The organism is Marinobacter zhanjiangensis, from assembly GCF_014651935.1.
GTDB classification, from domain to species: Bacteria; Pseudomonadota; Gammaproteobacteria; order Pseudomonadales; family Oleiphilaceae; genus Marinobacter; species Marinobacter zhanjiangensis.
The window spans coordinates 1-113334 of sequence record NZ_BMXV01000003.1; the positions used below are offsets into that span (position 1 = coordinate 1).

The following is a 113334-nucleotide window of genomic DNA, read 5'->3' on the forward strand; positions in this document are numbered from 1 at the left end:
AATAGCGTTCTGGAACCACCTGATCCCATCCCGAACTCAGCAGTGAAACAGAGCAGCGCCGATGGTAGTGTGGCATTTGCCCATGCGAGAGTAGGTCATCGTCAGGCGCCCAAACCCAGCCCCTAGTGCTTTGCACTAGGGGCTTTTTTCGTTTGGGCGCCTGACGATGACCTACGGGGGTGTGAGCCCTGGTGCCCGCAGGGCAGGCGACGCGCAGCGTTGCCAGGGGCGAACGCCCGGGGCGTCCCCGCGAAGGGCCGGGAATCGTCGCCGTGCGTAGCACGGCCTTTAGGCCCGTCCGGGCCCGCGGCAAGCCCGGAAGAACGTCACGGGAATCACTCATTCAGCCTGGATCTACAGCGACATCATTGCCCCCGTACAAGGCCAGCCTCTTGCTGATACAGGCGCCCTGCGGGCGCCACCCCCTCACCCCGGCCCTCTCTCGCAAGGGGAAAGGGGGAGGTGCTGTGCAAACCGGCAACATGGGTAACAGTCGCCAAACCTGACAATGGAAAAGGGCCCTGATACCTACCGGCATCGGCGCTTTCCGACAACGCTAAAGAACCTCTCAGTCCCTGAGCCCACCAAACCGCCTGTAGAAGCCGTCATTGGGCCCCGGCAAAGGACCGGAGGCATTCTCCAGTGTCTGGTCCAGCCACTCTTCAGCGCGTTCATAGATCTGCCTGTAAAGATTCCGGCACAACTGTCTCGCGCTGCGCCCTTCCCAGTCTCCCGGGAGCAGGGCGTCAGGCAATTGCGGGTCTCGGAGCAGGATCTTCCGGTATTCGTGGATGAGCAGGGTTCTGGCAATCAGGCAATCCTCGGGTGACAGCGTGTCTTCATCCTTGAGATCCTGCCAAAGAGGCCTGAACTGGTTAAGGAAACGCCGGTAGCGCCCACCCAGTTCATCGAGGTTCCAGCTCTCGCGAACCTCCCGTCGCATTGCCCTCGAGCTTAATGGCTCCACCGGATGGGTCTGCATCACGATGGTGTCTTCATAGGCATCCCACTCCTGCAGTGAGGGCAGTAACTCTTCCCTTTGCATTCTGGGGTGAATCATCACGCCTTGACCTATACTCCCGAAACTCAGCCATTTCAGTTCTTCCCGGACGCGACGGCGAGCGTCGGGCTCCAGTTGGGTGAGCAGGACCAACGTCCAACTGCCGGTCCATTCCCGGGTTGACATTTCGTACACGTGTTTGAATGCCTGCTCAAAGCGCCTGAGGCCAGGCCCGGTCAGGCTGTAGTAACTGCACCGACCGATTTTCTCGGCCTGTAGCCAGTTTTCCTTGACCAGGCGATACACCGAGGTGCGTACCAGGCGCTCATTGATGCCCACTGGTTCCAGCAGGCGGGCAAGACTGCCGAGCCAGACGGTGCCGCCCCTTGGAACAATGGCATCACCATACAGGGTGATGATCAAAGAGCCGGCCCGGATCGGGCGTTTTTTCTGGAATTGGCTGACGAGATGGTCGAGCTGCTTTTTGGCGGACATAGGCTGAGGAATCTGCTTGAGAAACACTATGAAAAATTAAGCGCCTATTATCCTTATCTAATGGTTGCGGGTAAAACAACCATTTACCGAAGACCGGTGGTGGCGCTTTCCTAAATCGGTTGACAGGAACAATACGATACAATAGCGTTCGTTGTAAGTCTTGATATGTGTCAGGAGGCGATGACTCCCAAGTAGTCAGCATGCTTACTGATGCCTTGGTAGCCAGGACTCTGGAGAGTCTCTTCCTGGACACCTCTTGGACTCTGTGAAGCGGAAAGTGAATCATGAAATCACGGATCACTTTCCGATTAGGTAACAAAAACAATGAGAGCACGCGTGCTCCAAAACCTGGGAGAAAAACAATGACCAAGAAAAGCCTCTTGCGTCGTGCTGGTGTGGTGGCGGCTTCGCTGACAGCCAGCGTGCTGATGTCTGCACAGGCAGCCGAGCCCATCAAAATCGGCTCGTTCCTTTCTGTTACCGGCCCCGCTTCCTTTCTGGGAGACCCGGAGCTGAAAACCCTCGAAATGTATGTAGAAAAAATCAATGAGGAAGGTGGTGTGCTCGGGCGACAGCTGGAGTTAATCCATTATGATGACGTGGGCAACGCTTCCAACGCCCGTAACTTCGCTGGCCGACTGATTCGCTCCGATCAGGTAGATATCATTGTGGGGGGCAGCACCACGGGTGCCACCATGGCCGCTGCTCCGCTTGTCCAGCAGGCAGGAATGCCCTTCATTTCACTGGCCGGGGCAGTGACCATAGTCAGTCCGGTTCAGGAATGGGTATTCAAAACACCGCAGTCGGACCGCATGGCGGCGGAGCGGATCCTTTGGGACATGGAGCGTCGTGGTTTCGACAAGATCGGCCTGATTTCCGGTACCGGTGGTTTCGGCGCCTCTGGCCGCAAACAGACACTGGAGGTTGCCGGCGAGTACGGTATCGAGGTGGTCGCGGATGAAACCTACGGTCCGTCCGATTCGGATATGACCGCCCAGCTTACCAACATCAGCAATGCTGATGGTGTAGACGCGGTGCTGAACTTCGGTTTCGGCCAGGGCCCGGCCATCGTCACCAAGAACTATGCTGCACTGGATATCGACCTGCCGTTCTACCAGTCTCACGGCGTTGCTTCTGATGCTTTCCTGGATCTGGCGGGTGATGCCGCTGAAGGTCTGCGCCTGCCTGCATCTCCTCTTCTGGTACCCGCTGCGCTTCCTGACGATGACCCCCAGAAAGCTGTGGTACAGGGTTACAAGGAGGCCTATGAGGAACGTTGGGATTCCAGGGTTTCAACTTTCGGTGGGTATGCCTACGACGGGCTGATGCTGGCTGTTCAGGCTATCGAGGCCGCAGGTAGCACCGATAAGGCCGCTGTCAGGGACGAGCTGGAGGACATCTCTGGCTACGTGGGCGTTACAGGTATCTACAACATGGCGCCGGATGATCATAACGGCCTGGCACCGGAATCGTTCCGGATCCTCGAGGTCAAGGACGGTGACTGGATGCTGGTCGACTAATCAGCTGACCAACCCTCTGCCCCCGGCCGCCTGAGGCAGGCGCCGGGGGTACCTGACGGTGTCTTTCCTATGTTTTCAGAATTCCTGCAGTTCCTGTTTACTGGTATTACCATCGGTGCCACCTATGCGCTGGTCGCGCTTGGTTTCACCATCATCTACAACGCCAGTCACGTGATCAACTTCGCTCAGGGCGAGTTCCTGATGATTGGCGGGATGGCAACCGTGTCCTTTATGGGCATGGGTATTCCCATGTTTTTTGCGATTATCCTGGCGGTTCTGCTGGCATGCCTGGTTGGCGTTGCACTCCAGCGGCTGGCCATCGCTCCGGCAAAAAATGCCGATGTAGTGACGCTGATTATCATAACCATCGGTGCCTCCATTTTTATCCGTGGCATTGCTCAGGTCGTCTGGGGTAAGGACTACCATGTGGTGCCGCCGTTCACCGGCAACGAGCCCATTCGCCTTGGCGGGGCGGTACTGAATTCCCAGAGCCTCTGGGTAATCGGTATTGGCGCGGTGCTGGTTGTGGCGCTGATCGTATTCTTCACCCGCACTCTGATAGGCCGGGCCATCCTCGGCACCTCGATGAACAAGCTTGCGGCCCAGTTAGTCGGGATCAAGACGCAGATGGTCCTGATGCTGGCGTTCGGGCTTTCGGCCCTGCTGGGTTCAGTCGCAGGCGTCACCGTGGCGCCCATCACCTTCACCTCTTATGACATTGGAATCCTGCTGGCGCTCAAAGGATTCGTGGCAGCTGCCATGGGTGGCCTCGGCAGTGGTCTCGGCGCCGTGGTGGGGGGCTTGCTTCTGGGCATCGTGGAGTCGATGACGGCTGGTTACATTTCCTCCGAATACAAGGACGCCGTGGCCTTTTCCATGATTCTGTTGGTCCTCTTTTTCATGCCCCGTGGTCTGTTCGGTGGCCGAACCGTGGAGCGTGTGTAATGTTGCAGCGTTTTATTGACTGGCGAATGAATTATGTACTGGTTCTCGCCATCATCGTCTTTGTTGTACCTCTGCTGATGGACAATCCGTTTTACTTCGACCTCGCTACGCAGATTCTCATCATCGCCGCCACTGTGGTGGGACTGAACCTGCTGGTTGGTTATGCCGGGCAGATAAGCCTGGGGCATGCGGGGTTTTATGGTATGGGCGCCTATTTCAGTGCCATTGCCACGACCACTTACAACTGGCCGCCGCTGCTGGCCATCGTGGTAGCGGCGGCGGTGGTTGGGCTTATCGCCTATGTTGTCGGGCGGCCGATCCTGAGACTCAAGGGGCACTACCTCTCCATGGCGACCTTGGCCGTGGGTTTCATTATTGCCATTATCCTCAACAACGAGAGTGAGCTGACTGGCGGGCCGGACGGCATGTCGGTGGTGCCGCTGAGCCTGTTTGGCTGGGAACTGAGTACTTTCGGCCTGTATTCAATGTTCGGTTTCGAGATACCCGGTCACATTGCCTGGTACCTGGTGGCCGGTGTCCTGCTGCTGGTGGCGGTGGTAGTTGCCCAGAATATTATTGATTCGCCTATTGGCAGAGCCCTGCGGTCGATTCATGGCTCCGAGATCGCTGCTCGTACCGTGGGTGTGGATACGACGCATTACAAGAGCCTGGTGTTCGTGGTTTCCGCAATTTATGCGAGCGTCATGGGGAGTGTGTTTGCCCACTTTACCGGGTTTATTACGCCAGCCATTGCCGGCTTCGACTACTCGATCGTGCTGATCACTATGGTTGTGCTTGGTGGCATGGCTTCGCCGATGGGGGTCATTCTGGGAGCGGTCGTGCTCAAGCTGATGCCTCAGTTTCTTGCCGGTTTCCAGGAGTACGAGACGGCCATTTTCGGCTTTATCCTGATGGCCACCATGATCTTCATGCCCAAGGGCTTTTACCCCACGGCCATGAACGCACTGCGCCGCAAGCTGGGCCGGTATTCCGGAGGTGAGGCATGACGGTAATGATTGATATCAAAGGCCTCGACAAGGAATTCGGTGGCGTGCATGCCATTGAGGGTCTTGAGTTCTCTGTTGAGCAGGGCCAGGTGTATTCAGTCATTGGCCCTAACGGTGCGGGCAAAACGACGCTGTTCAACCTGATCACAGGCTTTTATATCCCCACCCGGGGTGATATCACCCTGAACGGTGAAAGTGTGGTGGGCATGGATCCGAACCGTCTGGCGGAGCGAGGCATGTGCCGTACGTTCCAGCAGATGCAGGTCTGCATGAATATGACAGCGCTGGAGAACGTCATGCTTGGCCGCCATCTGCAGATTCGGGCCAATCTTCTTACCTCCATGTTCCGTCTGCCGTCGCTGCTGCGGGAAGAGAAAGCCTGCCGCGAGCGATCGGAGGAACTAATGAAGTTTGTGGGCTGCGGGGATTACCTTGATACCGAGGCGTCGGCGATGTCCTACGGCGCCCTCAAGCGTCTGGAAATTGCCCGGGCACTGGCGGCGGATCCGAAGATTCTGTTGCTGGATGAGCCTGCTGCCGGTCTCAACGGCACCGAAACGGCTGAGCTTGAGGAGTTGATCCGCAAGATCGCCCAGCAGGGAGTGACGGTGATGCTGGTTGAGCATGACATGAAGTTGGTCATGGGTATTTCGGACCGGCTACTGGTGATCAACTATGGTCGCAAGCTGGCCGAAGGCACCCCGGAAGAAATTCGCAACAATCCAGACGTAATTGCTGCCTATCTGGGTGGCTGAGTGGAAGGGCATGTATCATGAGTGAACAGAACCAGACTACGACACCTGCCCGGTCGCGCAGCGAGCAGGCAGTAGGCATTATTATCCGCGAACACCAGGGTTTGTGGCGAGTGATCGACCTGGTCGAGCAGCTCCAGCAGGATATGAATGTGAATAGTCAGCGCCCCGATGAGGTGCTGTTCAATACCATCTTTGATTATATCCAGCACTTCTCCAACCGTGTCCACAGTCAACCAACGGAGATCGTGCTATACAAGAAGGTACGTGAGAAGTCACCGGAAACCGGACCGCTGCTGGACAAACTGGAGCGCGGCTACGTCATTGGTCATCAGAAGATCAACGAGTTACGGGAGTTGCTGTCCGCCTGTGTCAAGGGATGGCCAGACGGGCGGGAAGCTTTCAATCATGCCCTGACCCGTTTTACCCAGGCGTTGCGCAAGCACATCAAGAAGGAAGAGGGGGTGGTGATTCCCCGGGCGAAGGAGGTGCTGACCGAGGAAGACTGGCGGCAAATCGCCGAGGCCCGGGATCAGCAAAATGATCCCTTGTTTGGTGACCGGGTTCGGGAGGAGTTCCGCGAGCTGCGGCATCAGATCGTCAGCTATACGCCGGAGCGATTCGGCGGCCTGGGGCTGAGTCATCCTGCCAGCAAGCCGGAAACCGGCACCGAGATGTTGTCCATTGAGGGGGTCGTGTCTTCTTATGGCCAGATTGAGGTGCTGCACGATATCAACCTGAAGATCAACAGCGGGGAGATCGTGTCACTGGTAGGCGCCAACGGCGCTGGCAAGTCCACTCTGTTGATGGCCATTTCCGGCTTGCAACCTCTGGACAAGGGGCAGATGAGTTTCGAGGGTGAGAATCTGAACAAGATGTCGGTGGACAAGCGTGTTTCCAGAGGCATTGTCCAGGTCCCTGAGGGGCGTCAGGTGTTCAAGGATCTGAGCGTTCGTGACAACCTGCGTCTCGGTGCCTATACCCGTAAGCAGGGACCAGAAGTTCAGCGCGATCTGCAAAAGGTCTATAGCAGGTTTCCGATTCTGGAGCAGAAGCAGGATAATCTGGCTGGTGAGCTTTCCGGTGGGCAGCAGCAGATGCTGGCGATCGGTCGGGCGTTGATGGCCAGGCCGCGTCTGTTGCTACTGGATGAGCCGAGTATGGGTCTGGCGCCGCTGATTGTGGAGGAAATTTTCGGAATTATCCGGGAGCTCACGGAGGAGGGTATTACCGTCTTCCTGGTTGAACAGAATGCCTCCCAGGCCCTGGCTCTGGCCGATCGTGGTTATGTGCTGGAGACCGGGCGTGTGGTGCTTGAGGGCACCGGGCGGGAGCTGCTTAGTAACGAGAAGGTTCGGGAGGCTTATCTGGGCATGTAATTGCCTGGAAACAGTGGTCTTGTGGTTTGGGAGTACGGCCACTAATCCTCATAAAAAAGCCGGACTGGCATGAACCAGTCCGGCTTTTTTGTAGGTGACTCGTCCTTGATGAGGTTACCGGTATGACCTCTCCCGGTTGGGAGAGGCCGGGTAAGGGTTTACTGCCGCTTGGCAACCAGCGTCAGAATGTCATAGCTGGCCACCAGCTCGTCTTCCTGGTTGGTCACCTCCACATCCCACATCACAACGCCCTGGGGATGGCCCTCGGGTGAGGTCCGGCCCTGGTCGATCTTGCGCTTGCAGGTGAGGCGGGCGCGGATGGTATCGCCCGGGGCTACCGGGGTGATGAAGCGCAGCGTGTCCAGGCCGTAGTTGGCCAGCACGGGGCCTTCACCAGGGTAGACGAACAGGCCGGCAGCAGCCGACAGCACGAAGTAGCCGTGGGCGATGCGCTGACCGAACTGGGTCTTTTTCGCGGCGATGTCGTCGAAGTGCATGTAGAAGTGGTCGCCAGAAAGGCAGCCGAAGTTGACGATGTCGGCTTCGGTGACCGTGCGGCGATGAGTGAGCAGCGACTCACCCACCTGCAGATCGTCGAAATGGCGACGGAACGGGTGGATGTCGTTCTCGATGACTTTTGCGCCCCGGACGTATTCCCGGGTCACCGCGGCCACCATGGTGGGCGAGCCCTGGATCGCGGTGCGCTGCAGATAGTGGTGCACGGCGCGGATACCGCCGAGTTCCTCACCTCCGCCGGCGCGGCCAGGGCCGCCGTGTTTGAGCATGGGCAGCGGCGAGCCGTGGCCGGTGGATTCCTTCGACGCTTCCGCATCCAGGATCTGCAGACGCCCGTGCTGGGCGGCCAGTACCGGAATCATTTGGGCGGCAATGGCCGGGTCTTTGGTGGTCAGCGTGGTGACCAGGCTGCCCTTGCCCTTGGCGGCAATGGTCAGGGCCTCGTCGATGCTGTTGTAGGGCATCAGGGTGGCCACCGGGCCGAAGGCCTCGATGTCGTGAGCACCGCCATCGTTCAGCGGGTTGCGGTTGATCAGAAGGTGCGGCTCGATGAAGGCGCCGTTCTCGACTCCCTGCCCCACGGGCTTGAAGCTGCCATCTTTGCCGAAGACGCACTCACTGGTTTCCAGCAGTCTGTCGATCGCTTCGTTGACATCCCGGAGCTGGTCGCTGGACGACAGGGCACCCAGACGCACGCCTTCCTCCTTGGGGTCACCCGCCACGATGGTGGAGAGCCGCTCCTTGATCTTGTCCGCCAACGCATCCAGGTGTTCGGCCGGCACCAGGACCCGTCGGATCGCGGTACACTTCTGGCCTGCCTTGGACGTCATCTCCTTGACCACTTCCTTGGCGAAGATTCCGAATTCCTCGTCTCCCGGGCCTACGTCAGGTGCCATGATGGCGCTGTTCAGGGAGTCCGCCTCGGCGTTGAACGGGATGCTCTTCGCCATGATATTGGGATTACTCTTCAACTTCAGGGCAGTGTTCGCCGAGCCGGTGAAGGTTACAAAATCCTGCTCTTCCAGGCGGTCCAGCAGGTCGCCGGTACCGCCGATGACCAGTTGCAGGGCACCCTCGGGCAGCAGGCCGGAGTCGTTGATGACCCTGACGGCGGCTTCGGTCAGGTAGCTGGTAGCGGTTGCCGGTTTGAAGATGCAGGGCATCCCCGCCAGGAATGCCGGGGCGAACTTCTCCAGCATACCCCAGATGGGGAAGTTGAAGGCATTGATATGGACCGAAACGCCACGGCGAGGCACCATGATGTGGGTGCCGTTGAAGTGGTTCTCCTTGCCCAGCTGGGTCACCGGGCCTTCGTGGGCCACATTGCCCGAGGGCAGTTCCTTTCGGCCGGTAGAGGCATAGGTGAACAGGGTCCCGAAGCCGCCATCGATGTCGATCCAGGAGTCTGCTTTGGTGCAACCGGTGTGGTGAGAGATGGCGTAGAGCTCATCCTTGCGGCCCTGGATATAGATCGCCAGCTCCTTGAGGATGGCGGCCCTCTGCTGGAAGTCCAGTGACAGCAGGTTTTTCACGCCGGTGTTGCGGGCGTGGTTAATGGCCTCACCAAAGTCGATTGTCTCTTCGTGGGTGTGGGCAACCGTTTCGCCGTTGATGGCGCTTGGCAGTGCCTTGGCTGCGTTTTTTCCGAGCCACTGGCCTGCGATGTAACTCTGTAGGACTGACATTACGCGTTCTCCGCAAATCTGTTGTTATCAGGATAAACAAAGCCGGCGCAGGGGCCGGCTTCGGGAACAGGTGGATCCGGGCTCAGACCTCGTCGTAGTCGAGCACCACCTTGTCGCTGACCGGATAGCACTGGCAGGACAGCACATAGCCGGCTTCTACCTCGTAGTCTTCCAGTGCGTAGTTGGCGTCCATTTCCACCTCCCCTTCGATCACCTTGGCCTTGCAGGTGGAGCACACGCCGGCTTTGCAGGAGAAGGGCAGGTCAGCGCCCATCTCGTTGCCGGCATCGAGGATGCTGTCGGTGTTGCGGGTCAGGTCGAAGGTCAGGGCCCGACCGTCCGCGCGCACAGTGACTTCGCTGACTGCCTGCGGATCCACCTCTGTTTCCGCGCGGTCCTTGCGGGGCGCCTTGCCGCCACCAGCGGGGGTAAACAATTCAAAATGAATTTTTGACTTGTCCAGCCCGTGGCGCTGTAACGAATCACGAACGGTTTCGGTCATGATCTGCGGACCGCAGATAAAGGCAGCCGTCAGTTTTTCAGCATTGAGCCAGTGGTCGAACAGGGCATTGCACTTGTCCGAGTCAATACGCCCGTTGTACAGGTCAATATCCTGCTCCTCGCGGCTGAACAGGAACACCAGGTTGAACCGGCCCATGAAACGGTTTTTCAGATCTTCCAGCTGTTCACGGAACATGGTGGAAACGGTGGACCGGTTGCCGTAGAAAAGCGTCACCTTGCTTTTGGGCTCGGTTTCCAGCGTCGTCTTGACGATAGACATGATAGGCGTTATGCCGCTGCCGGCAGCCACGGCCAGGTAGTCGCCTTCCCGTTCCGGGTCCAGCTCCACGAAGAAATGCCCTTGTGGTGGCATCACCTCCAGCGTCTGGCCCGGCTTGAGCCGTTCGTTCGCCAGGGTGGAAAAGCGCCCACCGGGCACTTTCTTGACGGCAATACGCAGTTCCTGGTCGCTGACACCAGCGCAGATGGAGTAGGAGCGGCGCACTTCTTCGCCGTCCAGTTCGGTGCGCAGGATCAGGTGCTGACCCTGGTGGTAACTGAAGGTTTTTTGCAGGTCTTCCGGCAGATCAAAGCAGAGGGACACGGCGTCCCGGGTTTCCGGCCGGACTTCACGAATGGTGAGAGGGTAGAACTTGTTCATGATTGTTCTTCTCTAGATGCATTTGAAGTAGTCAAAGGGCTCACGGCAATCGAGGCAACGATACAGTGCCTTGCAGGCGGTGGAGCCGAACTCGCTGACTCTTTCGGTGTGGGCGCTGCCACAATGAGGGCAGGTAATGGTTTCCTCCACGCCCTTGAGAGTCAGTTTGCTGGAGCTGCCCACGGGCGGAGCGATGCCAAATTCCTGTAACTTTCTGCGACCGGTCTCGGTGATCCAGTCAGTGGTCCAGGCAGGGGTCAATACCCTGCGGATCCGGCCATTACGGATACCCGCCAGACCCATGGCCTCCTCAATGGATTCCTCGATCATCTCGGTCGCAGGGCAGCCAGAGTAGGTAGGGGTTACGTCCACCACCCACTCGCCATTCTCCTCGGCGATGCGTCGCACCATGCCCAGCTCCACCACGCTGACCGCCGGTACCTCCGGATCCTTTACCTCATCCAGCAAGGCCCAGAGGTCCGCTTCCGTGACCGGTTGGCTGCGGTCACGGGCGGGTATGCGGTCGCTGGCGATTACCGGCTGGTCTTCCAGCAGGGATCGCGGTTCGGGTTTACCAGGTCTTGGCATCCGGATACGCCCTCGGCAGGAACTGCATCTCGGCCAGAATAAAGCCGAGGTGCTCGGTGTGATGGCCCACCTTGGCGCCCCGGTACATCCAGGCGTCCTCCGGGGGCGGAGTCAGTGTGGCCTCGGTGAGCACCTCGTTAACCAGGCCGCGCCAGTCGGCAGCCAGCTGTTCCGGGTCAGGGCCGATGCCGGCCTTGAACAGCTGTTGCTCGACCTCATCGGCCTCGATCATCTCGCCGGTGAATCGCCACAGATCATCCACTGCGGTCTGCATGCGCTGGTGGCTCTCCTCGGTGCCGTCACCGAAACGCTTCACCCATTCGGAGGAGCGCCGCAGGTGGTACTGGATTTCCTTCGCGGCCTTGGCAGCGATGCTCGCGATACGCTCGTCCGGCGCCTGGGTCAGAGCGGCGATGGTGAAATAGTGCCAGGCGTCGAAAAAGAACTGGCGACCCATGGTAACGGCGTAGTCACCGTTGGGTTGCTCCACCATCAGTGCATTGCGGTAGCGATTGGCATCGCGCTTGAACGCCAGGTCATCAGCGCTGCGGCCGTCATTGATCAGTTCTGCAGCGTACTCGTACCAGTTACGGGCCTGACCCACCAGGTCCAGGGCCACGTTCATCAACGCCATTTCTTCTTCCAGTGCCGGCGCCTTGCCGCACAATTCGCACAGGCGCTGGCCCAGAATCATGTCTGAGTCTGCCAGGCGCAGCAGGTATTCCTGCAGTGCCTCTTGTTGTGTCATTGTCTTGCTCATGCTGGTCTCCCTTACATGTGGCCGACTTCGTCGGGCAGCTTGTAGAAGGAGGCGTGGCGGTAGACCTTGTCGTCAGCCGGATCAAAGAGCACCTCTTTCTCATCCGGCGAGGAGGCGGCAATGGCGGCGGAAGGCACCACCCAGATTGAGACGCCTTCATTGCGACGGGTGTACAGGTCACGGGCGTTTTCCATGGCCATCTCCGCATCGGCGGCGTGCACACTGCCTACATGCTTGTGGTTGAGGCCATGCTTGCTGCGTACAAAAACTTCGTAAAGGGGCCAGTCAGCCATGATTCATCTCCTGTCAGGCAGCGTTCTGCTGTTTTTGTTGCTTTTTCTCGGCGTAGACCTTCGCGGCCTCGCGAACCCAGGCGCCACCGTCAATGGCGTTCTTGCGGGTTTCGATACGCTCTTTATTGCAGGGGCCGTTGCCCTTCAGCACGTCGTAGAACTCCTGCCAGTCGATCTCGCCAAAGTCGTAGTGGCCTCGTTCCTCGTTCCACTTCAGGTCCGGGTCCGGAGCGGTGCAGCCCAGGAATTCCAGCTGGGGAACAGTCTGGTCGATGAACATCTGGCGCAGTTCATCGTTGCTCTTTCGCTTGATCTTCCACGCCATGGACTGCTGGGAGTTCGGTGACTGATCGTCGGACGGGCCGAACATCATCAGGGATGGCCACCAGAAACGGTTGATGGAATCCTGAACCATCTCCTTCTGCTCTTCGGTCCCCTCACGCATCATATCGAGCAGGATCTGGTAACCCTGGCGCTGATGGAAGCTCTCTTCCTTACAGATGCGGATCATGGCGCGGGAGTACGGGCCGTAGGAGGTGCGCTGCAGCACAACCTGGTTAACGATGGCGGCGCCATCCACCAGCCAGCCCACAGTGCCCATATCTGCCCAGCTCAGGGTGGGGTAGTTGAAAATCGAGGAGTACTTAACCGTGCCTGCGTGAAGCTTGTCGATCTCTTCATCCCGGTCAGCGCCCAGTGTCTCCATGGCGCTGTAAAGGTACAGACCGTGACCGGCCTCATCCTGGATTTTGGCCATCAGCTGGAGTTTGCGCTTGAGACTCGGCGCACGGGTAACCCAATTACCTTCCGGCAGCATGCCAACCACTTCCGAGTGGGCGTGCTGAGAGATCTGGCGGACCAGGGTCTTGCGATAACCCTCAGGCATCCAGTTCTTGGCTTCGATCTTGGTTTCCGCGTCAACCTTGAGCTGGAACTCGCGCTCTTCTGGAGACATCTCCTCAAGGGTCTTGAGACGCTTGGCGCCGGTTTCGACGAGTTGTGCGTACATGGTGTACCTCCGGTTCCGGTAATCAGGTTCTTTTCCCGGGCGTGTGCCGCCAACACGGCGCGCACGGAATCGATTTTGCCCACAAGACCTGCTGGATGATGACTTCATTATTTATGATACCTTGGTAAATATCAAGGTATCAGTTTCTGTATCACGTTGGTTTTAAGACTATCTGGAAATAACCAGTGAGCGGTCAATTCCAGTCGACCTAATAGATCGTTTTTTCGAGATTTTAAGGATATCGTCCTGTTTTCTGGATGTGATACGCCATATCCCGGTTCCATGGCCATAACGTGCTTGGATTAATCAGAAAAAAGCCCCGTCGAAACGGGGCAACGGTTCGACCAACAGGAGACCTGGTCTGCGCGATAAAGCGTTACTTCCGGCGGTCGAAAACGCGTTTGGCCTTGCCTTCGGAGCGCGCCAGCCGGCCCGGCTCGGTAATATCGACCCGTGTGCTGATACCGATGAAGGATTTGATGTTGTGGCTCAGCTTTTGGGCGTATTTTCCCCGCTCTCCCGCGTCGGCGCTGCCGTGCTCCGGCTTGAGTTCGCAGCGGATGTCGATGCAATCCAGGTTGCCTTCCTTGTAGACCTCGATTTCATAGTGGGGCGACAGCTCACCAATACGCAGGATCTGCTCCTCAATCTGGCTGGGGAACACATTAACGCCGCGGATGATCAACATGTCGTCGCTGCGACCGGTGATCTTGTCGATACGACGCATGGGGCGTGCGGTGCCCGGCAGCAGTCGGGTCAGGTCGCGGGTACGGTAGCGCAGGATAGGCAGGCCTTCCTTGGTAAGGGAGGTGAACACCAGTTCTCCGTACTCGCCGTCCGCCAGTACATCGCCGGTTTCCGGGTTGATGATCTCCGGGTAGAAGTGGTCTTCCCAGATGGTGGGGCCATCTTTGGTCTCGATGCACTCCATGCCGACACCCGGGCCCATGACTTCGGACAGGCCGTATATGTCCAGGGCGTCAATGCCCATGCGTTCTTCGATTTCCTGACGCATGGCGTTTGTCCAGGGCTCGGCGCCAAAGATGCCCAGTCGCAGGGGCAGGTCATGGGGATTGATGCCCTGGCGCTCGATCTCGTCTGCCAGGTTCAGCATGTAGGAGGGGGTTACCATAATGATGTCGGGCTGGAAATCCTTGAGCAGCTGAACCTGTTTCTCGGTCTGGCCGCCGGACATGGGGATCACGGTACAGCCCAGCTTTTCAGCGCCATAGTGGGCGCCCAGGCCGCCGGTGAACAACCCATAGCCATAGGCTACGTGTACCTTGTCACCGGCATGGCCGCCGCCGGCGCGGATGGAGCGGGCCACCACGCTGGCCCAGGTGTCGATGTCCTTCTGGGTGTAGCCAACCACCGTGGGTTTGCCGGTAGTGCCGCTGGACGCATGCACCCGCACGATCTGCTCCATGGGGGTGGCGAACATGCCGAACGGGTAGTTGGCCCGCAGGTCGTCCTTCATGGTGAAGGGCACCTTGGCCAGATCCTCAAGGCTGTTGATGTCCATCGGCTTCAGGCCAATCTTGTCGAAGGCGTCCCGGTAAAAGGGGACATTGGTGTAGGCGTGGTTGATGCTCCAGCGCAGTCGCTGCAGTTGCTCGTGGCGGAGTTCGTCAAGGCTGGCGGTTTCAAGATGGTCAAGGGGACCGATTTTCTGCATGGGTAGTGTCATGGTGCTATTCCCGGTATTGGACTTGTTGATGAATTCACGGGTCCGCTTGTTGGTTGTTATTGCGCTTCGTCCAGTTCGCGAACGCTGCCCTGGACCTGATAGGACTTGCCGCGAAACAGCGCGATAGTCTTGCCGTCCTGGTTGGTGATCTCGATGTCGTAGACGCCGGTGCGGCGGCCACGGGCGCGCTCGGTGGCAGTGGCGGTGAGCTTGTCGCCCAGTTGGCCGGCGGCCATGTACTCGATACTGCAGCCGGAGGCCACGGTGGCCTTGTCATAGGTATTGCAGGCAAAGGCAAAAGCGGAGTCGGCCAGCGTGAACAGGTAGCCGCCGTGGCAGTTGCCATGGCCCTGGATCATCCGGTCATCCACTGTCATGGCGAGGGTGGCGGTGCCTGGGGCGACGGCGATAATTTTCATGCCCAGGTTCTGGCTGGCCTGGTCGCGACTGAACATGGCATCGGCGCACTGCTCGGCGAGCACCTTGGGGTCGGGGTAGGTCATTGTTTTTGGCTCCCGGTCGTCAAAATAGGTATCTCGGTCACCGTCTCGCGGTGCCTTCGTATTCAGCGGCCTTTGAAGTGCGGCGTGCGCTTTTCCATAAAGGCGGCAACGCCTTCCCGGTAGTCCTCGCTCTGGCCGGCCTCTCGCTGGAGGTCACGCTCAAGCGTCAGCTGTTCGTCCTGGGTGTTGGTGGTGCTGGCATTGAGGGCCTGCTTGATCAGGGCCAGGCCGGCGGTAGGCTGAGATGCGAAATGTTCGGCCATCTTGCGAGTCTCTTCCGCCAGGGCATCGTCATCCACGCAGCGCCAGATCAGGCCCCAGGCTTCCGCCTGTTCTGCCCTGATCTTGTCCCCGAGCAGGGCCATGCCCTTGGCCCGGGCCATACCGGCCAGTCTTGGCAGAATCCAGGTTCCGCCTGAATCGGGTACCAGGCCGAGCTTGCAGAAAGCCTGCACGAAGCTGGCGGAGCGAGCGGCCAGCACAATGTCGCAGTTCAGCGCAATATTGGCGCCTGCACCGGCGGCTACTCCGTTGACCGCACAGATAACCGGCACGCGCAGGTCCCGCAGGGTGCGGATCAGCGGGTTGTACCAGGTCTCGATGGAGTAACCGAGATCGGGTGCGGCGTCGCCGGGAGCGACGTTGCGATCGCTCAGGTCCTGGCCGGCACAGAAGCCGCGGCCAGCACCGGTCAGTACCAGAACCCGGACCGAACTATCCTGGCTGACTTGATCCAGGGCGTTCCGCAAAGCCTCGTGCATGTCGGCGTTGAAGCTGTTGAGGCTGTCGGGGCGATTCAGGGTGATGGTGGCGACCCCCTGCTCGATGGCGACGAGGATGCTGTCTTGAGACATGATGTGCTCCGGTTGTTTTTATGGCCTGTTGGTGCGCGTACAGTCTGCTCAGTATAGGCACTTATTGACACTCGTCAATAATGCCAAAGTCGTTTTTTGTATCGCTTTGGGTCTTACGATGCGCCCTTGATAATTCGCTGGAATAAGCTGGAGTGGAATAAAAGTGTTTTCATGTCAATAGGTTGTCGTCGTTTCCGATGAGGTTTCAGGGGGTTGTGTTGCAATCGATGCGACACGAAAACCCTTTTATCTGGTCGCATTTTTGTTGAATGGGGCTGTCCGGTTGTCAGGAGTGTTTCCGGGCAGGTAACAGGAGCAGGGGCAGGGCTGCTATACTTTACACTTTGCCCGCGTTTCCCTGTTGGTTGTCAGGCCGGTTCTGGCCTTGTGACTGGAGTTATTTATGTCCAAAGAACACCTCGTTATTTTTGATACCACCCTGCGGGATGGCGAACAGAGCCCTGGCGCTACCATGTCCCGTGCCGAGAAGCTGCGTATTGCCAAGGCACTGGAAAAGTTGCGGGTGGATGTGATCGAGGCCGGCTTTGCCATTGCCAGCCAGGGTGACTTTGAGGCGGTAAAGGGCATTGCCGAGAATGTTCGCGAGTCCACCATCTGCAGCCTGGCCCGGGCCATGGATGCCGACATTGATCGCGCGGCGGAGGCGATTCGTCCTGCAGAGCGTCCCCGTATCCATACCTTTATCGCGACCTCTCCGATACACATGAAGCACAAGCTCATGATGGAACCCGACCAGGTTGTGGAGCAGGCCGTGCGCTCGGTAAAGCGGGCCCGCAACCATGTGGACGACGTGGAGTTTTCCTGTGAAGATGCTGGCCGCTCGGACCTGGATTTTCTCTGTCGCATCATTGAGCAGGCTATTGCCGCCGGAGCGGGCACTATCAATATTCCGGATACTGTCGGTTACGCCATACCCGAGCAGTTTGGCGAAACCATCTCCAGGATCATGAATCGGGTGCCGAACGCCGACAAGGCCGTCTTCTCGGTTCATTGTCACAATGATCTGGGGCTGGCTGTGGCGAATTCCCTGGCGGCCGTTGAGAACGGTGCGCGGCAGGTTGAGTGCACCATTAACGGTCTTGGTGAACGGGCAGGGAATGCGTCGCTGGAAGAGGTTGTGATGGCCGTTCGCACCCGCCAGGATCACTTCGGGGTGGATACCCGTATTGATACACAGCATATCGTGCCGGCGTCCCGTCTGGTGTCCACCATCACCGGTTTCCCCGTTCAGCCGAACAAGGCCATTGTCGGCGCCAATGCCTTTGCCCATGAATCCGGCATCCATCAGGATGGCGTGCTCAAGCATCGGGAAACCTACGAGATCATGCAGGCCCAGGATGTGGGCTGGCATACCAACAGTCTGGTTCTGGGCAAGCATTCCGGTCGCAACGCCTTCCGGTCGCGCCTGCTGGAGCTGGGTATCCAGTTTGAAACGGAAACCGAGCTGAACGAAGCTTTCACCCGCTTCAAGGCCCTGGCCGACCTGAAGCATGAGATTTTTGATGAAGATCTCCAGGCCATTGCCAGCGATACCCGTCAGACCGAGGAAGATGGCCGCTTCGGGCTTGTCTGCATGCAGGTCTGTTCGGAAACCGGTGTGATTCCCCGGGCCAGCGTCACCCTGCTGATGGATGACAAGGAACATAAGGTCGAGGCAGAAGGCAGTGGGCCCGTAGATGCGACATTCAAGGCCATTGAATCCCTGGTGGATTCCGGCTGCAACCTTCAGCTTTATTCGGTCAACGCCATTACCAGTGGCACCGATGCCCAGGGCGAGGTTACCGTGCGGCTCGAGCGGGGCGGTCGTATTGTCAATGGCGTCGGCTCTGACACGGATATTATCATTGCGTCCGCCAAGGCCTACATCGAGGCTCTGAACCTGATCAGTCGCGGCGGCGTACGCCAGCATCCGCAGGGAGCGGATGTCTGAGGAGTAGCCAATGAATGAGGCTCATCGTCAGTTTGTCATGGGGGTAGCCGGGGTCAGGCTCTGGTATGCCCGTGGGCCCCTGCCCGGGGCAGCCCCCAGCCCTGATTTCGATTTTGGCCAACCGGAGGTGCCCGGCGCTGCCTCCGGAGCAGTGGCAGAGCGGCCCACGGCCCCGACGCCCCGCTCGGCAGCCGGCGCTTCCCGTGAGGGTCTGGCGAGGCTGCAGGGGCTGCTCGCTGGTGGTACTACTGACTCTGATACTGAAACCCGTAAAAATGGGGCTGCCGGCAACGTGCATGCGGAGGGCCCGGGAGCGGTCCCGGCTACCCCGGAGTCGCCCCGGGTGCCGGATGAGCAAACGGAAGAGGGCTCGTTACCTGAAGCTCCACCTGTGGGGCAGGTTCACGATGCATTGTCCGGCAAGGCGGTTGGCTTTCACTGGCGTTTCTGGATCGGGGAGCAGTGGCTATTGATAAGCAGCTGCCCGGATACCGCCAGTCGGGGACTGGAAGACCGGCTCGCCGCCAATATCCTGCGCGCACTGGGCGACAGCGTTAACAGCGCGGAGGCGTTGCGCTGGCCGGTGTTCAGCAATCCTGCGGTACCGGGTAATGATGCAGCGGGCGCTGTGGAAGTGATATCGGCGATGGCGGAATCCGTAAAACGACCCAGCCAGCTGTGGCTTGGGCTGGAGCCCGGCAATATCGACGATGCGGATGAGGCCGCTTTGTGGCGGGATATATGTGCGCCCCTTGGTGAGGCAACGGTGTCCTTCCCGGTGGCCCTGGCGGCCTTGTCGTCGGATCCGGGGGCGAAGAAGGCACTCTGGCTGTCGCTGCGCCAAACCGGGCGATCGTGATGGCCGGGCCGGGCGTCTACAGGGCCGGACGGCCTGTGTACCCTGAGCAGGAACTGCGGGCCCTGTCCGAGAGCGACCTTCCGGATATTCTGGAGATCGAGCGTCTGAGCTATTCCTATCCATGGAGTGAGGGCGTATTCCGCGACACCTTCCGTTCTGGCTACGCAGTGCTGGGTCTGGTGCAGGGCAGTCGTCTAGAGGGCTACGGAGTGCTCGCCACCCTGTATGACGAAGCCCACCTGCTTAACCTGTGTATGCGCCCGGCAAGTCGTGGGCGTGGCCTGGCCCGCCAGTTGTTGCGGGCGTTGCTCAGGGGAGCCGTGTTGCAGGGAATGCAGCGCGTAGTGCTGGAGGTTCGCGTCAGCAACCGGGCCGCCCGGCGACTCTACGAGTCCGAGGGCTTTGAGTTGGTTGGTGAGCGCCCGGGTTACTATCCGGACGGTGTCAGCCCCGAGGATGCCCTGGTGATGGCCCTGGGGCTTGCCGGCCCTGCCAGTCCGGTCACCTGAGGTGTTTGTATCCTGGCGCGTGATCGGCGAAAATGCGCGCCTTTTGATCAGTGCCGGAATGTTCCGGCTCCCTTCCCAGAATGTCCTGATAACGCAAGTGTGAGGCTATGTCCGACAGTAAGATTGCCAGTGAAGTATCCAACCGGCGCACCTTTGCCATTATCTCGCACCCGGACGCCGGTAAGACCACCATTACTGAAAAGGTGCTGCTGTTCGGGCAGGCCATTCAGAAAGCGGGTACCGTCAAAGGCAAGAAATCTGGCCAGCATGCCAAGTCCGACTGGATGGAAATGGAGAAGGAGCGGGGCATTTCCGTCACCACCTCGGTGATGCAGTTCCCTTACGGTGGGCGGCTGGTCAACCTGCTGGATACACCGGGCCACGCGGACTTCTCCGAGGACACCTATCGCACACTGACCGCCGTGGACTCCTGCCTGATGGTGATTGATGCCGCCAAGGGTGTCGAGGAGCGAACCATCAAGCTGATGGAGGTTACCCGTCTGCGGGATACTCCTATCGTGACCTTCATGAACAAGCTGGACCGGGATGTCCGCGATCCGGTGGAACTCATGGATGAGGTGGAAGACGTACTCAAGATCGCCTGTGCGCCTGTCACCTGGCCGATCGGTATGGGCAAGAGTTTCAAGGGGGTCTACCACCTGCTGCGTGACGAGGTTGTTCTGTACCACACCGGCCAGGGGCACATGATCCAGGAGGAGCGGGTTATTTCCGGCATCGACAACCCTGAGCTGGATGAGGTTCTGGGCAGTTATGCCGGGGAACTGCGGGATGAGATCGATCTGGTCAAGGGGGCGTCCAACGAGTTTGACCACGAACTGTTCATGGCCGGCGAGCTGACACCGGTATTCTTCGGTACCGCGCTGGGCAACTTCGGTGTTGATCATATGCTCGACGGTCTCGTGGATTGGGCGCCATCACCCCTGCCCCGGGAAACCGACCGTCGCACCGTAGACCCCACTGAGGAAGGCTTTTCCGGTTTCGTATTCAAGATACAGGCAAACATGGATCCCCAGCACCGGGACCGGGTAGCCTTCCTGAGAATTGTTTCCGGCAAGTACAGTCAGGGCATGAAGGCGCGCCATGTGCGAATCGGCAAGGAGGTCCGTTTCGCTGACGCACTGACCTTTATGGCCGGCGACCGGGAGCATGCCGGCGAGGCGTTTGCCGGTGACATTATCGGCTTGCATAACCATGGCACCATCCAGCTCGGCGACACCTTCACCGCTGGCGAGGACATGAAGTTTACCGGTATTCCCAACTTTGCACCGGAACTGTTCCGTCGCATCCGTCTCAAGGATCCGCTCAAGACCAAGCAGCTCCAGAAGGGGTTGATCCAGTTGTCCGAGGAAGGGGCGGTGCAGTTGTTCCGGCCCATGCGTAATAATGATCTGATCGTGGGCGCTGTCGGTGTGCTGCAGTTCGACGTAGTCGTGAGTCGGCTCAAGAGCGAGTACAAGGTGGAGGCCATCTACGAGCCCATTAACGTGGCCACCGCCCGCTGGGTCACCTGTGACGACCCCCGCAAGCTGGACGAGTTCGAGCGCAAGGCCAGTGACAACCTGGCGCTGGACGGGGGCGACCGTCTGGCCTATATCGCGCCCACCATGGTGAACCTCCAGCTGGCCCAGGAGCGCCATCCGGATATCCAGTTCCACAAGACCCGGGAGCACTGAGGTCAGCCATACTGAAAAGGGGAGCTGATGATACGACTGGTGGATGCCCATTGCCATTTTGACTTTCCCGTTTTCAGGGACACCCGGAGCGAGGCGTGGCAGCGCGCCAGGCAGGCTGGTGTCGAGCGCCTGGTTATCCCCGGCGTTCGCCAGGCAGACTGGGAGCGGGTCATCCGGGTGGCAGCGGAATGTGAAGACTGGTGGTACTGCCTGGGGATCCATCCCTGGTTCGTGGGTGAGCATGACGATGGGTCGCTCAAAGCACTGGAATGCCGGTTGAGGCAGTTGGACCCGAGGTGTATTGCGCTTGGTGAATGCGGCCTGGACCGGCTTCATGGTGACCTTGAGCGGCAGCTGCCCTGGTTCGAGGCCCAGGTGGATATTGCCGCCGCGCTCGACATGCCCCTGATCATCCATTCCGTGCGTACTCACGACGAGGTGGCTGCTGTGTTGCGGCGCAAGCGACCGGATATTCCTGTATTGGTGCACGGCTTTTCCGGCAGCTATGAACAGGGCCGGGCTCTGGTGGATCTGGGGTGTTTTCTTGGTATCGGCGGGGTTATTACTCACGACCGTGCCCGCAAGACTCGCAGTGCCGTGTCCCGATTGCCGGTGGATCATCTGGTGCTGGAAACTGACGCTCCGGACATGCCGCCGGCAGGCGTGGCCAAGGGCGGGAACGAGCCCGCCAACCTTCGGAAAATACTGACCTCCCTTGCCGGGTTGCTTGGCCGGGGCGAAGAGGATCTGGCGGCGGCCCTGAGGCGCAATGTCGGCAGCCTGTACCGCTGGCCCGTCGATTGATGGAGTGCCGTTTAATACTTGGATTCAGTGGCAGGTTTGTATATAATCCGCGCCCTGGCTTTTCATGGCGATAATGTCGGCTCAGCCCCGAACGGCATTATCCCGGCCGGAAGCTCCTGGAGACTTTCCGGCCAACAGGTATAAAACCTCGCCTGGCGCTATTCCCACAGTGCCGGCATTGAGGTTTTTCAACGTTTATTTTTTGTAGCGTTCAAGGCGGATTCAATGAAGACTCTGAGTGCGAAACCAGAAACCGTAACGCGTGACTGGTACGTTGTAGACGCAGCCGGCAAGACGCTGGGTCGTCTGTCAACCGAGATCGCCCGTCGTCTGCGGGGCAAGCATAAGCCTGAGTATACCCCTCATGTCGACACCGGTGATTATATCGTGGTGATCAATGCCGGCCAGGTGCGGGTGAGTGGCAAAAAGGCCCATGACAAGATGTACTACAGCCATACCGGCTTCCCCGGTGGTATCAAGTCCATCAACTTCGAGAAGCTGATTGACAAGGCGCCCGAGCAGATCATCCAGAAGTCTGTGAAGGGTATGTTGCCGAAGGGTCCCCTCGGTCGCGCCATGTTCAAGAAGCTGAAAGTCTATGCCGGTGCTGAGCATCCTCATGCAGCCCAGCAGCCCAAAGAACTCGACATTTAACGGAAGGCGGATATGTCTGTAACACAAAATTACGGTACTGGTCGCCGCAAGAATTCCACGGCTCGCGTCTTTATCAAGCCGGGAAGCGGTAACATCACGATCAATGGTCGTACCATTGAGCAGTTCTTCGGTCGCGAGACCCTGCGGATGATCGTTCGTCAGCCGCTGGTTGTGGCCGAATCAACCGATCGCTTCGATATCCAGATCACGGTTGCCGGTGGCGGCACCAGTGGTCAGGCTGGTGCGATCCGTCACGGTCTTACCCGTGCATTGATGGACTATGACGAGACTCTGCGTCCGGCGCTGCGCAAGGCCGGCTACGTGACTCGCGATGCCCGTCAGGTTGAGCGGAAGAAAATCGGTCTGCGTAAAGCGCGCAAGCGTCCGCAGTACTCCAAGCGTTAAGTCCGGTTTCCGGATTTGGCAGCGAAAACCCGGCGTCATGCCGGGTTTTTTATTGCGCGGGCAAGGCCTTTGCCGAGTTGATCTGGGGCATGGTTTCGGGTCTGTTGGCGGGTTCCGTGCTTGTAAGGTGCTGGCAATTTCATTACCATTTGTGCGCTTATAATCTTGGGTTGTGAAGTCCTTTTTCAATGTGTGAGCGGCCTGAAAGGCGGTAATCGCATTGCCTGATGGGAGAAAACCATAATGAACAAAGGCGACGTTAGCCAGGGCCGACGCCGGTTTCTGATCGGCGCAACTTCCGTGGTTGGGGGTATCGGCGTCGTCGGTGCGGCTGTTCCTTTTGTGGCATCCTGGAATCCCAGTGCCAAAGCGGAAGCAGCAGGTGCACCGGTCACCGTCAATGTCAGCAAACTTGAGCCGGGTCAGCAGATGACTGTTGAGTGGCGCGGTAAGCCCGTCTGGGTTGTGCGCCGCACCGACGAAATGGTCGAGCGGATTCAGGAAATGAGCGACCGGGTAAAGGATCCGCTGTCAAAGGAGGCCTCACAGCCGGCGTACATCGACGGCCCGCTCCGGTCCCTGAATGACCCTTACTCGGTTCTGATCGGTATCTGTACACATCTGGGGTGTTCGCCCCAGTACCGGCCGGAAGTTGCTCCGGCGGATCTGGGTGAGGACTGGCTGGGCGGTTATTATTGCGCTTGCCACGGCTCCAAGTACGATCTTGCTGGTCGGGTTTATCCGAATCAGCCGGCACCGACGAATCTGGTGATACCGCCCCATCGTTACGACGATGAGTTTACCTTGACCGTCGGTCTTGATCCTGAGGGGGCTGCGTAATGAACAAGCTGATCAATTGGGTTGACGAGCGCCTGCCAATTGTCGAGGCGTGGAACAAGCACCTTGCCAAGTACTATGCGCCCAAGAACTTCAATATCTGGTATTTCTTTGGCTCCCTCGCCATGCTGGTGCTGGTCAATCAGCTGGTTACCGGGATCTGGCTGACCATGAGCTACAACCCTTCGGCGGAAGGCGCCTTTGCGTCGGTCGAATACATCATGCGTGATGTCGAGTGGGGCTGGCTGCTTCGCTACCTGCACTCCACCGGCGCCTCGGCCTTCTTCGTGGTGGTCTACCTCCACATGTTCCGTGGTCTCATGTACGGCTCCTATCAGAAGCCCCGGGAGTTGATCTGGATCTTCGGTATGCTGATCTACCTGGTGCTGATGGCGGAAGCCTTCATGGGCTACCTGCTGCCCTGGGGGCAGATGTCCTACTGGGGGGCCCAGGTTATCGTCAACCTGTTTGGCGCCATTCCGGTGATCGGGGAGGACTTGTCCCTGTGGATCCGTGGTGACTACCTGATTTCCGGTATTACACTGAACCGGTTCTTCGCCTTACACGTGGTGGCGTTGCCCATTGTTCTGCTCGGCCTGGTCGTGCTGCACATTCTGGCGTTGCATGAAGTGGGGTCGAACAACCCCGACGGCATTGATATCAAGAAGAACAAGGACGAGAACGGAGTCCCCAAAGATGGCATCCCGTTCCATCCTTACTACACCGTTCACGACCTGATGGGCGTGGCTGTATTCTTCTTCGTGTTCTTCGTGGTTCTGTTCTTCTTCCCGGAAATGGGCGGGCTCTTCCTCGAAAAGCCGAACTTCCAGCCGGCCAACCCACTGCAGACGCCGGATCACATAGCACCGGTCTGGTATTTCACGCCCTTCTACGCCATGTTGCGGGCGGTGACCGTGGACCTGTTCGGCCTTGATGCCAAGTTCTGGGGTGTCGTGGTGATGGGGGCTGCTATCGCGATCCTGTTCGTGCTGCCCTGGCTGGACCGCAGCCCCGTGCGATCCATCCGTTACAAGGGTTGGCTGAGCAAGATTGCCCTGGCGATTTTTGCGATCAGTTTCGTGATCCTCGGTTACCTGGGTATTGTGCCCGCAACCGCAGGTCGCACCCTGGTGGCTCAGATCCTGACCACGTTCTACTTCCTGTATTTCATTCTCATGCCGTTCTATACACGCATGGAAAAAACCAAGCCAGTACCAGAGAGGGTGACAGGATGAAAAAACTGATTCTGGGTCTTTTCATGACAGTCCTGCCAGCTCTGTCGCTGGCTGCGGCCCCCGGCGGGGCTCTGGACACCATGACGGCGGACCACACTAACAAGGCTTCTCTGCAGCGCGGCGCGGCAACCTTCATGAACTATTGCGCGGGTTGTCACTCCCTCGAGTACGCCCGTTACAAGCGGGTTGCCGAAGACCTGGAGATCCCTGACGAACTGTTCAAGGAAAACCTGATTTTCACGGGTGCGAAAATCGGCGAGCTGATCGAAATCGGTATGGACAAGGATCAGGCAGCCGACTGGTTCGGTAATGCTCCGCCTGATCTGACGCTGGTATCCCGTGTGCGGGGAGAGGACTGGTTGTATTCCTACTTCCGGGCCTTCTACAAGGACGAGAGTCGTCCTCTCGGGGTCAACAATGCTGTGTTCGCGAATGTGGGCATGCCCCATGCGCTGATCGATCTGCAGGGCCTTTGCGCCGTACCGCCCAAGATCGGTTCGAACCCCAGTGTTGACCCGCTCAGTGGCAACGTTCGTGGTGCCGACATCTGCGAAGAGTGGGCCGTGGAAGGTTCGATGGAACCGGCCGAGTTCAACCGGGCCATGTATGACCTGACCAACTTCCTCTCTTATATGGGCGATCCGATCAAGGTCGAGCGCGAGCGCCTGGGTATCCTGGTTCTGATCTTTGTGGCGGTGTTTTTTATCTTCGCCTATCTGCTGAACCGTGAGTACTGGAAAGACGTGCACTGACGTTTTAGCGTATACTTTACGCTGACAAGATCCAGCGGGCCTCTTGTATGGCCCGCTGGTTTTTTGCGTTCAGCAGTAGCTACCTGTCTTATTATCTTGGAGTCGTTCTATGGGCGTTGTGACCAAGAGGTCATCAATGACGTTTTTCTCGGACCCTACCAGCCATTACAGCCACCGGGTTCGTATAGTGCTTGCGGAAAAGGGTGTCACCGTCGACGTGGTGGATGTTGATCCGGATAATCCGCCGTCGGAACTCGCCGACCTGAATCCGTACAATGCCCTGCCGACCCTGGTGGACCGTGATCTGGTGCTCTACGAGCCCAATATCATGATGGAATACCTGGACGAGCGGTTCCCTCATCCGCCGCTGCTGCCGGTTTACCCGGTGGCACGAGCCAACAGCCGGTTGATGATTCACCGCATCCAGAAAGACTGGTGCGGGCTGGTGGATCAGATTCTTGACGATCCTTCCGCAAAATCCTCCGATGCTGCCCGAAAAGAGCTGCGTGAGAGCCTGCAGGCGACTGCACCCCTGTTTGGTGAGATGCCGTTCTTCCTCTCGGAGGAGTTCACCATTGTGGATTGTTGCATTGCCCCGATCCTCTGGCGGCTGCCGTCACTGGGTATTGAGCTGGATGCCAAGCAGGCGAAGCCAATCACCAGGTACATGGAGCGTATCTTCGGTCGTGAAGGTTTCAAGGCAAGCCTGTCCGACCTGGAAGAAGACATTCGCAGTTAATCAATGGGCGCGCCGCTCGGACGGTGCAGCCCGTAGTGCCAGGAGAGCAACGTGTCTGAACACAAGGTGACAATGACTTCCAGTCGCCCCTATCTGGTGCGGGCCTTTAACGACTGGATTCTGGACAACCACTGCACACCCCACATCGTAGTGGATGCCAGTATCCAGGGGGTGCAGGTTCCGGCCGACCATGTCGCCAATGGGCAGATTGTGCTTAATATCAGCCCGTCCGCCGTGAAAGCGCTTGCTGTCGGAGACGAGGCGCTGGAGTTCAGCGCCCGCTTTGGAGGCGTACCCATGCAGGTTTACATACCCCTGCAGGCGGTAATGGCGATTTATGCCCGGGAAAATGGCGAGGGCATGGTATTCGGCAGCGAGCCGGGGTCCCCGGATCCGGACGGGGGCAAGCCCCGCGAATCTGACGGGGAAGAGAAAGACGACGCCAGTCGCCCCAGCGGTCGCCCGAGCCTCAAGGTAGTCAAGTAAGCGATCCTTAAGCTGGCCAGAGGTGCTCTGGTCAGCCTCTTTATTCTGCCCCTCTTTTCCCCCTGACTAACCACCAAACAGGTTCTGCTCCACCAGCCTGCACAGGGTATTGGCAATCAGCATCATGATGGGTGTGGCCGCCACCGGATCCAGGTCGTTCAGCGTGATCTCCAGGTCCTGGGGCTGAAGCAGTGAGCTGATATCGGTTTTTTCCCGGGCGCTGATGACCATCACGTTGATATCGCGGTCATGGGCGGCCTGGATGGCCTGGATCAGGTTGGCCTTGTGGCCATCGTCCACGAATACCACCAGGATATCGCCGGGCTTCCCGATGGCAGTTACTTGCCGGGCGAAGGTTTCGTTGAACCTGTTGTCCCGGCAGATGGCCGAGTATGTGGTGGCGTCGGCGCCCAGGTTTATGGCCGGCAGTCCCGGCCTGTCGTGGCCCAGCCTTCCCAATAATGCGGTACAGAAATACTGGGCAATGGTGTTGGCGTTGCCGTTGGCACAGGCCAGGATCTTGCCATCACCAAGCAGCGCGTTTACCAGGGCGTCGGCGACGTCCGGGATCAGCGGTGCGGCCTGGCTGGCGGCCATCGCCGTTTGTTCCATGTGGTCAGCAAACCACTGGCTGACACTGTCTTCGCTACTGCTCATGGTTGGTGCCCCGTCACTGGCATCCCTTAGGGATACTAGGCCTGAATGGCATTCCTGATCCAGTGAATCTTGTACTTGTGGGTATCGCCTGGTGCGATGGCGATTACGTCAATTCTGCAGTCATGGTTCCACAGCCCGTGGCGATGCAGGTACCAGGACGCAGCCCGCAGCACTCGTTGCTGCTTGCGCCACCCTATGGAACCCGCGCCATCCGTCAGTCCGCCCTGTTTCCGGTACCGTACCTCGAAGAAGACCAGTGTCTGTCCGTCCCGGCCGATCAGGTCAATTTCGCCACCACGACTGAACACATTGCGGTCGATGATGGTCACGCCCCGGCTGGCGAGATAGCGGGCAGCGACCCCTTCAGCGTGGTCACCCTGTTGTTTGCGGGTAGTGGTCGCGGGGGGCCGGTGTTCATTGCCTTCCCTGGCGGTCATGTCAGTCTATGGCGTCTTCCGACGCTTCCTCCTGGTCGGTTTCCCGGGTTTCTTCTTCCTGTTCAAAGGCAATCACCGGCACGCCCTCCTCGAACACGCCCCACATCTGGGTGCGGCGTACCCGGTTATTGGCGTCAAGCCACAGGTCGCCGGTATGGCCGGTCACCCGGCGATCATTCACGTGCTGCATAAGGGGCAGGTTGATGCTCAGGGTCCAGGCATCGGCCCCCATGGCGAACAGGCGTCCCAAGGGGCCGTCCAGATTGTCGAATTCCTCATAGGCCTGCTGCCGGAATTCAGTTTCACGGTCGAGAATCCAGGGCAGGTCGGTGAAATAGACGCCATCCAGATCCCGGTCACGGGAGGGTTCGGGCCGACCGCTGTAAACAATGGAAGGTGAGAACACTGGCACGTCGTTAGCGTAGTAGAAGGAAAACAGCGGCCTGAACTGACGGGCAATTCTGGGCTCGGCCACCATGATAATCGCTTCGGCATCCTGGCGTCGCCGAGCCTCGAACTCCACGTTCAGGCCCATGGTTCGTTCCAGTTCAATGGCCCGCTCCCGGCTGATGTTGATGCCCAGCAACTCGGCGCTGACATCCCGGAAGTTATCCTCTTCAGCGTAGCGCTCCATGTCCAGGATGACACCGCCCAGCTCGTCCATCCGCTTTTCAAGGGCATCGGCTATACGGTCGCCCCAGTCGCCGCGGGGAATCAGCACCAGGGCGTGAGAGAGGCCTTCGCCGACAATTCGCTCGGCAATCTGACGGGCTTCATCCTCAACAGACAGCCCGAACTGGAACAGTTGTGCCGGCGCCGGTTGCTCCTGTTCAGGCGCATAGTTCAGGGCGAGCACCGGGACCGGCAGGTCGTTACGGCTGGCCAGTGCAGCCACCTGGTCTTTGGACAGGGGGCCAACGATCAGGTCCGGGTTGCTGGCGAGGATGTCTGGCATCATCTCTTCGAAGCTGCGTCCATTGGTATCAACAATGGAAACGGTGGTGTTTGACGGCGACGCCTGTTCCGGTGGTTCGATATCAGTTGCCTGGTCGGTGCCGGATTCCGGCCCGGCTGACTGCATGCTGCCTGCCTCCTGGGCAGCGGCATAGTAGGCGGCCAGGAAGCCTTCCCGGACCATGTTGCCGGCGGCCGACAGCGGGCCGGACAGCGGCAGCGCCAGGGTGATGCGTTCCGGGCGCTCCTCGAGGACTCGTGTCAGCAGGGCCAGTTCACTGGGTACGGCTTCGGTCCCCGGGTGGCCTATCCAGTTGAAGCGCCAGTTGCGCACGGCGTTGCCCTGAGCTTCAAGGCTCATGTCCGGTTGACGCAAGGTAGCGGCAAGCTCGTACCAGCCCTGGCTCTCGAAACCAATCGCAGAGGTGGCAGCCTGCTCAAGGGCTGCGTCCGGGGTTTCCTTGAGGGCCTGCCAGATTCGGTCATTCTGTTGTTGACGATTGTACCCCAGCAACTCGGGCTGCACGCCCATCAGAAACTGTGCGGTCTTCAGCGGGGCATCGGCCAGTGCATAGGTCCGCTCCTGGAGGCGAGCGGCCGTCGACTGCAGGTCTTCAGGATATTGCTGGTATTGTGAGGGTGCCAGGGTTGCTGCCAGTTCGTCCGCCCAGTCGCGGTCTTCAAGCGCTACCGTACTGTCCATGCTGAGCAGCAGGTACTGATCATTGATTTCCTCTGCCGGCTCTTCAAAGGCTGCGCTGCGTAATATCTTGCGGGCATGGTCATGCTGGTCGCTTTCCTGAAAAGTGGTAGCCGAGCGCAGCAGGAAGCGCTGGCTCTCCACGCCCGCGGACAGCTCACTCGCGGCTGACAGGGCATCGCTGGCAGACTCGATGGAGTCGCTCTGCAATTGTATCGGGGTGCAGCCGCTGGCCAGCACGGCAATCAGTGTGGATGCCATGGCGAAGTGGCGCAGGTTTGTCAGATGACAACGCATATAAGGCAGGGCTCCTTGAGGTACCGGCACGGGGCCGGCATAGTGTCTCTCTGTACGGAGTCTCTGGGGCATTCCGGGCGTCGTCTGGCGTCCAGGCGGATCGCAGGATTGACTCAGACACTCCTCAAATGGTGTCAGGGGCTGCAAGTTTACCAGCTTGGCGGCTATTTCACAGGTTAGCAGTGGGGATTTCGGGTTGGAATCAGATAACGCGTCCGCAGCGTCTGTCGGAACACTCTTTATCGTTGCCACGCCGATTGGCAACCTTGATGACCTCTCTCGTCGCGCCGAGCAGGTACTGGCAGGGGTCGATCTGGTGGCGGCGGAGGATACACGGCACAGTGGCCGTCTGTTGCAGCATCTGGCTATCAACAAGCCGATGTGGGCGCTGCATGACCATAATGAAAGAGAGCGCGCGTCGTCACTGCTCGATCGTATCGAGCGTGGCGAGTCGGTTGCCCTGATCTCCGATGCCGGTACACCGCTGATCTCCGACCCAGGTTATGTGCTGGTTAAGGCGGCCAGGCAGCGGGGTATCGTGGTGACACCGATACCGGGCGCCTGCGCCATGGTGGCGGCCCTCAGTGCTGCCGGTCTGCCAACGGATCGGTTTCTGTTCGAAGGATTCCTGCCGGCAAAGGCAGTCGGTCGGCGCAAGGCGCTGCAGGTTCTGTCCCGGGAAACGGCGACTCTCATCTTCTACGAGTCACCTCGCCGTATCCAGGGGATGATGGCCGATGTGGTGAGTGTGTTTGGCGGCGAGCGTGAGGTGGTGCTGGCCCGGGAGCTGACCAAGACCTTCGAGACTTTCTATTCCGGGGCGGCCTCCGGAGTGCTGGCGCAGCTGGAAGAGGACCCGAACGCGGGCAAGGGTGAGTACGTGGTCATGGTAGCGGGTGCGCAGATCGGGGCGGGTGAGGGCGCCTCTGTGGATGCAGATCAGGTGCTTGCTCTGCTGCTGCCTGAGCTGCCGGTGAAAAAGGCGGCAAAGATTGCCGCCGAGCTGACAGGCCGCTCCCGCAATGAACTTTACCAGCGCGCCCTGGAACTCCGTGAATCCCGATAAAGGCCTTGCGCGTGCTGCGGTGCGGGAGTATTGTCTCGCCTGAGCTCGCCAGACAGTCGCCGCCGGCCATGCCGGGGGAGGAAAGTCCGGGCTCCGCAGGGCAAGGTGCCAGGTAACGCCTGGGCGGCGCGAGCCGACGGAAAGTGCAACAGAAAGCAGACCGCCTAAGCGCCTCAGGGCGCCGGTAAGGGTGAAACGGTGCGGTAAGAGCGCACCGCGTGGCTGGCAACAGACCACGGCGATGGTAAACCCCACCTGGAGCAAGACCAAATAGGAGTCCTATGGCGTGGCCCGCGCTGGACTCGGGTAGGTCGCTTGAGGCCTGTGGTAACGCAGGCCCTAGATGAATGACTGTCCTAGACAGAACCCGGCTTATCGGCGAGCTCACCTTCCTTTATTTGCCTGTTGTCGCCACCTGTTTGTTAATTTGTGAAACAGGTGGCTTGGCGACAGGTTCCGATATAGCGAAAAAATCTTAGACTTCGTTCACTTTCTTCGAAAGTTTCTGCAGGCATTTGATTTGCAGGAAGTTCTCCCCCGCTCCTTTGTGCATGTCCTTTCAGTTGACCGCTAACTCCTTGTCATTAAAGAAAGTTTTGTAATGTCTGCCCCCTTTTAACTGCTTGCATTGTGGTTGGCGTGTTCCTATAGTGTGCAGGAGTGGGAAAAAGTGGAATTTAGTGGTTATTGGTGGAGTCAGAGTGGTGCTTAGTGGGCCACGGTGTAAACGCCCACCGACGGGAAGTCACATAACAGGCAGGAGCGGCAGCAGGGTCTGCACCTTGAGCGATGAGCAATTTTCTTGGCAGTCACGCAATCAACATGGACGCAAAGGGTCGCCTGGCGATTCCTGCCCGCGTGCGTGAAGAACTGCAGGAGGAATGCGGCGGTCGTATTGTGCTTACCGCAAACGCTGACGAAGAACGCTGTCTGCTGCTCTATCCGGAACCGGTTTTCGAGAACGTGCGTGCCCAGGTGCTGGCACTTCCCAACATGAACAAGAAGGCCCGGCGTCTGCAGCGGCTGATTCTGGGCCATGCGACCCAGCTGGAGCTGGATTCCGCTGGCCGGGTGCTGGTCCCGCCCACACTGCGCAGTTATGCGCGTCTGGAAAAAAAGCTGATGCTGATTGGTCAGGGCAAGAAACTGGAGCTGTGGAGTGAAGAGCGCTGGTTCGCCTGGCTGGATGAGACCGACGATGACGACGAGATGCCGCCGGAAATGGAGGCCCTGTCGCTATGACTGCTGACCGTTCCGTTGAGCCGAAGCCCGGCCAGTCGCTTCATCGTTCTGTGCTGCTCGACCAGGCGGTGGATTTTCTGGTGGTTCAGCCGGAAGGGCGTTTTATCGATGGCACTTTCGGGCGGGGTGGCCATAGCCGGTTGATATTGAAGCGGCTGGAGGCTGGTGGCCGGCTGGTTGGCATCGACAAGGACCCCGAAGCGGTCCGGTTTGGTGAAGCTCTGGCGGCCGAGGACGGCCGCTTCGTCGTTTATCACGGCTCGTTCGCCGACATGGAGGATGCCGCTGTCGCCCAGGGCTGGGAGCCGGGATCGGTGGACGGAGTGCTGCTGGATCTGGGCGTGTCGTCACCACAGCTTGATGATCCGCAGCGGGGATTCAGTTTTATGAGTGACGGGCCTCTGGACATGCGGATGGACTCCACCCGCGGGCCCAGTGCCGCGGAATGGCTGAACACTGCGGCCGAGAAAGATATTGCGGACGTCATCTTCCGTTTCGGTGAGGAACGCTTCTCCCGCCGCATTGCCCGCGCCGTGGTGCAGCAGCGTGTGGAAGAGCCGCTGACCACCACCCGCCAGTTCGCGGAACTGGTGCGCCAGGCGGTGCCCAAAAAGGAAAAGCACAAGCACCCGGCAACACGGAGCTTCCAGGCGGTCAGGATTTTCATCAATCGTGAACTGGAGGACCTGGAGGTCGGGCTTGAAAAGGCCGTCCATCTGCTGGCTCCCGGCGGGCGGCTGGTGGTGATCAGCTTCCATTCCCTGGAGGATCGCATCGTCAAGCGGTTCATGAGGGATCTTTCCCGTGGCCCACAGTTGCCCCGGGGCTTGCCGGTCATGGCCGAAGAGGTGGAGCCGCCATACCGACTGGTGAGCAAGGCCCTGAAGGCCAGTGAGCCTGAAGTACAGGAAAACGTCCGTGCACGAAGTGCCGTAATGAGGGTTCTTGAGCGTCGTGCCGGGGATCGGGGGGTAACATCCGAATGAGTGCAGTCACGATTGAAAAGCCGCCCAAAACGCCGGCACTGACCCGGGATAACGTACGCACGCGGGTGTCGGACGCGCTGAAACTGTCGGCAAGAATTTTCCACACCCTGGCGGAACCGAGGGTGGTAGTTACTCTGGGGCTGGCGGCATTGTTGATCGGTTCGGCGATCGGTGTGGCGGTCAGTGCTCACCAGAATCGGGAGCTGTACAACACCCTGTCGGAACTGCAGGCCCAGCGCGATGCGTATCAGCGTCAGTGGAGCCAGCTGCTGCTGGAGCAGAGCGCCCTGAGCGCACATGGCCGCATCGAACGGAAGGCTGTTGATGACCTGAATATGATCGTGCCGGGGCAGGAGCACATTGTGCTGGTGCCCCATACCAATACCGGTCAGGCGGTTGCAGCGGGAAGATAGAATTATTATGAGCCAGCGCCAGGAATCGTCCACTATCAAGCAGAAGCTTGCCGCCGGCCTGAAGGCCTGGCGGTTTGGTTGCGTGCTGGGCGTTTTCCTGACGGTGACGGCCGTGCTGGGGTGGCGGCTGGTGGATCTGCATGTGGTGGATCAGGCGTTCCTGCGTCAGCAGGGCGATGTCCGTACCATTCGTGTGGATGCTATAGATGCCCATCGGGGCGTAATCACTGACCGCTATGGTGAGCCCCTGGCCGTCAGCACCCCGGTTGAAACCCTGTGGGCAAACCCCGGCGAAGTGGATCCTGACGACCCCCGCCTGGCGACAGCGGCCAGCCTGCTGGGCATCAACGAGGCGCGGTTGCGTCAGCGCATGCGGGATTACGCCTCAAAGGAGTTCATCTACGTGCGCCGGAAGATCCAGCCGTCCCTGGCCCGGGACGTGCTGGCACTGGGCCTCCCCGGCCTGTACAGCCGCCAGGAGTACAAGCGTTATTATCCGGCCGGGGAAGTGGCGGCGCATCTGGTGGGCTTCACCAATATTGATGAACAGGGTCAGGAAGGCATCGAGCTGTCCTATAACAACTGGCTTAGCGGGGTGCCCGGGCGCAAGCGTGTACTGCGTGACAATCGTGGGCACCTGATTCGCGACCTTTCGCTGATTCGCGATGCCAGGCCCGGAAAGGATCTGACGCTGAGCCTCGACCTGCGTCTGCAGTATCTTGCCTATCGTGAGCTGAAGGCCGTGGTTCAGGCCCATGATGCCCGGGGCGGAACCCTGGTCATGCTGGACGTATCGAACGGCGAGGTCCTGGCCATGGTCAACCAGCAGTCCTACAACCCAAACGATCGAACCTCTCTCAGCCCTGACCGGTTGCGTAACAAGGCGTTGACGGATCTGTTCGAGCCAGGCTCCACCATGAAACCCCTGGCCATGGCAGCCGCGCTGGAGTCTGGCGAATACCAGCTCGATTCCATGATCGACACAGCGCCCGGGTACCGGCGCTTTGGCCGTTTTACCATCCGTGATCATCGCAATTACGGTCAGCTGTCCATGACAGGGATCATCTCCCGTTCCAGCAACGTCGGCATCAGTATGATTGCCAACGATATCGGAGGGGATGTGATCAGGGATTTTTATTTCCAGCTGGGCCTTGGCCAGCCCACCGGCATCGGCTTTCCCGGTGAGGCGGTGGGCGTATTGCCCATGTCCAGCGACTGGCGACCGGTTGAAGAGGCCACCCTGTCCTATGGCTACGGCATGAGCGTGAATGCGCTGCAGCTGGCCCAGGCGTATATGGTGGTAGCCAACGGCGGCACCCGTTATCCGGTAACCCTGAACCGGCGTGATCAGCCAGCCATCGGGCAGCGGGTTCTGTCCGAGAAGGTCGCGGCCCAGGTTCGCGGCATGCTGCGGGAAGTGGTCGAGAACGGTACCGGCAAACGTGCCAACCCGGCACTCTATACCGCCGGCGGCAAGACCGGCACAGTGCATCTGGTTGGCGCCAACGGCTATGAGGACAGTCAGTACAAGGCCATCTTTGCCGGCATGGCTCCGATGGACAACCCCAGAATTGTCACGGTGGTGGCGGTGGATGCCCCGCAGGGCGGGGATTATTACGGTGGTGAAGTGGCCGCGCCGGTGTTTGCCCGCGTAATGAGCGATGCGCTGCGGTTGTTGAATGTGAGACCAGAGCTGACCGCTGTGGAAGCGGCCACCCAGACGCCCGGCAAGTCCGGGGAGCGGGGGTAAGGTCATGTGTATGACGTCGCTGAGTTCATTGTTGCAGGGAATTGTCGAGGTGCCTTCGGTCTTCGACGTGACCATCCACGGTTTGCGAACGGACAGCCGGCAGGTGCGCATGGGTGATGCCTTCGTTGCCCTGCCGGGCCAGCAGACCCGCGCAGATCACCATGTTGACGACGCCATTGGCGCGGGTGCCATCGTCATTATTCTCGACGTGGCGGAACCGGCGCCCTGCTATGAATACCAGGGTGCGCTGGTGGTGCCGTTGGCCGGACTGCGTCGTCATCTGGGGCAGATCGCCGATCGGTTCTACGAGCATCCGTCGCGCCGTATACGTGTGGTGGGTGTGACCGGAACCAATGGTAAGACTTCGGTCAGTCACTTCATTGCGCAGCTGCTCAACGCCGCGGACATCCCCTGTGGGGTGCTTGGCACTCTGGGTTACGGCATGCCGGGTAGTCTGGTCGCCACCACCCACACCACGCCGGATGTGGTGGAAGTCAATCGCGTACTGTTCAATATGGCCCGCAAGGGCGCCCGCGTGGTGGTCATGGAAGTATCGTCCCATGCCCTCGACCAGGGGCGGGTTGATGGTGTCAACATGACCGGCGCGGTGTTCACCAACCTGAGCCGGGATCACCTTGATTATCATGGCTCCATGGACGCCTACGGGCAGGCCAAGGCTTCACTTTTCGCCCGCGAAGGCCTGCATTTCTCGATCATCAACTTCGATGACCCCTTTGGCCGGCAGCTCTATGAGCAGACCAGGGGGCTTTGCGACCGGGTACGCTACAGTCTCCACGAGGCACAGACTGAACTGTGGCTGACAAGATTTGCGCCTTCGTCTGCCGGCTTTGACGCAGACGTCGACGGGCAATGGGGCGCTTTCTCCGTGTCCGCATCGCTGATGGGCAGCTTCAATGCCAGCAACCTGCTGGCGGCCATGGCTGCGGTGCTGAGCCTCGGCGTTTCCGTGGAATCGGTCAGGGCGGCGGTAGCCGCGCTGGAGCCGCCGCCCGGGCGTCTCGAGAGTTTCACCGGGCCGGCGGGCGTGCAGGTAGTGGTGGACTATGCGCACACCACGGATGCCCTGGCCAATGCCCTGGCTGCCTTGCGTCCCCACACCAACGGCCAGCTTATCTGTGTGTTCGGCTGTGGTGGCGACCGTGACACCGGCAAGCGACCGGAAATGGCCCGTGAAGCCGAGCGCGGCGCCGACCGGCTCATCATTACCGATGACAACCCCCGCACCGAGTCACCGGAGGCAATTGTACAGGACATGCTGGCCGGGCTTGAGAGTCCTGATGGTGTCACGGTCATTCACGACCGGGCAGACGCGATCCGCGCGGCGATCGACCTGGCCCGCCCCGGGGATGTGGTGCTGGTGGCCGGCAAGGGGCATGAGACCTGGCAGGAGCGTCATGGCAAGCGTACGCCGTTCAGCGACGTGGCCCATGTGCAGGAAGCCCTTGGCCTTAACGGGGGTGTGGCATGATGCGGGCGCTGACCCTGGCCGAGCTTGCTCAGATGTTGGGTGTCCGGGCACCGGCTGCTAACGGATCAGTCCGTGACATCTGCACCGACACCCGCGCCCTTCAGTCAGGGGACCTGTTTGTGGCCTTGAGGGGCGAGCGCTTCGATGGCCATGGCTTTCTGGAAACCGCAAGAGAGGCCGGTGCCATCGCGGCGGTGGTCGATACCCCAAACGAGAGCGTGGCGCTTCCGCAACTGGTTGTGCCGGACACCATTCAGGCTCTGGCCGACCTCGCCCGTTATAACCGGAACCTGAGCGACGCCCGGGTCGTCGCCGTCACCGGCAGCAGTGGCAAGACAACCTTCAAGGAAATGCTGTCGGCCATTCTCTCCCGCGAGGGTGAGACCCTGGCGACCCTCGGCAACCTGAATAACCATATTGGTGCCCCCCTGACCCTGTTCCGTCTGGCACCAAAGCACCGGTTCGCGGTTATTGAGCTGGGCGCCAGTGGTTTGGGCGAAATTGCCCATACCGTTGCCGCGGCACGGCCGGAGGTGGCGGTGATTACCAACGCCGGTGAGGCCCACCTGGAAGGTTTCGGAAGCTACGAGAACATTGTTCAGGCCAAGGGCGAGATTATTGACGGTGTCATTGAAGGCGGCACCGTGGTGCTGAACCGGGATGACCCTGCTTTCGGAACCTGGCAGCAGCGTGCTGGCAATCGCCGCGTGGTGTCCGTCAGTGCCCGCGGCGACGATGCAAATTATCGGTGTGCCGGCTATGAACTGAACGATGGCGCATACAGCATCCGTGTTGTAACGCCGCAAGGCAGTGAGCGCTCCCTGACCCTGAACATGCCGGGCGAACACAACATCTGCAACGCCCTGCTGGCAATGGCCGCAGCGGAAGCCGTCGGGGCCGGCTGGTCATCTGTCGTGGCGGGACTGGGGGCAGTCAGGGCTGCTGCCGGCCGTCTTGAGCGCAAGACACTGAGCGATCGCGTCACGGTTATTGATGACAGTTACAACGCCAACCCCACCTCCATGAAGGCGGCCCTGGACGTACTTTCCCGGGAAGCGTCCATTCACGTTGCAGTGCTCGGTGGTATGGCGGAACTGGGGGCAGAAGGCAACCGCCTGCACCGAGAGGTGGGTGAGCATGCCCGCGCTCTGGGAATTGACCGGGTTCTGGTCGTCGGGACCTCGGATGGATGCGGCGCAATGGTCTCGGGCTTCCCGGAACAGGCCCGCAGGTTCGATACACATCAGCAGGCCGTGGAGTGGCTGCTGGCCAACGTCACCGGACCCATGACCATTCTGGTCAAGGGGTCCCGCAGTTCCGCCATGGACCAGGTAGTCAGGATGTTACAAGAAAAGGTGAATAACCCATGCTGCTCTGGCTGACAGAACTGCTAGCGCCATACATTACCGAGCTGACGGTATTCCAGTACCTCACCCTGCGGGCCATTCTCGGCACTCTGACCGCGCTGCTGATCTCACTGGTAATCGGCCCTACGATGATCCGTAAGCTGAGTCAGTACCAGATCGGCCAGTCGGTCCGGGACGACGGTCCGCAGACCCACCTGAGCAAGGCGGGTACTCCCACCATGGGGGGCGCGCTGATCCTGGTGGCGGTCACCGTGAGCACACTGCTGTGGGCTGACCTGGCCAATCGTTATGTGTGGATCACGCTGGCGGTGACACTCAGTTTCGGGGCCATTGGCTGGGTCGATGACTACCGCAAGGTGGTAGAGCGCAACCCCCGCGGCCTGCCGGCCCGCTGGAAGTATTTCTGGCAGTCCGTGATCGGCGCCACGGCGGCCATTGCCCTGTACTTCAGTTCAGCACTGCCCCAGGAAACGTCACTCTATCTGCCGTTCTTCAAGAATGTGTCGCTGACACTGGGGCCGGTATTGTTCATCCTGCTGACCTATTTCGTGGTGGTAGGCAGCAGCAACGCGGTGAACCTGACCGATGGTCTCGACGGTCTGGCCATCATGCCCACCGTTATGGTCGGCGGTGCCCTCGCGGTGTTCGCCTATGTGTCCGGCCATTCGCAGTTTGCCGATTACCTGCTGATACCGCATCTGCCGGGCAGTGGTGAGCTGATCGTGTTCTGCGGGGCGCTGGTGGGTGCGGGTCTGGGCTTCCTGTGGTTCAACACCTATCCGGCCCAGGTGTTCATGGGCGACGTCGGGGCGCTGGCCCTGGGTGCGGCACTCGGGGTAGTGGCGGTTATCGTCCGCCAGGAAATCGTGCTCTTCATCATGGGCGGTGTGTTCGTGATGGAAACCATCTCGGTGATCCTGCAGGTGGGCTCCTATCGTCTGACCGGGCGCCGGATTTTCCGCATGGCGCCACTGCATCATCATTTTGAACTCAAGGGCTGGCCGGAGCCCCGGGTGATTGTCCGCTTCTGGGTGATCACCGTAATTCTGGTACTGATCGGGCTTTCCAGCCTGAAACTGCGTTAGGAACGGATACGAGCATGGCTGTCATCGCATCGGATCGTCGCACACTGGTGGTTGGCCTGGGTAAAACCGGGCTCTCCTGCGTGCGCCATCTCACCGGCCTCGGACGAGAGGTGTCGGTGGCGGACAGCCGTGCCCGGCCACCGGGCCTGGAGGCACTGAAGCAACAGTATCCGGATGTGGACGTGCGCACCGGCGAATTCGACCGCGACTGGTTCTGTACCTTTAACGAGCTGGTGGTCAGCCCGGGCATTGCCATCGCGGAACCAGCCATCGCGGCCGCCGCGGAGCGGGGTGCCCATATTCGCGGCGATATCGACCTGTTTGCCGAGGCAGCCGAGGCGCCGATTCTTGCCATTACCGGTTCCAATGGCAAGACCACGGTGACCACCCTGGTGGGTGAGCTGGCGGCGGCCTGTGGCGTCAACGCCGTGGTCGGCGGAAACATCGGAACGCCGGCGCTGGAGCTGCTGGAACACCGGGCCGATGTCTATGTACTGGAGCTGTCCAGCTTTCAGCTGGAGACGACCCACGAACTGAATGCCGAGGTGGCCACCGTTCTCAATGTCAGTGACGACCACATGGACCGTTATCCGTCGAAGATGGCCTATTACCAGGCCAAGCAGCGCATCTTCCGGGGTGCCCGCCAGGCAGTGGTCAATCTGGACGATGCCCTGAGTACGCCGATGGCGAGGGATACCCTGCGGTTCATCTGCTACGGCTTCCACCGGGTGAATCCGGAAACCTTCAGCACCCGTGAAGATGAGCACGGCCTCTGGATCACCTGGGGGCTGGACAACCTGCTCAATACCCGCGACCTGAAACTGGCGGGCCTGCACAACGTCAGCAATGTCATGGCCGCCCTGGGAATGGGGCATGCCATGGGCTGGCCCCTGGATACCATGGCTCGGGCCGCCTGTGACTTCCGTGGTCTGCCGCACCGTTGCGAGCCGGTGGACACGGTCAGGGGTGTCGAGTACATCAACGATTCCAAGGGTACCAATGTGGGGGCTGCGGTGGCGGCGCTGGACAGCCTGTCACCGGCCTGTGATCGCATCGTGCTGATCGCCGGTGGTGAAGGCAAGGGCGCGGACTTTGCACCGCTGGCACGACCGGTCAGGGAGCATTGCCGGGGGGTCGTGCTGATTGGTCAGGACGCCGGGAGCATTCATGCCTCGTTGGGGGATGATGTGCCGGTGGTTGTCGCCGAATCCATGGAAGAGGCGGTCACGCGGGCAGCCGGTCTGGCCCGGGAAGGGGACCGGGTGTTGCTCTCCCCGGCCTGCGCCAGCTTCGACATGTTTACCGGCTATGAGGACCGCGGCGAGCGGTTCCGCCAGGCAGTGGAGGGCTTGTGATGCAGGCAGCAGACATCCGCTCCGCCTCCGGCTTCCGGGGGCTCTGGGACCAGCCACTGCCGTGGCTGCTGGTCAGTGCCGGTGCCTTGCTGATGACCGGTGTGGTGATGATCGCGTCGGCGTCCATGGATACCGCTGCCGTTGACCTTGGCAACAGCTACCACTACGCCCTGCGCCAGCTGCTGTTTGCCGGCCTGGGGTGTGCCGTGGGTCTGGCTGCGGCCAATGTGCCGGTGTCATGGTGGTATCGCAGTGGCTGGTTGCTGCTGGCGGTTGGTATGGCCTCCCTGTTGCTGGTGCTGACGCCCCTGGGCAAGACGGTGAACGGTTCCACTCGCTGGATTCCCCTGGGGTTGTTCAATGTCCAGGTGTCCGAGGTGGCCAAGCTTTGCCTGATTGCCTATCTGGCAGGCTACGTGGTGCGTCGCCGCGACGAGCTGGTCAATACCTGGTGGGGGTTCATCAAGCCGGTACTGGTCCTTGGCGTCGCCTCGGCCCTGCTGGTCACCCAGCCCGATTTTGGCGCCACGGTGGTGCTGATGACCGCCGCCCTCGGCATGATTTTCCTGAGCGGGGTGCGGCTGAGTCGCTTCATGCCGCTGATCGCCATCTGCGTCGTTCTCGGCGCGATACTGATCGTCACCCAGCCATACCGCCTCAAGCGTGTGGTGAGCTATCTGGACCCCTGGCAGGATCAGTTCAATACCGGCTACCAGCTGACCCAGTCGCTGATTGCTTTTGGCCGTGGTGAGTGGACCGGCGTTGGCCTGGGCAATTCGATCCAGAAGCTGTTTTACCTGCCGGAGGCCCATACCGACTTTATCTACGCCATTACCGCCGAGGAGTTCGGGCTGGTGGGGTCCATGACCGTTCTGGGGCTGTTTGCCGTGCTGGTGCTGGCCGGTTTTGCCATTGCCCGCAAGGCGGAAAAACAGGGCATGGGGTTCGCAGCCTGTTTTGCCTACGGGTTGACCCTGCTGCTGGGGCTGCAGGCCATGATCAACATGGCGGTAAATACCGGGTTGCTGCCAACCAAGGGGTTGACCCTGCCGTTGATGAGCTATGGCGGCTCCAGCCTGATCGTGGTCTGCGTCAGCATCGGCATCCTGGTGCGAATTGAAATGGAGCGCCAGCAGCAACTGGCTTCCGATGCTGAAGGCAGCGCCGGGCCGAGGGGGGCGTCATGACTCAACGGCGTTTCCTGGTAATGGCCGGTGGTACCGGTGGCCATGTTTTCCCGGCGCTGGCGACCGCCCGTCGCCTGCAGGAACTGGGTCACGAGGTTGAATGGCTTGGTTCCGCCGGTGGTATGGAGGAGCGGCTGATTGCCGATACCGATATTCCGCTGTCGGTTATCAGCGTCTCCGGGTTGCGGGGCAAGGGGCGTCTGGCCCTGTTGCTGGCGCCATTCAGGCTGGTTCGTGCGCTGTGGCAGTCGCTGCGGGTCATGTCGAGGGTCAAGCCGGATTGTGTCATCGGCATGGGCGGTTTCGTCACCGGTCCCGGCGGGCTGTCGGCCTGGCTGACTCGCCGGCCACTGCTGGTCCATGAACAGAATGCGGTTGCCGGCATGACCAACCGGATTCTGGTGCGTTTCGCCGAGACGGTGATGGAGGCGTTTCCGGGCAGCTTCGGGAATGGCGTGGTTACCCGCTGCACTGGCAACCCGGTCCGCTCCGATGTGGCAGCCATACCGGCACCCGATGAGCGCATGGCTGGCCGCACGGGCCGGGTCAGGGTGCTGGTGGTAGGCGGCAGCCTGGGCGCCCGGGCCATCAACGAGAGGATGCCGGCCGCAGTGGCGCGACTGGCAGAGGAGGAGCGCCCGGACGTTCGCCACCAGTGCGGCGAGCGCAATCACGACGCTGCGCTGGCGGCCTATGAGAGCGCTGGTGTTGATGCCTCGGTGGAGCCTTTTATCAAGGATATGGCAGAAGCCTATGCCTGGGCCGACCTGGTGGTTTGCCGGGCCGGGGCGCTCACCATATCGGAGCTTTGCGCGGCTGGCGTAGGTGCCTTGCTGGTGCCGTTCCCCCACGCGGTGGACGATCACCAGACCCGCAACGCCGACTATATGGTCAAGGCGGGGGCGGCACTGCTGCTGCCCCAGCACAAGCTGACCGACGAATTGCTGGCCGACACCCTGGCAGACCTGCTGGGGGACCGGGAACACATTATTGACATGGCTCGGGCAGCCCGTACGCTGGCGCGCCCCGATGCAACGGAGAGAGTCGTGAATTACTGTCTGGAGGCCGCCCATGTCTGAACTGACCAACCCGCCGCTGGTGTACCAGGTGCCGGAAATGCGCCGCATCCGCAACATACATTTTGTGGGCATTGGTGGCGCGGGCATGTGCGGTATCGCTGAAGTGCTCAGAAACCAGGGCTACGAAGTGTCCGGATCGGACCTGAAGGAAAGCCCGGTAACCGACCGCCTGAAAGGCCTGGGGGTCACCATCCACATCGGCCATCGTGAGAGCAACAGCGATGTCGCGGATGTGGTCGTGGTGTCCACGGCGGTGAAGTCGGATAACCCGGAAGTGGTCTCGGCACGCAGCCGTCGGGTACCCATCGTTCCCCGGGCGGAAATGCTGGCGGAAATCATGCGCTATCGCCATGGTATTGCCGTCGCCGGCACCCATGGCAAGACCACCACGACCAGCCTGATTGCCTCGGTGCTGGGTGAGGCGGGGCTCGATCCGACCTTCGTGATCGGAGGCAAACTCAACAGTGCCGGCACCAACGCCCAGTTGGGCGACAGCCGCTACCTGGTGGCGGAAGCCGACGAAAGCGATGCCTCGTTTCTGCACCTGACGCCGGTGATCTCGGTGGTGACCAACATCGAGGCGGACCACATGGACACCTACGGTGGCGATGTGGGGCAGTTGAAGAAGACCTTCGTGGAGTTCCTTCATAACCTGCCATTCTACGGTGTGGCTGTCATGTGTCTGGATGATGCTTTTGTGGATGAGATCCTGCCGCGTATTTCCCGGGCCATCATCACCTACGGTATCGATCGCGAGGATGTCGACTACCGCGCCGTCAACATCCAGTCCGATGGCCTTAGCACCCGGTTCCTGGTAAAGCGCCCGGGAGGCCGCAGCGACTTGCAGGTGGAGCTGCGCATGCCTGGTCGCCACAACGTACTGAATGCCCTGGCGGCCATCGCCGTGGCGACGGATGAGGGCGTGGAAGACGACGCCATCTGCCGCGGCCTGGCGAGTTTTGCCGGTGTCGGCCGCCGCTTCCAGGTGTACGGCGATTACCCGGTCGGCAATGGCAGCGTGACCCTGGTGGACGACTATGGTCATCACCCGACGGAAGTCGAGGCGGTGATCCGTGCGGCCCGTGATGCCTGGCCGGGCCGGCGCCTGGTCATGCTGTACCAGCCCCATCGCTTTTCCCGTACCCGGGACCTTTACGAAGACTTTGTGCGGGTGCTGTCGGAAGTGGACACCCTGCTGATGATGGATGTATACGCGGCCGGGGAAGCACCGGTCCCGGGCGCGGACAGTCGCTCCCTGTGCCGCAGTATCCGTCAGCGCGGCCAGGTCGACCCGGTATTTGTGGAGGATGCCGATGACCTTGAAAGCCTGCTGGGGAACATCCTGCGGGAGGGGGATCTGCTGATGACCCAGGGTGCCGGCGATATCGGTGGCGTGGCAGCAAAACTGGCAGCAAACGGAGTGATTGGACGTGGCTGAGTCCAGATATCGTAATTATCAGGTCAGTGCGCAAACCCGCGAACAGCTGGGTCGCGTGGCTGTATTCATGGGCGGGGATTCCGCCGAACGGGAAGTCTCACTCAAAAGTGGCGCCGCGGTGACCCGTGGCTTGCAGGATGCGGGTGTGGACGCGTTTTCCATCGACGTCACCGGCTGCCTGCTGAAAACCGTCGAGAACCCGGATTTTGACCGGGTGTTCATCGCGCTCCATGGTCGCGGCGGTGAGGATGGCACTCTGCAGGCGATCCTGTCCCAGGCGGGCATTCCGTATACCGGAAGCGAGATGCTGGCGTCGGCCCTGGCCATGGACAAGTTGCGGACCAAGTTCGTGTTCGCCGGCTGTGGTCTGCCAACGCCGGCGTTCCGCGCCATGAACAGTGTGGATGAGGTCGGCACCATTGTCGCGGACCTGAGGTTCCCCCTCAGCGTGAAGCCGTCGCGGGAGGGGTCCAGCATCGGTGTGCGCAAGGTCCGCAACCGCGATGAACTGGTGGCTGCCTATCGCGATGCCGCAACCCACGATCCACTGGTGCTGGTGGAAGAGTGGATCGAGGGACCGGAGTACACCGTCAGTATTCTGGGGGAAAAGGCACTGCCGGTGATCGGTCTGAGTACGGACCACGACTTCTATGACTACGACGCCAAATACCTGGCGGACGATACCCGGTACCGGGTGCCCTGTGGCCTTGACGAGTGGCAGGAGACGCTGATCCAGAACCTGGCGGTGGAGGCGTTCCGGGTGGTGGGCTGCCGTACCTGGGGGCGGGTCGACATCATGGAAGACGACGAGGGACGTTTCTGGCTGCTGGAAGTGAATACTGTACCCGGCATGACGGATCACAGCCTGGTACCGATGTCGGCCCAGGCAGCCGGCATCGGCATGCCCGAGCTGGTCACCAGAATCCTGCTGGATACTCTGCCAACCGGGGAGGACGACCATGCTTGAGCAGATGCTGCTGAGAGGCCGGTTCGTGCCGTCGGAGCCGCCGAAAAGGCGAGGTGCGACGTCGTCCGGGCCTGAGCAGGGTTTGCTGGATGTCATGGTGCAACTGTTTGGCAGTGTGCCCTGGGGGAAAACGGGCCTGGGCATCGTGGTGCTGTTTGTCACCGCACTGGTGCCCTGGAGTACCGGCCAGTTGCTGGCGGCCATGGACCGTCAATTCATGCATGTAGAGGTGACGGGCCCGCTGAAGGGCGAAAGCCGTAATGCCCTGGAGCGCCACGTCGGCCAGTGGCTGGGGGCGAGTTTCTTTACTACCGACCTGGCCGACATCAAGGTGGCGCTGGAGCAGCGGCCCTGGGTGGAAAGCGCTGCCGTGCGCCGGGAGTGGCCGGACCGGCTGGTGGTTGAGGTCCGAGAGCACAAGCCGCTGGCCTACTGGAATGACCGTCAGTTGATCAGCCGCACCGGCGAGGTGTTCCTGCCCCGTAACCGGGAGGTCGCCGGTTCGCTGCCCAGGCTTCGCGGCCCTGAAGGACAGGCGCGGCAGGTCATCGACAGGGGGCGTGTGATGGCGGATGCCCTGGACGCCCGCAACATCGGTTTCGCCGGCATTGCGCTGGAGGAGCGGGGCGCCTGGACGCTGACCCTGGCCAACGGCATCGACGTGGCCCTGGGGCGTGACCAGGTGGAAGAACGGTTTGAACGCTTTCTGACCGTATACGGCGAGCGGCTGGCCCGTCGTGCGGATCAGGTGGAACGAATTGACGCCCGCTACACCAATGGGGTGGCGGTCCGCTGGAAACCGCTGGCCCGGGCGTCGGATAACAATTCATGAATGGCTATTGGTGAACTGCATGTCATCGGTTGATACGGAAAACATGATTGTCGGCCTGGATATTGGCACCTCCAAGGTGGTGGCCATTGTCGGCAAGCGCAAACTGGATGGATCCATCGAGGTGGTTGGTATTGGTTCCCACGCCTCCCGCGGTCTCAAGCGGGGTGTGGTGGTGAATATCGAAACTACCGTGCAGGCCATACAGCGGGCGGTGGAAGAAGCCGAACTGATGGCCGGCTGTCGCATTCACTCGGTTTACGCGGGCATCGCCGGCAGTCACATCAAAAGCCTCAACTCCCACGGCATCGTGGCCATCCGCGACCGGGAAGTGACCCAGGCGGATATTGACCGGGTGATCGATGCGGCCCAGGCAGTGGCGATTCCGGCGGATCAGAAAATCCTGCACATCCTGCCCCAGGAGTTCGTGATCGACAACCAGGAGGGCATCAAGGAGCCCATGGGCATGTCCGGTGTGCGCCTGGAGGCCAAGGTGCACCTGGTCACCTGCGCGGTGAATGCTGCCCAGAACATCGAAAAATGTGTCCGCCGCTGCGGGCTGGATGTGGACGACATCATCCTGGAGCAGCTGGCTTCGGCTCACTCGGTGCTCACCGAGGACGAAAAGGAGCTGGGGGTATGCCTGGTGGATATCGGCGGTGGCACCACGGATATCGCCGTGTTTACCGGCGGCGCGATTCGCCATACCTCGGTGATACCCATTGCCGGCGACCAGGTCACCAACGACATTGCCATGGCCCTGCGTACACCCACGCAGAATGCCGAAGACATCAAGATCAAGTATGCCTGCGCCCTGACCCAGCTGGCCGGGGCGGACGAGACCATCAAGGTGCCCAGCGTGGGTGACCGGGCTCCACGCAACCTCTCCCGCCAGGCCCTGGCGGAAGTGGTGGAACCCCGTTACGAGGAGCTGTTCACCCTGGTGCAGTCGGAACTGCGTCGCAGCGGGTTCGAGGACCTGATTCCCGCGGGCATCGTGATTACCGGCGGTTCATCCACCATGGAAGGGGTGGTGGAGCTGGCCGAGGAAATCTTCCACATGCCGGTACGGCTTGCGTCACCGCAGGCGGTCTCCGGCATGACGGAGGTGGTCAACAACCCGATTTACGCCACCAGCGTGGGGTTGCTGATTCATGGCTTCCGCCAGATGGATCTGGGGCAGGGGCCCGTTCTGAAGGGAGAGGATGCGCCCTCCCTGCTGGAACGCATGAAAGCCTGGTTTACCGGGCATTTCTGAAGCCTGGCGCATCAACGAAGGTATCTCGAAAAGAACAATCAGCCCGGAAGTGGCTGAACTCAGCACGAAGGAGAAGGGAAATGTTTGAATTAGTCGATAATGTTCAGCAAAACGCTGTGATCAAGGTTATCGGTGTTGGCGGTGGCGGCGGTAATGCCGTACGGCACATGCTCAACAGTGATGTGGAAGGCGTTGATTTCGTCTGCGCCAATACCGACGCCCAGGCGCTTCATGACCTGGACGCGAAACAGATTATCCAGCTTGGTGGCAACATCACCAAGGGCCTGGGTGCCGGTGCCAATCCGGAAATCGGCCGCCAGGCGGCGATGGAAGACCGTGATCGCGTCGCGGATGCCATCAAGGGCGCCGATATGGTGTTCATCACTGCAGGCATGGGTGGCGGCACCGGTACCGGTGCCGCGCCGATCGTGGCGGAAGTGGCCCGCGAAATGGGTATCCTGACGGTGGCGGTCGTGACCAAGCCGTTCCAGTTCGAGGGTGGCAAGCGCATGAGTGTAGCCGAAGCCGGCCTCAAGGAACTGGAAGAGACCGTGGATTCGCTGATCACCATTCCCAACGAGAAACTGCTGGCGGTGATGGGCAAGAAGACCAGCCTGCTGGACGCCTTTGCCTCCGCCAATGACGTATTGCTGGGCGCGGTTCAGGGTATCGCCGACCTGATTACCCGCAACGGCATGATCAACGTCGACTTTGCTGACGTGAAGACGGTGATGTCCGAGATGGGCATGGCCATGATGGGCACCGCCCGCGCGACTGGCGAAAACCGTGCCCGCGAAGCGGCCGAAGCGGCTATCCGCAGCCCGCTGCTGGAAGATATCAACCTGCAGGGTGCGAAGGGTATCCTGGTCAATATCACTGCCGGCATGGACCTCAACCTGGGCGAGTTCTCCGAAGTTGGCGACATCGTCCGCGAATTCGCCTCGGATTCTGCTACGGTTGTCGTGGGTACGGTGATCGATCCCGACATGACCGACGAACTCAAGGTTACGGTGGTTGCGACCGGCCTGGGTGGAGACCGGGAGAAGCCCACCAAGGTGGTGGACAATACCCGTACTCTGGACGGCACCACGGATTACAATCAGCTTGATCGCCCGGCCGTACTGCGCCGTCGCGCCGTGTCACAGGGCAATGTGGCGGTGGATCAGAGCCGTGACTCCGATGAACAGGATGTGGACTATCTCGATATTCCCGCATTCCTGCGCCGTCAGGCTGACTGATATTGTGGGTGCATGTGCGGTTGTCAGAATGCGGGCTATACGCCCGCTCTGTGACCCGAAATCCACGAACGACGGGGCTTTAGGCGATGATGTTACTGGATCGCTGGTTAAATGGTATTCAGTCTCGTTACCTGATATCATCGGCGCAACTTTTTGCTTGATGATATCGTTCCTTTGTGACGGAAATATGTACCAATGATCAGACAACGGACGCTCAAAAATACCATTCGTGCTACTGGCGTTGGCCTGCATTCCGGGGAGAAGGTTTACCTGACCCTGCGCCCGGCACCAGTGGAAACGGGGATTGTTTTTCGCCGTACCGATCTTGACCCCGTGGTCGAGATTCGTGCCTGTGCGGAAAACGTGGGCGAAACCATGCTGTCGACAACACTGGTCAAGGATGGCGTCCGGGTTGCCACTATAGAGCATCTGCTTTCGGCCATGGCGGGCCTGGGTATCGACAACTGTTTCGTGGAACTTAGTGCGGCCGAAGTGCCGATTATGGATGGCAGTGCCGGTCCTTTCGTCTTCCTGCTGCAGTCAGCAGGTATCGCGGAGCAGGACGCCGCCAAGCGCTTCATCCGGATCAAGCGCGAAGTCACGCTGGAAGAGGGCGACAAGAAAGCCACCTTCCTGCCGTTCGAAGGCTTCAAGGTGAGCTTCGGTATCGACTTTGATCACCCGGTGTTCAAGGGCCGCGCCCAGACCGCCACGGTGGATTTCTCCAGCACGTCGTTTGTGAAGGAAGTCAGCCGTGCCCGCACCTTTGGTTTCATGCGCGATATCGAGAAATTGCGCGCCATGAACCTGGCACTCGGTGGAAGTGTTGATAATGCCATCGTGGTCGATGACTACAAGATCCTCAACGAGGACGGTCTTCGGTACGACGATGAGTTCGTGAAACACAAGGTTCTGGACGCGATCGGCGACCTTTACCTGCTGGGCAACAGCCTGATCGGCGAGTTCCGCGGCGTGAAGTCCGGTCACGACCTGAACAACAAGCTGCTGCGCAAGTTGCGGGCGGAAGAGGATGCCTGGGAAGTGGTTACCTTCGACGATGAAGCGACTGCGCCCATCTCCTACATGAAGCCCGCGCTGGCTGCACCGGCCTGAGGCAGGACGCCTTAACCGGAGCGGTCGCTTGCGTGACTGGCGAGTTTTTCGAGAACCTCGCGTAAAGCTTTATCCTTCGTGTGCCCGGCCTCTTCTTCGAGGAGCCGGGCATTTTCTTTACTGAGGGTCATGGGTTCAGCCGGTTTTTTCAGTGAGTAACGGCCGGGGCGAACCTTGATCGTCAGTTTCCAGACAAACTCGAAGGTTTCTTCATGGCGCAGGTCCGCCATGATTTCCTGCTGGCGGAAGCGTAACTGGCTGGCCCGGGCGGCATTGTCGGTCTGCAGCACCAGTTCGCCATCCTTGTAGCTGACAAGGCGAACACCTTCTCTCAGAGGTTCCGGGACAGACTGCAGAACCCGTTGCTCCGCACGCAGGTGCAGTGTCGCTTTGGCGACCAGTTCCCGCAGCTGACGGGGCTGGTTGTGGTCGTCCGGAGAAAGTGACAGTGAGGGTCTGGTTTTCATGATGGCTATCTGATTCGACGTAACGGTTACAGTTTGTATACACTTGGATTGGGTAGTGCCAGGCAGCTCTTTCATCCGCTGTAGAGCCCGGGGCTGTTAACAAAGCGTAACAGCCCGTCAGCAAAAAGGAAGACACTGGTCTCCTTTTAACGGTCAGGTCCGGTTTATGATCAGGCCAGATTTTCATTGTGACGGCCAATCAGATCTGGTTTGAGGTCCTTTTGATTCGTCACGGACAAGGAGTTGGTCGTTCAGAACAGGGATGGTTCATAACGCGAAATTGGTTAAAGACAATGAACATTATCCTTGTAGGTCAGAACCATGGTCGTTCGAAAGTTTTCACGTTGCATTTCCGCGGCCTTGTTGCAGCCACAATGCTGGCGCTGGCGGTGGTGGCCCTGTTTGCCTGGGGCGGCTACCAGGCGGCCATGGCGCGGGTTGCAGATCGTCCGGTTGTGCCACCCTACCTCCTGGCCCAATGGCATGAAACCCTGCAGGCGCAGGAACAACAACTGACCGAGCTTGAGCGTAACGCCCGCGAGCAGGTGGATGCCATGACCCTGCGCCTGGGTGAAATGCAGGGCCGGTTGTTGCGACTGGATGCTCTCGGGCAACGGTTTGTTGAAAATGGCGCCGTAGCCGCCGATGAGTTCAATTTTAACGAAGCCCCGGCGGTGGGTGGTCCCGAAGAAACCGGCGATGCCGAATCGTTCAGTACGCCACAGCTATCCGGGATGATCAATCAGCTTGATCGGCGTATCCGCGACCGGGAACAGCAATTGCGGCTGCTGGATACCCTGATGTCCAACCGTCGCCTGGAAGACGAGCGTTTTGTAGCCGGTCGCCCGATTACCTGGGGCTGGCTGTCGTCGCCGTTTGGCTATCGCTCCGACCCCTTCAACGGCAAGCGCACCTGGCACAATGGTGTGGATCTGGCCGGCAAGGACGGCAGCGATATCATTGCGGTGGCCGCCGGAGTGGTAACCTTCGCCGGTGACCGCCATGGCTATGGCAACCTGGTGGAAATTGACCACGGTGACGGCCTGGTGACCCGCTATGCCCACGCAAAGGGGCTACAGGTGCAGGCAGGGCAGGTGGTCCAGAAGGGGCAGGCCATCGCCACCATGGGATCCACCGGACGGTCAACCGGTCCCCACGTTCACTTTGAAGTGGTCCAGAATGGCAAGGCCCGCAACCCGGTGACCTATATCCAGCGCGCCTCCCGCTGACCGGACTGGCGTGCCCTTGCCAATAGTGGCAGCCGCATCAAAGTGCTCCGCTTGCAATAACATCACACACCCGCGCGCTCTCCGTCGCGGGCCGGTAGGTTCCCGGTCCGCGCCTCCGTTGTGACCCAGCCCGGGTTTCCGGTGTGTTAACCCTGCCGGTTGAACTCTGCCGCCTTTTGTCCTCTCGCAAAATAAGGTTAGAATGCCGGCTTCCTCCGTTTAATCAAAGAAGCAGTGGTCTATGTTCACGAAGCTTGCAACGAAGATGTTCGGCAGTAAAAACGCCCGCGAGGTCAAAAGGATGCGCAAGGTAGTATCGCGCATCAACGCTCTCGAGGAGTCCCTTGAGGGGTTGTCAGACGAGCAGTTGCAGGCCAGGACAGTGGAGTTCCGGGACCGCCTAGCAAAAGGCGAGACCCTGGATCAGCTGCTTCCCGATGCGTTTGCCACCGTGCGCGAAGCCAGCCGCCGGGTGATGGGGATGCGCCATTTCGACGTGCAGCTGATCGGTGCCATGACACTCCATGAAGGTCATATCGCCGAGATGAAAACGGGGGAGGGGAAGACCCTGGTCGCGACCGCGGCCGTATACCTGAACGCCCTGGCTGGCCGGGGCGTGCACGTGGTGACCGTCAACGATTACCTGGCCCGTCGTGACGCCGACTGGATGGGCAGGCTCTACCGCTTTCTGGGCATGACCGTCGGTGTGGTGGTGTCCGGCCAGCCACCGCAAGAAAAGCAGGAAGCCTACAAGGCGGATGTCACTTACGGCACCAACAACGAATTCGGCTTTGACTACCTGCGGGACAACATGGCGTTCAGCACCCAGGACAAGGTGCAGCGGCCTCTTAACTTCGCCATCGTCGACGAAGTGGATTCCATCCTCATCGACGAGGCCCGTACGCCCCTGATCATCTCCGGTGCCGCCGAAGACAGTTCGAAGATGTACCGGGAGATCAACACCCTGATTCCGTCGTTGGAAAAGGGCGAGGTGCCCGAGGACGAAGGCGAGCCCACCGGGCATTTCACCATTGACGAGAAGTCCCGTCAGGTCGAGCTGACCGAAGCCGGCCACGAGAAGGTGGAAGAGTTGCTGCTGGGCCGCGGGCTGCTGAAGGAAGGGGATAACCTCTATTCCGCCGCCAATCTGGCCCTGTTGCACCATGTGCACTCGGCCCTGCGCGCCCATCACCTGTTCCACCGTGAGGTGGATTACCTGGTACAGAATGACCAGGTGGTGATCGTGGACGAGCACACTGGTCGTTCCATGCCGGGTCGTCGCTGGAGCGAGGGCCTGCATCAGGCGATCGAAGCTAAGGAAGGTGTCGACATCAAGGCGGAAAGTCAGACCCTGGCCTCCACCACCTTCCAGAACTACTTCCGGATGTACGACAAGCTGGCGGGCATGACCGGTACCGCAGATACCGAAGCCTTTGAATTCCGCCAGATCTACGGCCTGGACGTGGTGGTCATTCCGCCCAACAAGCCGATCCAGCGCACTGACTACAACGACCTGATCTACCTCACCCAGGAAGAGAAGTTCCACGCGATTATTGACGAGATCAAGGATGTAACCGCGGCAAACCGGCCCGTACTGGTGGGCACGGCCTCGGTGGAAGCATCGGAAGTACTGTCCTCGCTGCTCAAAAAGGCGCGGATCGAACACAAGATCCTCAACGCCAAGCACCATGAGAGCGAGGCCCAGGTCATCGCCCAGGCGGGTCGCCCCGGTGCGGTCACCATTGCCACCAACATGGCCGGTCGTGGTACCGACATCATGCTGGGCGGTAACTGGGAAACCGAAGTGGCCTCCCTGGAGAATCCGACCCAGGAGCAGATTGACGAGATCAAGGCCGACTGGGAAGAGCGCCACCAGCAGGTGCTGGCGGCCGGTGGCCTGCACATCATCGGCACCGAACGACACGAATCCCGCCGTATTGACAACCAGCTCCGTGGCCGTGCCGGCCGTCAGGGTGACCCGGGCTCTTCCCGCTTCTTCCTGTCGCTGGAAGACAACCTGATGCGCATCTTCGCTCCCGACCGGGTCAAGAAGCTGATGCAGGCCATGGGCATGAAGAAGGGCGAGGCCATCGAGCACCGCATGGTCACCAACGCCATCGAGAAGTCCCAGCGCAAAGTGGAAGGCCGTAACTTCGACATGCGCAAGACGCTGCTGGAATACGACGATGTGGCCAACGACCAGCGCACCGTGATCTACGATCAGCGTAATGAGGTCATGGCCTCCGAGGATATCTCGGAAATGATCGACGGTATCCGCGCCGACGTGGTTGAGGAAACCGTCAGCGAGTTCATTCCGCCCCAGAGTATGCCGGAGCAGTGGGATGTCCCGGGGCTGGAGGCCCAGCTGTCATCCGAAATGGCCGTCGATCTGCCCATTCAGCAGTGGCTTGACGAAGACAAGAAGCTCCACGAGGAAAAGCTGCGCGAGCGCATCATGGAGGAGGTTGTCGCCGCCTACCGGGCCAAGGAAGAGGTGGTGGGCGCCGAGTCCATGCGCAAGTTCGAGAAGCAGGTATTCCTGCAGGTACTGGATACCCTGTGGAAAGAGCATCTGTCCAACATGGATCACCTGCGCCGTGGTATTCACCTGCGTGGCTATGCCCAGAAGAACCCCAAGCAGGAATACAAGCGTGAGGCCTTCAATCTGTTCGAGGCCATGCTGGATACCATGAAGCGGGACATCACCCGGGTGCTCTGTCACGTCAAGGTCCAGACCCGTGAGGAGATGGAAGAGATCGAGCGTCAGCGCCGGGAACAGCTCGAGAAGGAACTGGCTGCTGCACGTTTGCGTCATGATGAAACCAGCGCCACCCAGGCAGAACAGGGTGATCAGGGGCAAGGCGAAAGAGACAGGGCCAGCAGTGCGACCCCGGAAACCTACGTTCGCCAGGACCGGAAAGTGGGCCGCAACGAGCCCTGTCCGTGCGGGTCCGGCAAGAAATACAAGCAGTGCTGCGGCAAGATTGCCTGACACAGCACCTGAGCTGAACACTGGCAGCCTCGAGTCCGACAGGCTGCCAGACACCCGCACCTCCGGATCATCGGGGCTGCGGGTTTTTTTATCCTTGATAACGAGTTGAGCAGACCGGCAACTTCCGGTCCCACAGGAGGAGGTTATGGCGGTAGGTCCCGCAACACTGCCCGAGCATTTTTACCCGGTGGCCGGCGTCCGGCTGGGTATCGCCAGTGCCGGCATCAAGAAACCCGGCCACAGGGATGTGGTTGTCATGGAGCTGGCGCAAGGCAGCCGGGTGGCCGGTATTTTTACCACCAACCAGTTCTGTGCCGCCCCCGTTCATGTGACTCGCGAACATCTGGCGGAGGGTGAGCCCCGTTACTTGCTGATCAATACCGGCAACGCCAATGCCGGTACCGGAGCCCGGGGCCTGAGCGATGCCAACGTCTGTTGCGAAGCCCTGGCGAAAGCCGCCGGGGTGCGGGCCCACTCGGTGCTGCCGTTTTCCACCGGCGTGATTGGCGAGCCCCTGCCGGTGGACCGGATAGTGTCAGCGCTGCCGGCAGCGCTCGCCGATCTGTCAGAAGACCACTGGGCGGAAGCGGCAGCCGGGATCATGACCACCGACACCCGCCCCAAGGGTGCCAGCCGACAGCTGGACATTGATGGCGAGACGGTGACCATTTCCGGCATCAGCAAGGGGGCCGGCATGATCCGTCCGAACATGGCCACCATGCTCGGCTTCATTGCCACCGATGCCGCGATTTCACCGGCGGTGCTGCAGAGATTGAGCAGCGAACTGGGGGAAAAATCCTTCAACCGCATCACCATTGATGGCGATACCTCCACCAACGACGCCTGCATGCTGATCGCCACGGGCCAGTCCGGTGCCGGGGTGGCCACGGTTGAGGGTGAGCACTATGAGGCCCTGAGGGCGGCTCTGGAAGCGGTGTACCTGGAGCTGGCTCATGCCATCGTCCGGGACGGCGAAGGTGCCACCAAGTTCGTTTCCATCAATGTGGTGGGGGCTGCGGGCCGGCAGGAGGCGCTGGACGTCGCCTACACCGTCGCCCACTCGCCGCTGGTAAAGACCGCGCTGTTCGCGTCGGATCCCAACTGGGGGCGAATCCTGGCGGCCGTCGGCCGTGCCGGTGTGGAAGGTCTGGACCTGGAAGCCGTGGAAATCTTCCTGGGGGACGTTTGCCTGGTGCGTGAAGGCGGGCGAGCGGACGATTACACGGAAGAACGTGGTCAGGCAGTGATGGACCAGGAGGAAATCACCATCCGCATTGATCTCAAGCGCGGGCGACTCGAGGAAACCGTCTGGACCTGCGATTTCTCCCATGACTATGTCACCATCAATGCCGAGTACCGCACCTGATGGCTGATGGCGGCAAAAAGGTCGTCCACGTGGCGGTGGGTGTGGTCTGGCGTAAGGGCCTCGTGCTGATCGCCCGCCGCTCGGACCATGCCCACCAGGGTGGGCTACTGGAATTTCCCGGAGGCAAGGTGGAGCCCGGCGAGGGCGTCCGCCAGGCGCTGGCGCGGGAGATGCTGGAAGAAACCGCGGTTACCGTGTCGCCGGAGGATCTGCAGCCACTGATCGGTATTCGCCATGACTATGGCGACAAGGAAGTGTTCCTGGATGTCTGGCAGGCCTGTGAGTCATCGGGCGAGCCCCGTGGTGTGGAGGGGCAGCCGGTTTTCTGGCTGGCGCCGGAAGAGCTGAACGCCGGCGACTTCCCGGCGGCTAACCGACCCATTATCGGCGCTGTCCGTCTGCCACGGCAGCTTGCCATCACCGGTAATGTCGCTAGTACTGATGCCGCCGTGGAGTGCTGCGTGCGTGGCGTGGAGCGCGAGAGACCATCACTGGTGATGCTGCGGCTGCCCTCACTGACGTCGGAGGCCTACACGGAAGTGGCAGGGCGGTGCCTGCAACAACTGCCGGAAACGCCACTGATTGTGCACGATCGTCCCGAACTGGCAGCCGACCTTCCGGTGGCTGGCGTTCATCTTTCCTGGCGCCGGGCGGCCGCCCTGTCGGGGCGACCGGTGCCGGAGGACCGGTGGTTCGGCGTTTCCTGTCACAATGAGGACGAACTCGCCCACGCCGTTGCCATTGGCGCCGACTACGCCACCCTGGGGCCGGTGCTGCCCACCCGCTCTCACCCGGAAGCCGAGGGCATGGGCTGGGATCGATTCACCAGACTGGCGAGTCAGGCTGTATTGCCTGTGTACGCCCTGGGCGGCACCAGTCCCGAACTACTCGACAGAGCCATCGAGGCCGGTGCACAGGGTATCGCCGGGATTTCCTGGTGGTGGCCAACCCAACAGACGGAGGCGATATGACGAAACTGACACACCTCGACGACCAGGGCGCAGCCCGCATGGTGGACGTGGCCAGCAAGGAAATAACCCAGCGCGAAGCGGTGGCGGAAGGGCGCATCCTCATGGATCCGACAACCCTGGCCATGATCGTGGATGGCGAACACCCGAAGGGTGACGTACTGGCGGTGGCCCGGGTTGCCGGCATCATGGCGGCCAAAAAAACCCATGACCTGATCCCTCTGTGCCATGCCCTGAACCTGTCCTCGGTGAAAGTGGCGCTGACACCGGAGCAAGACCCGTCATCGGTACACATCGAAGCCCGCTGCAAGCTGGCCGGCCAGACCGGGGTGGAAATGGAAGCCCTGACCGCTGTCAGCGTTGCAGCACTGACGCTCTACGACATGTGCAAAGCCGTGGACCGGGGTATGGAGATTACCGCCGTGCGGCTGCTGGAGAAGAAGGGCGGGCGTAGTGGTCACTGGCAGGCATCGGAAGCCGGGGATTAAACCGCCGGGTGCATCCGATCCGCCTGCCCGGGCGTAGATGCAAGGGACTTTCCGGGAAAGCGGCCAGAGCCTGGCCCAAAGGAGCTATCTTGAACTACGCCAGTAGGCCGCCATCTGCTAGAATGCCCCGCTCATTGCACCAGGATCTACGAGGAAACACTGTGGTCGTTCGTTACGTCCAGACCTGTCGTCTGCCCACGCCGTTCGGCGTCTTCCAGATGCACGGTTTCGAAGAGCCGGACACCGGCAAGGAGCACGTTGCCCTGACCTTGGGGGATCTGGACAGCCCCGAGCCCATGTTGGCGCGCACCCACTCGGAATGCCTCACCGGCGATGCCCTCTACAGCATGCGCTGTGACTGCGGCTATCAGCTGGAAGAAGCCCTGCGAAGCATCGCCAGGGAAGGGCGGGGCATCCTCATGTACCTGCGACAGGAAGGCCGGGGCATCGGTCTGCTCAACAAGATCCGTGCCTACAAGCTGCAGGACGAGGGGGCAGACACCGTAGAAGCCAACGAGCGGCTCGGCTTTGCGGCCGACCTGCGGGACTACACCATGTGCAGGGATATGCTGGATCACCTGGGCATCCGCAGCCTCAGGCTGATGACCAACAACCCCCGCAAGGTGGACTCACTGCGTTCCCTGGGCATCGATATTGTTGAACGGGTGCCGCTGCATGTGGGCCGCAACCCCCACAACGAACACTACCTCAATACCAAGCAGAGCAAGCTGGGTCACTGGCTGGAAACTCATCAGGATGATGATCCGGAATAATTTTCCGGGCATCAAGGCCGGTAAAGGAAGTGGCGTTACCCTGGAAGTATGACCGGGGGCAGGGTGAGGGATGCTTTCGCAGCAGCGACAAGGATGTCGCGATAGCAAACCGGGTAGACAGGGACGTCCCCTGTTTGCGGCGGAGAAGGCATCCCTCACCCTGCCGCCAGCCACCAATCTCGCAGCCTACAATGAAGGGGCAGCAGCCCTCAGATCTGGCTTCCCAGAATTCAATCGCTTGCGGATAGACGCCTCAATACCAGCGGCATCCAGCCCCACTTCACTCAACAGCTCATCATGCTTGCCGTGGTCAACATAACGGTCAGGCAAACCAAGTTGAAGCACCGCCTTCGCGAACCCTTCCCGGTTCAGGAACTCCGTTACCGCACTGCCCGCGCCCCCGGCAATCGCATTCTCCTCCAGCGTCACCACCACATCATGAGCGGCGACCAGGTCCGCCACCAGCTTCTCGTCCAGCGGCTTCACGAAACGCATATCGGCAACCGTTGCGTTGAGGTTTTCCGCCGCCTCCAGAGCTGCCGAGAGCCGGGTGCCGAAATTCAGGATGGCGACTGACTCGCCCTCCCGCACAATGCGGCCCTTGCCGATGGGAAAGGGCTTCAGCTCCTGCTGGATTATTGCACCCGAACCGGTGCCCCGGGGATAACGAACTGCGGCCGGCCCCTCATACATCAGCCCGGTTTGCAGTAACTGCCGGGTCTCGTTTTCATCCGATGGCGTCATCACCACCATGTTGGGCACACAGCGCAGATAGCTGATATCGAAAGCGCCTGCATGGGTCGGGCCGTCCGCACCCACCAGACCGGCGCGGTCAATGGCAAAAAGCACATCCAGATTCTGGATCGCCACGTCATGGATCAGCTGGTCATAGGCCCGCTGCAGGAACGTGGAATAGATAGCCACCACCGGCTTGGCGCCGTCACAGGCCAGACCGGCGGCCAGGGTCACCGAATGCTGTTCGGCAATGGCCACATCGTGGTACCGGTCCGGGAAGCGCCGGGAAAAGGCCAGCAGGTCCGAGCCTTCGCACATGGCCGGCGTGATACCCACAATACGTTCATCCTGCTCTGCTGCGTCGCACAACCACTGTCCGAACACATTGGCGTACTTGGGCAACTTGGGCTCGGGTTTTACCGGTTTCGGCCTGCTCGGCGGTATCGGTTCAATCTTGTTGATGGCGTGATAGCCAATGGGATCATCTTCCGCCGGGGCAAAGCCCTTGCCCTTGCGGGTCACCACGTGCAGGAACTGCGGGCCGCTGAGCTCGCGAATATTCTCCAGTGTCTCCACCAGCAATGGCAGATCATGGCCATCGATGGGGCCGATGTAATTGAAGCCCAGCTCCTCGAACAGAGTGCCCGGGGCAATCATGCCCTTGAAGTGTTCTTCCGTCTTGCGAGCCAGGGCCATCAGCGGTGGAGCCGCCTGCAGTACCTTCTTGCCGCTGTCCCGCACCTGGTTGTAGGTGCGGCTGGACAGCAGGCGCGCGAAGTAGTTGGACAACCCGCCCACATTCTTGGAAATGGACATGTCGTTGTCGTTGAGGATCACCAGCATGTCCGCATCAAGGTGCCCCGCATGGTTCAGCGCCTCGAAAGCCATGCCGGCGGTCATGGCCCCATCGCCTATAATGGCGACGCTGCGGCGGCCGGTCTGCTGCAGCCTGGCTGCCAGGGCCATGCCCAGGGCGGCACTGATGGACGTGCTTGAATGACCCACACCGAAAGTATCGTATTCACTTTCCGAGCGCTTGGGGAAGCCGGCCAGGCCGCCTTTCTGGCGGATACTGCCCATCTGTTCCCGGCGGCCGGTGAGGATCTTGTGGGGATAGGCCTGGTGGCCCACGTCCCACACCAGACGGTCTTCCGGTGTGTTGAACACGTAGTGCAGGGCAACGGTCAGTTCCAGTACGCCCAGCCCGGCGCCAAAATGTCCGCCGCTCTGACCGACGGTCCATAGCAGGAACGCGCGCAGTTCCCGGGCCAGCGCCGGCAGATCTTCCTCCGATAGCAGTCGCAGCTGGTCCGGTGTCTCGATCCGGTCCAGCATCGGCGTATGGGGCCGCTGGGTAGGGATTTCCTTGAAAATATCGTTGTCCTGCATCCGTCCGGGTCTTGTGTCGATGATTTCGGGAGCGTCGTTGTCAGGCGTCCCATCCGGCTAAAACGTCCATTATAGGCGATGGAGAGGATGGTTTCAGTAGCGTCGTGACACCACGAACTCTGCCATGCCCCTCAAAGCGCCCGCTTGCGGACCAAAGTCCGCCAAGCTTTGCTGGCACTGTAGCAACAGTGTGGCAAGGTAGTCCCGGGCCCCGTCAACCCCCATCAGGGCGGGGTAAGTCGGTTTACGGCGGGCCTGGTCGGATCCCTGGGGCTTGCCGATAACGCTGGTGTCGCCCTCGATATCCAGCAGGTCATCCTGAACCTGGAAAGCCAGCCCGATGGCCCGGGCATAGCTGGCCAGTTGCTCCTGTTGTTGCTGTCCGCCGCCTTCACCCAGCACCGAGAGTACGCCGAGGTGCACGCTGGCCTCGATCAGTGCGCCGGTCTTGCGGCGATGCATCTGCTCCAGCTGCTCGACGGAAAGCTTCTGCCCGACGGCCCCCAGGTCGATGGCCTGGCCGCCGACCATGCCGGCACTGCCGCTCGCAAGCGCCAGGCGTCGAACCATGGCCAGGCGGGTGTCGGCGGTCAGAGCCGGCTCCGTGGCCAGCCACTCAAACGCCAGGGCCTGCAGGGCGTCGCCGGCCAGGATGGCCGTTGCCTCATCGTACTGGATATGGGTCGTGGGCCGGCCACGGCGCAGTTCATCATCGTCCATGGCCGGCAGATCATCGTGAATCAGCGAGTAGGCGTGAACAAGCTCCACCGCACAGGCCGCCACCAGCGCCTGCTCCGGCTGGCCACCAACGGCGGTGGCAGTGGCCATTACCAGGGCCGGACGGATGCGCTTGCCACCACCGAGCACACTGTAACGCATGGCAGCGTGCAGGCGGGTTGGCTCGGTGGTCTCCCCCGGCAGGCGCCGTGCAAGGCATTCGTCGGTCAGTGTGGCGCAGGTGGCAAGGAAGTCATCGGTGGAGGCTTGGTGCATTGTCAGCCTTGCTCCTCACCATCTTCCGGCGGGTGGAATGGCCGGGTTTCGAGAGTGCCATCGTCCCGCTCCACCAGCTGCTGAACCCGTTGTTCTGCCTGGCGAAGTGCCTGCTGGCATTCGCGGGTCAGTTTTACACCCCGCTCGAATGCCCCGAGGGACTGTTCCAGTGACAGCTCACCCTGTTCAAGGTCCCTGACCAACCCTTCCAGTTCCGCCAGGGACTTTTCAAAATCGGCAATGGATGTGGTGGTTTCCGGGGTATCAGCCATGGGGCTCTCCGTCAGCTTCACGACGCTTGTGGTTGGTTTGGCGGTAGTGTCCCGTTTGATTCATTTGTTGACCTGCTGCGAATAAACCAAAAGGGACGCCAGTATATCAGAGCGTTGTTCCGGGCCGAACCTCAAGTGCAAAGCGTCAGTCGTGTCTGGATTGCTGCCAGCAGAAGTGTTGCTGTTGGTCAGGCTCCGCGTCCCTGAGCCAGGTCTGTTCCGTGACCCGGATTTCGCCGCTGCGGGCCACGGTGACCACCGTGCTTGCCCGGGTGCCATACAATTCTGACTGGATAAACGGCGACGACAGAAAGCGCTCGCGCTCCAGCCCGACACCCGTGTCTGGCAGCAGATGGTCTGGTGCCGGCGAGGTGTCCTGCAGCTGATCGAGGAGAGAGTTATGTAATGTTTCAGGAGCGCTCGGGTCAGTGGCGCCCAGGGTGGCTCGCATCTGTTCCCGCAGGCGGACCAGTTTCGGCCAGGGGCTCTGCAGCAGGTGGTTGCTGAGCCCGTAGGTGCCCCGGTGCAGGCTCCGCCCGGGGTGGGCGTCGCGGTTGCTGTAGTACCAGCCTTCCCGGTCGCGCAGCTGGATCAGGTTGAAACCGGCGTAAAGGTTGCCGTTGTCAGCAAGGTGTTGCCGCACCTCCTGTCGGGCCTGTTGCTGAATCATCAGCGGCAGCTTCCCCCGGGTCAGGCGCCCTGGTTCGCCGCTGCCCTCCCGTACATTGGTGACGGCGCTGATCGTTCCGCCGGGGGACACTGCCAGCCAGGTGCCCCCTGAGCGCTCGTCACGGCCTGCCAGCAGGTTGGCCTCGGGCCACCAGTGCATGGGGGTGGTAGGACGGTCATGGAATTCGTCACGGTTGGCCGCCAGTACCAGGGGATACTCGCGGTGCTGATCAATGGCAAAAAGAATAAGGCACATAGTGTTCCGTCTGGTTGCGAGCGCGGGAAATGATCACCTCTGGCGTGTATGATACACGCTTTGATTTTCAACGGACGGCGGTGTTCATGTCCCTGTTTCTGGTCTTCGGGCTCTATCTGGCCCTGGGCGCGCTGGCGGGAACCCTGGCGGGCCTGTTTGGTATTGGCGGTGGCCTGGTCATTGTACCGGTGCTCATCTTCAGTTTCGGGCTGCAGGGTATCAGCGCGGATATCACTGCCCATCTGGCGGTAGGTACGTCGCTGGCGACCATTGTGTTCACCTCCATCAGTTCGATCCGCTCCCATCATCTGCAAAAAGCGGTCAGGTGGGAGCTGTTCCGGCCCATGGCGGTGGGTATCGTCGTGGGGGCCGTGCTGGGAGCCTGGACGGCATCCTTGCTGAGCGGGCCGGCACTGGAACTGATCATCGGATTTTTTGTCATCCTGGTGGGCCTGAAGATGCTGCTGGATGTCAATCCGAAAACCGCCAGGCCGGTTCCCGGTGGTGTCGGGCTGGTTGGCGCTGGTGGCGTGATCGGTTGGGGTTCAGCCATTTTCGGCATTGGCGGGGGTACCCTGACGGTACCTTTCCTGAGCTGGCGCAGTGTGCAGATGCAGCAGGCGGTGGCCACCTCCGCCGCTTGTGGCTTGCCTATCGCCATTGCCGGTGCCGCTACCAACTTCTGGACTGGCTGGGGGCATGAGTCGCTCCCGGACTACGCGCTGGGCTTTGTCTACCTGCCGGCATTGGTCGGCATCGTCGCAACCAGTGTGATTTTCGCCCGGTTTGGCGCGGTTCTGGCCCACAAACTGGATGCCAGATTGCTGAAGCGCCTGTTCGCAATTCTGTTGCTGATTGTTGGCATCCGTTTCCTGTTCTGAGGTTTGTCCATGCTGAAACACCCGCAGTTTGATCCCGTGGCGATTTCCGTCGGTCCCCTGAAAGTCCACTGGTACGGTCTGACCTACCTGGTGGGTTTCGCCGTTGGCTGGTGGCTGGGCAAGGTCCGGGCACGTAAGGAATGGACACCCCTCAATGAGGAGCAGGTCGGTGACCTGCTGTTCTATATCGCCCTGGGGGTCATCCTCGGTGGCCGTTTCGGTTATGTGGTGTTCTACAATTTCGATCAGTTCGCGGCTGACCCGCTGTGGCTGTTACGGGTCTGGGAAGGCGGCATGGCCTTCCATGGTGGTTTGATTGGCGTCATGCTTGCCATGTGGTGGTACGGTCGCAAAATTGGTTGCGGTTTCTTCCGCATTGCGGATTTTGTGGCGCCACTGGTACCTGTTGGCCTGGGGGCGGGGCGCATAGGCAACTTTATCAATGGCGAGCTGTGGGGGCGGCCAACGGATATGCCCTGGGGCATGGTGTTTCCCCAGGCGCCGGACATGCTGGCCCGGCATCCGTCCCAGATCTACCAGTTTGCGCTTGAGGGTGTGGCGTTGTTTGCCATCCTCTGGTTATTCTCCTCGAAGCCGCGTCCGACCATGGCGGTTTCCGGGTTATTCCTTATCCTGTACGGCTGTTTCAGGGTCATCGTGGAGTTTTTCCGTCAGCCGGACCCGCAGCTGGGTTATCTGGCATTCGACTGGCTGACCATGGGCCAGCTGCTGTCGTTGCCGATGATTCTCGCCGGCGTCCTGCTGATGGTGTTTGCATACAGAGGCGTGAAGTCATGAAAGCCTATCTTGATCTGATGAACGATGTGGTCGCCACCGGCACCGACAAGGGCGACCGCACCGGCGTGGGCACCCGCTCCGTGTTCGGCCGCCAGTTGCGGTTCGACCTGCAGCAGGGCTTTCCGTTGCTGACCACCAAGAAGGTGCACCTGCGCAGCATTATCTATGAGTTGCTGTGGTTCCTGCAGGGTTCCACGGACAACAACTGGCTGAAGGAGCGCAAGGTCAATATCTGGAACGAGTGGGCCCTGGATAATGGTGACCTGGGTCCCATCTATGGCAAGCAGTGGCGCAGCTGGCAGTGTCCGGATGGCCGGGTAGTGGACCAGATCAGTGACGTGATCGAGCAGATTCGCACCAAGCCCAATTCCCGGCGCCACATCGTGACCGCCTGGAACCCGGCGGAGTTGCCGGATGAGTCCATGGGCCCCCAGGACAATGCCCGTGAGGGTCGTATGGCGCTGGCGCCGTGTCACTGTCTGTTCCAGTTCTATGTGGCGGACGGGCGCTTGTCCTGTCAGCTGTATCAGCGCAGTGCGGATCTGTTTCTGGGGGTGCCGTTCAATATTGCCTCCTACAGTCTGCTGACCCATATGATTGCGCAGCAGTGCGATCTGGAGGTAGGTGAGTTCGTGCATACCTTTGGTGACTGTCACCTGTACCAGAACCATCTGACCGATGACATTGTCTTCGAGCAGCTCAAGCGTGAGCCCGGGCTGTTGCCGACATTGCGGATTCTGCGCAAGCCGGATTCCATATTCGAGTACGAGTATGAGGATTTCGAAGTTGAGGGGTATGAGCCTCAGGGTGTGATCAAGGCGCCCATTGCGATCTGACACCTCTTGGAGCGCCTGACCGAGACTTGGGTGCATGCGGACGGGTAACTGGTGACCCTTTCCGAAACACGCCGTGAATACGTCCATGTAGGCTCTTCGAAAACGTCCCTGTTTTCGAAGGTATTCGGAAAGGGTCCCCAGTCACCCGTACGCCCAGAATAATGAGTTCGGCAGCGTCAATGGTGAATCCCTCAAAGGACTGAGCTCCAATCTTTCAGGCCTGCTGAAAAGTTCGAGGGGCTGATGCCGGGTAGGCTTTTCCGGAACCTTCGAAAACAGGGACGTTTTCGAAGAGCCTCCAGGGATGGATTGACGGCGTGTTCCGGAAAAGCCTACCCGGTAGCAGTCCCTGCCACCAAGTTACCGGACAGCACCAAGGATTTTTAGTCATGCGAAAAGCGCTCATAGTAGCCATGTCCCGCAACAGGGTCATAGGCCGCAACAACAAGCTCCCGTGGTATCTCCCGGGGGATCTGAAGTATTTCAAACAGGCTACCATGGGCAAGCCCATCATCATGGGTCGCAAGACCTGGGAGTCAATTGGCAAAGCCCTGCCGGGGCGCCTCAATATCGTGGTGTCTTCAAAAGAGCTTGATTTGCCACCAGGTGTGGCGCGAGTCGGGACTCTGGAAGAGGCGTTCAGAAAGGCCGAAGCCCAGGCGATGCTGGATGGTGTTGACGAGGTGATGGTGATCGGGGGAGGTCAGATCTACGAGGCTGTGCTGCCAGAAATTGACCGTATCTACATTACCCAGGTCCATGCCGATATCGAGGGCGATGCCTTCTTCCCGGAAGTGGACCTGGAGCAATGGGATGAAATCGGACGGGAGGATTTCTCCGCGTCCGACAACAATCCTTACGACTACAGCTTTGTGGTCTACCAGCGACCCTAGCGCTTGCCGGCGGGCTTGAAGCCGCCATCACGCTTGCCGCCCGGTTTGCCACCGGGCTTGTTGCCGCGATAGCCGCCTGGCTTGCCACCGGGTCCACCCTTGCGGAAATTGCCGCGCTTGCCGCCCGGGCCACCCTTGCCCTTGGGCGCGTTGGCCGAAGGAACCGGCAAAGCCGACGGTGTTTCCAGCGGCAGAGTGCCGGGCTGGGCAGATTCCATCCAGCAGGCCAGGGCGCCGGCCAGCATGGCCATGTCGATATCATTGCGTTCCGCAATATCGTCCAGCAGGCCCATGGCCTTGGCCACCTTGCCGTCTTCGGTGAAGCCCAGCAGCTGGCTCTCGAACTGTTCCTGGCGCAGCTTTTGCAGGGCCGCCGGTGTCGGCAGCTCGTAGGATTCCATGGGCGAGTTGGTGGCCCGCTCCAGCGTTTTCAGCCAGCTGCGTTCCCGCGGGGTGACCAGCAGAATCGCCTTGCCGCTGCGGCCAGCGCGGCCAGTACGACCAACCCGATGGATATAGGCTTCGCTGTCATAGGGTACGTCATAGTTGATGACATGACTGACCCTGGACACGTCCAGGCCCCTTGCTGCCACGTCGGTGGCGACGATGATATCTTTCTTGCCCCGCTTGAGGTCTTCCACAGTCTGTTCACGCTGGCGCTGGTTCAGGTCGCCGTTCAGGGGCGCCACGGAATGGCCACGAGCTGCCAGCTTTTCCGACAACATGGTGGTTTCCGCCTTCGTGCGTACGAAAATGATCGCCGCGTCGATGGGCTCGACTTCCAGGATGCGGGTCAGGGCATCCAGTTTGCGATCGCCGAAGGTGGGCAACACGTACTGTGAAATGCGCTCCACGGTACGGGTTTCACTCTCGATCTTCACTTGCGTGGCGTCGCTCAGGTAGGTGTTGGCAACCCTGGCGATGGCCGGCGGCATGGTGGCGGAGAAAAGCGCCCGCTGACAGCTGTCCGGAGTGGCTGCAAGGATGGATTCGACGTCGTCGATAAAGCCCATGCGCAGCATTTCGTCGGCTTCATCCAGCACCAGCGCCTTGATGTTGTCCAGCTTCAGTCTGCCACGACGCAGGTGGTCCAGCAGGCGACCGGGGGTGCCCACAATCACCTGTGCGCCCCGTTGGAGGGCCTTCAGCTGCGGGGCGAAGTCGGCGCCACCGTAGATCGGCAACACATGCAGCTGTTTGAAACCGCTGGCGTAGGTGGTGAAGGCTTCGGCGACCTGGATGGCCAGCTCACGAGTCGGGGTCAGCACCAGAATCTGGGGCGACAGGTCGTCGGCATCGATGCGGCTAAGCAGCGGCATCGCAAAAGCGGCTGTCTTGCCGGTGCCCGTCTGGGCAACGCCCAGCAGATGGTGGCCTTCCAGCAGCGCCGGGATGGCCTGGGCCTGGATCGGGGTCGGGATTTCATAGCCAACGGTACGGACAGCTTCAAGCACGGCCGGGCTGAGGCCGAGTTCAGCAAAGGTTTTTTCAGACATTCAATTACCTGGTATTCGGGGTGAGGGAGCCAAAATCTGGGGTCCGGCGCTTGTCTGCCGCCGATGAAAAAGAGTGCGAGGCTCCTGAAGCTACCGGCTGAGCGCGTCGGGGTAGCATCACCCCATAAACCCGGCTGGTATCGTCACGGACCAGCCGCTTCTGTTGAAGGGTATCCGTGGATCTGGTCACTGTCCTGACAATGACGCGGCGAAGTATACCGTTTTCGGCGCGACTTTTATAGCACAGACGTGGGGTCCGCTGTAGGTAATTGCCGGCGCGGCTTGTGTCCGGATCTGCTTTGGGGCAGTCTTTCCGGTCTATATAGTACGCATCCTTATCAATGAGCCGGAGTTTACATCATGACCTTTGAAGATATTCTCGCGTCTGCTTCCCGCAACGAAGTGATCATTCCCGACAAGTGGGCTCAGGGCCGTGCGACCTTTGGTGGCCTGACCGGCGCCCTGGCCTGCGAGCGGATGCAGTCGGTGGTTAGCCCCGGGCGCCCCATGCGGGCCATGCAGGTATCCTTTGTGGGCCCCGTTGAACCGGGCACTCCGGTCACTCTGGAAACGGAGCTGCTGCGAGAGGGCAAGGCGGTGAGTCAGGCCATGGTGAGAATGGTGCAAGGTGGCACGACCAGGCTGGTCGCACTGGCCAGTTTTGGGAGCGGTCGTGAATCGGCGGTGTCGGTCGCACCGCTGCCGGCACCCAGCGCCCCCGCGCCGGAAGATTGCGAGCCTACACCTTTTATAGAAGGGGTCATGCCCAGCTTTGCCGAATTCATCGAGATGCGCTGGTGCTTCGGAAGCCGGCCGTTCAGCGGCGAGACTCATCGTGATATGGGAGGCTGGATGCAGTTCCGCGAGGCGCCATCCGGACTGGGTGATCCCGGCATTGTTGCACTGATCGACGCCTGGCCTCCGGTGATGCTGTCACACCTGAAATCTTTTGCGCCGAACAGCTCGCTGACCTGGTCGGTAGAGCTCATGGACCCCCGCCCGGAGGTGAAACCGCACGACTGGTTGTTATACCGGGCAGAAATCGATCGGGCTGCCGATGGCTACGGCAACACCCATGCCGGAATCTGGAACCGGGCGGGCGAACTGCTGGCCATCAGCCGACAGACAGTAACCATATTCGGCTAAATGACCGGGATCGTCACTCAGGCCGCCAGGGTTGGGCGGCAGGCATCAACGATGACGCGGGCAAAGCTGTCGGATGCATCCTCCTGCAGGAAATGCCCCCCGGAAAGAGTGGTGTGGGGCTGGCCCAGTGCCCCGGGAATCCGGCGTTGCAGAGGGCGGTGAGCGCCCCTGGTACCGGTGTCCGAATCGCTGAAACAGGTAATGAACGGTTTTTGCCAGCTCTCCAGGAAATTCCACAGACGCTGACGGTTCAGGTCCCGGGGGTGCTGGCGCAGGGCGCCGGCAAAGGAGCGGGCACCGGCCTTGTAGCGGTCATCCGGGAAAGGTGCGTCATAGGCGGCAAGCTCGGACTTGGCCAGCGGCCGGGTGGTGCCCAGCTGGATCAGCTGTGGCACCGGAAACCAGGGGCTGTAGCGGGCGAACATCTGCCACAACCCGGATACCGGGGCGTCATCCTCATGGGCCCAGGGAATGACAGCGTTGGCGGCGATAATGCGGCTGAACCGGTCCGGCTGGCGCATGACCAGTGCCAGGGCCAGCAATGAGCTGCGGTTCTGGCAGACCAGGGTGACGTCATGCAGGTCAAGCGACAGCAGCCACTGCTCCAGCCAGTCCAGGTGCTTCTCGAAGGAGTAGTCCTGCTGGCTATCCGGCTTGTCGGATTTGCCGAAGCCGATCAGGTCCGGGGCCAGCGCCCGCAGCCCCGCGTCGGCCACTAACGGCATCATGTGCCGGTAAAGGTACGACCAGCCGTGCTCCCCATGCAGCATCACCACCGGGGCGGCTTGCGCCGGACCGTGGTCCACGTAGTGAAGGCGTAACGACGAGTCTGTGCCGACATCCGTGAAGTGGGCTGGATAAGGGAAGTCCGGCAGATCCCGGAAGCGGGATTCGTCGGTTCTCAGAATACGCATACCATCGACTGCTCTGGCTGATTGCAAGCGTGTACCCGCATGCTCCGTCTGGTTAATGCACCCGGGCTGATTGCCGAAGACCCGTCCGCGGTCTGCCCGCTGGGTAAATTAACCAGACGAAACACAGGATCGAAAGGAACAGCTTAGAGCAGATGGAGGTTTGTTGTGTGTGCTTTCGGTAACAGAGCGTTATCGAATTGAATCAGACTGCGACCCGGTTCTCGCAGCGCTGCTGCTCTGCGCCTTTCATGGCGTCATCACAGCAGTTGACCGCACCACAGTCATCAGCGGAACACAGTCCGATGGTGTTGCATGGCAGGTCGTAACGGTTCTCCCCCTCGTTGGCAAAGATCCGCTTTGGCGACAGAATCGACTGGCAGTGGCCGCAGAGCAACGTTGGAACGGTGCTGCGTTCCGCCAGTCTGGCGACATAAAAGTCATGATATTCACTCATGGTGGCTCCTTCTTTTCGTTGTCCTGTCCGGCGCCCGTGTGACCAATTATGTGACCAGACGGGCAATATTTCTACTATAAGGGCCGAATATGACATTTAAAGGTCCAGCTATCATTGCGCAGGTGTTACGCAGAGATCAGCAGAGTCGGTTCACTGCTGGTGGTCGACTTGACCGGGCGCCGCATATCGGCAGGATCACGAATCAGGCGGGGGTGGGCGACGATTGGAACGCTTGTCTTCCCAGCTCAGCTCCCGTGGGTCGTACCAGCCCAGTTGGTGCCATACTTGGTCGCGGGTGGAGTGGGACAGGGACTTCCAGAGTGTTTCGAAGTCTTCCAGCGCCCGGTCCCTCTGCCGCCGCTGCCGGCTCCTCAGGCGATTGATCAGCTGTGGCAGTCTCAGGGCATCGCCCAGCTGGCCCGGCACCAGCACGTCCTGCCCCATCACCTTGCGGCGATGGGTGCGGCGTGCCAGGACGCCGGCGAGGGCCTGGGCAGCCTGTAATGCGGTTTCCTCGTTAAAGCCTTCGCCTGATACCATTGTGACCTTTCGCAGCCGGTAGTGTGGTTCGGGTAATTACTGACCCGCTGGGTGATGCCGAGACCTCAGTGGCTCAGCAGGGCAGCGAATTACCCGAACGGCAACCAGGTTTCCAGGGCATTGCGGGATCGTCGTACGTCCCGGATGAGCAGGACGGCACACAAAAACATAGCCGCCCTTTATCGGAAATGCCCAAACCGATTACTATAACGCCATCGGGGCTGGACTGGCCATTCCGCGGGCTGCCCGATCCTTACATCTGCACAAAGGAATGCTGTTCAATGAAGTACGAGAGCCTGGAGCGCTGGACCTTCCTGGCAAGCCTGTTACTGGTTTCGCTGGCCTTTCTGTTCCTCCTGAAACCGTTTCTGGGCCCGATCTTCTGGGCCGTGGCTATTGCCGTAATTTTCCACCCCGTGCAGCAGCGGCTGATTCGGCGCCTGGGTGATCGCCCCAGCCTGGTAGCCTTGCTGACGCTGCTGGTGTGTATGGTGATTGTCATCATGCCGGTATTGGTGCTGGTGTCCTCCATGGTGGCCGAGGGTCTGTCCATCTACCAGAAAATACAGGACGGTGACATTCGCCCGGGAGAGTACATTGACCAGGTCAATCAATCGTTCCCGGCGATAGAGGCCTTCCTTGCCCAGTTCAACCTGGATTTTGCCGAGCTTCGGGACCGGATGGCCTCGGGCTTCGCGGGGGCCAGCCAGTTCCTGGCCAAGCAGGCTCTGGACCTGGGCCAGAATACCTTCCGGTTCTTCCTTAATCTGGCGTTGATGATCTACCTGGCGTTTTTTCTGTTGCGGGACGGTTCGCGGCTGGTCGAGCTGCTGATCCAGGCATTGCCGCTGGGCGATGAGCGTGAGCGCCTGCTGTTTACCAAGTTTGCCGAAGTGACCCGGGCCACCGTGAAGGGCAACCTGCTTATTGCGATCATCCAGGGGGCGCTTGGCGGTTTGATCTTCTGGGTTCTGGGCGTCACCGGTGCCGTGCTCTGGGGCGTGGTGATGGCGATCTTCTCGCTGCTCCCCGCCGTTGGCGCAGCGGTGGTGTGGGTGCCCGTGGCGATCTATCTGGTGGCCATCGGCGACTACGTGCCGGCAGCGGTGCTGACCGGGTTCGGGGCTGTGGTTATCGGCCTGGCAGACAATCTGCTGCGGCCGATTCTGGTGGGCCGGGACACCAAATTGCCGGACTACATCGTGCTGCTTTCCACCCTTGGTGGTCTGGTGATGTTCGGTATCAACGGCTTCGTGATGGGGCCTCTGGTAGCCGCGCTGTTCATGGCTTTCTGGGGGTTGTTTATCCGGGAATTCACGCATCAGGAACCGGTGTCGACACATCCGCATGAATAAATAAACGGGGCCGGCCACCACTACCCGATGGTTTTCGTCTTCCGGTAGCGATGGCCGGGGCCGGTTTCAGTCCAGCATCGACAGGTCCCGCACGGCGCCCTTGTCGGCGCTTGTCGCGAGCAGGGCATAGGCCTTGAGGGCAGCCGAGACCTTGCGGATACGGGGCGCGGCCGGTTTCCAGCCTTCCATGTCGCGCTGCTCCCGGCGGCGATCCAGTTCGTGCTGATCAATTTCCACATTGATGGTGCGGCCGGGAATATCGATGCGTATCTGGTCGCCGTTCTCGATCAGGCCGATAGCGCCGCCCGCTGCGGCTTCCGGCGAGGCGTGCCCGATGGACAGGCCGGAAGTGCCACCGGAGAAGCGGCCATCCGTCAGCAGGGCGCAGTCCTTGCCGAGCCCTTTGGACTTGAGGTAACTGGTGGGATAGAGCATTTCCTGCATGCCTGGCCCCCCTTTCGGCCCCTCATAGCGAATGATGACCACCTCCCCGGGCCTGACCTGATCGCCGAGGATGCTTTCAACCGCTGCGTCCTGGCTCTCGAAAACTCTGGCAGTACCCTCGAATACATGGATGCTTTCGTCCACGCCGGCGGTCTTCACCACACAGCCGTCCAGGGCAATGTTGCCGTAAAGTACCGCCAGGCCGCCCTCGGACGAGTAGGCGTGAGCCACCGAACGGATACAACCCTGCTCCCGGTCGCCGTCCAGTGAGGGCCAGCGAGTGCTCTGGCTGAAGGCATCCTGGCTGGCAATACCCGCCGGCCCGGCCTTGTAGAAGTCGATTACCTCCGGGGTCGGGTTACGCATGATGTCCCAGGTATCCAGGGCCTCGGCCATGGTTTTGCTGTGGACCGTGGGCAGGTCGGTATTGATCAGCCCGCCCCGTTCCAGCTCGCCCAGTATGCCCATGATGCCGCCGGCCCTGTGCACGTCTTCCATGTGGTAGTTCGGGGAGTTGGGGGCCACCTTGCACAGTTGCGGCACCTTGCGGGAAAGCTGATCGATCTCGTTCAGGGTAAAGGGCACTCTGCCTTCCTGGGCCGCTGCCAGCAGGTGCAGGATGGTGTTGGTGGAGCCGCCCATGGCGATGTCCATGGTCATGGCGTTCTCGAAGGCGGCCATGGATGCAATGCTCAGGGGCAGCACGCTGGCATCGTCCTGTTGGTAATAGCGCTGCGCATTCGCCACAATCTGGCGACCGGCCCATCTGAACAGGCGCTCGCGGTCGGCGTGAGTGGCCAGCATCGAGCCATTCCCGGGCAGTGCCAGGCCGATGGCTTCGGTCAGGCAGTTCATGGAGTTGGCGGTGAACATGCCGGAACAGGAGCCGCAGGTGGGGCACGCACTGCGCTCGTACTCTTCGACCTGCTCGTCGCTGGCATTGGGGTCGGCGGCAATGACCATGGCGTCCACCAGGTCCAGCTTGTGGTCGGACAGTTTGGTCTTGCCAGCTTCCATGGGGCCGCCGGAAACGAAGATGGTGGGGATGTTGAGGCGCATGGCGGCCATCAGCATCCCCGGAGTGATCTTGTCACAGTTGGAGATGCAGACCAGCGCATCGGCGCAGTGGGCGTTGACCATGTACTCCACGGAATCGGCAATGATCTCCCTGGAGGGCAGCGAGTAGAGCATGCCGTCGTGTCCCATGGCGATGCCGTCGTCCACGGCAATGGTGTTGAACTCCTTGGCAACACCACCGGCGGCCTCGATCTCACGGCATACCAGCTGGCCCAGGTCCTTCAGATGAACATGGCCGGGGACAAACTGGGTGAAGGAGTTGGCCACGGCAATGATCGGTTTGCCGAAGTCGTCGTCCTTCATGCCGGTGGCACGCCACAGGGCCCTTGCACCCGCCATGTTGCGTCCGGCGGTTGAGGTTCGTGAACGATAGTCTGGCATGGCTTGAGTCTCTCATCATGGGCGTCTGGAAAAGCCATTGAGAATACCAGATTCCCGTGAAGGCGGATGGTTGTTTTCCCGCCCTGTATTTACAATAATCTTCGGGTCAGGTGGGCGACCGGTCACCCTGGCAGACGTTTTCCCGGGGGAGGTGATGCCGGCAGTGTCCGGCTATCCCGCGCAGTCCAGAACAGGGAGTTGTCCATGACCGTTCGTGAAAACCTGGATCTCAGGCGCCTGAGAGAATTCCATTCCCTGAATCGTCTCTCTGACGAGCAACTCGTGGTGCTGGTCAACCGCGCTGAGCGCAGGGTTCACCGCCCCGGCCAGAAGGTGCTGGAGAGGGGCGCCCGTGACGGCATGGACTTTTTCCTGCTGGACGGGGCGGTGGAGCTGGTCGCGGCGGATGGTCGTCGCGCCACAGTCACCGCCGGAACCGAGCAGGCCCTGAATGCCATTGCCCGCCTCCAGCCGCGGGTGTATGACGTTACCGCTATCAAGCCCTGTCAGTTCCTGGTGATCGAGCAGGCAGTTCTGAACAACCTGCTGCAGTCGGCTCCCCTGGAGCACTCGGATGACATGACCGATGGCGACATGGACGCCGACGAAGACCACCAGCTGCTGATGGAGTTTTACGCGGAATTGCGGTCCAACCAGGTCAGCCTGCCCAGTATGCCGGATGTGGCCTGGAAGGTGCGGCGCCTGGCGGACCAGGAAGACTCGTCCGCGGAGGATATCGGCAAGGCCATTACCGCAGACCCGGCCATGTCGGCCAAGCTGGTGCGGGCCTGCAACAGTGCGCTCTATCGTGGCTATGGCGAGGTGCGCAACGTTCGTGATGCGGTGGTGCGGTTAGGTACCAGGACGACCCGGCAGCTGGTCACGGTATTCGCCATGCGGGAAGTGTTCCGTAGCCGCCAGCCGCAACTGCAGAAAGCCATGGATGAGCTCTGGCATGAGGCAAGGAACGTGGGCGCCCTGGCCTATGTGCTGGCCGAGTCGGCAACCCGTGTTGATCCGGAGGAAGCAATGCTGGCCGGCTTGCTCCACAATATCGGTGCGGTGCCGGTACTGGTGCATGCCGAGCATCACCCTTCGCTGGTTGCCAACCCGGAAGCGCTTCGCAAGGCCATCACGGGGCTGCAGTCGGATATCAGCGCGGCCATCCTGGAAAACTGGCGCTTTCCGGAAGCCTTTGTGGAAGCGGCACGGCACGGTGATGACTGGCATTACGAATGCGCGCAGGACAAGCCGCAACTGGTGGATCTGGTGATTGTCTCGCGTCTGCACGCACAGATATCCGCCGGCCGGAACGAGGGGCTGCCGGAGTTCGAGCAGGTCCCCGCCTACCGCCGGCTGGGGGCGCTGGAACTGACCGCGTCCCGCAGCCTGAAACTGCTTGCTGCGGCGCGGGATAGGCTCGATCAGCTTCAGGATCTGCTATCCCCGCGCTGAATACACCCCAAACCGGCGACCGGAGTTACCATTGCTGACCCATACACTGGACCATGTGCCGTTGTTTCCGCTGAGTGCCACGGTGCTCCCGGGCGGTCGCATTCCGTTGCAACTGTTCGAGCCCCGCTATCTGGACATGCTCGCCCGCTGTATGCGCGAGCAGCGCGGGTTTGTGGTGCTGCTGCTGAGAGAGGGCCACGAGGCGGCTGCGGACGCGGTGTTTTACGACATCGGCACCTACGTGCAGATCGTTGATTTCCAGCAGATGGATAACGGCCTGCTCGGTATTACCGCAGAAGGGTTGTGGAAAGTCGCTGTCCATCGTAGCTGGCAGGCGCCGGACGGGCTCAACCTGGGTGATGTGGAACGTCTCGCGGACGAGCCCGAAGATGCGCTTCCGCCAGCGCATTCCGAGCTGGCATCGGTACTGAGGGCGTTGTTGCGCCACCCGATGGTCAACCGGCTCGAACTGAAAGTGGATTACTCCAGTGCCCGGGAAGTGGGCTGGCGGCTCACCGAACTGCTGCCGCTGGATAGCCAGGAAAAACAGCGGCTGCTGGAGTATCAGGACCCGCTGGAACGACTGGACCGGCTCGCCTCCCTGCTCGACACCATGGAATAGCGCCCAGCCCTCACAGTCAGAGTGCCGGCGCGTAGGCTTGCACGGCCTGCGGCCACTGCCACCAGAGATACCCGAACAGAAAGACTACCCACAGGCTGATGGCGCCAACAGTGGCGATATCCAGAGTCAGTGGTGAATGGTCATGGCGGCTAAAGCTGGCCCTCACCAGCCCGCAGATGGCGAGCCCCAGCAGGATTCCCCCGACCATATCCGAGAACCAGTGAACCCCCAGAATCACCCGGCTGAAGGCAACCAGCAACATGGGAACGCTGAAGATCAGGTATACCCGCCAGCGGCGGGACGGTCGCCACTCCCGCGCGACAAAGGCACTGGCGAGACCCAGGAAGACGGTAATGCCCGTGGCATGACCGCTGGGAAAAGCAAAGCCTGAAGGAGGCTGGTGAACCAGGGATGGCCGTTCTACGGACAGTCCGTTCTTTAGCAGGATGACGCTGGCGACTGTGATCAGCAGAGCGCCGAGTACGTGTACGGCAGCGCTGTAATAGCCCCGGAATCCCAGAGCGGTGGTCAGCAACAGGGTCCCTGCTATCAGTACCGGCGGATCCCCGGTCAGAGTCAGGGCTATGACCAGTGGGTCGGTCAACGGATTGCGAAAGGTGTCGGTGAGCCGGATAAAAAATTCATCCAGAGGCATCAATACTGGCGTTGCCTGGCTCAGCAGGGCCCAGAGCACGAAGCTGCCAATGGCACCGAGGGCCAGGCTGATGGACGCCAGGGGGAACTCCTCCCGGCCGCTGGGGCGTTCGCTGGATAGCTGCCGCCATACCCGGTGGGTGGCGGTGTACTCGAACATCTTCCGTTCCAGCCATTGGTAAAGGCGGCTGCGGCTGCGGAGCCCCAGTTGTATGCGGAAAAACAGAAGATAGGCCGCCAGCAGCACCACGACAGCACCTGCGGCAAGGGCATAAAGAGCCGGCGGGACTGGCTCCGGGCCGGTAAGAGCCATGCCGACACTATAGCCCGGCAGCAGATAGCAGGGGGACCAGGCCAGGGCCGAGGCAAAGTTGACCAGGCTGAAGCGCCGGGCTGACATGTTGAAGGCCCCGGCCACCATTGGAATGACCGGTCGGACCGGCCCCACGAAACGCCCTATCACTACGCTTTTGCCGCCATGGCGAACGAACAGCCGTTCTGCCCGGCGAATCATCTGAGGATACCGACTGAAGGGCCAGACCTGATGCAGGCGGCCGCGCAACCTTCGCCCCAGCCAGAAACTGATACCGTCACCGATAATGGCGCCGGCGGCACCCCAGGCGAGAAGTTCCATGACGGGTATGCCCGCTTTTCCGGCCAGCACTGCCACCGCGAAAAGGATAGCCACACCGGGTACCACAAGGCCGGCCACGGCCAGTGATTCCACCAGCGCCGTCAGGAAGACCGTTCCGGTCACCCAGCCCGGGTTGGCCGACAGCCACTGTGTCAGCGTGTGAATGGCTTCCTGCATCAGGCAGCCCGGTGGGGATTGGCGGAGAACCAGACCCGGTCATGGCCGCGGCGACCAGCCTCCTCCAGTGCTTCGGTGGCTCGCTGCCTCAGTCGCTCGGCCAGGGAATCCTGGTTGATATGGGTGGTTGCGCCGATGCTCACTGTCATGCGACCGACCCGGGGCCATTGCGCCTCGGCGATGCTGCGGCGGATACGCTCGGCTGTGACCCTGGCCCCTTCCTCGTGGGTAAACGGGAGTATCAGACAGAAGCGTCCGTTACCGAGGAAGTACAGCGTATCGCCGGCGCGGATCAGGGTGAAAAGGTGCTCCGCCAGCTGCCGGTAGAGGCTGTTTGTCTGGTCCGCCCCGAGCATTTCGAGCACCTGTTCGTGATGATCGATATCCAGCATCAGGATGGATACCGGGTGGGTCGTGGCGCGGGCCCGGCTGATTTCCTTTTGCAGGGTTTCGTCCAGGAAGCGTGCGTTATGGGCGCCGGTGACCGGGTCAATGATGGCCAGGTCTTCCGCGGACTGGGCCATATGATCATAGTGCCAGCTTGCCAGGCCGGCGCTGGCAATCAGCAGAACAAAGGCCATGATCGATGGCAGGCTATCGGCCAGGGGCAGGGCGATGGTCAGCAGCATCATCAGGGCCAGCGCCAGGGGGAGCGTGACTTTCAGGGCGGAGCGTAATGGCAGTACCAGGAACGCCAGTGCCAGCACCGGAAGGCTCCAGAAGGCGGCGGTGATGGTGCCATTGACCCAGGCCGCCATCAATGTGAGCAGCTCGAGTGCCAGTGCCAGCGGCACATGCCCGCGGGCGCGGAGCTGATAGGTACTGACCGCCAGAGTGTACAGGCAGCCACCCAGGCTGATGGCACTGAGGCCCGCCGACAGATAGAACAGGGAATAGAAGCCGAAACGCAGGTTCTGTAGCGCCAGCATGGCAAAAAACAGGGTACAGAGCCCATAGGCCAGAGCGCTGGTCACGGTTCTCAGTCGGGTTTCAGTCATGTTGCCGGGCTCCCTTGGGCGTCACCGGGAGGGGTGTGGCTCCAGGTGCTCCAGGACTGTACCCGGTTGCCACCTTTTTTCTGGGCACTTTGCAGGGCGCTTGCTACCGACTGCTGGAGGGTATCCGCATCGTCGCCGATATTGAGGCCGGCCACGCCGGCGCTGACGGTTACCTCGAGGTTGTAGGATTCCAGCAGCGCGGTCAGGCCAAGGCGGATCTGTTCTGCCCGCTTGCTGGCACCGGCGGTGGCGATACCCGGCAGAATGATCAGGAACTGAAGGTCTGCAACCCGGTACCAGGTGTCGAAATCCCTCAGGCGAGAGTGCAGGTAGCGGCCAATGCGAGGCAGCAGTGCCTGGATGTCGGTGTCGGCATCCGGCTCGCTCAGGTGGGCATCCAGCCCCAGCAACACCACGGACATGTCCAGGCCTTCCCGCTCGCTGCGCTGGATTTCCTTGTACAGGTCGGCGGACAGGTATTCCCGGCTGGCCGACTGGGTCAGTTCGTCTGATCGCCTGAGCGGAGCAAGCTGGCGGGCCTTGTGCTCCCGCAGCAGGAAGAACAGGCCTGCCAGGGCCGTGGTCAGGGCCAGGGGGCTGATGATCTGGTGCCGCTGCGGGTCTCCCACCAGGGAAGTCACGCCAAGGAAAATCAGCGTCAGCGAGACAATGGTCAGTGCCGGACCAAGCCGGGGTGGCAACAGCCCGAGAATGATCAGCGGGAGCGCGAACAGCCAGTATCTCATGGCGTCGATGCCCAGCCACAGGGCGATGACAAGCACCAGCGCGAGCCCCAGTACCAGCATCTGGTTGGTCAGTTGCCACAGGCGCGGGTGCCGCTGTTTGGGTAAGGCAGGGCTGGTCCATACAATGCCTGCGGCGATGAGCGCGGCCAACGCGGCAACGGGGTTGCCGAGGGGCAGGCTGACCACCGCCAGTGCCAGCAACGCCAGGCTGCCCAGCCAGGCCAGTCGGCTCAGTACAAATCGCTCGGCCTGCTGGGCCATGGTGTCGTCCTTCCTGCTGTGGTACTGGTGGTGGCTGGTGCGAACAGCCAGCGGCGGGAGGAGCGGACTTGCGCGGAACCACTGGCTGTCAATGGGCATAATGATAACATCAAAGTGCCAAACTCGCTGTGGTCGGGCATAATAACGCCCTGCTTTCAATTGATACAATGAAGCCAGTGCCCCGGGGTTTCCCGGGATCCGGCACCGCCCAGTGGGGCAGCGCTTCACCCGTAAACCGGAGCTACCGATTCCATGGATATTGCAGCCTACATGGCCGACGTTGGCCAGCAGGCCCGAGAGGCCGCAACGGCTATCGCCCGTTCCTCAACGGCAACCCGTAACCGGGCATTGCTGGCAACGGCCGATGCCCTCGATGATGCCCGTGACGCCCTTGCCAAAGCCAACCGCGAGGATCTGGAAAGCGGGCGTGCCAATGGTCTGGACGCGGCCATGCTGGATCGCCTGGAGCTGACCCCGGCCCGTATCGACGGCATGATCGAGGGTCTGCGACAGGTCGCCGGGCTGGCGGACCCCATTGGCGCGATTACCGATATGGCCTACCGACCATCGGGTATTCAGGTGGGCCGGATGCGGGTGCCTCTGGGTGTCATCGGCATCATCTACGAGTCCCGTCCCAACGTGACGGTGGAGGCCGCCAGCCTGTGCCTGAAATCCGGCAACGCCACCATTCTTCGCGGCGGCTCGGAAGCCATCCACTCCAACCAGGCCATCGCCGGCTGCCTGATGACCGGCCTGCGTGAGGCCGGCCTGCCGGAGACCTCGGTGCAGGTGATCAGCACCACCGACCGGGCCGCGGTCGGCGAGCTGATCACCATGCCGCAATTCGTGGATGTCATTGTGCCTCGTGGCGGCAAGGGCCTGATCGAGCGTATCAGCCGTGATGCCCGGGTGCCGGTGATCAAGCATCTGGACGGTGTCTGCCATGTCTATGTGGACGCCCATGCCGACCCGGAGAAGGCCCTGAAAGTGGCGATCAATGCCAAGACCCAGCGCTACGGCACCTGTAACACCATGGAAACCCTGCTGGTGGACCGGGAAATTGCCGAGGATATCCTGCCGCTGCTGGCGGGAGCGTTCCGCGAGCACACCGTGGAGCTGCGCGGGTGCGACGCCAGCCGGGCCATAGTGCCGGACATGGTGGCGGCCACCGAGGACGACTGGTTCGAGGAATACCTGGGGCCGGTGCTCGCGGTTCGTGTCGTGGACGGGCTGGACGGGGCCATCGAGCACATCAACCGGTACAGCTCCCAGCACACCGACAGCATTATCACCGAGAATTACACCCGTGCCCGGCGCTTCATCACGGAGGTGGACTCCAGCTCGGTGATGGTGAATACCTCGACCCGTTTTGCCGACGGCTTCGAGTACGGCCTCGGGGCCGAGATTGGCATTTCCACCGACAAGATTCATGCCCGTGGCCCGGTAGGGCTTGAGGGTCTCACCTCCCAGAAGTATGTGGTCTTCGGCGACGGCCACATCCGGAACTGATCATGCATCTTATCTATGGCGGTACCTTCGACCCCGTCCACAATGGCCACCTGCGGGTGGCCATTGAGCTCAGGGAGCGGCTCGGTGTGGATTGCATCCACCTGATGCCCTGTCACATACCCCCGCACCGGGGCGATCCGGGCGGAACCAGCCAGGACCGACTGGACCTGCTGAACCTGTCAGTAACGGATGAGCCCGGGTTGCGGGTGGACGGCCGGGAACTCACCCGTGGCGGGCCGTCCTACACAGCCGATACCTTGCGTCAACTGAGGCAGGAACTGGGCACGGACAGGCCCGTGGCCGTTGTACTGGGCACCGATGCCTTCAGCGGTTTCGACCGCTGGGAAGAATGGGAACGGATTCCGGAACTGGCCCACATTATTCTGGTCAGACGGCCACAGGCAGAATTATCACCGGGCTCCGTGCCTGAAAGCTTGCTGGCCGAGCGACGGGTAGAGAGTGTACGTGAACTCAAGGCCAGGCCGGGTGGTGGCATTTACGAGATTGAGCCCCCCATGCTGGAGATTTCCGCCACCGGTGTCCGCGAGCGCCTGGAGCAGGGGCGTTCGATCCGGTTTCTGGTGCCGGACGCCGTGGTCAAGGAAATTCAGCGGCGTGGCCTCTATGCCGGTGAGCCCGGTCAATGATTGGTGATACACTTGTGTTAAACCACACCAGCATCAATGCAGGACACTATACCCATTTCCTGTAGCCGGCACTGACCGGGTACATGACACAGGATGATTATGCAGCCAGACCAGCTGAAAGACCTTGTTGTTGACGCCCTTGAGGGCGTAAAAGCCAAAGATATCAGTGTGATTGACGTTACCGACCGCACCAGTGTCACTGATTACATGATCCTTGCATGCGGCACGTCCGGCCGCCACCTGCGGTCTCTGGCAGAGGCCGTGGTTGCTGACATGAAAGAGCGGGGCATTCGTGATGCCGCCGTCGAGGGCGGCGATTCCGGTGACTGGATCCTGGTGGATCTCGGGGACGTGGTGGTACACGTCATGATGCCGGCAACCCGTGAGTTCTACGACCTGGAGCGACTCTGGCGTGATGCGCCGGGCCTGGGTGCTGCCGGCAGCGAATAGATATGCGTCTGAGGTTGATTTGTGTCGGGCACAAGATGCCTGGCTGGGTGACCGAGGGTTTTCAGGAGTATGCCCGGCGTATGCCCCGGGAATTGCCCCTTGAACTGGCAGAAGTGCCTATGCCCCATCGTGGCAAGAATCCCGACGTCAGTCGTCTCATGCAGCAGGAATCCCGCGCCCTGCTTGGCGCCGCCGGAGAAAGAGACCGGGTGGTGGCCCTGGAAGTGGGTGGCAAGGCCTGGTCTACCGAGGCACTGGCAGAGCAGCTGGAGGGCTGGCAGCTGGATGGCCGCGACGTCAGCTTCCTGGTGGGTGGGCCCGATGGCCTGCACGCTTCCTGTCGCGAGCGGGCCGACCAGCACTGGTCGCTGTCGTCGTTGACTCTTCCTCATCCGCTGGTGCGTATCCTGCTGGCGGAGCAACTGTACCGGGCCTGGTCGATTACCCGGAACCATCCCTACCACCGCGCTTAGGATTGATTCATGGCCTGGGGCGAATTCAAGGACACCGCCGCCGAACGGCGACTCTTCCAGCGCCGTGTACTGGTGATGCTGACGCTGGTGGTGGTTCTTTTTGGCGTGCTTGTCGGTCGTTTTTACCAGCTGCAGGTGGTTGAGCACGACACCTACAACACCATCTCTGATCAGAACCGGGTCCAGGTTCGCTCGGTGCCCCCTACCCGCGGCCTCATATACGACCGCAACGGTACCCTGATCGCCGAGAACCGCCCGGTATTCAGTGTGACCCTGGTGCCGGAACGTGTAGAGGATATGCCACAGACCCTGACGCGCCTGAAGGACCTGTTGTCCATCTCCGATGAGGACATGGAGCGCTTTCGCCGACGTTTGCAGGAACCCCGTCGACCGTTCCAGGAATTGCCATTGCATTACGATCTGACCGAGGAAGAAATTGCCAGCATGGCGGTCCATCGCCATGAACTACCGGGTGTCGAGGTCGGTGCCGAGCTGGTGCGCCACTATCCATTTGGTGAGTTAAATGCCCATGCCCTGGGATATGTCAGCCGCATCAACCGTGAGGAGCTGCAGCGCATCGATCCAGTGGGTTACGCCGGCACCAACTACATCGGAAAGTCCGGCGTTGAGCGGGTCTATGAAGAAGAGCTTCATGGCCAGGTGGGCTACGAGCACGTGGAGACCAATGCCCGTGGCCGCACGCTTCGGGTACTGGAGAGAGAGAGCCCGGTGCCCGGTGAGGACCTGATGCTGCACCTGGATATGCGCTTGCAGGAACGGGCGTTCGAGCTGCTGGAAGGCCGCCGTGGTGCTATTGTCGCCATTGAGCCGGATACTGGTGGCATTCTGGCCCTGGCCAGTGTGCCCGGTTTTGATGCCAATCTGTTTGTCACCGGCATCGGGCAGGAGAAATACCGCGAACTCAGCACTTCCCGGGACAAGCCGCTGTTCAACCGCGCGCTCCGGGGCCAATACCCGCCCGGGTCCACCATCAAACCCATGATGCTGCTGGCCGGGTTGGACAGTGATACTTTTACCCGCGACAAGACCATCTGGGATCCCGGGTACTTCCGGCTCAAGAGCGGTGGCCGCCCCTGGCGGGACTGGAAGCGCGGCGGTCACGGCTGGGTGAATGGCCGTAAGGCCGTTGCCGAGTCCTGTGATGTCTATTTCTATGAACTTGGTGTGGAAATGGGTGTGGACACCATGCATGCCTACCTGTCCCGCTTCGGCTTTGGTATGGACGCCACACTGGACGTGGGCGGGGCGTTGCCCGGGCTGCTGCCGTCCCGGGACTGGAAGCGGGGCATGCGAAACGAGCCCTGGTATCCGGGGGATTCGGTGAATATGAGCATCGGCCAGGGTTTCTTCCTGGCCACCCCCCTGCAACTGGCCACCGCCACGTCGTTGGTAGCGAACCGGGGGGAGTGGGTGCAACCCCGCATGTTGCAGGATGTTCAGGGTGATACCGCACTGGAGTCGGTCCTGCAGCCGGAATATCTGGAGGACCTTACCGCCGACAATGATACGACCTGGGAGTACGTGGTGGATGCCATGGTGGATGTCATGCACGGTCGTCACGGCACCGCGAGGGGGGCCGCCAAAGGGGCGGACTACCGCATGGCCGGGAAGACCGGCACCGCCCAGGTGTTCAGCCTCGCCGAGGACGAGGAATACGAAGAGGAGGAAATCCGGGAGCGGCTCAGGGATCATGCCCTGTTCGTGGGGTTTGCCCCTGCCGATGATCCGCAGATCGTGGTGTCGGTGATCGTGGAGAATGGCGGTAGTGGTAGCGGCACAGCCGCGCCTGTGGGCCGGGCCATGTTCGATGCCTGGCTCAAGGAGTTCGACGCCAATGAGCCGATCATCAGTCAGGCCCGGGGCGAACAACCATGATGGGTCGATCGGCTACCGTGGAGGCCACCAGCAGCCTGCAGCGGCCAGGCAGTCTGTGGCACCGTGTGCATCTCGATCCGCTGTTGCTGCTTTTGCTGCTGTTGGTTTCCGGGGGTGGTCTGATCGTGCTGTACAGCGGTGCCGATGCCAGTGTCGCCGTGGTCAAGGCGCAGGCCATGAGGCTGGGCGTCGCATTCGTGGCCTTGTTGGTCTTTGCCCAGCTGGACCCGTCGGTCTACCGGCGCTGGTCTCCCTGGCTGTATGCCGCGGGGCTGGCGGGTCTGGTGGCGGTGCTGGTTATGGGTGTGGGGGCCAAGGGCGCCCAGCGCTGGCTGGCGCTGCCCGGTTTGCCACGCTTCCAGCCTTCGGAAATCATGAAGCTGCTGGTGCCTATGGTGGCCGCCTGGTACCTGTCCAGGCACTACCTGCCACCACGCTTCCGTCATGTGGTGGTCGGCGTTGGCCTGGTGCTGGTCCCTATGGCGCTGATTATCCAGCAGCCGGACCTGGGCACCTCGTTGCTGGTGGGCGCAGCCGGCATGTTTGTGGTGTTCTTCGCCGGGCTGAGCTGGCGACTGATTACCGGTTTTTTTGCCTTGCTGGGAGTGGCCGCACCAGCCATGTGGTTCTTTGTGATGCGGGATTACCAGAAACAGCGGGTCCTGACCCTGCTGGACCCGCAGAGTGACCCACTGGGTGCAGGCTGGAATATTATCCAGTCCACCACCGCTATCGGCTCCGGCGGCTGGAGCGGCAAGGGCTGGTTACAGGGCACTCAGTCACACCTGGAATTCCTGCCCGAGAGTCATACCGACTTCATTGTCGCTGTGCTGGCGGAAGAGTTTGGTTTTGTGGGTCTGTTGGTGCTGCTGGCGGCCTATCTGTTGATCATCCTGCGTTGTCTGTATATTGCGGTTAACGCGCAGGATTCGTTCAGTCGGTTGCTGGCGGGGGCGCTGACCATGACATTCTTTGTTTATATTGTGGTCAATATCGGCATGGTGAGCGGGCTGCTGCCGATTGTCGGAGTGCCGTTGCCGCTGATCAGCTTTGGTGGTACGTCGATTGTTACCCTGATGTCCGCGTTCGGCGTGCTGATGGCTATCCACACTCATCGGCGGATGATTACCGCCTGATGGTCGATACCAGCACCCTGTTTTTCTGGTAATGGTGCGTGCTGTGACCCCCGTGGTAATCTCCCCACAAAATCATGGACCCTGAAGCGCGAATGAAGCATCTGAAATTCCCGGCTTTTCTGCTGGTTCTGGCCGCCATCTCGCCCTCCCTGAAAGCGGCGGATGACTACACTGATCACCCCGGGGTCGAAGCCTTTGTGGACGACATGGCCCGGAAACATGCCTTTGACGCTGACAGGATAAGGCAGTGGCTGGGGGAGGCACGCCATCAGCCCCGTATCATTGAACTGATCAGCACACCCGCCGAGCGCACCCTGGAGTGGCATGAGTACCGCGCCATCTTCATCAAGCCTGGACGGGTAGAACAGGGTGTGGCCTTCCTTCAGGAGTATCGCGCGGCTTTTGAGCGGGCAGAAGCCGAATTCGGCATACCACGGGAGATCATCGCTGCCATTATCGGCGTGGAAACCTGGTATGGCCGCTACCTGGGGCCGCACCGGGTGCTGGATTCCCTGACCACCCTGGCCTTCGATTATCCGCCCCGTAGCCGGTTCTTCCGCAGTGAACTGGAACAATTTTTTCTGATGGTGCGCGAGCAGGGCTTCGATCCGGCAGAGCTGAGGGGCTCATACGCCGGGGCCATGGGCTATGGTCAGTTTATATCGTCCAGTTATCGTCATTATGCGGTGGACTTTGACGGTGACGGCGTGGCTGACATCTTCGACAACCCCGTGGACGCCATTGGCAGCGTCGCCAACTATTTCCACGAGCATCACTGGCGCCCCGGAGGTCCGGTGGCAATGCGTCTGGGCGATGACATCCAGGTGCCGGACAGGCTGGTTACCCGGGAACTCCAGCCCCGGTTTACGGTCTCGGACTACCGCACGGCCGGTGTGGATGTGCCTGACTCTCTTGCTGGCGATGAACCGGCGAGAATCATCCGCGTTGAAGGGGCAGACGGGCCACAGTGGTGGCTGACGTGCCATAATTTCTACGTGATCACCCGATATAATCACAGTCATCTGTATGCCATGGCGGTACACGAATTGGCTGGAGAGCTGGAGCAGGGCCTGGCGGGCGCTGCGAATTCAGGAGCCGGACCCGATGATGACGTTTCAGACTGATTGGCGACTGCCGGCGCTGTTGCTGACCGTTGTGCTGGTAGCAGGCTGCGCTACTGATAGTGGCCAATCCGGCGGTACTGACAATGCCGGTCGTTATGCCATGGCCCAGGACCGTGGCCCGGCTGACGATGTGGACGTCAGTGCCGTGGTCAACGCGGTGCCGCGCTATGAAAAGCCCCGCAAGGCTGGCAACAAGTCGCCCTACACTGTCTGGGGCAAGCAATATCAGGTGATGGCGAGAGCCAGCGCTGACGGTTATGTGGAAACCGGCACTGCCAGTTGGTATGGCAAGAAATTCCATGGCCATCGCACGTCCAATGGCGAAATTTACGACATGTACGAGATGTCGGCTGCTCACAAGAGTCTGCCATTGCCCAGTTATGCCCGCGTCACCAACCTCGACAACGGTCGTTCAGTGCTGGTGCGTGTGAATGACCGGGGCCCCTTCCACGGTGATCGTCTGATAGACTTGTCATGGGCGGCTGCCAAGAAACTGGATTTCCTGGGCAATGGCACGGCAAGGGTGGAAGTGGCCGCCATTACCGTGCGCCCCGATGGCAGCATGACACTGGCCGGGCAGGCGTGGCCATCTGGTAGCGGTGGCGCAAAAGAAGAGAGAGAAGAGTCGGCGCCTTCCGGGACGGAGGCCGCCTCTGGTGATGCCCTGTTCGTGCAGCTGGGCTCTTTCAGCCGGGTGGCACCGGCACGACAACTGGAACAGTCGGTCAGGCAGCGTACCGGGCAGCCGGTGCGGGTGCGCCGGATCGCCACGGCCTCTGGCGAGTTCCATCGGGTTCAGGTTGGCCCGTTCGGGGATGCCCTGGACGCCGAGCGCGCCATGGAGCGGCTGGCCTCGGAAGGCTTTCCGCAGGCCATTGTACTGACTGACAGCCACTGATTATCCGTCTTCGGGGTCCAGGCCCCGCAGGCTCATTCATTGATCAAAACTGATGTGAACAACCTCATGACCGCTTTAGCTATTCGTCGTTTCCTTGTCTCACTTTTCCTGTTGGCCCTGCTGCCGCTGGCGGCCCAGGCCCAACAGGTGCTGATTCCGGCACCACCACAAATCAATGGCTCGTCCTATGTGCTGATGGATCCCGCCAGTGGCCATATCATCATGGAATCCAACAGCCACGAGCGGCTACCGCCGGCCAGCCTGACCAAGATGATGACTGCCTACATCGTTGAGCGGGAACTGGATGAGGGCCGGCTGAGCCTGGACGAGATGGTGCCCATCAGCGTCAATGCCTGGAAAACCGGCGGTTCGCGGATGTTTGTGCAGGAGGGCTCACGGGTCAGTGTCGAGGACCTGCTCAAGGGTGTGATTATTCAGTCCGGTAATGATGCGTCCGTGGCTCTGGCCGAGCATGTGTCCGGTTCGGAAGGTGCTTTCGCCGATGTGATGAACCAGCAGGCCCGGTTGCTGGGCATGAACGACACCCGCTTCGAGACCGCCACCGGCCTGCCCCGGGACAACCAGTACTCCACCGCCTATGACCTGGCACTGTTGGCGGCTGCGATCATCAATGATCATCCGCAGAACTACCCGCTATACGCCGAAAAACACTTCACCTACAACAATATTCGTCAGCCCAACCGTAATTCACTGCTGTGGCGTGACCCTTCCGTGGACGGCCTGAAAACCGGTCATACCGAAGAGGCCGGTTACTGCCTGGTAGCTTCCGCCAAGCGCGACGACACCCGGCTGATCGCCGTGGTCATGGGCGCCGACAGCAGCGAGGCGCGGGCCCGGGAAATCCAGAAAATGCTCAACTTTGGTTTCCGTTACTACGAAACCGCCCGTTTGTTTGACAGTGGTGAGAGCCTGCTGGAAAGCCGGGTATGGGGGGGCGAGAAGGACCAGCTCAACCTGGGGCTGGCTTCCGACATGGTGCTGACCATTCCCCGCGGTGTCCGTGATTCCCTGAAATCGGAAGTGGAAGTGGATACGGTCATCAAGGCCCCGGTGTCCACCGGGGACGAACTGGGCACCGTGACCATCAGTTACGACGACGAAGTGCTGGCGGAGCGGCCGTTGGTGGCGATCGAACCCGTGCCGGAGGGTGGCTTCTTCAAGCGCCTGGTTGACGCGGTCAAACTCTTCTTCCACAACCTGTTCAACTGAACCGGTCGAGCAGACAGCAGACAGTAAGGGCCGTCAGATGTCGCAACCCGAAGCCCCGAAAATCGAATTTCCCTGTGACTATGTCATCAAGGTGATTGGCAACGCCGCCCCCGACTTCACGGACTTCGTGGTCTCGGTGGTGGAGCACCATGCCCCCGGCATCCGCGACGAGCATGTGTCGGTGACCGCCAGCCGCAATGGTCGTTTCACCTCCGTGAGCCTGACCATCGTGGCCACCGGAGAGCCGCAGCTCAAAGCGCTGTTCGAGGACCTCAAGGCCAGTGGCCGGGTCCATATGGTGCTTTGATGGCAGAGGCCGGGTTGCCGCTGGTAGTCCGTGACCTGAGAGTGCGGCCCTACGAACCGGTGTGGAACGCGATGAAGGCGTTCACCTCAGGGCGCGACCGGTCGGTGGCGGATGAGCTCTGGTGCGTCCAGCATCCACCGGTATACACCCAGGGCCAGGCGGGCAAGGCCGAGCATATCCTGTTCGCCGGTGATATCCCGGTGGTCCAGGCGGACCGTGGCGGGCAGGTGACCTATCACGGCCCCGGGCAACTGGTGGTGTACCTGATGATTGACCTGCCCCGGGCCGGGCTGGGTGTCCGCCAACTGGTGGACATTATCGAACAGTCGCTGGTAGCCCTGCTGGCGGAGCAGGGCATAACCGCCGCGCCACGGCCCGATGCGCCTGGCGTCTATGTGGAAGGCGCGAAAATTGCCTCGCTCGGGTTACGGGTTCGTCGCGGGTGTTCATTCCATGGTCTGGCGCTAAACGTGGACATGGACATGGAGCCGTTTACCCGCATCAATCCCTGTGGGTTCTCGGGGTTGCCGATGTGCCAGGTCAGTGATTTCGGCCCGTCGCCCGGCCTGGATTCGCTGGCCACCCGCCTGGCCGATATTCTGGCCGATGCCCTCGGCTATGGGCCGCACAGGCTGCACCATGAACGGGAGTTGCCCGGTACCAGGCACAAGCCGGCCTCCTGAGGCTGGTATCCTTTGATCGGGAAGCCGGGGCATTGTGGCACTGCTGCCCGGGCCTCTCTTCAAGTCGTCGAACAGGGTTGGTCATATCAACCCGTCAGGTGGACCATGTCCGAATCCCGAAAAGGCAAAACCGTTTCCCGCATACGCACCGGCAGCTTCGAGCGCCGCCTGAGCATGACCCGGGCGGGCCTGTTCGCTGGCACAAGGGTGGCCTCCCACATGGCCACCAGTTGGCTGTCCAGTGCGGACAAGCGTGAACAGCGCCACAAGGATATGCTGTCGAAGCAGGCAAGATTCCTGGTAGAGGAGCTGGGCCAGCTCAAGGGCAGTGTGGTCAAGATCGGCCAGATGATGGCCCTGTACGGTGAACATTTTCTGCCGGAAGAGGTCACCGAAGCGCTGCACACTCTGGAAGACCAGACCTCATCGCTGGAATGGAAGGCGGTGGAGAAGGTACTCAAGGAAGAGCTGGGAGCCGAGCGCCTGGATGAACTGGAGGTGGACCCGGAACCCATCGGTGCAGCGTCACTAGGCCAGGTGCATCGGGCTAAACGCCGTTCCGACGGGCTCGAGCTGGTACTGAAGATCCAGTATCCCGGTGTCGATCGGGCGGTGGACAGTGATCTGGATGCGGTGGCCCAGTTGCTGGCGATGGCGCGGCTGGTCTCCTTCGGGCCGGAGTTCCGCGACTGGCTGGAAGAAGTCCGTGAAATGATGCACCGGGAAGTGGACTATAACCTCGAGGCCACCACCACCGAACGGTTCCGTGAGCGGCTGGCGGATGACCCGCGCTTTGTGGTGCCGCGGGTGCTGTGGGAGTATTCCACCGCCCATATCATCGCCCAGACCTACGAGCACGGCCATTCGGTCAGTTCGGAGACGGTGCGGGCCCTGCCGGTGGAGCGTCGCAGTGAGCTGGGCCGGGCCGCGCTGGAGCTTTTCTTTGAGGAGTTGTTCGAGTGGGGGGAAATCCAGACCGACCCCAACTTCGGCAACTACCGGCTTCGAATCGCCGGCGAGCCCGGCTCTGATTATGAGCATGACCAGATCGTACTGCTGGATTTCGGTGCGGTTCAGGCCTATAGCGATGACTTCCTGGGGCCCGTTATACAGATGATCCGGGCGTCCTACGAACAGGATGTTGAAGCGGTGATCGATGGTGGTGTGAAACTTCACTTCATGAAGCGGGAATGGCCGGACGACGTGCTCGACAAGTTCGCCCGGGTCTGCATGTCCGTACTTGAACCCCTGGCCCCAGCCGATTACGACTGGCCGGAATATGCCGTTAACGCCGACGGACAATACCGCTGGAAGGAGAGTGACCTGCCATCCCGGGTTGCCAGGGATGCGGCCCGGTCCGCGATCAGCCGTTACTTCCAGGTGCCCCCCAAGGAGTTTGTGTTTCTCAATCGCAAGCTGATCGGTGTTTACACGTTTATTGCCGTGCTCCGGGCGGAGTTCAATGGCGAGCCTTTGCTGCGCAAGTACCTGTACAACAGAGGCCAGGACCCATCGTCGTCCTGATCCCACAGGAAAGTACCCGGGGTGAGCGTTATGACAGATACCTATAACGGTCATTCAAACCATTAACTGTGCGTATTGGTACGCGGATGTCATGATCGACATGAGTCAATGACAGACGAATCGGAGGTTTTTCTTGGACAAGGTAACCATTTACGGGCGCATGAGTTGCGGCTTTTGCGCCATGGCCCGTCAGCTCTGTGACCAGAAAGGTTTCGAACACGAGTTTGTCGACATGCCTGCCCTGGGCCTGAGCAAGGAGGACGTCGCTGACAAGATCGGTCATCCCGTCCGAACTGTGCCCCAGATTCTCGTTGGCAATGAGTATGTGGGCGGTTTTGATGAGTTCTCGCGGTATGTGGTGAGCCGGTCAGGGCAAGCCTGAGGTATGCCGCAACCGTGAGGCTGCCGGCACGTTGAACCGGCCCCGTTGGCTACCTGCTCACGGGGCCGGTGCACTCACACTTCGAACGGTGTTTTCAGCTTCTTTTCAGCCATTACATGCTTCAGCTCAGCCACCTTCGGGATGCCGTTCTCGAACGGTGGGAAGGCTTCTCCTTCGATCAGTGGCTGCAGATACTCGCGGCAGTCCTCGGTAATGCCGAATCCGTCATCGGTGATGAAGTGGATCGGCATTTTCTTTTCCTGGTTGGCGACGTCGCTCAACGGCGCTTCGCCAATATGCCAGCGGTAGGGGCTGGACTGCTCACGCACAATAATGGGCATCACAGCCTGCTTGCCAGCCAGGGCCATTTCCACGGCCTTCTGGCCCACGGTGTAGGCATGCTCCACGTCAACGGCGGATGCAATATGGCGTGCTGAGCGCTGCAGGTAGTCGGCCACGGCCCAGTGGAACTTGTAGCCCAGGGCCTGTTTGACCATGTTGGCCAGGGAGGGGGCTACGCCACCCAGCTGGGTATGGCCGAACGCATCCTTGCCGCCGGCATCGGCGACAAAACGGCCATCCTCGTACTGGGCACCTTCGGAAGCCACCACCACGCAGTAACCGCAGTCCTTCACGGATTGCTCCACACGCGCCAGGAAGGCTTCACGGTCGAAGGGAATTTCCGGGAACAGGATAATGTGAGGTGGCTCGCCCCGACCTTTGCCGGCCATTCCGCCCGAGGCGGCAATCCAGCCCGCATGACGACCCATGACCTCGAGGATGAATACCTTGGTGGAGGACTCGCACATGGACTTGATGTCCAGGCTCGCCTCCATGGTGGAGGTGGCCACATACTTGGCCACAGAGCCGAACCCGGGGCAGCAGTCGGTGAAGGGCAGGTCGTTGTCGACAGTCTTGGGTACCCCGATACAGGTGATGGGGTAGCCCATCTTTTCGGAAATCTGGGATACCTTGAAGGCCGTATCCTGGGAGTCGCCGCCGCCGTTGTAGAAGAAGTAGCCGATGTCATGGGCACGGAACACTTCCACCAGGCGTTCGTACTCACGGCGGTTCTCGGTCAGGTTCTTCATCTTGTAGCGGCAGGATCCGAACGCTCCCCCCGGGGTGTGCATGAGCGCCCGGATGGCGTCATCGGATTCCTCGGTGGTGTCAATCAGTTCTTCCCTGAGGGCCCCGATAATGCCATTGCGACCGGCGTAGACCTTGCCGATCTGATCCGGATGCTTGCGGGCGGTTTCGATCACCCCGCAGGCACTGGCATTGATGACAGCGGTAACACCACCGGACTGGGCGTAGAACGCGTTCTTGATAGCCATCTTGGGCTAGAGCCTCCTGCTGGTTGGACACTGGATTCGGATGTGTGACGAGAGGGTCCCCGTCGGACAGCTTATGGGGGCGAATGATACGTGAATCTGCCACAGTTTTCATGACGGGCTGCTTGACGGAAACTGACGTATACGGGACTCTTGTGGGCCTCCATCCACCGCTATACTGCAGGCGTGGACCACACTTCATGCTATGGCAGCATTGACCGAGGGCTTCTGACGCATTATGCACATCCATATTCTGGGAATCTGCGGTACCTTCATGGGTAGCCTGGCGGTACTGGCAAGAGAGCTGGGGCACAAGGTGACCGGGTCGGACCATGGGGTCTACCCGCCCATGAGTACTCAGCTGGAAGCCCAGGGTATCGAGCTGATGGAAGGCTACCGGCCGGAGAACCTCAAGCCGGCACCGGATCTGGTGCTGATCGGCAACGCCATGTCCCGGGGCAACCCCGAGGTGGAGGCGGTGCTCAACCGCAACCTGGACTACACGTCCGGGCCCGAATGGCTGTCCCGCGAGGTGCTCAGGGATCGCTGGGTGCTGGCGCTGGCTGGTACCCATGGCAAGACCACGACCACGTCCATGCTGTTGTGGATCCTGGAGCAGTGCGGTTTTGAGGCAGGCTACCTCGTCGGTGGTGTGCCGCAGGATTTCCCCGTGTCCGCCCGCCTGGGCAACAGCGATTTCTTTGTGATTGAAGCGGATGAATACGACAGCGCGTTCTTCGACAAGCGCTCCAAGTTCGTCCACTACCGCCCGCATACCTGTGTCCTCAATAACCTGGAATTCGACCACGCCGATATTTTCGACGATGTCGAAGCCATCGAGCGCCAGTTCCATCACCTGGTGCGCACGGTACCGTCGAAGGGTATGATCATCCGGCCCGCCATTGACGGTCATCTGGACAAGGCTCTGGAAATGGGCTGCTGGAGTCCGGTGCAGACTACCGCTATCGGCAGTGAGGCCGCTGCTCCGAACTGGCGAGCAGAATTGCTGGCGGATGATGGTTCGAGCTTCATGCTGATCCATCATGAGCAGCCGATCGCCACCGTGAACTGGAAGATGACCGGCCTGCACAATGTTCGCAACGCCCTGTCCGCTATCGCCGCGGCCCGCCATGTGGGCGTCACCCCGGACCATGCCGTATCTGCCCTCAATCGCTTTGGTGGGGTCAAGCGACGGATGGAGTTGCTGGCGGACATCAGCGGCGTCAGGGTCTACGACGATTTTGCCCATCACCCCACTGCCATTGCCACTACGCTGGACGGTCTGCGCCATCAGGTGGGCGACGAGCGGATCATCGCCCTGGTCGAGCCCCGCTCCAATACCATGCAGCAGGGCGTGCACCGGGAACGGCTGCTGGCCAGCGCGGACCTGGCCGACCGGGTGATCTGGGCGAATATGGGCAAGTCCCGGTGGCTGACGTCGCTGATGGCGGAATACCACGACAGCGGCGGTGACCCTGACCGCCATCAGAGTGACGACACCATAGACGGTCTGGTGCGGCGGGTGCTGGCAGAGGTGTCCGGCCCCTGCCACGTGGTGGTCATGAGCAACGGCGGTTTCGGTGGAATTCACCAGCGCCTGATTGCCGGGCTGGAGGAGAAAGCCGCCAATGGCGACTGAGGCTCGTACGATCAATCTCGCCCTGACCGGGGCTTCCGGCGCCCAGTACGGGTTGCGCTTACTGCAGTGTCTGGTGGCCAGGGGCTGCCGGGTTAACGTCATGGTCAGCAAGGCCGCCCGGGTGGTACTGGCGACTGAAACCGACGTCCGGCTGCCGGGCTCTACCAGCGGGTCACTGGCTGCTCTCCAGACTTATACCGGCGCAACAGATGGCCAGTTGAGAGTATTCGGGCATGAGGACTGGTTCGCCCCGCCGGCGTCTGGTTCCGGCGAGCAGTCGCCCCTGGTAATCTGCCCTTGCAGTACCGGCACCTTGTCGGCCCTGGCCACCGGCGCCAGTGATAACCTGATCGAGCGGGCTGGCGACGTAGCGCTGAAAGAGCGTCGTCAACTGATCCTGGTGCCCCGGGAAGCGCCCTATTCGGAGGTACACCTGGAAAACATGCTCAGGCTGACCCGCATGGGCGCCGTCATCATGCCCGCCAGTCCCGGTTTTTATCACCGCCCTGAGTCGGTGGACGACCTGGTGGACTTCATTGTCGCCCGGTTGCTGGACCATCTGGGCCTGCCCCAGGATCTTGTGCCCCGCTGGGGTGAGGGGCGCGCGGATGCTTGAGCAGTTCTCGGCGGCCATTCAGCAGGTCAATGTGTCCATGCCATCGCTGCGTCTTCTGGTTACCACGTTGGCGTTGCTGCTGATTACGCTGCTTGCCCGTGCTGTGCTGTCGAGGCTGATCCGGACCAACATCCAGTCCACGGAATTGCGCCGCAAATGGCTGGTGCAGACCCGCAACGGCCTGATCCTGATTTTCCTGCTCGGGCTGGTGCTTATCTGGGGCCAGGAGCTACGCACTCTGGCCCTGTCCATTGTCGCCATTGCCGTGGCCTTTGTGGTGGCAACCAAGGAGCTGATTCTGTGCTTCATCGGCTCGCTGGTGAAAGGCGGAGCCCGTTCGTTTGATATTGGCGATCGCATTCAGGTAAAGGATTTTCGTGGCGATGTCATTGATCAGAACCTGCTGGCCACCACTATTATGGAAGTGGGGCCGGGGAAGCTGAGTCACCAGCGCACCGGCCGCGCCACGGTGATTCCCAACTCCCTGTTCGTGTCAGAGCCGGTGATCAACGAAACATTTGCCGCGGACTACGTGCTGCACGTGTTTACCGTACCGTTCAGGCGCGAAGATAACTGGCAGTTGGCGCAGCAGGTGTTACTGCAGGTTGCCCGTGCCCAGTGTGAGCCCTACCTGGAATCCGCCCGCAAGTACATGCGCCGCCTGGGCGAGCGACGGGGTCTGGAGGTGCCGGTGGTGGATCCGCGGGTCAGTATACAGGTGCCGGTTGCCGAAGAAATCCATCTGGTGGTGCGCTTTCCCTGCCGGCCAGGCCAGCGCAGTGCGATTGAGCAGAGCATTCTGTGGGAAGCGTTCGGGAACAACGATTTTCTGCCGACCGGTAAGAGTATCGGGAAGACGGGCGAATCCGTCACCCATTCGATGGAGTAACGCCGGGGCGGAGTTGCTTGCCGATAAGCGGATTGCGGCCTGGACAGGTCGTCCTGATCGTTGCCCGGATCTGGCTTTGGCGCGAGAGGATTTCTGAAAGGCCATTTCCTGGGGAAGGAAATGGTGCCGAGGAGAGGACTTGAACCTCCACGGGGTTGCCCCCACTAGCACCTGAAGCTAGCGTGTCTACCAATTTCACCACCTCGGCAGGTGACTACAGCTTTAGCTATCCTACTGAATTCCTGTTCGAATTCAAGCTTGTTGCTGCTGGCCAAGGGAAGGCCCCTCAACCGATGGCGCGTACTTTAATAATTCGTTTCGGGGCTGTCAAACATTTTTTGTGCCCGAGGGGTAAAATTTCGGGGGTGCCGACTCCATAGGGGTGATCCCTTAAAAGCGATTTCGGGTCATGGTTAGGTAGGGAAGGGCTCGGGGCGTTATACTCCCGGAACATTCATGCCAGATCCGACGTCCTGTCATTATCTCGTCTGTCCGGGTAATTCGACAGGGTTCTGACCATTACGGTTGCAGAACCTTGCCGAATTAACCGGACATCAGATGGGGCGTCCGGGTTCTGGTTGCCGAATATGTGTCGGCATTGACCAGAGGATACAGCGAAATATGGCTTCCGGAAAAGAACCCCATGATCCCCATGCGGATCGCGAAGCACAGAAATACGACAACCCCATCCAGAGTCGGGAGTTCATACTCGACCATCTGCGCCAACGTGGCGCCCCGGCCACCCATGAGACCCTGTGCGAGGAACTCGGCCAGACCAGCGAAGAGGGCATCGAGGCCCTGCGCCGTCGGCTGATTGCCATGTGCCGGGATGGCCAGATGATCTGCAACCGCAAGGGGCGTTATCTGCCCATTGACGAGGCAGACCTGGTTACCGGCAAGGTCTCCGGCCACAAGGATGGCTTCGGATTCCTGATGCCGGACGATGGCGGTTCCGACCTGTTCCTGAGCGCCCGCCAGATGCGCCAGGTGTTCCATGGTGACCGGGTGGCGGCCCGGGTCGAGAGCGTGGATGATCGCGGTCGCCGGGAAGGCAAGATCGTGGAGGTGCTTGAGCATCGCACGACGCAGACCGTTGGTCGTCTGTTCCGGGAAGACGGCATCTCGTTTGTGGTGCCGGAGAACCCCCGCATCAACAATGAGATCATGATCGCCGAGGAAGATTGCGGCAAGGCCGTTCACGGCCAGTACGTGGTGGTGGATATCCTGCGTCATCCTACGGAGCGCACCAAGCCTACCGGCCGGGTGGTCGAAGTGCTGGGCGAGCACATGGCGCCGGGCATGGAAATCGATGTTGCGATACGTTCCTACGACATTCCCCATTCCTGGCCCCCGGAAGTGGGTCGCCAGGCGGCCGCCATTCCGGGCGAGGTCAAACCCGCGGACAAGGAACACCGGGTCGACATTCGCCACCTGCCGCTGGTCACCATCGATGATGAAACGGCCAGGGACTTTGACGACGCCCTCTATTGCGAGCCCCGGCCCCGGGGCGGCTATCGGTTGCTGGTGGCCATTGCCGATGTGTCTCACTATGTGCGCCCTGGCACGCCGCTGGATGAGGAAGCCATCAATCGTGGCAACTCGGTCTATTTTCCGGATCACGTGGTGCCGATGTTGCCGGAGAAGCTGTCCAATGGTCTGTGCTCCCTGAACCCGGGCGTGGACCGCTTGTGTATGGTGGCGGACATGACCATCAGCGCCTCCGGGCGCATCAGCAGCTACAAGTTCTATCAGGGCGTCATGCACAGTCATGCCCGCCTGACCTATACCAAGGTCAGCAAGATGCTGGAGCATCCGGATACGGAGATGGGCATCAGCCTGAGTCAGCTGTATTCCGATATTCTGCCCCAGATCCACGACCTCTACGGTCTGTACAAGATCATGCGCAAGGCCCGCACCGAGCGGGGTGCGATCGACTTCGAAACCACCGAGACCAAAGTGGTGTTCGATGCCAATCGCAAGATCGAGGAAATCGTACCGGTACAGCGTAACGATGCCCACAAGATCGTCGAGGAGTGCATGTTGTGCGCCAACGTGGCCACTGCCAGGTTCCTCAAGAAATACAAGGTACCGTCCCTCTATCGGGTTCATGACGGCCCTTCCGAGGAGCGGCTGCAGGCGGTGCGCCTGTTCCTGGGCGAGCTTGGCCTTGATCTGGGTGGGGGCGACAAGCCTACGTCTGCGGACTACCAGGCGCTGCTGTCGAGCATCAAGGATCGTCCCGATGCCAATGTCATCCAGATGGTGATGCTGCGGTCACTCAGTCAGGCCGTTTACAGCCCGGACGAGAGTGGAGGGCACTTTGGTCTGGGCTTCACCAGCTACGCCCATTTCACCTCGCCGATCCGCCGCTACCCGGATCTGATTGTGCATCGTGGCATCAAGTCCATGATCCATCGCCAGCAAGAAACCAGCGATGCCGTGCAGCCTGAGCCGGAGGAACGGGATCCCGAATTGGCGCATTACCCCTATGACCATGCGCGCATGGTGCAGCTGGGCGAGCACTGCTCCATGACCGAGCGCCGGGCGGATGATGCCACCCGCGACGTGATGGCTTGGCTCAAGTGTGAGTTCCTGCGAGAGCATGTGGGCGAGATCTACGATGGTGTGATCGCCGCGGTCGTACCCTTTGGCTTTTTCGTGCAGCTGGAGGGCATCTATATCGAAGGGCTGGTCCATATTTCCACCCTCAGCGGCGACTACTACCACCACGACGCCGCCAAGCACCGCCTGGTCGGCGAGCGCACGTCGGTCAGCTATCACATGGGTGATGAAGTGCGGGTACAGGTGGTTCGCGTTGACCTGGATGACCGCAAGATCGACCTGGAGCTGGTGAGTGAGCCTTCCCGGCGTTCCGGTGGGCGCAAGTCTTCCGGCAAGCCCGGCGGCAAGGCACCGCAAGGCAAGTCAGGGGAGGGCAAATCCCAGGGCGGCAAAGCGAAAAAAGGGCGGTCCCGTTCCGGCAAGCCGTCCGCCAAGGATCAGCTGGCGGCGGATGCCGCCCGGGAGGCCTCCGGCAAGTCCGACGGTGATGGCAAATCCGGTGATGGCAAATCCGGTGGTGGCAGGTCCGGTTCCCGCCGGGGTGGCGGCCGCAAGAAAGCCGGCGCCAACCGCTAACCCTTAAGGAAGATCGACGTGTCGGAAGAGTTTGTATTTGGCTGGCATGCCGTTGATGCGGTGCTGCAAAAAGAGCCGGAGCGCCTGCAGCAGGTATGGATCCAGCAGGGCCGGCAGGACCGGCGGGTGCAACAGATTACCGAAGGGCTCGACCAGCTGGGCGTTCGCTGGCAGGTTGTTCATCGCAAGGAACTGGACAAGCGGGTAGCGGGTGCTCATCAGGGTGTTGTGGCGCAGGTGTCCGAAAGCCGGGAGTGGTCGGAAGACGATCTGTACCGGATGTTGGCGGGCCGGTCAGAGCCACCATTGCTGCTGATTCTTGATGGCGTGACCGATCCCCACAACCTCGGTGCCTGCATGCGCACTGCGGACGCTGCGGGTGTTGCTGCGGTCATTGCCCCGAAGGACAAGTCGGCCTCCCTCAATCCCACAGCCCGCAAGGTGGCCTGCGGTGCGGCCGAGACGGTGCCTTTTGTCCGGGTGACCAACCTGGCCCGTTGTTTGCGCACTCTGCAGGATCAGGGGGTATGGCTTATCGGCACGGCTGGTGAGGCGCAGGCTTCCCTCTACCAGGCGGACTTCAGGGGGCCGGTCGGGCTGGTTATGGGTGCCGAAGGCAAGGGCATGCGCCGCCTGACCCGGGAGCATTGCGATCACCTTATCAAGATCCCCATGCAGGGCCTGGTCGATAGCCTGAATGTGTCCGTGGCCACCGGGGTCTGTCTGTATGAGGCCGTCCGGCAACGACAGGGTGCCTGATCACTTGCAACCCGCTCCGCGAGGGCATAGAATGCCGCACCCCTTTTTAAAGGGGCGGGGTTCTATTGTCTGAAATCCGGCCGTTGTGCCGGGTTCGCGTAATAACCCCGAAACCGGCAGCCTGGCTGCCGACTCCTTGCTTCCCTCAGAGCTGATACACCTGTCGGAGGCTGTTCAAACCGTAGGGAGAAAACATGCGTCACTACGAAATCGTATTCATGGTGCATCCCGATCAGAGCGAGCAAGTGCCCGCCATGATCGAGCGTTACACCGGTCTCATCACTGATGACGGCGGACAGATTCACCGTCTTGAGGATTGGGGGCGCCGTCACCTGGCCTATCCGATCAACAAGATCCACAAGGCTCACTATGTCCTGATGAACGTTGAATGTTCTCAGGCAGCCCTTGACGAGCTGGCTCACAACTTCCGTTTCAACGATGCGATTATCCGTGAACTGGTAATCCGTCGTGATGGTCCGGATACTGACATGTCTCCGATGAAAGCATCTGAGTCCCGGGAAGATCGTCGCTCCGACGACCGTCCTCCGCGTCGCAACACTGAGAACACCGAAAGCAGTGAGCGTCGTGAGGAGCGTCAGGAGAAGTCATCCCAGGACGAAGAAGAGTAATTGCCCCCCATCCGGAGTTGAGGAGTTAATCAATGGCTCGTTTTTTCAGACGTCGTAAGTTCTGTCGCTTCACGGCAGAGGGTGTCAAGGAGATCGATTACAAGGATCTGGACACCCTGAAAGGTTATGTAACCGAAACCGGCAAGATCGTGCCCAGCCGGATTACCGGCACCAAGGCCCGTTATCAGCGTCAGCTGTCGACCGCCATCAAGCGCGCTCGCTACCTGGCCCTGCTGCCGTACACGGACAGCCACGACAACTAAGATCGTTCAGGACCCGGGACCATGCGTGCACTGGCTCAGTATGTAATGCGCGGTCCCCTGCAAGCAGGTGGCGTCGCTGCCCTGGCAACCGCGGTTCCCTACCTGTCATGGATTGGCGCGGCGGTTGTTGGTCTGGTCGTCCTCAGGCTTGGGCCCGTTCAGGGTCTGAATGTCGGCCTCTGGGCGCTGCTACCGGCGATCGGCTGGGCCTGGTTTGGCAACGAACCGTCAGTGATTGCGGTGTTGTTGCTGGTATTCACGATGGCAGCGGTGCTTCGCGGTACCGTTTCCTGGGAGCGGAGCCTGCTGGCAGGTTCCTCCCTCGGGTTGGTCATCGGCCTGGCATTGCCGCTGTTTTTCTCAGGCATGCTGGCTGCGGTCACGGAGGCTTTTCTGGGGATTTACCAGTGGGCCTATCCGGACATGGCGGCACAGCTCGGTGAGGAGTTCAGGCCGGCGATTCGCAGCATGGTGGAAGGCCTGATGCCAGGCTCGTACCTGAGCATGGCTGTCGCCGTGACGATGCTGGCCAGGTACTGGCAGGCAGTACTCTACAATCCGGGCGGGTTTGGCCGTGAATTTCACGGTTTCCGCCTGTCGAAGGGAGTAGCCGCTCTGTGCGTGCTGCTGCTGATCGTGGCACCGATGGCCGGGGTGAACCCGCTGCTGTTGGGCTGGGTTGCCGGGCTGCCGCTGCTGGTGGCGGGTATCGCGCTGGTACATGGGGTGGTTGGCCTGAAGAAGGCCAGCAACCTGTGGCTGGTGGTGTTCTACGCCTTGCTTGTGGTTCAGGGTTTTACGATCAGTTTGTTGTTGATGCTGTTGGCAATTGTGGATAGCTGGCTGGATATCCGGCGCCGAATCAGGCCTGCCGGACCGGCTGAATAAAGCACGAAGAGGTTAACGAGATGGAAGTTATTCTGCTCGAGAAAGTAGCAAACCTGGGTTCCCTGGGTGACAAGGTCAAGGTCAAGTCCGGTTACGGTCGTAATTTCCTGCTGCCCTATGGCAAGGCTGTTGCGGCGACCAGGGACAACCTGAAGGCGTTCGAAGAGCGTCGTGCAGAACTGGAAAAGGCCGCTGCCGACAAGCAGGCCGCTGCCCAGTCCCGCGCAGAGGCGCTGGAAGGCCAGTCCTTCACCATCAGCTCCAAGGCTGGTGACGAGGGCAAGCTGTTCGGCTCCATTGGTGTTCGCGATATTGCTGACGCCATCACGGCCGCTGGCACCGAAGTCGAGAAGAGCGAAGTCCGTCTGCCGGAAGGCCCGATCCGGGTTACTGGCGAGTACGAGATCGAGCTTCAGCTGCACACTGACGTAACCGCCACCATTCAGCTGGCTGTTGTTGCCGACTGATACGGTGAACACCGTTACGTTCTGAGAACCTGACGGCGTTGTCCGCCAGGTTCTCACTTTCACGGGCCCGGGCTGCTTTGGCAGCTTCCGGGCCTGCGTGTTTCTGGTATCCTAGAAAGGCCCCGGGTGTACGCAGGCCTCCGTTCCATGGCGTGGACCTCGCCCTGATGCGTTGTCCGGGGCGGCCTTTATCCGTGTTTCAGTATCCGAGAGCTTTCATGGCCAGCAGCAGTTTCAAGGCATCCAGCGCCGATCTGGAAACGTCCAGAGTCAAGATTCCCCCCCATTCCGTTGAAGCGGAGCAGGCCGTGCTTGGTGGCCTGATGCTGGACAACCGGCGTTTTGACGAAGTGACCGAGGTCATCACCGCAGCGGATTTCTATCGCCAGGATCACCGGCTGATCTACGCTGCCGTCGAGCGCCTGGCCACCGAAAGCGAGCCGCTGGATGTGGTGACCCTGGCCGAGTACCTGGAGCGGGCCGGTGATATCGAGGATGCCGGCGGTCTGTCCTATCTGGCGGAGCTGGCTGAGAAGACGCCGAGCGCTGCCAACATCCGTGCCTACGCCCAGATCGTGGCCGAGCGATCCATTCTGCGGCAGTTGATCGAGGTGTCCGGGGGCATTGTTGATTCCGCCTTCAATCCCCAGGGGCGCAACAGCTCCGATCTGCTGGATGAAGCCGAGCGCAATGTGTTCCGGATTGCTGAATCCCGCACCAAGGAGGGCTCGGGCCCGAAAGCCATCAATCCGATCCTGACCCAGGCCCTGACCCGTATCGAGGAATTGTTTGAATCCGGCGAGAAGGTCACTGGCCTGACCACCGGTTTCAGCGACCTGGACGAGTGGACGTCGGGCATGCAGCCCTCGGACCTGCTGATCGTGGCGGGGCGACCCTCCATGGGCAAGACCACGTTTGCCATGAACGTGGTGGAGAACGCGCTGCTGTCCAGTGGCGGCCCCATCCTGGTGTTCAGTATGGAGATGCCGGCGGACGCCATTGTCATGCGTATGCTGTCCTCCCTGGGCCGTATCGACCAGACCCGAATGCGCAGCGGCAAGCTGGAGGAAGATGACTGGCCCCGGTTGACCTCGGCGGTCAGTCTGCTCAAGGACAAGCCCCTTTATATCGACGATACGCCGGGCCTGAGCCCCACCGAAATGCGTTCCCGGGCCCGCCGTGTGGCCCGCGAGAACGATGGCAAACTCGGCCTGATCATGGTGGATTACCTGCAGCTGATGAGGGTGCCCGGCAACACCGAGGGCCGGACTGCCGAAATCTCCGAAATTTCCCGCTCTCTGAAAGGCCTGGCCAAGGAACTCAGTTGCCCGGTGATGGCGTTGTCGCAGCTTAACCGGAGCCTGGAGCAGCGGCCCAACAAGCGGCCGGTGAACTCCGACCTGCGTGAGTCCGGTGCCATCGAGCAGGACGCTGACGTCATCATGTTCGTCTACCGGGATGAGGTCTATAACGAAGATACCCAGGACAAGGGGATTGCCGAGATTATTATTGGCAAGCAGCGTAACGGCCCCATTGGGACAGTTCGCCTGGCCTTTATCGGCAAGTACACCAAGTTCGAGGATCTGGCTCACGGCGACTATGGCGGGGACTACTGATGCCTCGCCAGACCCTTGCCCGCATACACCTGGATAACCTCCGCCATAATTTCCGGCTCGCCGGGGACCGTGCCGGATCCGCGCGCGCCATGGCCGTCGTCAAGGCAGATGGCTACGGCCATGGGCTCGAACGCGTGGCCCGGGCCCTGTCGGAAGACACCGGACATTACGCCGTGGCCTGTCTGGAAGAGGCAGTAGCGATCCGGCAGGCAGGGCTGACCCACCCGGTGCTGCTGATGCAGGGCGTCCACCAGGCCTCGGATCTTCCGTTGTGTGCGGCCGAGGGGTTCACGGTGGTAGTTCATCACAAGCACCAGCTGGAGTGGCTGGAATCCGGCAATGCACGCCCGCAGGTGTGGCTCAAGGTCAATTCCGGCATGAACCGGCTGGGATTTGCGCCAGGTGAGGTGAGGGCGGTTTGCCGGCGACTGGTAAAGGCCGGTATTGCGGTGACCGGTGCCATGACTCACTTTGCCTGTGCCGACGACGAAACCAGCCAGCGCACCAAGGAGCAGACCCTGGTGTTTGACGAGGCCACCGCGTCACTGGCGCCCATTGAGCGCAGCGTGGCCAACTCGGCGGCCCATTTTCGCCCCGGGCAATCCATGTTCGACTGGACCCGCCCCGGCGTCATGCTCTACGGCTCCTCGCCCATGCTGGGGCATCATGGGCCAGAGCTGGGGCTGAGGGCTGTCATGACCCTGGAGTCCCGCCTGATCGCCGTCCGGCAACTGGCCCCCGGTGAAGCTGTGGGATATGGCGAGGCCTGGCGTTGTGCCCGGCCCACCCTGATGGGAATGGTCTGTATCGGGTATGGTGATGGCTACCCCCGCCATGCCAGGAGCGGGACGCCGGTGGGAATTCGCGGAACACGGGCACCACTGATTGGCCGAGTCTCCATGGATATGCTGGCGGTGGATCTGACCGGGGTTGAAAATGCTGCCGTGGGTGATCCGGTGGAGCTATGGGGTCGAACCATTCCGGTTGACGAGGTGGCGGCCTGCGCGGGTACGATCAGTTATGAATTGCTCACCGGGGTGACGCACCGGGTACCCCGGGTTGAAGTGAACGACGAAGAGACAAGCGGCCTGATGACGGGAACGGTTTCGTGAATATTCTGGTGGTACATGACAACGGGGTGCTGGGGAGGTTGCTGCTGAAGCGGCTTGCGGGTACCCATCTCGAGGTGACGCCGTTGCTGATCAGCGACCTGTCGCACCTGGATCTTTCCGGAGTGGAGCAGTGGGTTCCGGATAGCACCGACGTGATCGTCAATGCCATGTGGCTGACCGACCCCGAAGCCGCCGAGGACGACCCGGAACAGGCGCGCACCAAGGCTTTTTCGCTGCCCATGGCGCTGGCCGAACATGCCGCTGCGAAGGGCATGATTCAGGTGCAGCTGTCCACCTCCTATGTGTTTGATGGCCGCAAGCAGAGTGCCTACCTGTCGTCCAACCCCGGCAACCCCATCGGCCAGCTTGGTATCTGGCAGTGGGAATGTGAGCAGGTGATGCGCACGGTGCTGCCGCGACATATCCTGCTGCGCACGGGCTGGGGCCTGCAGCGGTTTATCCGCAAGGTCTGCGAGTCGGTTGATGGGAATGGTTCCCTGAGCCTGTCCAGCCGGCATCGTGGACAGCCCGTGGCAGCCAGCGACCTGGCGCGGGTACTCAGCGCCATTCTCATGCAGCTGGACTGCGGCGCGGAAGTCTGGGGAACCTATCAGTATGCCGGTGCCGAGGAAATCAGCCAGTACGAGCTGGGGCTGGCAATTGCGGACATGCCGGAGGTGGACGGCGAGGGCGATGAGAGGGCGGTCCACGTGGTGGACAAGCAACCAGTCTGGAGTGCCGTCGAACCGGACAACGCCACTCTGGGCTGTGCCAAGATACGTAACACCTTCGGTGTCAAGCAGATGCCCTGGCGCACCGCTCTCCGTGAGGAGCTGGCTCTGTCAGGCCTGGGGGTTGCCCAGGGCCATGATCTGAAGGGCCTCAATGTTCACTAGCTCGATGTCACGGCCGCGGGCGCGGATCAGGCCCTGATTCTGGAACCGGGTGAATACCCGGCTGACCGTTTCCACCGCCAGGCCCAGGAAGTTGGCAATATCATTTCGGGCCATGGGCAGGCTGAAGTGGGTCGATGACAGCTTGCGACGGTGAAAACGGCTCGACAGAGACAACAATAAAGCCGCAATACGCTCTTCCGCCGTGTTCTTGCTCAACAGTACCGACAGCTGGTGACTGTTGCGGATTTCCTGGCTCATCAAGTGGAATATGTGATGCTGTAGATCCGGCATGACGTGGGCCAGGTTCTCCAGCTGATCCACCGGTATTTCGCACACACTGGTGCGCTCCAGTGCCTTCGCTGTGGAAGCATGGGTGTCATCACTCATGCTGTCCAGCCCCACCAGGTCGCCGGGCATGAAGAAGCCGGTAATCTGTTCCTCGCCGGATTCGGTAATCACCGAGGTCTTGATAGCACCACTCTTGACGGCAAAGCAGGAGCGGAAGGGCGCGCTCTGGGTGAACATCTGCTCGCCCCGGTTGAGAATCCGGTCGCGGTTAACCACGTCGTCCAGCTTTTTCATGTCACTGTTGTCCAGCGCCAGCGGCAGGCACAGATTGCTCAGGCTGCAGTACTGACAGGAGGTCTTGGCACCACTATTGGGCATCTGGCGGACATTGATGGACTGATTCATGATGCATCCTGCTGGACAATGGAAAGGTACTGTTGGCCTGAAAGCGCCGTAAGCTTTAACAAGCCGGCGCCTGAACAGGCATCTGCGAACAGCCAACGAGTAATTTGACTCACATCAAAATACACATTAAACCGTGGGAGCGGATTTGCCAATGGGCAGGCACCCGTATCGCCCCGGAAATAAACCCGGGGCCGGCCAGCTCAGTGTACCCTGCTGAACACCAGTGAGGCATTGGTGCCCCCAAAACCAAAGCTGTTGGACATTACGGTGTTGAGGCTCTGTTCACGGGCATCCGGCCCTATTACGGGCATGCCGGCGATTTCCTCGTCCGGGTTCTCCAGATTGGCGGTGCCGGCGATAAAGCCGTTCTGCATCATCAACAGGGCGTATATGGCCTCCTGCGCGCCGGTAGCACCCAGGGAATGGCCAGTCAGTGACTTGGTTGACGAGATGGCCGGAACCTTCTCACCGAATACATTGCGCACCGCTTTCATCTCGGCCACGTCGCCCACTGGTGTGCTGGTGCCATGGGCGTTGATATAGTCGATATCGCCGTCCACGGTGGCCATGGCCTGCTGCATGCAGCGGGCCGCGCCCTCGCCGGAGGGAGCAACCATGTCGTAGCCGTCGGAAGTGGCACCATAGCCGGTAAGCTCGGCAATGATGGTGGCACCGCGCTTGCGGGCGTGCTCCAGCTCCTCCAGCACCAGCATGCCGCCGCCGCCGGCAATCACGAAGCCGTCACGACCCGTGTCAAAGGGGCGGGAGGCTGCTTCCGGCGTGTCGTTGTACTTGAAGGACAGGGCACCCATGGCGTCGAACAGCATGGTCAGGCTCCAGTCCTCTTCCTCGCCGCCGCCGGCAAAGACAATGTCCTGCTTGCCGTTCTGGATCTGCTCCATGGCGTGGCCAATACAGTGAGCACTGGTGGCGCAGGCGGAGGACATGGAGTAGTTGACCCCCCGAATCCTGTAGGCAGTGGCCAGGCAGGCGGATACCGTGGACGTCATGATTCGTGGCACCATGAACGCGCCGATACGTTTGACGCCTTTTTCACGCATGATATCGGTGGCTTCCACCTGACTGGAGCAGGAGGCGCCGCCGGACCCGGCAATCAGTCCGGTGCGGTCGTTGGAGACCATTTCGGGCGTCAGGCCGGACTGGGCGATCGCCTGCTCCAGGGACAGGTAGGCGTACATGGCGGATTCGCCCATGAAACGGCGCATCTTGCGGTCGATAACGGAGGTGTCGACATCCACCGCGCCGCAGATCTGGCTGCGGAAGCCCAGCTCCTTGTAGGTGTCATTGAAGCGGATGCCGGATTTGCCCTGCTTCAGGCTGGCGGTGACGTCCTCGGTGGAGTTGCCAAGGCAGGACACAATGCCCATGCCGGTTACCACTACCCGTCTCATACTGTTCTCCTTGATAGGGGGCTGACTCGGTCATTACCGGCCGGCCCTGATGCATTCCCGGCACACTGGTTGCCTCTGTTCACAAATCTGATTTGGGAGAGTTTAGGCAATTTACACGCCGATTGATATTTGACCTTCGTCAGGTTCGACCGTTCCCTGGGCGGTAGTCGGTTACCTGCGCTTTTTCCGGGCGGTTTTCTTCCCGTCCTGGCCGGCGGCTTCCTGTTCTGCGCGGAGGGCCTCCCGGGCCTGCTCAGACTCCACCATCGTGGGCGTTTCCAGGGAGATGGCGCCAAGGGTGCCGGCCCGCAGTTCGTTGAGCAGCACTTCCGACACCTTGTGGAGATCGGGCACTCCACCCCGCGCGAAGAAGCGGCGCTTTTCGGCGATGGCATCCATCAGGGCAAGACCGTCGGCAGGGATCCCGTCCAGGGCATAGCGTTCACAGACGCGCTCAGGGTAGGCCTGAAGCAGATAGTCTGCTGCGAACAGGGCCACATCCTCGTACTCGATGACCGCTGCCCGGATGGCGCCGGTCACCGCCAGGCGGTAGCCGCATTCCTCGGGCGACAGTTTCGGCCAGAGAAAGCCGGGGGTGTCGTACAACAGGATATTATCCGGCAGCTTGATGGCCTGCTGGGCACGGGTCACCGCCGGTTCGTTGCCGGTTTTCGCCACTGACCGCCCGGCCAGGGTGTTGATCAGGGTGGACTTGCCGACGTTGGGAATACCCAGAATCATGATGCGCAGCGCCCGGGTTTCGCGGATGTTGGCTGGCACCATCTGCTGGGCCAGCCCGAGTATGGCCAGGGCTTCGCTGCGCTGGTTGTGACTGAGGGTGACTGCCCGGATACCCTTTTCCTTTTCCAGCCATTGCTGCCAAAGGGCGGTGATGTCCGGATCGGCCAGGTCGCGCTTGTTGAGCACCTTGATGACAGGAGTGTCACCCCGCAGGGCCGGCACCATCGGATTTTCGCTGCTGAAAGGGATGCGCGCGTCCAGAACCTCGATAATCAGGTCCATCTGCGGCATGACCTGCTTGATCTCCTTGCGGGCCTTGTGCATGTGGCCGGGAAACCAGTTGATGGCCATTGGTGTGAGCTCCTGGAGTGGGTTGGGAGTGTGACAGTGCGCCATTATGGCGGGGAATAAAGAATTTTTCACATTCCTCTGAAATGCCTCTGTGGCGCGGCCTCAGGCCTTGTTCGGGTTCAACGTGTCGCCGATTGCGGGGGTAGGCGCGTGATTTCCACGGTTGATTTCTTTAGGGTGAGCGTGTTCCGATGCGACATCGAATCTGACAAAGAACGTTACCATGGAGATATACATGACATTTATTCGCAACTTCGCCGTAGCCCTGATTGCACTGACGTTTGCGGGTTTCGCCGCGGCACAGGGACAACAGCAGGACCAGGTTTCCCAGTTGGCCCAGATGGTTGGCCTCAACGATGATCAGCAAGCCGAGATCCGTGGCATTATCGAAGAGACCCAGGCCGAACTGCAGGAGCTTCAGGCAGAAGCGCAGCAAGTCCAGCAGAGGCTGCAGGATCAGATCGGCCCGGACTATGATGAAGGCGTCATTCGTAACGACGCGGAGCGCCTGGGTGAGCTGAACGGCGAAATGACCGCTCTGTCCACCCTGATGCAGGCGCGCATCGACAGCGTGTTCACCGAAGAGCAGCGCGAGACCCTGGAACAGCGCATGCAGCAGATGCAACAACAGCAGCAACAGATGCAGCAGCGTCAGATGCAACAGCAGCAAATGCAGTAACAGGGCCGGTCCGGGGTCAGCCCCGGAGGTCTGCAAGAAACCGCCTGTCCTGACCGGGGACAGGCGGTTTTTTTATGGCTGGTTGCCGGCCGTGTCAGCGATTTCCCCGGGGCCGAAGGGCTTCACCATCAGTATCAGCCGCGGCAGCAGTGTCAGCGCTCCCATCAGCGCCATGAACATGGCAAAGCCGGTGAACAGCCCGAAGTAGATCGTGGGCAGGAAGTTGGACAGCACCAGGATGGAGAAGCCGATGATGATGGTCAGCGTGGTGTAGGACATGGCCCGGCCGATGCTCTGGTGGCAACGGTGCATGGTGGCGATATAGTCCCGGTCCTTGTCAAACTCCTCCCGGAAACGGTGGATGTAGTGGATGGTGTCGTCCACGGCAATACCCACGGTGATGGCCGCCACGGTGATGGTCATCATGTCCAGGGGAATGCCCAGCCAGCCCATCAGCCCCAGCACCGAGCCGGCAGCCAGCAGGTTGGGTGCAAGGCCGATCAGGGCCAGCCCGAGGGAGCGGAACAGCACCATGAACATTACCGCAATGGCCAGGAAGACGATGCCCAGGGTGCGGATCTGGGAGTCAAACAGGCTTTGCAGCATGTTGTTGTACATCACCGTCATACCAGTGAACAGCAATTGTTCCTCCTTGAAGCCCAGCTCGTCGGTCAGGTGACCGCGGATTTCCTTCAGCAGGGCATCCCGTTGCAGGTCGGGCAGCGAATCGATCAGACGAACGCTGATGCGGGCCTGCTCATGCTCCTCGTTGATATAGGGCGTCAACAGGATGGGCTTCAGGTCATCGGGCAGGAACGCCGGCACAAAGGCCACCTCCATGGCGTCCAGTGGCTCTCCGCCGTTCACGTCGGCCAGCAGGCGAAGGGTGGTGGTGATGGACTGTACCTTGCCGGTTGCGGGCAGGCTGTCCAGGTAGGAGTGCACCTGCTCCAGGCGTTGCAGCTTCTGCCAGGTGAACCAGGTATCGCGCAGGTCGCCGCCCTCGCAATCGTCCACGAAGGGGTCGCAATCGCTGACGAAAGGGTCTGACTCGGTGTCATCGGGCCGCTGCAGGTCGGTGATCACAATATCCAGCGGGGTGGTGCCACCCAGCTTGCGGTCAATGACCAGCATGCCCTGGTGGATCTCGGTGTCGGATTTGAAATAGTCGATAAAGCTGTTTTCCACCGACAGACGTGACATGCCGGCCACACACAGCGCCGCCAGTACCACTGAACCAATCAGAACGGTGCCACCGAAACGTTCAGTGAAGCGGGCGAACGCGTCGGTAACCGGCAGGCGGCCGGCGTCAGGCTTGCGAGGGGCAGGTTCCGGCAGCAGGGAGACCAGTACCGGGAAGATCAGGAAGCTGATGGCAAAGGCCAGGGCCAGCCCCAGGGTCATCATCCAGCCAAAGTCGATCACCGGGCGGATGCCACTGAACGTGAGGGAACCGAAGGCCACCATGGTGGTCAGGGCCATAAAGAAGCAGGGTTTGACCATGGCCGCCAGGGTGTCCCGCAGGTGCTGCTTCGGATCATGGTCCGGGAAATCCTGCTGATACTCCCGGTAGCGCACGATCAGGTGGATGGTCAGCGACAGGGTCATGATCAGCAGCAGAGACACGAAGTTGGAGGAAATCACCGTGACCGGCCACTGCATCCAGCCCAGATAGCCGGCCACCAGCCACACCGTAAAGCCACAGCACAGGATGGGCACCACCACCCACTGCCAGCGCCGGAAGATCACGATCAGAGTCAGCAGCAGGAAGATCAGCACCCCGATACCGAAGGTGGACAGATCATTCTGGATAAAGCGGATCATGTCAGAGGCAATCATGGGCACACCGCCCAGGTGAATCTCCGCCCGGTCGCGATACTGATCGAGGATGCCGCGGACATCGGCGATGGTGTGCGCGCGTTCGGTTTCCAGTCGTTCCAGCAGGGTGGTGAACTCGGCGGAGACCTGCTCCAGCTCTGCCGCCTGCTCGTTGTTCAGCTCGCCGGCACGTTCCTGTTCCCGCAACTCGTTGCGGCGGAACAGCAGGTCAAAGTACTCCTGTGGCGTCGGCAGGTTGACCTGTATGGCGGTGGTGCCGGCATCCTCGCTGATCAGCATGTTGGGGTAGAGCGGGTTGGACAGCAGGGATTTCCGCGCACGCTCCAGGGGAACGTCATTGTCGTCCAGGGTCAGGATTTCCGACTCCACAGTGTCCAGGGTCAGGTCCGGGCTGTGTAGCAGGGGCACATTGAGAATGCTGTTGGTGGAGCCCACCGGCTCCAGACCCGCCAGGTCATCACGCAGGCCGCGGAGGGTGTCGATGGCGCCCCGGGTGAACAGGTCACCATCGGGTGAGTAGGTGACCACCAGAAAGTCGTCGGAGGCCCCGAAGCGCTGGTTGACGGTACGGTAGTCCTCCAGGGAGCTGTCGTTCTCCAGTACCAGGGATTCGGCGGAGGCGTCCAGGCGGAGCTGGTTCAGCTTCAGGCTGGCGATAATCAGCACGATGGCAAACAGCGCCAGCATGAGCCACGGGCGGGTCAGGACGAGCTGGTGATACAGCCGATACAGGGAACGCATGGAAAGGGCAGTCTCCGTTGCAGTAAGAATCCGGGAAGTCTGCCACAGTGGTGCGGAAATTGTGAAAAATAGCGTTAAATAACCGTATCGTCCGGGCTATTCACCCTTGCGCCCGGTGGTGAATCGGGTCAGCGCACACTGACTTGCCGGGAAACCTCCTCCAGCGAATCGATCAGCTGCTTCAGGCGCTGGCTCATTTCGGCACTGGCGGCCAGCTCCCGCACCATGCTCTCGGTGGTCTCGCGAATGCCCCGGACATCGGCCAGTACCGCATCGGTGCCGGCGGTCTGCTCGGCGGACACGCTGGCGATTTCCTCATTGGTATGATCGATGCGGCTGACCATGCCCTTGATATCCTCCAGCGCCTGCTGTCCTTCCATGGCCTCGCTGACACAGCGGGTGGCGTCCTCCGAGCTGGTGGTCATCTGGTCCACGGCGCTGGCCATGGCGTCCAGCAAACGGTCGATGGTGCCCTGGATCTGGTCGGTGGAGTCCTGTACCCGCTGGGCCAGTTTGCGCACCTCATCGGCAACCACGGCGAAGCCACGGCCTTGCTCACCGGCGCGGGCGGCTTCGATGGCGGCGTTCAGGGCCAGCAGATTGGTCTGTTCGGCGATACCCTTGATCTCGGATACTGCCTGACGGATTTCCTGACTGTTGTTGGACAACGCCTGCACCGAGCCGGCGGAACTCTCTATGGCGCCGGACAGGGTTTTTATGGACTCCGCGCTGCGCGCCACCCGGGTACTGCCGTCAACAGCGGCACGGTTGGCCTCATGGGACAGGGTATTGGCGATGCCAGCCTGCTCGGCAATACCAGAGAAGCTTTGCAACATGGCTTCCACCACCTGGGCCGAGCGCTCGGCCCCTTGCTGCTGTCGTGTCAGCCCGTCGCGACGGCGTTCTGCTGTGGTGGTCAGTTCCTGTACTTCATCGCGCAGGCGGCTGATGGCTACCAGCATGCCGCTGACCACGTCCCCGGTGCGTTGTTGCATGGCATTGAAGGCTTCCGCCATTTCGCCGATTT

At 60.7% G+C, this 113334-nt stretch carries 106 protein-coding genes, 1 tRNA gene, 1 rRNA gene, 1 other RNA gene and 1 pseudogene (1 of these 110 only partly in view); 77 read left to right on the top strand and 33 right to left on the bottom strand.

Features of this window, described 5'->3' with window-relative positions:
* Positions 1-107 (top strand): 5S ribosomal RNA (gene rrf / locus IE079_RS06630); the annotation flags it as partial.
* Between the two features lie 461 nt (positions 108-568).
* Here the strand turns inward: rrf and paaX are convergent.
* Positions 569-1495 carry a phenylacetic acid degradation operon negative regulatory protein PaaX gene (gene paaX / locus IE079_RS06635; protein WP_189574725.1) on the bottom strand — a complete coding sequence of 309 codons (927 nt, stop codon included), beginning with the start codon at positions 1493-1495 and terminating at the stop codon, positions 569-571.
* Positions 1496-1857: 362 nt separating this feature from the next.
* Here paaX and IE079_RS06640 point away from each other — a divergent pair, with 362 nt between their 5' ends.
* From IE079_RS06640 to IE079_RS18785, 6 genes and pseudogenes are all read left to right on the top strand, one after another.
* Positions 1858-3015, top strand: coding sequence for an ABC transporter substrate-binding protein (locus IE079_RS06640; RefSeq protein ID WP_189574727.1), 1158 nt, complete (start codon positions 1858-1860; stop codon positions 3013-3015).
* 69 nt (positions 3016-3084) lie between these two features.
* Positions 3085-3960 carry a branched-chain amino acid ABC transporter permease gene (locus IE079_RS06645; protein WP_189574729.1) on the top strand — a complete coding sequence of 292 codons (876 nt, stop codon included), beginning with the start codon at positions 3085-3087 and terminating at the stop codon, positions 3958-3960.
* Complete coding sequence (locus tag IE079_RS06650) at positions 3960-4967, top strand: branched-chain amino acid ABC transporter permease (RefSeq protein WP_189574731.1); 1008 nt, start codon at positions 3960-3962, stop codon at positions 4965-4967. The genes IE079_RS06645 and IE079_RS06650 overlap by 1 nt, the downstream gene beginning before the upstream one ends.
* Entirely contained in the window at positions 4964-5722 is a 759-nt protein-coding gene (locus tag IE079_RS06655) for an ABC transporter ATP-binding protein (protein WP_189574733.1), read from the top strand. The genes IE079_RS06650 and IE079_RS06655 overlap by 4 nt, the downstream gene beginning before the upstream one ends.
* Before the next feature lie 17 nt (positions 5723-5739).
* Positions 5740-6189: pseudogene (locus IE079_RS18780) on the top strand (hemerythrin domain-containing protein); the annotation flags it as partial.
* Between the two features lie 204 nt (positions 6190-6393).
* On the top strand, positions 6394-7098 hold the full coding sequence (locus IE079_RS18785) for an ABC transporter ATP-binding protein (protein WP_227712403.1): 705 nt from the start codon (positions 6394-6396) through the stop codon (positions 7096-7098).
* Positions 7099-7256: 158 nt separating this feature from the next.
* Here IE079_RS18785 and paaZ read toward each other — a convergent pair whose 3' ends face one another.
* The 9 genes from paaZ to paaG all read right to left on the bottom strand — a co-directional run bounded on the left by paaZ (position 7257) and on the right by paaG (position 16155).
* The gene (gene paaZ, locus IE079_RS06665) at positions 7257-9299 is read right to left on the bottom strand and encodes a phenylacetic acid degradation bifunctional protein PaaZ (protein WP_189574739.1); all 2043 of its coding nucleotides are present in this window, start codon (positions 9297-9299) and stop codon (positions 7257-7259) included.
* Between the two features lie 82 nt (positions 9300-9381).
* Positions 9382-10461 carry a 1,2-phenylacetyl-CoA epoxidase subunit PaaE gene (paaE, locus tag IE079_RS06670; protein ID WP_189574742.1) on the bottom strand — a complete coding sequence of 360 codons (1080 nt, stop codon included), beginning with the start codon at positions 10459-10461 and terminating at the stop codon, positions 9382-9384.
* 12 nt (positions 10462-10473) lie between these two features.
* A complete protein-coding gene (gene paaD, locus IE079_RS06675) occupies positions 10474-11013 on the bottom strand; it encodes a 1,2-phenylacetyl-CoA epoxidase subunit PaaD (RefSeq protein ID WP_227712404.1) in 540 nt (179 codons plus the stop codon).
* A 19-nt stretch (positions 11014-11032) separates the two neighbouring features.
* Entirely contained in the window at positions 11033-11797 is a 765-nt protein-coding gene (gene paaC / locus IE079_RS06680) for a 1,2-phenylacetyl-CoA epoxidase subunit PaaC (RefSeq protein ID WP_189575598.1), read from the bottom strand.
* 23 nt (positions 11798-11820) lie between these two features.
* Positions 11821-12102 (bottom strand): 1,2-phenylacetyl-CoA epoxidase subunit PaaB, encoded by a 282-nt coding sequence (paaB, locus tag IE079_RS06685; RefSeq protein WP_189574749.1) that lies wholly within the window; start codon positions 12100-12102, stop codon positions 11821-11823.
* Between the two features lie 13 nt (positions 12103-12115).
* Positions 12116-13111, bottom strand: coding sequence for a 1,2-phenylacetyl-CoA epoxidase subunit PaaA (gene paaA, locus IE079_RS06690; protein WP_189574752.1), 996 nt, complete (start codon positions 13109-13111; stop codon positions 12116-12118).
* Between the two features lie 376 nt (positions 13112-13487).
* On the bottom strand, positions 13488-14798 hold the full coding sequence (paaK, locus tag IE079_RS06695) for a phenylacetate--CoA ligase PaaK (RefSeq protein WP_189574755.1): 1311 nt from the start codon (positions 14796-14798) through the stop codon (positions 13488-13490).
* A gap of 56 nt (positions 14799-14854) precedes the next feature.
* Entirely contained in the window at positions 14855-15301 is a 447-nt protein-coding gene (gene paaI, locus IE079_RS06700; RefSeq protein ID WP_189574760.1) for a hydroxyphenylacetyl-CoA thioesterase PaaI, read from the bottom strand.
* Positions 15302-15363: 62 nt separating this feature from the next.
* Positions 15364-16155 carry a 2-(1,2-epoxy-1,2-dihydrophenyl)acetyl-CoA isomerase PaaG gene (gene paaG / locus IE079_RS06705; RefSeq protein ID WP_189574763.1) on the bottom strand — a complete coding sequence of 264 codons (792 nt, stop codon included), beginning with the start codon at positions 16153-16155 and terminating at the stop codon, positions 15364-15366.
* A gap of 403 nt (positions 16156-16558) precedes the next feature.
* Here paaG and IE079_RS06710 point away from each other — a divergent pair, with 403 nt between their 5' ends.
* The 12 genes from IE079_RS06710 to IE079_RS06765 all read left to right on the top strand — a co-directional run bounded on the left by IE079_RS06710 (position 16559) and on the right by IE079_RS06765 (position 27080).
* Positions 16559-18106 (top strand): 2-isopropylmalate synthase, encoded by a 1548-nt coding sequence (locus IE079_RS06710; protein ID WP_189574766.1) that lies wholly within the window; start codon positions 16559-16561, stop codon positions 18104-18106.
* A 10-nt stretch (positions 18107-18116) separates the two neighbouring features.
* The gene (locus IE079_RS06715; RefSeq protein WP_189574769.1) at positions 18117-18965 is read left to right on the top strand and encodes a hypothetical protein; all 849 of its coding nucleotides are present in this window, start codon (positions 18117-18119) and stop codon (positions 18963-18965) included.
* Positions 18966-19000: 35 nt separating this feature from the next.
* Complete coding sequence (gene rimI, locus IE079_RS06720; RefSeq protein ID WP_227712362.1) at positions 19001-19474, top strand: ribosomal protein S18-alanine N-acetyltransferase; 474 nt, start codon at positions 19001-19003, stop codon at positions 19472-19474.
* A gap of 107 nt (positions 19475-19581) precedes the next feature.
* Positions 19582-21168 (top strand): peptide chain release factor 3, encoded by a 1587-nt coding sequence (gene prfC, locus IE079_RS06725; RefSeq protein ID WP_189574775.1) that lies wholly within the window; start codon positions 19582-19584, stop codon positions 21166-21168.
* A gap of 27 nt (positions 21169-21195) precedes the next feature.
* On the top strand, positions 21196-21972 hold the full coding sequence (locus tag IE079_RS06730) for a TatD family hydrolase (RefSeq protein ID WP_227712363.1): 777 nt from the start codon (positions 21196-21198) through the stop codon (positions 21970-21972).
* A 225-nt stretch (positions 21973-22197) separates the two neighbouring features.
* Complete coding sequence (gene rplM / locus IE079_RS06735) at positions 22198-22626, top strand: 50S ribosomal protein L13 (protein ID WP_189574778.1); 429 nt, start codon at positions 22198-22200, stop codon at positions 22624-22626.
* 12 nt (positions 22627-22638) lie between these two features.
* Positions 22639-23031, top strand: a complete 393-nt coding sequence (gene rpsI / locus IE079_RS06740) for a 30S ribosomal protein S9 (protein WP_189574781.1) — start codon at positions 22639-22641, stop codon at positions 23029-23031.
* Between the two features lie 243 nt (positions 23032-23274).
* Complete coding sequence (gene petA, locus IE079_RS06745; protein ID WP_189574784.1) at positions 23275-23871, top strand: ubiquinol-cytochrome c reductase iron-sulfur subunit; 597 nt, start codon at positions 23275-23277, stop codon at positions 23869-23871.
* Positions 23871-25103, top strand: coding sequence for a cytochrome b (locus tag IE079_RS06750; RefSeq protein WP_189574787.1), 1233 nt, complete (start codon positions 23871-23873; stop codon positions 25101-25103). The genes petA and IE079_RS06750 overlap by 1 nt, the downstream gene beginning before the upstream one ends.
* A complete protein-coding gene (locus IE079_RS06755; RefSeq protein ID WP_189574790.1) occupies positions 25100-25855 on the top strand; it encodes a cytochrome c1 in 756 nt (251 codons plus the stop codon). Before IE079_RS06750 ends, IE079_RS06755 begins: the two co-directional genes overlap by 4 nt.
* A 109-nt stretch (positions 25856-25964) precedes the next feature.
* Positions 25965-26594: a glutathione S-transferase N-terminal domain-containing protein gene (locus tag IE079_RS06760; RefSeq protein WP_189574792.1), complete on the top strand. Its 630-nt coding sequence runs from the start codon at positions 25965-25967 to the stop codon at positions 26592-26594.
* A 72-nt stretch (positions 26595-26666) separates the two neighbouring features.
* Positions 26667-27080, top strand: a complete 414-nt coding sequence (locus IE079_RS06765; RefSeq protein ID WP_227712405.1) for a ClpXP protease specificity-enhancing factor — start codon at positions 26667-26669, stop codon at positions 27078-27080.
* 66 nt (positions 27081-27146) lie between these two features.
* Here the strand turns inward: IE079_RS06765 and IE079_RS06770 are convergent, their stop codons facing one another.
* Genes IE079_RS06770 through IE079_RS06780 form a run of 3 tightly spaced genes read right to left on the bottom strand, consistent with a single transcriptional unit; the run spans position 27147 to position 30125 of the window.
* Positions 27147-27737, bottom strand: coding sequence for a D-sedoheptulose-7-phosphate isomerase (locus IE079_RS06770; protein ID WP_189574796.1), 591 nt, complete (start codon positions 27735-27737; stop codon positions 27147-27149).
* Positions 27738-27772: 35 nt separating this feature from the next.
* Positions 27773-28174 carry a YraN family protein gene (locus tag IE079_RS06775; protein WP_189574799.1) on the bottom strand — a complete coding sequence of 134 codons (402 nt, stop codon included), beginning with the start codon at positions 28172-28174 and terminating at the stop codon, positions 27773-27775.
* 1 nt (position 28175) lies between these two features.
* Positions 28176-30125, bottom strand: a complete 1950-nt coding sequence (locus IE079_RS06780; RefSeq protein ID WP_189574801.1) for a penicillin-binding protein activator — start codon at positions 30123-30125, stop codon at positions 28176-28178.
* Positions 30126-30321: 196 nt separating this feature from the next.
* Here IE079_RS06780 and rsmI point away from each other — a divergent pair, with 196 nt between their 5' ends.
* The 18 genes from rsmI (at position 30322) to lpxC (ending at position 49987) form a co-directional block, all read left to right on the top strand.
* On the top strand, positions 30322-31191 hold the full coding sequence (gene rsmI, locus IE079_RS06785; protein ID WP_189574803.1) for a 16S rRNA (cytidine(1402)-2'-O)-methyltransferase: 870 nt from the start codon (positions 30322-30324) through the stop codon (positions 31189-31191).
* A gap of 40 nt (positions 31192-31231) precedes the next feature.
* Positions 31232-31582: RNase P RNA component class A (gene rnpB / locus IE079_RS06790), an RNA gene on the top strand.
* Positions 31583-31980: 398 nt separating this feature from the next.
* Positions 31981-32433, top strand: coding sequence for a division/cell wall cluster transcriptional repressor MraZ (gene mraZ / locus IE079_RS06795; protein WP_189574805.1), 453 nt, complete (start codon positions 31981-31983; stop codon positions 32431-32433).
* Positions 32430-33419, top strand: a complete 990-nt coding sequence (gene rsmH, locus IE079_RS06800; protein WP_189574807.1) for a 16S rRNA (cytosine(1402)-N(4))-methyltransferase RsmH — start codon at positions 32430-32432, stop codon at positions 33417-33419. The genes mraZ and rsmH overlap by 4 nt, the downstream gene beginning before the upstream one ends.
* On the top strand, positions 33416-33832 hold the full coding sequence (gene ftsL, locus IE079_RS06805; protein ID WP_189574809.1) for a cell division protein FtsL: 417 nt from the start codon (positions 33416-33418) through the stop codon (positions 33830-33832). Before rsmH ends, ftsL begins: the two co-directional genes overlap by 4 nt.
* 7 nt (positions 33833-33839) lie before the next feature.
* Complete coding sequence (locus IE079_RS06810) at positions 33840-35582, top strand: peptidoglycan D,D-transpeptidase FtsI family protein (protein ID WP_189574812.1); 1743 nt, start codon at positions 33840-33842, stop codon at positions 35580-35582.
* 4 nt (positions 35583-35586) lie between these two features.
* On the top strand, positions 35587-37071 hold the full coding sequence (locus tag IE079_RS06815) for a UDP-N-acetylmuramoyl-L-alanyl-D-glutamate--2,6-diaminopimelate ligase (RefSeq protein ID WP_189574814.1): 1485 nt from the start codon (positions 35587-35589) through the stop codon (positions 37069-37071).
* On the top strand, positions 37068-38453 hold the full coding sequence (locus tag IE079_RS06820; protein ID WP_189574816.1) for a UDP-N-acetylmuramoyl-tripeptide--D-alanyl-D-alanine ligase: 1386 nt from the start codon (positions 37068-37070) through the stop codon (positions 38451-38453). Before IE079_RS06815 ends, IE079_RS06820 begins: the two co-directional genes overlap by 4 nt.
* Entirely contained in the window at positions 38438-39523 is a 1086-nt protein-coding gene (gene mraY, locus IE079_RS06825) for a phospho-N-acetylmuramoyl-pentapeptide-transferase (RefSeq protein ID WP_189574818.1), read from the top strand. The genes IE079_RS06820 and mraY overlap by 16 nt, the downstream gene beginning before the upstream one ends.
* A 14-nt stretch (positions 39524-39537) precedes the next feature.
* Positions 39538-40878, top strand: coding sequence for a UDP-N-acetylmuramoyl-L-alanine--D-glutamate ligase (gene murD, locus IE079_RS06830; RefSeq protein ID WP_189574819.1), 1341 nt, complete (start codon positions 39538-39540; stop codon positions 40876-40878).
* On the top strand, positions 40878-42065 hold the full coding sequence (ftsW, locus tag IE079_RS06835; RefSeq protein ID WP_189574820.1) for a putative lipid II flippase FtsW: 1188 nt from the start codon (positions 40878-40880) through the stop codon (positions 42063-42065). Before murD ends, ftsW begins: the two co-directional genes overlap by 1 nt.
* Positions 42062-43144: an undecaprenyldiphospho-muramoylpentapeptide beta-N-acetylglucosaminyltransferase gene (gene murG, locus IE079_RS06840; protein ID WP_189574821.1), complete on the top strand. Its 1083-nt coding sequence runs from the start codon at positions 42062-42064 to the stop codon at positions 43142-43144. Before ftsW ends, murG begins: the two co-directional genes overlap by 4 nt.
* On the top strand, positions 43137-44582 hold the full coding sequence (murC, locus tag IE079_RS06845) for a UDP-N-acetylmuramate--L-alanine ligase (protein WP_189574822.1): 1446 nt from the start codon (positions 43137-43139) through the stop codon (positions 44580-44582). Before murG ends, murC begins: the two co-directional genes overlap by 8 nt.
* Complete coding sequence (locus tag IE079_RS06850) at positions 44575-45549, top strand: D-alanine--D-alanine ligase (RefSeq protein ID WP_227712365.1); 975 nt, start codon at positions 44575-44577, stop codon at positions 45547-45549. Before murC ends, IE079_RS06850 begins: the two co-directional genes overlap by 8 nt.
* On the top strand, positions 45542-46381 hold the full coding sequence (locus IE079_RS06855) for a cell division protein FtsQ/DivIB (protein WP_189574823.1): 840 nt from the start codon (positions 45542-45544) through the stop codon (positions 46379-46381). Before IE079_RS06850 ends, IE079_RS06855 begins: the two co-directional genes overlap by 8 nt.
* A gap of 19 nt (positions 46382-46400) precedes the next feature.
* Complete coding sequence (ftsA, locus tag IE079_RS06860) at positions 46401-47636, top strand: cell division protein FtsA (protein ID WP_189574825.1); 1236 nt, start codon at positions 46401-46403, stop codon at positions 47634-47636.
* Between the two features lie 80 nt (positions 47637-47716).
* Positions 47717-48874, top strand: a complete 1158-nt coding sequence (ftsZ, locus tag IE079_RS06865) for a cell division protein FtsZ (protein WP_189574828.1) — start codon at positions 47717-47719, stop codon at positions 48872-48874.
* 195 nt (positions 48875-49069) lie between these two features.
* Complete coding sequence (gene lpxC, locus IE079_RS06870; RefSeq protein WP_189574830.1) at positions 49070-49987, top strand: UDP-3-O-acyl-N-acetylglucosamine deacetylase; 918 nt, start codon at positions 49070-49072, stop codon at positions 49985-49987.
* 11 nt (positions 49988-49998) lie between these two features.
* Here the strand turns inward: lpxC and IE079_RS06875 are convergent, their stop codons facing one another.
* Positions 49999-50454 carry a DUF721 domain-containing protein gene (locus IE079_RS06875; RefSeq protein ID WP_189574832.1) on the bottom strand — a complete coding sequence of 152 codons (456 nt, stop codon included), beginning with the start codon at positions 50452-50454 and terminating at the stop codon, positions 49999-50001.
* A gap of 293 nt (positions 50455-50747) precedes the next feature.
* On the opposite strand from IE079_RS06875, the gene IE079_RS06880 reads away from it, so the two are divergent.
* The 6 genes from IE079_RS06880 to ribA all read left to right on the top strand — a co-directional run bounded on the left by IE079_RS06880 (position 50748) and on the right by ribA (position 58270).
* Positions 50748-51683 carry a M23 family metallopeptidase gene (locus IE079_RS06880; protein ID WP_189574834.1) on the top strand — a complete coding sequence of 312 codons (936 nt, stop codon included), beginning with the start codon at positions 50748-50750 and terminating at the stop codon, positions 51681-51683.
* 241 nt (positions 51684-51924) lie between these two features.
* The gene (gene secA, locus IE079_RS06885; RefSeq protein WP_189574837.1) at positions 51925-54675 is read left to right on the top strand and encodes a preprotein translocase subunit SecA; all 2751 of its coding nucleotides are present in this window, start codon (positions 51925-51927) and stop codon (positions 54673-54675) included.
* A 145-nt stretch (positions 54676-54820) separates the two neighbouring features.
* Complete coding sequence (gene argJ / locus IE079_RS06890; protein ID WP_189574839.1) at positions 54821-56041, top strand: bifunctional glutamate N-acetyltransferase/amino-acid acetyltransferase ArgJ; 1221 nt, start codon at positions 54821-54823, stop codon at positions 56039-56041.
* On the top strand, positions 56041-57012 hold the full coding sequence (locus IE079_RS06895) for a Nudix family hydrolase (protein ID WP_189574841.1): 972 nt from the start codon (positions 56041-56043) through the stop codon (positions 57010-57012). The genes argJ and IE079_RS06895 overlap by 1 nt, the downstream gene beginning before the upstream one ends.
* Entirely contained in the window at positions 57009-57497 is a 489-nt protein-coding gene (moaC, locus tag IE079_RS06900; RefSeq protein ID WP_189574843.1) for a cyclic pyranopterin monophosphate synthase MoaC, read from the top strand. Before IE079_RS06895 ends, moaC begins: the two co-directional genes overlap by 4 nt.
* A gap of 161 nt (positions 57498-57658) precedes the next feature.
* The gene (gene ribA, locus IE079_RS06905; protein WP_189574845.1) at positions 57659-58270 is read left to right on the top strand and encodes a GTP cyclohydrolase II; all 612 of its coding nucleotides are present in this window, start codon (positions 57659-57661) and stop codon (positions 58268-58270) included.
* A gap of 186 nt (positions 58271-58456) precedes the next feature.
* Here the strand turns inward: ribA and dxs are convergent, their stop codons facing one another.
* The 4 genes from dxs to IE079_RS06925 form a co-directional block, all read right to left on the bottom strand.
* Complete coding sequence (dxs, locus tag IE079_RS06910; protein WP_189574847.1) at positions 58457-60394, bottom strand: 1-deoxy-D-xylulose-5-phosphate synthase; 1938 nt, start codon at positions 60392-60394, stop codon at positions 58457-58459.
* 93 nt (positions 60395-60487) lie between these two features.
* Positions 60488-61387 carry a polyprenyl synthetase family protein gene (locus IE079_RS06915; protein WP_189574849.1) on the bottom strand — a complete coding sequence of 300 codons (900 nt, stop codon included), beginning with the start codon at positions 61385-61387 and terminating at the stop codon, positions 60488-60490.
* Positions 61388-61389: 2 nt separating this feature from the next.
* Complete coding sequence (locus IE079_RS06920) at positions 61390-61659, bottom strand: exodeoxyribonuclease VII small subunit (RefSeq protein ID WP_189574851.1); 270 nt, start codon at positions 61657-61659, stop codon at positions 61390-61392.
* Positions 61660-61804: 145 nt separating this feature from the next.
* A complete protein-coding gene (locus IE079_RS06925; RefSeq protein ID WP_189574853.1) occupies positions 61805-62584 on the bottom strand; it encodes an NRDE family protein in 780 nt (259 codons plus the stop codon).
* A gap of 98 nt (positions 62585-62682) precedes the next feature.
* On the opposite strand from IE079_RS06925, the gene IE079_RS06930 reads away from it, so the two are divergent.
* The 4 genes from IE079_RS06930 to IE079_RS06945 all read left to right on the top strand — a co-directional run bounded on the left by IE079_RS06930 (position 62683) and on the right by IE079_RS06945 (position 65992).
* The gene (locus IE079_RS06930) at positions 62683-63465 is read left to right on the top strand and encodes a sulfite exporter TauE/SafE family protein (RefSeq protein ID WP_227712407.1); all 783 of its coding nucleotides are present in this window, start codon (positions 62683-62685) and stop codon (positions 63463-63465) included.
* A gap of 9 nt (positions 63466-63474) precedes the next feature.
* The gene (gene lgt, locus IE079_RS06935) at positions 63475-64263 is read left to right on the top strand and encodes a prolipoprotein diacylglyceryl transferase (protein WP_189574857.1); all 789 of its coding nucleotides are present in this window, start codon (positions 63475-63477) and stop codon (positions 64261-64263) included.
* Positions 64260-65099: a thymidylate synthase gene (locus IE079_RS06940; RefSeq protein WP_189574859.1), complete on the top strand. Its 840-nt coding sequence runs from the start codon at positions 64260-64262 to the stop codon at positions 65097-65099. The genes lgt and IE079_RS06940 overlap by 4 nt, the downstream gene beginning before the upstream one ends.
* A gap of 389 nt (positions 65100-65488) precedes the next feature.
* The gene (locus IE079_RS06945; RefSeq protein ID WP_189574861.1) at positions 65489-65992 is read left to right on the top strand and encodes a dihydrofolate reductase; all 504 of its coding nucleotides are present in this window, start codon (positions 65489-65491) and stop codon (positions 65990-65992) included.
* On the opposite strand, the gene IE079_RS06950 is transcribed toward IE079_RS06945, so the two are convergent.
* Positions 65989-67488, bottom strand: a complete 1500-nt coding sequence (locus IE079_RS06950) for a DEAD/DEAH box helicase (protein WP_189574862.1) — start codon at positions 67486-67488, stop codon at positions 65989-65991. The two genes, IE079_RS06945 and IE079_RS06950, sit on opposite strands and share 4 nt — an antisense overlap.
* 360 nt (positions 67489-67848) lie before the next feature.
* On the opposite strand from IE079_RS06950, the gene IE079_RS06955 reads away from it, so the two are divergent.
* The gene (locus IE079_RS06955) at positions 67849-68634 is read left to right on the top strand and encodes an acyl-CoA thioesterase (protein ID WP_189574863.1); all 786 of its coding nucleotides are present in this window, start codon (positions 67849-67851) and stop codon (positions 68632-68634) included.
* A 17-nt stretch (positions 68635-68651) separates the two neighbouring features.
* On the opposite strand, the gene IE079_RS06960 is transcribed toward IE079_RS06955, so the two are convergent.
* The 3 genes from IE079_RS06960 to IE079_RS06970 form a co-directional block, all read right to left on the bottom strand.
* Positions 68652-69548 (bottom strand): haloalkane dehalogenase, encoded by an 897-nt coding sequence (locus IE079_RS06960; RefSeq protein WP_189574864.1) that lies wholly within the window; start codon positions 69546-69548, stop codon positions 68652-68654.
* A gap of 202 nt (positions 69549-69750) precedes the next feature.
* A complete protein-coding gene (locus IE079_RS06965) occupies positions 69751-70002 on the bottom strand; it encodes a hypothetical protein (RefSeq protein ID WP_189574866.1) in 252 nt (83 codons plus the stop codon).
* A 195-nt stretch (positions 70003-70197) separates the two neighbouring features.
* Positions 70198-70542, bottom strand: a complete 345-nt coding sequence (locus IE079_RS06970) for a hypothetical protein (protein ID WP_189574868.1) — start codon at positions 70540-70542, stop codon at positions 70198-70200.
* A 281-nt stretch (positions 70543-70823) separates the two neighbouring features.
* Between IE079_RS06970 and IE079_RS06975 the strand changes: the two genes are divergently transcribed.
* The gene (locus IE079_RS06975) at positions 70824-71897 is read left to right on the top strand and encodes an AI-2E family transporter (protein WP_189574870.1); all 1074 of its coding nucleotides are present in this window, start codon (positions 70824-70826) and stop codon (positions 71895-71897) included.
* A 66-nt stretch (positions 71898-71963) separates the two neighbouring features.
* On the opposite strand, the gene ilvD is transcribed toward IE079_RS06975, so the two are convergent.
* On the bottom strand, positions 71964-73799 hold the full coding sequence (ilvD, locus tag IE079_RS06980) for a dihydroxy-acid dehydratase (protein WP_189574872.1): 1836 nt from the start codon (positions 73797-73799) through the stop codon (positions 71964-71966).
* 204 nt (positions 73800-74003) lie between these two features.
* On the opposite strand from ilvD, the gene IE079_RS06985 reads away from it, so the two are divergent.
* Both IE079_RS06985 and IE079_RS06990 read left to right on the top strand, forming a co-directional pair.
* Positions 74004-75254: an HDOD domain-containing protein gene (locus tag IE079_RS06985; RefSeq protein WP_189574874.1), complete on the top strand. Its 1251-nt coding sequence runs from the start codon at positions 74004-74006 to the stop codon at positions 75252-75254.
* 31 nt (positions 75255-75285) lie between these two features.
* The gene (locus IE079_RS06990) at positions 75286-75876 is read left to right on the top strand and encodes an LON peptidase substrate-binding domain-containing protein (protein ID WP_227712366.1); all 591 of its coding nucleotides are present in this window, start codon (positions 75286-75288) and stop codon (positions 75874-75876) included.
* Positions 75877-75892: 16 nt separating this feature from the next.
* Here the strand turns inward: IE079_RS06990 and IE079_RS06995 are convergent, their stop codons facing one another.
* The 3 genes from IE079_RS06995 to IE079_RS07005 are packed head-to-tail and all read right to left on the bottom strand — an operon-like array spanning position 75893 to position 79445.
* Positions 75893-77341 (bottom strand): bifunctional DedA family/phosphatase PAP2 family protein, encoded by a 1449-nt coding sequence (locus tag IE079_RS06995; protein WP_189574876.1) that lies wholly within the window; start codon positions 77339-77341, stop codon positions 75893-75895.
* A complete protein-coding gene (locus tag IE079_RS07000; protein ID WP_189574878.1) occupies positions 77341-78339 on the bottom strand; it encodes a GGDEF domain-containing protein in 999 nt (332 codons plus the stop codon). Before IE079_RS07000 ends, IE079_RS06995 begins: the two co-directional genes overlap by 1 nt.
* Entirely contained in the window at positions 78336-79445 is a 1110-nt protein-coding gene (locus IE079_RS07005) for a GGDEF domain-containing protein (RefSeq protein ID WP_227712367.1), read from the bottom strand. The genes IE079_RS07000 and IE079_RS07005 overlap by 4 nt, the downstream gene beginning before the upstream one ends.
* A gap of 153 nt (positions 79446-79598) precedes the next feature.
* Between IE079_RS07005 and IE079_RS07010 the strand changes: the two genes are divergently transcribed.
* From IE079_RS07010 to IE079_RS07070, 13 genes are all read left to right on the top strand, one after another.
* The gene (locus IE079_RS07010; protein WP_189574880.1) at positions 79599-80855 is read left to right on the top strand and encodes a glutamate-5-semialdehyde dehydrogenase; all 1257 of its coding nucleotides are present in this window, start codon (positions 79599-79601) and stop codon (positions 80853-80855) included.
* Positions 80856-80857: 2 nt separating this feature from the next.
* A complete protein-coding gene (nadD, locus tag IE079_RS07015; RefSeq protein WP_189574882.1) occupies positions 80858-81502 on the top strand; it encodes a nicotinate-nucleotide adenylyltransferase in 645 nt (214 codons plus the stop codon).
* A 99-nt stretch (positions 81503-81601) separates the two neighbouring features.
* Positions 81602-81952: a ribosome silencing factor gene (gene rsfS / locus IE079_RS07020; RefSeq protein ID WP_189574884.1), complete on the top strand. Its 351-nt coding sequence runs from the start codon at positions 81602-81604 to the stop codon at positions 81950-81952.
* Between the two features lie 2 nt (positions 81953-81954).
* Complete coding sequence (gene rlmH / locus IE079_RS07025; RefSeq protein WP_189574886.1) at positions 81955-82425, top strand: 23S rRNA (pseudouridine(1915)-N(3))-methyltransferase RlmH; 471 nt, start codon at positions 81955-81957, stop codon at positions 82423-82425.
* A gap of 9 nt (positions 82426-82434) precedes the next feature.
* The gene (gene mrdA / locus IE079_RS07030) at positions 82435-84321 is read left to right on the top strand and encodes a penicillin-binding protein 2 (protein WP_189574888.1); all 1887 of its coding nucleotides are present in this window, start codon (positions 82435-82437) and stop codon (positions 84319-84321) included.
* Complete coding sequence (gene rodA, locus IE079_RS07035; RefSeq protein ID WP_189575606.1) at positions 84321-85457, top strand: rod shape-determining protein RodA; 1137 nt, start codon at positions 84321-84323, stop codon at positions 85455-85457. The genes mrdA and rodA overlap by 1 nt, the downstream gene beginning before the upstream one ends.
* Before the next feature lie 92 nt (positions 85458-85549).
* Positions 85550-86581, top strand: coding sequence for a lytic murein transglycosylase B (mltB, locus tag IE079_RS07040; protein WP_227712369.1), 1032 nt, complete (start codon positions 85550-85552; stop codon positions 86579-86581).
* A complete protein-coding gene (locus IE079_RS07045) occupies positions 86565-87479 on the top strand; it encodes a septal ring lytic transglycosylase RlpA family protein (protein WP_189575608.1) in 915 nt (304 codons plus the stop codon). Before mltB ends, IE079_RS07045 begins: the two co-directional genes overlap by 17 nt.
* Positions 87480-87545: 66 nt before the next feature.
* The gene (locus IE079_RS07050; protein WP_189574892.1) at positions 87546-88709 is read left to right on the top strand and encodes a D-alanyl-D-alanine carboxypeptidase family protein; all 1164 of its coding nucleotides are present in this window, start codon (positions 87546-87548) and stop codon (positions 88707-88709) included.
* Positions 88710-88746: 37 nt separating this feature from the next.
* Positions 88747-89016, top strand: a complete 270-nt coding sequence (locus tag IE079_RS07055) for an HP0495 family protein (RefSeq protein WP_189574894.1) — start codon at positions 88747-88749, stop codon at positions 89014-89016.
* Positions 89016-89699 (top strand): lipoyl(octanoyl) transferase LipB, encoded by a 684-nt coding sequence (gene lipB, locus IE079_RS07060; RefSeq protein ID WP_189574896.1) that lies wholly within the window; start codon positions 89016-89018, stop codon positions 89697-89699. The genes IE079_RS07055 and lipB overlap by 1 nt, the downstream gene beginning before the upstream one ends.
* A gap of 105 nt (positions 89700-89804) precedes the next feature.
* Positions 89805-91223 (top strand): ABC1 kinase family protein, encoded by a 1419-nt coding sequence (locus tag IE079_RS07065; protein WP_189574898.1) that lies wholly within the window; start codon positions 89805-89807, stop codon positions 91221-91223.
* A 133-nt stretch (positions 91224-91356) separates the two neighbouring features.
* Positions 91357-91605 (top strand): GrxA family glutaredoxin, encoded by a 249-nt coding sequence (locus tag IE079_RS07070; protein ID WP_189574900.1) that lies wholly within the window; start codon positions 91357-91359, stop codon positions 91603-91605.
* A gap of 74 nt (positions 91606-91679) precedes the next feature.
* Here IE079_RS07070 and IE079_RS07075 read toward each other — a convergent pair whose 3' ends face one another.
* Positions 91680-92942 carry a 6-phosphofructokinase gene (locus IE079_RS07075; protein WP_189574901.1) on the bottom strand — a complete coding sequence of 421 codons (1263 nt, stop codon included), beginning with the start codon at positions 92940-92942 and terminating at the stop codon, positions 91680-91682.
* A gap of 235 nt (positions 92943-93177) precedes the next feature.
* On the opposite strand from IE079_RS07075, the gene mpl reads away from it, so the two are divergent.
* The 3 genes from mpl to IE079_RS07090 are packed head-to-tail and all read left to right on the top strand — an operon-like array spanning position 93178 to position 96083.
* On the top strand, positions 93178-94578 hold the full coding sequence (mpl, locus tag IE079_RS07080; RefSeq protein ID WP_189574902.1) for a UDP-N-acetylmuramate:L-alanyl-gamma-D-glutamyl-meso-diaminopimelate ligase: 1401 nt from the start codon (positions 93178-93180) through the stop codon (positions 94576-94578).
* Positions 94568-95194: a flavin prenyltransferase UbiX gene (locus tag IE079_RS07085; protein ID WP_189574903.1), complete on the top strand. Its 627-nt coding sequence runs from the start codon at positions 94568-94570 to the stop codon at positions 95192-95194. The genes mpl and IE079_RS07085 overlap by 11 nt, the downstream gene beginning before the upstream one ends.
* Positions 95187-96083: a mechanosensitive ion channel domain-containing protein gene (locus IE079_RS07090; RefSeq protein WP_189574904.1), complete on the top strand. Its 897-nt coding sequence runs from the start codon at positions 95187-95189 to the stop codon at positions 96081-96083. The genes IE079_RS07085 and IE079_RS07090 overlap by 8 nt, the downstream gene beginning before the upstream one ends.
* Before the next feature lie 121 nt (positions 96084-96204).
* Here the strand turns inward: IE079_RS07090 and IE079_RS07095 are convergent.
* Positions 96205-96291 (bottom strand) — tRNA-Leu (locus IE079_RS07095).
* 413 nt (positions 96292-96704) lie between these two features.
* On the opposite strand from IE079_RS07095, the gene rnr reads away from it, so the two are divergent.
* The 9 genes from rnr (at position 96705) to IE079_RS07140 (ending at position 105851) form a co-directional block, all read left to right on the top strand.
* The gene (gene rnr / locus IE079_RS07100; protein WP_189574905.1) at positions 96705-99221 is read left to right on the top strand and encodes a ribonuclease R; all 2517 of its coding nucleotides are present in this window, start codon (positions 96705-96707) and stop codon (positions 99219-99221) included.
* An 18-nt stretch (positions 99222-99239) separates the two neighbouring features.
* Positions 99240-99980, top strand: coding sequence for a 23S rRNA (guanosine(2251)-2'-O)-methyltransferase RlmB (rlmB, locus tag IE079_RS07105; RefSeq protein WP_189574906.1), 741 nt, complete (start codon positions 99240-99242; stop codon positions 99978-99980).
* A gap of 194 nt (positions 99981-100174) precedes the next feature.
* Complete coding sequence (gene rpsF, locus IE079_RS07110; protein WP_189574907.1) at positions 100175-100609, top strand: 30S ribosomal protein S6; 435 nt, start codon at positions 100175-100177, stop codon at positions 100607-100609.
* Between the two features lie 32 nt (positions 100610-100641).
* Entirely contained in the window at positions 100642-100872 is a 231-nt protein-coding gene (gene rpsR / locus IE079_RS07115; RefSeq protein ID WP_189574908.1) for a 30S ribosomal protein S18, read from the top strand.
* A gap of 21 nt (positions 100873-100893) precedes the next feature.
* Positions 100894-101760, top strand: a complete 867-nt coding sequence (locus IE079_RS07120) for a YybS family protein (RefSeq protein WP_189574910.1) — start codon at positions 100894-100896, stop codon at positions 101758-101760.
* A 20-nt stretch (positions 101761-101780) separates the two neighbouring features.
* Positions 101781-102227, top strand: a complete 447-nt coding sequence (gene rplI / locus IE079_RS07125) for a 50S ribosomal protein L9 (protein WP_189574912.1) — start codon at positions 101781-101783, stop codon at positions 102225-102227.
* Positions 102228-102445: 218 nt separating this feature from the next.
* On the top strand, positions 102446-103843 hold the full coding sequence (gene dnaB, locus IE079_RS07130) for a replicative DNA helicase (protein ID WP_189574914.1): 1398 nt from the start codon (positions 102446-102448) through the stop codon (positions 103841-103843).
* Positions 103843-104955: an alanine racemase gene (gene alr / locus IE079_RS07135; protein ID WP_189574916.1), complete on the top strand. Its 1113-nt coding sequence runs from the start codon at positions 103843-103845 to the stop codon at positions 104953-104955. The genes dnaB and alr overlap by 1 nt, the downstream gene beginning before the upstream one ends.
* The gene (locus tag IE079_RS07140; protein WP_189574918.1) at positions 104952-105851 is read left to right on the top strand and encodes a sugar nucleotide-binding protein; all 900 of its coding nucleotides are present in this window, start codon (positions 104952-104954) and stop codon (positions 105849-105851) included. Before alr ends, IE079_RS07140 begins: the two co-directional genes overlap by 4 nt.
* Here IE079_RS07140 and fnr read toward each other — a convergent pair.
* From fnr to ylqF, 3 genes are all read right to left on the bottom strand, one after another.
* Positions 105798-106544: a fumarate/nitrate reduction transcriptional regulator Fnr gene (fnr, locus tag IE079_RS07145; RefSeq protein WP_189574920.1), complete on the bottom strand. Its 747-nt coding sequence runs from the start codon at positions 106542-106544 to the stop codon at positions 105798-105800. The genes IE079_RS07140 and fnr overlap by 54 nt on opposite strands.
* A 200-nt stretch (positions 106545-106744) precedes the next feature.
* Entirely contained in the window at positions 106745-107956 is a 1212-nt protein-coding gene (gene fabB / locus IE079_RS07150) for a beta-ketoacyl-ACP synthase I (RefSeq protein ID WP_189574922.1), read from the bottom strand.
* Between the two features lie 171 nt (positions 107957-108127).
* On the bottom strand, positions 108128-109048 hold the full coding sequence (gene ylqF, locus IE079_RS07155) for a ribosome biogenesis GTPase YlqF (protein ID WP_189574925.1): 921 nt from the start codon (positions 109046-109048) through the stop codon (positions 108128-108130).
* Between the two features lie 235 nt (positions 109049-109283).
* On the opposite strand from ylqF, the gene IE079_RS07160 reads away from it, so the two are divergent.
* Positions 109284-109727 carry a Spy/CpxP family protein refolding chaperone gene (locus tag IE079_RS07160; protein WP_189574927.1) on the top strand — a complete coding sequence of 148 codons (444 nt, stop codon included), beginning with the start codon at positions 109284-109286 and terminating at the stop codon, positions 109725-109727.
* Between the two features lie 72 nt (positions 109728-109799).
* Here the strand turns inward: IE079_RS07160 and IE079_RS07165 are convergent, their stop codons facing one another.
* Both IE079_RS07165 and IE079_RS07170 read right to left on the bottom strand, forming a co-directional pair.
* A complete protein-coding gene (locus IE079_RS07165; RefSeq protein ID WP_189574929.1) occupies positions 109800-112307 on the bottom strand; it encodes an efflux RND transporter permease subunit in 2508 nt (835 codons plus the stop codon).
* Between the two features lie 128 nt (positions 112308-112435).
* Positions 112436-113334, bottom strand: the 3' portion of a protein-coding gene (locus IE079_RS07170; protein WP_189574931.1) for a methyl-accepting chemotaxis protein. The gene runs 322 nt beyond the window's last position; 899 of the gene's 1221 nt are visible here — the last part of the coding sequence; its start codon lies beyond the right edge, outside the window; it ends in the stop codon at positions 112436-112438.

Bases quoted from the DNA above. Each gene is read 5' to 3' on its own strand.
- paaX (WP_189574725.1), bottom strand. From the start codon at position 1,495: ATGTCCGCCAAAAAGCAGCTCGACCATCTCGTCAGCCAATTCCAGAAA.
- IE079_RS06640 (WP_189574727.1), top strand. From the start codon at position 1,858: ATGACCAAGAAAAGCCTCTTGCGTCGTGCTGGTGTGGTGGCGGCTTCG.
- IE079_RS06645 (WP_189574729.1), top strand. From the start codon at position 3,085: ATGTTTTCAGAATTCCTGCAGTTCCTGTTTACTGGTATTACCATCGGT.
- IE079_RS06650 (WP_189574731.1), top strand. From the start codon at position 3,960: ATGTTGCAGCGTTTTATTGACTGGCGAATGAATTATGTACTGGTTCTC.
- IE079_RS06655 (WP_189574733.1), top strand. From the start codon at position 4,964: ATGACGGTAATGATTGATATCAAAGGCCTCGACAAGGAATTCGGTGGC.
- IE079_RS18785 (WP_227712403.1), top strand. From the start codon at position 6,394: ATGTTGTCCATTGAGGGGGTCGTGTCTTCTTATGGCCAGATTGAGGTG.
- paaZ (WP_189574739.1), bottom strand. From the start codon at position 9,299: ATGTCAGTCCTACAGAGTTACATCGCAGGCCAGTGGCTCGGAAAAAAC.
- paaE (WP_189574742.1), bottom strand. From the start codon at position 10,461: ATGAACAAGTTCTACCCTCTCACCATTCGTGAAGTCCGGCCGGAAACC.
- paaC (WP_189575598.1), bottom strand. From the start codon at position 11,797: ATGACACAACAAGAGGCACTGCAGGAATACCTGCTGCGCCTGGCAGAC.
- paaB (WP_189574749.1), bottom strand. From the start codon at position 12,102: ATGGCTGACTGGCCCCTTTACGAAGTTTTTGTACGCAGCAAGCATGGC.
- paaA (WP_189574752.1), bottom strand. From the start codon at position 13,111: ATGTACGCACAACTCGTCGAAACCGGCGCCAAGCGTCTCAAGACCCTT.
- paaK (WP_189574755.1), bottom strand. From the start codon at position 14,798: ATGACACTACCCATGCAGAAAATCGGTCCCCTTGACCATCTTGAAACC.
- paaI (WP_189574760.1), bottom strand. From the start codon at position 15,301: ATGACCTACCCCGACCCCAAGGTGCTCGCCGAGCAGTGCGCCGATGCC.
- paaG (WP_189574763.1), bottom strand. From the start codon at position 16,155: ATGTCTCAAGACAGCATCCTCGTCGCCATCGAGCAGGGGGTCGCCACC.
- IE079_RS06710 (WP_189574766.1), top strand. From the start codon at position 16,559: ATGTCCAAAGAACACCTCGTTATTTTTGATACCACCCTGCGGGATGGC.
- IE079_RS06715 (WP_189574769.1), top strand. From the start codon at position 18,117: ATGAATGAGGCTCATCGTCAGTTTGTCATGGGGGTAGCCGGGGTCAGG.
- prfC (WP_189574775.1), top strand. From the start codon at position 19,582: ATGTCCGACAGTAAGATTGCCAGTGAAGTATCCAACCGGCGCACCTTT.
- IE079_RS06730 (WP_227712363.1), top strand. From the start codon at position 21,196: ATGATACGACTGGTGGATGCCCATTGCCATTTTGACTTTCCCGTTTTC.
- rplM (WP_189574778.1), top strand. From the start codon at position 22,198: ATGAAGACTCTGAGTGCGAAACCAGAAACCGTAACGCGTGACTGGTAC.
- rpsI (WP_189574781.1), top strand. From the start codon at position 22,639: ATGTCTGTAACACAAAATTACGGTACTGGTCGCCGCAAGAATTCCACG.
- petA (WP_189574784.1), top strand. From the start codon at position 23,275: ATGAACAAAGGCGACGTTAGCCAGGGCCGACGCCGGTTTCTGATCGGC.
- IE079_RS06750 (WP_189574787.1), top strand. From the start codon at position 23,871: ATGAACAAGCTGATCAATTGGGTTGACGAGCGCCTGCCAATTGTCGAG.
- IE079_RS06755 (WP_189574790.1), top strand. From the start codon at position 25,100: ATGAAAAAACTGATTCTGGGTCTTTTCATGACAGTCCTGCCAGCTCTG.
- IE079_RS06760 (WP_189574792.1), top strand. From the start codon at position 25,965: ATGGGCGTTGTGACCAAGAGGTCATCAATGACGTTTTTCTCGGACCCT.
- IE079_RS06765 (WP_227712405.1), top strand. From the start codon at position 26,667: ATGACTTCCAGTCGCCCCTATCTGGTGCGGGCCTTTAACGACTGGATT.
- IE079_RS06770 (WP_189574796.1), bottom strand. From the start codon at position 27,737: ATGAGCAGTAGCGAAGACAGTGTCAGCCAGTGGTTTGCTGACCACATG.
- IE079_RS06775 (WP_189574799.1), bottom strand. From the start codon at position 28,174: ATGACCGCCAGGGAAGGCAATGAACACCGGCCCCCCGCGACCACTACC.
- IE079_RS06780 (WP_189574801.1), bottom strand. From the start codon at position 30,125: ATGCGTTGTCATCTGACAAACCTGCGCCACTTCGCCATGGCATCCACA.
- mraZ (WP_189574805.1), top strand. From the start codon at position 31,981: ATGAGCAATTTTCTTGGCAGTCACGCAATCAACATGGACGCAAAGGGT.
- rsmH (WP_189574807.1), top strand. From the start codon at position 32,430: ATGACTGCTGACCGTTCCGTTGAGCCGAAGCCCGGCCAGTCGCTTCAT.
- ftsL (WP_189574809.1), top strand. From the start codon at position 33,416: ATGAGTGCAGTCACGATTGAAAAGCCGCCCAAAACGCCGGCACTGACC.
- IE079_RS06810 (WP_189574812.1), top strand. From the start codon at position 33,840: ATGAGCCAGCGCCAGGAATCGTCCACTATCAAGCAGAAGCTTGCCGCC.
- IE079_RS06815 (WP_189574814.1), top strand. From the start codon at position 35,587: ATGTGTATGACGTCGCTGAGTTCATTGTTGCAGGGAATTGTCGAGGTG.
- IE079_RS06820 (WP_189574816.1), top strand. From the start codon at position 37,068: ATGATGCGGGCGCTGACCCTGGCCGAGCTTGCTCAGATGTTGGGTGTC.
- mraY (WP_189574818.1), top strand. From the start codon at position 38,438: ATGCTGCTCTGGCTGACAGAACTGCTAGCGCCATACATTACCGAGCTG.
- murD (WP_189574819.1), top strand. From the start codon at position 39,538: ATGGCTGTCATCGCATCGGATCGTCGCACACTGGTGGTTGGCCTGGGT.
- ftsW (WP_189574820.1), top strand. From the start codon at position 40,878: ATGCAGGCAGCAGACATCCGCTCCGCCTCCGGCTTCCGGGGGCTCTGG.
- murG (WP_189574821.1), top strand. From the start codon at position 42,062: ATGACTCAACGGCGTTTCCTGGTAATGGCCGGTGGTACCGGTGGCCAT.
- murC (WP_189574822.1), top strand. From the start codon at position 43,137: ATGTCTGAACTGACCAACCCGCCGCTGGTGTACCAGGTGCCGGAAATG.
- IE079_RS06855 (WP_189574823.1), top strand. From the start codon at position 45,542: ATGCTTGAGCAGATGCTGCTGAGAGGCCGGTTCGTGCCGTCGGAGCCG.
- ftsA (WP_189574825.1), top strand. From the start codon at position 46,401: ATGTCATCGGTTGATACGGAAAACATGATTGTCGGCCTGGATATTGGC.
- ftsZ (WP_189574828.1), top strand. From the start codon at position 47,717: ATGTTTGAATTAGTCGATAATGTTCAGCAAAACGCTGTGATCAAGGTT.
- lpxC (WP_189574830.1), top strand. From the start codon at position 49,070: ATGATCAGACAACGGACGCTCAAAAATACCATTCGTGCTACTGGCGTT.
- IE079_RS06875 (WP_189574832.1), bottom strand. From the start codon at position 50,454: ATGAAAACCAGACCCTCACTGTCACTTTCTCCGGACGACCACAACCAG.
- IE079_RS06880 (WP_189574834.1), top strand. From the start codon at position 50,748: ATGAACATTATCCTTGTAGGTCAGAACCATGGTCGTTCGAAAGTTTTC.
- secA (WP_189574837.1), top strand. From the start codon at position 51,925: ATGTTCACGAAGCTTGCAACGAAGATGTTCGGCAGTAAAAACGCCCGC.
- argJ (WP_189574839.1), top strand. From the start codon at position 54,821: ATGGCGGTAGGTCCCGCAACACTGCCCGAGCATTTTTACCCGGTGGCC.
- IE079_RS06895 (WP_189574841.1), top strand. From the start codon at position 56,041: ATGGCTGATGGCGGCAAAAAGGTCGTCCACGTGGCGGTGGGTGTGGTC.
- moaC (WP_189574843.1), top strand. From the start codon at position 57,009: ATGACGAAACTGACACACCTCGACGACCAGGGCGCAGCCCGCATGGTG.
- dxs (WP_189574847.1), bottom strand. From the start codon at position 60,394: ATGCAGGACAACGATATTTTCAAGGAAATCCCTACCCAGCGGCCCCAT.
- IE079_RS06915 (WP_189574849.1), bottom strand. From the start codon at position 61,387: ATGCACCAAGCCTCCACCGATGACTTCCTTGCCACCTGCGCCACACTG.
- IE079_RS06920 (WP_189574851.1), bottom strand. From the start codon at position 61,659: ATGGCTGATACCCCGGAAACCACCACATCCATTGCCGATTTTGAAAAG.
- IE079_RS06925 (WP_189574853.1), bottom strand. From the start codon at position 62,584: ATGTGCCTTATTCTTTTTGCCATTGATCAGCACCGCGAGTATCCCCTG.
- lgt (WP_189574857.1), top strand. From the start codon at position 63,475: ATGCTGAAACACCCGCAGTTTGATCCCGTGGCGATTTCCGTCGGTCCC.
- IE079_RS06940 (WP_189574859.1), top strand. From the start codon at position 64,260: ATGAAAGCCTATCTTGATCTGATGAACGATGTGGTCGCCACCGGCACC.
- IE079_RS06945 (WP_189574861.1), top strand. From the start codon at position 65,489: ATGCGAAAAGCGCTCATAGTAGCCATGTCCCGCAACAGGGTCATAGGC.
- IE079_RS06950 (WP_189574862.1), bottom strand. From the start codon at position 67,488: ATGTCTGAAAAAACCTTTGCTGAACTCGGCCTCAGCCCGGCCGTGCTT.
- IE079_RS06955 (WP_189574863.1), top strand. From the start codon at position 67,849: ATGACCTTTGAAGATATTCTCGCGTCTGCTTCCCGCAACGAAGTGATC.
- IE079_RS06960 (WP_189574864.1), bottom strand. From the start codon at position 69,548: ATGCGTATTCTGAGAACCGACGAATCCCGCTTCCGGGATCTGCCGGAC.
- IE079_RS06965 (WP_189574866.1), bottom strand. From the start codon at position 70,002: ATGAGTGAATATCATGACTTTTATGTCGCCAGACTGGCGGAACGCAGC.
- IE079_RS06970 (WP_189574868.1), bottom strand. From the start codon at position 70,542: ATGGTATCAGGCGAAGGCTTTAACGAGGAAACCGCATTACAGGCTGCC.
- IE079_RS06975 (WP_189574870.1), top strand. From the start codon at position 70,824: ATGAAGTACGAGAGCCTGGAGCGCTGGACCTTCCTGGCAAGCCTGTTA.
- ilvD (WP_189574872.1), bottom strand. From the start codon at position 73,799: ATGCCAGACTATCGTTCACGAACCTCAACCGCCGGACGCAACATGGCG.
- IE079_RS06985 (WP_189574874.1), top strand. From the start codon at position 74,004: ATGACCGTTCGTGAAAACCTGGATCTCAGGCGCCTGAGAGAATTCCAT.
- IE079_RS06995 (WP_189574876.1), bottom strand. From the start codon at position 77,341: ATGCAGGAAGCCATTCACACGCTGACACAGTGGCTGTCGGCCAACCCG.
- IE079_RS07000 (WP_189574878.1), bottom strand. From the start codon at position 78,339: ATGACTGAAACCCGACTGAGAACCGTGACCAGCGCTCTGGCCTATGGG.
- IE079_RS07005 (WP_227712367.1), bottom strand. From the start codon at position 79,445: ATGCCCATTGACAGCCAGTGGTTCCGCGCAAGTCCGCTCCTCCCGCCG.
- IE079_RS07010 (WP_189574880.1), top strand. From the start codon at position 79,599: ATGGATATTGCAGCCTACATGGCCGACGTTGGCCAGCAGGCCCGAGAG.
- nadD (WP_189574882.1), top strand. From the start codon at position 80,858: ATGCATCTTATCTATGGCGGTACCTTCGACCCCGTCCACAATGGCCAC.
- rsfS (WP_189574884.1), top strand. From the start codon at position 81,602: ATGCAGCCAGACCAGCTGAAAGACCTTGTTGTTGACGCCCTTGAGGGC.
- rlmH (WP_189574886.1), top strand. From the start codon at position 81,955: ATGCGTCTGAGGTTGATTTGTGTCGGGCACAAGATGCCTGGCTGGGTG.
- mrdA (WP_189574888.1), top strand. From the start codon at position 82,435: ATGGCCTGGGGCGAATTCAAGGACACCGCCGCCGAACGGCGACTCTTC.
- rodA (WP_189575606.1), top strand. From the start codon at position 84,321: ATGGGTCGATCGGCTACCGTGGAGGCCACCAGCAGCCTGCAGCGGCCA.
- mltB (WP_227712369.1), top strand. From the start codon at position 85,550: ATGAAGCATCTGAAATTCCCGGCTTTTCTGCTGGTTCTGGCCGCCATC.
- IE079_RS07045 (WP_189575608.1), top strand. From the start codon at position 86,565: ATGACGTTTCAGACTGATTGGCGACTGCCGGCGCTGTTGCTGACCGTT.
- IE079_RS07050 (WP_189574892.1), top strand. From the start codon at position 87,546: ATGACCGCTTTAGCTATTCGTCGTTTCCTTGTCTCACTTTTCCTGTTG.
- IE079_RS07055 (WP_189574894.1), top strand. From the start codon at position 88,747: ATGTCGCAACCCGAAGCCCCGAAAATCGAATTTCCCTGTGACTATGTC.
- lipB (WP_189574896.1), top strand. From the start codon at position 89,016: ATGGCAGAGGCCGGGTTGCCGCTGGTAGTCCGTGACCTGAGAGTGCGG.
- IE079_RS07065 (WP_189574898.1), top strand. From the start codon at position 89,805: ATGTCCGAATCCCGAAAAGGCAAAACCGTTTCCCGCATACGCACCGGC.
- IE079_RS07075 (WP_189574901.1), bottom strand. From the start codon at position 92,942: ATGGCTATCAAGAACGCGTTCTACGCCCAGTCCGGTGGTGTTACCGCT.
- mpl (WP_189574902.1), top strand. From the start codon at position 93,178: ATGCACATCCATATTCTGGGAATCTGCGGTACCTTCATGGGTAGCCTG.
- IE079_RS07085 (WP_189574903.1), top strand. From the start codon at position 94,568: ATGGCGACTGAGGCTCGTACGATCAATCTCGCCCTGACCGGGGCTTCC.
- IE079_RS07090 (WP_189574904.1), top strand. From the start codon at position 95,187: ATGCTTGAGCAGTTCTCGGCGGCCATTCAGCAGGTCAATGTGTCCATG.
- rnr (WP_189574905.1), top strand. From the start codon at position 96,705: ATGGCTTCCGGAAAAGAACCCCATGATCCCCATGCGGATCGCGAAGCA.
- rpsF (WP_189574907.1), top strand. From the start codon at position 100,175: ATGCGTCACTACGAAATCGTATTCATGGTGCATCCCGATCAGAGCGAG.
- rpsR (WP_189574908.1), top strand. From the start codon at position 100,642: ATGGCTCGTTTTTTCAGACGTCGTAAGTTCTGTCGCTTCACGGCAGAG.
- IE079_RS07120 (WP_189574910.1), top strand. From the start codon at position 100,894: ATGCGTGCACTGGCTCAGTATGTAATGCGCGGTCCCCTGCAAGCAGGT.
- rplI (WP_189574912.1), top strand. From the start codon at position 101,781: ATGGAAGTTATTCTGCTCGAGAAAGTAGCAAACCTGGGTTCCCTGGGT.
- dnaB (WP_189574914.1), top strand. From the start codon at position 102,446: ATGGCCAGCAGCAGTTTCAAGGCATCCAGCGCCGATCTGGAAACGTCC.
- alr (WP_189574916.1), top strand. From the start codon at position 103,843: ATGCCTCGCCAGACCCTTGCCCGCATACACCTGGATAACCTCCGCCAT.
- fnr (WP_189574920.1), bottom strand. From the start codon at position 106,544: ATGAATCAGTCCATCAATGTCCGCCAGATGCCCAATAGTGGTGCCAAG.
- fabB (WP_189574922.1), bottom strand. From the start codon at position 107,956: ATGAGACGGGTAGTGGTAACCGGCATGGGCATTGTGTCCTGCCTTGGC.
- ylqF (WP_189574925.1), bottom strand. From the start codon at position 109,048: ATGGCCATCAACTGGTTTCCCGGCCACATGCACAAGGCCCGCAAGGAG.
- IE079_RS07160 (WP_189574927.1), top strand. From the start codon at position 109,284: ATGACATTTATTCGCAACTTCGCCGTAGCCCTGATTGCACTGACGTTT.
- IE079_RS07165 (WP_189574929.1), bottom strand. From the start codon at position 112,307: ATGCGTTCCCTGTATCGGCTGTATCACCAGCTCGTCCTGACCCGCCCG.